The organism is Nostoc edaphicum CCNP1411 (assembly GCF_014023275.1).
Taxonomy (GTDB): domain Bacteria; phylum Cyanobacteriota; class Cyanobacteriia; order Cyanobacteriales; family Nostocaceae; genus Nostoc; species Nostoc edaphicum_A.
This window is the reverse complement of sequence record NZ_CP054698.1, coordinates 230,686-346,028: the sequence shown is the minus strand read 5'-3', so window position 1 is coordinate 346,028 and position 115,343 is coordinate 230,686. Positions and strand designations below refer to the sequence as shown.

Here is a 115,343-nt window from a genome sequence, read left to right as displayed (position 1 = left end):
CGGAGGAAATCTTTGCTGCTGCCCAAAAATTAATGCCAGGAGGAGTTAGTTCCCCCGTGCGGGCTTTCAAATCTGTTGGTGGACAGCCAATCGTGTTCGATCGCGTCCTTGGCGCTTACATCTGGGATGTGGATGGCAATCAATATACCGATTATGTCGGCAGTTGGGGACCAGCTATCTGCGGTCACGCTCATCCTGAAGTCATTGCTGCTCTCCACGATGCCCTGGAAAAAGGAACTAGCTTCGGTGCGCCCTGCTATCTAGAAAATGTACTGGCACAGATGGTAATCGATGCTGTTCCCAGTATCGAGATGGTACGTTTTGTCAACTCCGGCACGGAAGCTTGTATGGCTGTTCTTCGTCTGATGCGAGCTTTTACGGGACGGGAGAAAGCAATCAAGTTTGAAGGCTGCTACCACGGACACGCCGATATGTTTCTCGTTAAGGCTGGCTCTGGTATTGCCACTCTCGGCTTGCCCGATTCTCCTGGTGTGCCCAAATCTGTGACTAGCAACACGCTGACCGCTCCTTTCAACGATTTAGAAGCAGTAAAAGTATTATTCGAGCAAAATCCCAATGAAATTGCTGGTGTAATTCTTGAACCTGTTGTTGGCAATGCAGGTTTTATTCCACCTGATGCGGGTTTCCTTGAAGGTTTGCGAAAACTGACGCAAGAGCATGGAGCGCTGCTGGTATTTGATGAAGTGATGACAGGCTTTCGGATCGCTTACGGTGGAGTGCAGGAGAAATTTGGTGTCATTCCTGACTTAACTACCTTGGGTAAGGTGATCGGTGGCGGTCTGCCAGTCGGCGCTTATGGTGGTCGCCAAGAAATTATGTCGATGGTTGCTCCAGCCGGAAACGTGTATCAAGCCGGAACGCTTTCGGGCAATCCACTGGCAATGACGGCAGGGATTAAGACGTTAGAGTTGTTGCAACGACCTGGAACTTACGAGCATCTCGATCGCATTACGAAGCGACTCACAGAGGGGATGCTGGAGATTGCCAAAGAAACAGGTCATGCCGCCTGCGGTGGTCAGATTAGCGGCATGTTTGGTTTCTTCTTTAACGAAGGCCCGGTTCGCAATTATGAGGATGCTAAAAAGTCTGACTTAAGTAAATTTGCTCGCTTCCATCGCGGTATGTTAGAACATGGAGTTTATTTAGCTCCATCTCAATTTGAAGCCGGATTTACTTCTTTAGCTCATACCGAAGCAGACATCGATCGCACCCTCGAAGCAGCCCGAACAGTCATGTCTCAGTGAACTTCTTGGCATTTGTCGGGGTAAAGGGGAAAAAACTCAAAATCTTTTCCCTTTAACCTTTAACCTTTACCCTTCCCCCCGCCAAGTGAACTTGGCAAACTACTAGGCTAATGGTTTGAGCTTAGATAACTGCTCCTAAAGAGGTCAACGTGGCAGTTGCCGCCTCAGTTAAACCTTTAACTCCGACAATATTCATTTGCTCATAGGGCTTAGTCGCTCTCATGGTTTTTAAGCATTTGCCTGCTCCGATATCCCAAAGTCTAATCGTTTCATCGTCACCGCCACTAACCAAGGTTTGGTTATCTGGACTAAAGGCAACTGACCAAACCAAGCCTGTATGTCCGTGCAAAACTTTCAGGCACTCACCTGTGCAAACGTCCCACAACTTGATTGTCATATCGTGACTCGTGCTAGCCAGTATCTTGCCATCAGGGCTAAAGGCGATCGATTGCAACCAGTTTGTGTCTGCTTGCAAAACTTTGAGGCACTCACCCGTGTGCGGATTCCACAGTCTGATTGTTCGATCTGGACTAGCACTTGCCAAGGTATTACCATCAGGGGCGATCGCAATTGCCCAAATCCAACTCGTGTGTCCTGCCAAGGTTCTGAGGCAGCTACCCGTGTGAATATCCCATAACTTGATCGTTTGATCCCAGGAGCCACTCGCTAATATCTCTCCTTGAGAGATAAAGGCAACTGACCAAACCGCAGCGTTATGTCCCTGTAAGGTTCTTAAGGTTCGACCTGAACGAACGTCCCATAATTTTATAGTACAGTCCTCACTGCCACTGGCGATCGTCTGGCTATCGGGACTAAAGGCAATCGACAAAACTGCTGCACGATGTCCCTGTAAGGTTCTTAAGGTTTTACCTGAAGGGACATCCCATATTTTTAGTGTTTTATCTCCACTACTGCTGACTAGGATATTTCCTTCATGATTAAAGATAACTGAATGAACTGAGTTGGAATGTCCTTTTAACACTTTCAAGCATTCACCAGTTGCGGCATCCCATAACCTTACAGTGCGATCGCGGCTGCTACTAGCAAAAATTTGACCAATGCTTGGTAAGCTAGCACTAACAGGACTAAAGGTAACAGAGAGTATTTGATTGGTATATCCTTGTAGGGTCTTGAGGCATTCACCTGTATCGACACTCCATAGCTTCACGGTTTGATCGTGTCCACCGCTAGCCAAAAGCCTACCTTGGGGACTGAAGGCAACTGCAAAAACCCAACTGAAATGTCCTTGAAGCGTCTTGAGGCATTCACCTGTATCGACACTCCATAGTTTCACAGTTTGATCGTGCCCACCGCTAGCCAAAAGGTCACCTTGCGGGCTGAAGTCCACTGAAAAAACTCGATTTGAATGCCCCAGAAGTGTTTTGAGACATTCACCCGTTTGAGTTTTCCATAGCCTAATAGTTTGATCCTCGCTGCCACTTGCCAGTATTTGACCATCTGGACTGAGGATTATTGACCGTATTCCACTATTATGGTGTTTTTCAAACGTTTGCATACACTGTTCAGTGTTGATATCCCACAATTTAACAGTGCGATCGTCACTACCACTCAACAGTTGAGTATCTCCCCTAAAGACAACAGAGAGTACCCAACTAAGATGTCCCTGGAGTGTTTTGAAGCATTCTCCAGTGCTGCTATTCCATAGCTTCACGGTGCAGTCATCGCTGCCACTTGCTAATGTGCAATTATCTTGGCTAAATGCAACCGACCAAACCTCATTTGTATGCCCTTCTAAGGTGCGAAGGCACTGACCAGTACTAACATCCCATAGCTTTATTGTGTAATCTGTGCTGCCGCTAGCGAGAATCTTACCATCAGGGCTGAACGTCAGTGATGTTACCCAACTTTTATGTCGCGTGCAGATGAAAACTGGTTGCACATCGCTAACTTGGTACAGATGAATTTCTCCATTACTGTCACCTACCGCCAGAAGTTCTCCATCAGGACTAAAGGCTACCGCATGAATAGCACCAAAGGTTTCAGTAAACGTACACCTCACTAGATGGGCGTAAGCAAAATTCGTATTTTGCAAATTTACATCTCGGAGGTCAGCCTGCCAAATACTTAGGCCAGAGAAATCATAGCCTGTTAAATTAGTTTCTAGCTGATTGAGTAAGTTAAGAATATTACCTGCTACATATCCTGGCTCCAAGGGGGATTTCTCTTGCTGTTTGAGTAAGATTTGAGTCAGTTCATATTCCAAGTTTTTTTTGCCTTGCAACAGTGGAATTAATCGGTTAATCACGGCATAAAGAATGAGACGAATTTGAGTCTCTCTGATGTAGTCTTTGGCAGTAGCTTTGATCAGAGCATGGCTTCTAAAAAGCGAAAACTCCTGCTTAACAATCTCCTCACAAACTTGCTCAATCAAGCGACTTGTCACATACTCCATCACGACTGGCTGTAGGGTGAAGTAGGCTGTATCTCGTTCGATGAGCGATCGCCGTCCCAAAGATTCCAGCGTTTCAATTAAATTGAGTTGGGGAAAAGGCGATACTAAATCTTCTCGTAATTTGGAGAGGGTTACTGGCTCCCGATTAATCGCTAGCCAGTACATTACATCTTTTCCCTCATCAGATAAGCGCTCAAATTGCTGCTCTAATAAATCACGAAGATCGCCAAATACGGTGGTTTCCTCTTTTAAAAACTCAGAAATATAACCATCAAATAAATCTTGAATCGTAGTTGCCACAATTTTTAAGGCTAAGGCATTGCCCCCATAGCGTTTGACCAGTGCGTTAAATTGAGTTTCTAAACCCTTGAGCCTCTTACTCTTAAGAATTTCCTCTCCCTCTCCTTCTTTGAGTCCACCCAATCTCAAAGTTCGCACTGGTAAGGCTTCTCCTTCTAGAGAGGCAACCTCTTTAGGTTTTTCTCGCGTTGTGAGTAGCAAGCAACTCTGGTGGTCTGATTTACCTATTCGTTTGAGGAGTTCGCCATACTGCTCATATCCAAGGTTATATTGTCCTGCTCGACTTCCACCACGTAACACAGCGTCTACATTATCGAACACGACCAAGCAGCGCATTTCCTTAAAGTAGTTAAGCAGCAGGGAAATCTTCTCACTAACGCTTTCCGGCAATTCTGCCTCAGTTTCTTGCTCGTCAGACAGAAACTGAATGATGCTACCCAAGAATGTATCAATGGGTGGAGCGTCATACAGCGATCGCCAGACAATACAATCAAATTTGTCCTGCATTAGTTCTGCCAATTTGATTGACAGACTAGTTTTCCCTACCCCACCCATTCCGAGAATGGTCACTAATCGACAGCGATCCTTCAGCAACCACTCATCCAGAGTACTGAGTTCTTCTGTACGTCCGTAAAATGCTAAGACAGAAACAGCTTCCCCCCAATCTTGACGGCAATTGGGGTCTGAGGTCGAATAGTAGCCTTCGCAAAGGCGGCTATCAAAACCAAGAAAGAGAGCCTCAAGTGTTCGCTTGTCAACTCCCTTCCTACGGTTTAAAACTTTTCTAATTGTTAGAGGGTCTAAGTTAGTGCGGTAGCTTAACTCTTCAAGAGTGAATCTCTTGCCAAAATTATCTCGAAACTCAAACTTGTGCCTTGCTTCTTCGAACTTCTGTAAACCAACAGAAGTGAGTATAACTCCGCGCTTACGTCTTAGCATACCCAAATTCCTCTACAGACAAAGATAGATTTAGCACAGAACTTAAGTACTTTTTCACCCAAGATATATTTATGACTGAAGTTTAGACTAAATGGTGAGAAAAAGCTGTACAGTGACTATCAGTGAAATATCAGGATAATTGCACATTTGTCAAGAAGGTGCAGAAAAAGGGAGCAGGGGAGCAGGGGAGCAGGGGAGAGTTCAAATACCAAGTTCTTTCCCCTCTGCCCCTCCGCCCCTCCGCCCCTCTGCTTTATCAAACGCCTGAAGCTTGTGAGAAATACGGGTTATATCCTCAAGCTAGAGTGTACCCGTTGTCAAAATTTGAATTTGGAATTGCTGAACAAAATCCCTCAATACTTTAGAGTTAATAATAAACTCAATTCCAAAGCGCGATCGCAATGACTGATAAAGAACTCAAACATCTACTTGAGAGTAACGCTAAAACAGTCCAAGCTATGCTAGATGAAATGGCGGAAGCACGTCAGGAACGCCAAGAACTCCGAGAAGGAATGCTCCAAATCCAGAATGCAGTAGCACAATTAACCAACATACAAGAGAGAATAACCAATTTACTAGTTTCTCTCGATGGCGATCGCCCCACAATTCTCAAAAAACTCTCAGCACTGGAAACTAAACTCGATCAGTTATTGCAGCAAAACCCAACGGACGAGTTAGGGTAAACGTTCATAATAATGCCTAGACGTGTTGAAACAACATTTATTTTCCTTAAACAGTCGATAATGTAAATAAATGTAAAAAATCCTCAGGCAGGATAGAAGCATCTATGCGTGTAATTTTGATGACCGGTAAAGGCGGCGTGGGCAAAACTTCCGTCGCTGCTGCAACTGGACTCCGTTGTGCGGAACTAGGCTATCAGACATTGGTTTTAAGTACAGATCCTGCTCACTCCCTAGCAGACAGTTTTGACATGGAACTGGGACATGCACCCCAAAAAATTCGCCCAAATCTGTGGGGTGCGGAACTGGATGCGCTACAAGAACTGGAGGGAAACTGGGGTGCTGTGAAACGTTATATTACCCAAGTTTTACAAGCAAGGGGATTAGATGGCGTACAGGCGGAAGAATTGGCTATTCTACCAGGCATGGATGAGATTTTTGGCTTGGTAAGGATGAAACGCCATTACGATGAAGGTGAGTTTGATGTCTTAATTATCGACTCGGCCCCCACCGGCACAGCACTGCGTTTGCTAAGTTTGCCTGAAGTCGGTGGCTGGTATATGCGCCGTTTTTACAAACCATTTCAAAACATCTCGGTAGCACTTCGACCTCTGGTGGAACCTTTGTTTAGACCAATTGCCGGTTTTTCGCTACCCGATAAAGAGGTAATGGATGCACCCTATGAGTTTTACGAACAAATTGAAGCTCTGGAAAAAGTACTAACAGATAATACTCAAACCTCAGTGCGTCTTGTCACTAATCCTGAAAAGATGGTGATTAAAGAGTCTCTCCGTGCCCATGCCTATCTGAGTTTATATAATGTTGCAACAGATTTAGTAGTGGCTAATCGGATTATTCCAAGTGAAGTCCAAGATCCATTTTTCCAACGTTGGAAGGAAAGTCAGGAACAATATCGCCGGGAAATTCATGATGATTTTCACCCTCTACCTGTGAAAGAAGTTCCTTTATTTTCCGAGGAGATGTGCGGTTTAGCTTCTTTAGAACGCCTGAAGGAAACCCTTTACAAAGATGAAGATCCAACTCAGGTTTATTACAAAGAAACAACTCTTAGAGTTGTGCAAGAGGAAAACCAATACAGCTTAGAACTTTACTTACCTGGTATTCCTAAAGACCAAGTTCAATTAAGTAAAACGGGAGACGAATTAAACATTACAATTGGCAACCACCGTCGTAATTTAGTTTTGCCACAAGCCTTAGCAGCACTACAACCAGCAGGGGCAAAGATGGAAAACGATTATCTAAAAATCCGCTTTGCTGACAACGCAAAAACTTAATTTTGTTGGGCGTTTTTCTGTCAGCAAAACATTACAAATAAACAGCAATAATCATTTATCGCAAGTGCAACAGACGCAATTTTATTAGCGTCTGTTTTTATAATTTTTGGTGAATTTGCATAAAAAGCAAATAAATATTTTTATTAGTAATTTGCCGTAGTTTTACTGAAGACAAATTGATGAAATAAATTTGAAAATGTCATTAGATTTAATTATCTCTGTTTTGTAAATTATTAATTGAATATATTATAAGCAATGACCTCTAACATTGAACAACATTTGCCCTTATGTCGCCATGAAGAAAGTTTACTACGTCGCATTACAAACCGTATCCGACGTAGCTTAGAGTTGGAAGAAATTATCACAGTGACAACGGCAGAGGTGCGATCGCTATTAAAAACTGACCGAGTGATGATTTACAAATTTCATCCCGATGATAGTGGTCAAGTGATTGCTGAGTCAATTTACGAAAATCGGTTGCCATCATTACTAGGACTAAATTTTCCTGCTGACGATATTCCCCTCAGCGCCCGTGAACTATTTATCAAATCACGGATGTGTTCTGTTGTAAATCTTGATACTCAAGAAATTGGTCAAATTCATCTGCGTGACTTGGAAAATGGAGAAACAATATCAGAGGAAATCTGTTACCGCCCTGTAGATTCCTGCCATATTGAATATTTGACGGCAATGGGGGTAAAGTCTTCTGTAGTAGCGCCTATTCTCTATCAAGATGAACTTTGGGGGCTGCTGGTGTCTCATAATTCCCAAGCGCATTTGATTTCAGAATATGAACTAGAAGCAGTACAGACGGTAGTTGATCAACTGTCAGTAGCGATCGCTCAAAGTACCCTTCTTGCTCAAGTCCGCAAAACAGCCGAACGGGAAGCGATCGTTAACCGCATTGCGACTCTACTACATTCACTGCCGACGATTGTATTACAACCAGCCTTAGAAGCGGCTGTTGCTGCCTTTAATGGTGTTGGTGGCAGGCTTTGTATTAGAAATGCAGCTTTTGATTTCCACAGTGGCAACATCACTAGCTTGACAGAATGCTTAATACCAGGAAATACCTGTATTAAGCTTTATATCTGTGGAGAACAACCTGTGATGCCAGAACAAACTATATATCCACTCATAGAGCAGTATAGTGTCTGGCAAGAACACTATAAGTCTAGTAACTACGATGTTTGGGCAATTTCAGATATATATAACACTTCTGACTTGCGAAGTTTGCAAGTTGCTTTTCAACCAACTAAAATTCGCAGCATATTGACAATTCCACTCCAGTATCGTCAGCAGTTACTAGGTTACTTAAGTATTTTCCGCAACGAAGTAGATATAGAAACTTTATGGGCGGGGCAGTATGAGTGCGATCGCAGGCAACTTTACCCCCGGCGATCTTTTGAGGCTTGGCGCGAATCTAAAAAAGCACAAGCTCAAAAATGGACGGTTGAAGACATTGAACTGGCTAGAAACCTCGGTAAACACTTTGCTTCAGCAGTTCAGCAGTATGAACTACACCAACAAGTACAAGTCTTCAATGAAAATTTAGAAAAACAAGTTAAAAGACGCACAGTTGAGTTACAACGGACATCTGAACAAGAACAGGCTGTGTTTAAAGTTATTGCCGAAATTCGGGAATCTCTGGACACAAATACGATTTTTCAAACCACAACTAAAGAAGTTTGTCAATTAATCAAAGCCGATCGCGTTTCTGTTTATCGTTTCGATTCTAGTTGGGGTGGTGAATTTGTTGGGGACTTCGAGGCTGCTAGTCCATACTGGTCGAATGAGTCTGAACTAGGTATTAATACAATTTGGAATGACACCTACTTACAAGACACACAGGGAGGACGTTACCGCAACAATGAAACATTTGCAGTCGATGACATTTATAGTATGGGGTTTACTCAGTGTCATATCGACAATCTAGAGCAGTTTCAAATTCACGCTTTTGTGCTTGCTCCGATTTTTATTGGGCAAAAACTTTGGGGTTTGCTGGCAACTTATCAACACACCGGCCCTCGGCAATGGAAAGCTTCTGAAGTTAACTTTCTCAGTCAGATTGCTGCCCAAATGGGAGTAGCACTCCAGCAAGCTGAATTACTCACTCAGACACGACAACAAACGTTAGATTTGCAACAAGCAGCAGAACAACAACGGGTATTGTTTGAAGTTGTGGCGAAAGTTAGGGAATCTCTTGATCTAGATGCGATTTTTCAGACAACCACCCAAGAAATTTGTAAATCACTACAAGCTGATCGAGTTGCAGTCTACCGCTTCCAGCCTGATTGGAGTGGTGAATATATCGCCGAGTTTGTGGGCAATGGCTGGTTAAAGCTAGTAAGTGACCATATCAAAACAATTTGGCAAGATAGCTATTTGCAAGAAACCCAAGGTGGGCGATATCGTCACAATGAAACTTTTGTAGTTGATGACATCTATGAAGCTGGCCACTCTCAATGCCACGTTGCAATTTTAGAGCAAATTCAAGCAAGGGCTTATGCGATCGCACCTATATTTATTGGGCAACAGCTATGGGGCTTGTTAGCAGCATATCAAAATTCTGCACCGCGCCATTGGGAAGCTTCGGAAATTAAGTTTATTACTCAAATTGCCAATCAGCTTGGGGTTGCGCTCCAACAAGCCCAATTACATAATCAAACCAAAGAGCAGACCCAAAAGTTAGCTCAAGCTTTGCATGATTTAAAGCAAACTCAAACCCAACTGATTCAAACTGAGAAAATGTCCTCACTTGGTCAACTGGTAGCTGGTGTTGCCCACGAGATTAATAACCCCGTCAACTTCATTTATGGCAACATCAATCATGTCAATGATTACGCCCAAGATTTACTCAGTATACTAGACCTTTATTTGCAAAATGCCCCTAACCCCAGCCCTGAGATTCGCGATCGCGCCTTCGAGATCGACTTAGAATTTATCATGGAGGATTTGCCCAAAACTCTATCTTCTATGAAAGTTGGCATTGATCGTATCCGGCAGATTGTCTTGGGTTTAAGGAATTTCTCTCGCCTCGATCAGGCAGAAAAGAAGCCAGTTGATATTCATGAGGGCATTGATAGCACCTTGCTAATTTTGCAGCATCGCTTGAAAGCAAAACCGGAAAGTCCGGCGATTAAATTAGTCAAAGAATACAGCGACCTTCCCTTGGTAGAATGCTATGCCGGGCCACTGAATCAAGTATTTATGAATGTTTTAAGCAATGCGATCGATGCTCTAGAAGATTACAAGGAATCTCAATCACAACCTCATAGCAGTGAAATTACCATCAGTACTGCTCTTGGAGAACTTGAAGGCAATGTCAAGAGTGTAGTAATTCGCATTGCAGACAATGGCTCAGGAATACCCGAAGCTTTGAAGGCAAGAATCTGCGACCCATTTTTTACTACTAAGCCAGTGGGAAAAGGCACTGGCTTGGGGTTGTCAATTAGTTACCAGATTGTCGTAGATAAACACGGTGGTGTGTTTAAATGTGATTCTCAGCCGGGGTTAGGAACAGAATTTTGGATTGAAATTCCGATTAGACAAATCACCAAATCGCACCATCAACTCCCGTAGGTTGCAATACTTTTCGGATAAGCCTAACAATCTCATCTTTTGGTCTGGGAAAAGGTTAAAGGGTAAGGGGAAAGGTGAATTCAAACCTTTTCTCTTACCTTTAAGGGACTTCCAAATAAAAAAATACTCAACTACTTCTTGTGGGGTGGGCGTCTCGCCATTGGTGTCAACTTAACGCGAAACCGCACGTCCGCAGCACGTCCGCCAGGGATTGTAAATCCCTGTCTCATAGCTAAAGTCCTCTGAAGAAGACTTTAGAGCGCAAAAATTTTCAGTCTACTTCAGTAGACTTGAGCAATTAGTCAGGGATTTACAATCCCTGGCTGGCTGGCGGGTGAACAACACCCAATCAGTACGCTATTTTTGGCAAAAGTAGACACCAGTGGCTTTTCGGCCCACCCCACAAGATTGGGTAATTTATTTTTTGGAAGTCCCTAACCGAAAAGTATTGCCCTAGGTTGGGGAGCCACCGCCGTGGATGGGTTAGGCGATTAAGTTAAAACCTTGACATTAACATTAATGTCAAGGTTTAGCGTGAGAGAGTCCTTGTTAATTCACCTCTCATGCTCTACCCCCAACGTTTCGGCCAATTCACCAGAGAACACGCAGATACCGTAGCAGCCCTTTTGTGTGGCTTATTGCTATTTTTCGGATGGTTCGCCTTACATCTCGGATGGTTGGGATTGGCGTTCCTGCTGCTACCTGCTGCTTATGTAATTGGTGGTTACGAAAGTGCGCGAGAAGGATTAACTACTCTCTTCAAAGAAAAAGAACTCGATGTAGATTTGCTGATGATTGTGGCAGCGATTGGTGCTGCTAGTCTCGGCTTATGGCGAAGAGAATATCATCTAATTATTGATGGAGCAATTTTGATTCTCATCTTTGCCATCAGTGGCGCACTAGAAGGCTATGCTATGCAGCGCACTGAGCGGAGTATCCGCAGTTTGATGAGTCTGACACCAGATACAGCAAGGGTTTTGCATCAGGGCAGGGAAGAGGAAGTTGCTATCAGTCAGTTAAAAGTGGGTGATGAGATTGTCGTCAAACCCGGAGAGCTAATTCCTACTGATGGAATAATTTTATCTGGTTACAGCACCCTCAATCAAGCTGCAATTACAGGCGAGTCTTTACCTGTAGAGAAAACAGTAGGCGAAGAAGTATTTGCCGGCACACTCAACGGCTATGGTGCATTGCAAATTAAGGTACACAAACCAGCCCAAAGCAGTTTGATTCAGCGTGTGATTCGCCTAGTAGAACAAGCGCAGACAGAAGCACCACCTTCCCAAGAGTTTATCGATCGCTTTGAGAAAGGATATGCCAAAGTCATTGTAGTAGCCGGGATATTACTGGCAACTTTACCGCCATTTCTCTGGGGTTGGGATTGGGAAACAACAATTTATCGCGCTCTTACCTTCCTAGTGGTGGCTTCTCCCTGTGCGCTGATGGCTGCAATTATGCCCACCCTACTTTCAGGAATTGCCAATGGTGCAAGACAGGGGATTTTGTTTAAAAATGGGGCGCAGTTGGAGAAGATTGGCAAAGTCCGAGCGATCGCATTTGATAAAACTGGTACTCTAACAACAGGGCAGGTGCAGGTATTTCAGGTAATTTCAGTTAGTAAATACACTAAATATGATGTTCTAAAAGTGGCTGCTAGTGTCGAATCATCTTCCGAACATCCCATCGGTAAGGCAATTGTACAAGCGGCTGGTGATTTAGATTGGGTTGGTGCAATCCAAGTGCAAGCTATACCTGGACAGGGAATTGTGGGAATTGCCCAAGAAGAACAGGTAATTGTGGGGAACGCCGTTTTTGTCCAACAGTATGTGACAAATTTACCTGAAGAATTGCGAGAAATAGTTCAATCTTGGGAACAAGAAGGTAAAACTGTGGTTTGGGTAGCACAGGGAAACAGAGAAGCAGAGGTGATTGGTGTAATTGCGATCGCAGATCAAGTAAGATCGCAAGCAGCTGCAACTATTACCCGGTTAAAGAAATTGGGAGTTGAACAAATTGTCATGTTAACCGGGGATAATCAGGAAACTGCTCACAGTGTCGCCAAAGCAGTAGGAATTGATCGGGTATATGCTCAACTTTTACCAGAAGATAAGCTCGATGTTATCCGCCGTCTACAGCAACAATATCAAACTGTGGCAATGGTAGGTGATGGAATCAATGATGCACCAGCTTTAGCCCAAGCATCTGTAGGTATAGCGATGGGAGTATCTGGTAGTGATGTGGCATTGGAAACCGCAGATATAGTGCTGATGGCAGACAGGTTAGAAAAAATTGCTGTAGCGATACATTTAGGTAGGCGATCGCAACTCATAGTAAAACAAAATGTAGTCGTAGCGTTGGGTTTTATTATGTTGCTTTTAGTCGGCAACTTTCTGGGAAATATTAACCTACCCATCGGTGTCATTGGCCATGAAGGTTCTACAGTATTAGTTACCCTCAGTGGTCTGAGATTGCTGAGGTAAAATTAATTTTGATGGGCTGCAAGATCCCCGACTTCTTGAAGAAGTTGGGGATCTGACCACCGCTAACACCTCAGAACTAATGCGATGAACCAGTAGTAGAGTAGGGTAATGGCTTTTGCTGACTGATAAGTGCGATCGCTATTTTCAACCAATCAATATAAGTCTGTTCTCTTCGGATTACCAACTCCAGCACAAGCCTTTGCATCACCTGCTCACGGTTGGCAGACTCATCACTGAGTAATGGTAAATCGATGGTTTCACATTCAGCAAGTTTTTTGCTTCGAGCCGCCAATTGTTGTTCCAGTAGATGAATAATGGTTTCATTTGACAACTGATCTGCAAAATGCAACTGGACTAGCATTGGCTCTCGTAAAGTCGGCAAGGGCTGATGAATCCCAAGCCATTGGGCGAATTCGGCTTTACCAGGTTCCGTCACACTGTAGACTTTGCGGTTGGGGCGATCGTGCTGAATCTCAATCGTACAGGTAATCCAGCCTTGCTCAACTAGCTTATCGAGAGTTCTGTAAATTTGTGCCTGGTCTGCTGGCCACAAATGGGCAATGCATTGATCAAAGCAGCTCGTTTTGAGGTCGTAGCCCGTCATTTCTTGCTGCTGAAGAAGACCTAGAATTACGTATGCTAGAGACATTAAGACGGTTTTCCCATAATTGATATTTTCTCGATAGGTTCTACACTATGTACTTCTTATAAGTTTATGCTAATATATGATTAATCAGATATAAGATATAACGACTATAAAAAAATATGTTGATCGTAATGCTTCTTAGCAAGGAAACCAAATATATAAACTGAGGTTGGGTAGATGGCAAATGGTGCTGTTTGCACAAGACAGTGAGAAAGTTAGCGATGTATCTTGAGTGCTGCTCTTGTTGGTTCAGCCTCTCGTAAAGAAGAGAAAGCAAGCAGAAGTTATGATAAGAGCTGCAAGTCTTCTAGCGAGTGTCTACGCCACTATTGGAGATGCTACTCATCGCTAGCGTATCACTTCACGAAGTAATTGTTCGGTATAGTCTACTCGCGATTAATACTGACGCAGAAATTATTTAAGCCATCAAAGACTATTGTAACGAGAGGATGGGTAACATTGACTTCTAACACACTTTCACAAAGAATACGTCAACATCAATATCTGCGTGATTTACGAAACAAATTACTCTACCTTCACAAGATGTTGCTAGAGACAGAACGTATTGCCTACGAACAGGTTAGTGGACGAGTATCAAACGGAGAACTTCTTCAGCTCGTCATTGCTCATGAACAATTTGCTTGGCTACATCGTATTTCTGAAGTGGTTGTGCAAGTTGATGAAATGCTCGAAGCAGATGAACCGATATCGCTGGACGATTTCCAAAAGTTGATTACTGATGTCCGCACACTGATTGTACCGTTAGAGACAGGCAATACCTTCGAGAGAAAGTATTACAATGCTCTCCAGCGCGAACCTGCGGCTGTATTAGCACATGCGGAGATATCCAGATTTCTCACGTCTAAGGTGTGAAGGTAAGGCATTTCCATCAAATTATGACTTAACCTAAAGAGTGCTGAGTAAAAAAGTAAAAATCATACTCAGCACTCAGCACTCAGCACGGGCTAAACGCCCCGCTACCGCTAACAGCACTCATGAACCAACTGCCACCAAAGGCTGAGATATTTCAGCTTTGTGCCATACAGATTGCCCTGTCAGCAGTTCTACAACATCCATCCCATTCCCAATTACACCTGGTACACTCGGATACCCAGCACTTGCCCCTACTAAAAACAGGTTAGATAATTCTGTAGTATATCCCAGACGATTTAAACCAACCTGTTTAGGTATTAATTTCGCGCCGTAAATATTACCCTGCGGTTGTCCCAGATAAAATTCGCTGGTGGTAGGTGTGCCGTAAACTTTCATCCGGGCGTAGTTGTCTACATCTGGAATTAACTCTCGTACACTTGTCATAATCTGCTGATAAACTTCCCGCTTTTTGACTTTATACTCTTTTGGATCAGTTTTGTGTAGATGTTCAAATGGTTCATAAGAACAGACAGTAGCAATCTCTAAAACGTGATGTCCCTCTGGCCCCACCCCTGGTTCACTGGATTTCATTGTCGGACAAGAGAGGAAAATCCACGGATGACTGAAGTCACCTGCCAATTGTCGTTGATATTCTCTGTTTAGGTCGCCTGTGGGATAATACCAAATATTCCAGTTACCGATGCCGTAGCGTTGGGGATCGAAGCGACTATCTAAACCCAGGTAAATATTGAAAGCACTGGCTGAGTATTCGTAACTAGTGAGACGTTGATGCTCTTTTTGACTCAATGCTTGAGAATCATGCATCAACTTCACTGTTAATTTCGGGTCGAGGTCGCTAATATAAGCTTTGCTGGCGCGATAGCTGATACCATCGGCAAGGATGCTATGAACAGCGTGGTTACTAACTTGAATATGGCTTACCGGGGTTAAGTATTTGATGACACCTCCACCTGCGGTAATTACATCTGCAATGGTGTTAACAAAGTGTTTAAAGTGATGTTTTGGATAATAAGCACCTTCTGAGTAGTCCCAAACAAGGGAAGTGTGCGTGAGTAGGGCAATTTCTTGGGGTGGTAGTGCATAGTCGCCACTTTGTCCCGCCAGTACTGCTTGCAGTTTAGGCGATAACCCGACATGGTTATACAAATCTTGTAGAGTCCAACTCCGCTTCCAAAATAAATTCAAATATTTTGGTAACTTCAACCAGTCAGACAACTTATGATCAAACCAGTGTACCTCGTGCACTAGGTTGCGAATTTCTTGGTGGAGTTGCTGAACTTCATTGCAGTAACGGTTAATAGCACTAGCTTCTTCGGGAAATGTGGAGAGTAAACGCGATCGCAAATTCTCCCATCCCAAGGGAATTTTAAAATCTGCCTCTGGTGTGATGACTCGATCGATGCAGTCAGGATCGAGGCTATTAAAGGGTATATCTTGGTGAATATAGTCAAGAAATTGGGCTATAGTCTGACCAGAACCACATTGAGAGATGTAATGCACATCAGCACAAAAACTATATTCCCCATAATCAAAGGTGTGACAACATCCACCAGGTAAATAATGTTGTTCTAAAACTGCTACCCGATAACCTTGTCGAGTTAAACAGGCTGCGGCTGAAAGTCCGCCTAGTCCGGCTCCCAGAATTACATAATCGAAGATTTCCATATCAGTCTCCTTTGGCAATCTTGATTTCTCTTGATTTCGGTGTTATGGATTTATTTCACCATTTTTTTACTAGTAAAAAGACCAAATTACTCAGCGGTTCTTTACCTAGCTTTGTAGTTTTCAGTAAATGAAAATCAGATAGAAGAAACATTCATAGAAGGTGTAAGGTTTTTTATCGTTGATAGTAGTCACTGCACCATCACCGAATATTTTGATATTTAGCTGCGGTAAATGTTCGCTAAATAACTAGCTAACATTTAGATGCCCTGAAGAATGTTGAACAAAAGGCAAGGAGCAGTTGAACTGTTCACTGATTTAAAGTAACCACAAAATTTAGCTGCAATAACCGTGAAAACTTGCAGATTAGTAGGCGATAATTTAAGAGTCTGAGCTTTTTTCTTTATCCTTTATGTATTCAGATTATCGAAACTATAAAAAAATGTTTGACAACATTTGCTTTTCTTCATAAAAACTGACTTAAATTATGAATTAGCTAAAACTATACAGGAGAGCAGAGAGGCAGGGGAGCAGAGGAATAAGGGACTTCCAACTAAAAAAATATCCCATCGCTTTGGCAAGCAGGGGAAGCAGGGGAGGAAGAATCTAATGATCATCTTCGCTCCAAAATTGAATAATTTAATTTCTGGAAGTCTCTAATAACTCCTAACTCCTAACTCCTAAGTAATTATTAATGACTAATGATCCATTTACACCACTTATAGGACAACAGCAAGGTATAGAATTACTGACTCAGGCTGTTAGACAAAACCGGGTTGCTCCAGCCTACCTATTTGTGGGGCCAGATGGTGTAGGAAGAAGTTTAGCAGCCCGATGCTTTGTGGAATTGCTATTTTCTAGTGGAATGGGAGTCACTGCGTCTTTACAAAACCGTTTGCGCCAGGGGAACCATCCAGCTTTGTTGTGGGTGCAACCAACGTACCAACACCAGGGACAACGATTAACAGCAGCAGAAGCAGCCGAGAAAGGACTGAAGCGTAAAGCGCCACCTGTAATTCGGCTAGAGCAAATTCGGGAAATTACTGAGTTTTTAGGTCGTCCGCCTTTGGAAGCGCCGAGGAATGTAGTAGTGCTGGAGGAAGCTCAAACAATGGCAGAAGCCGCAGCGAATGCTTTACTCAAAACCTTGGAAGAACCGGGACAGGCGACATTAATTTTAATTGCACCTACACCTGAGTCTGTGTTGCCGACTTTAGTTTCACGGTGTCAACGCATTCCTTTTTATCGTTTAGATGCACAGTCTTTAGCTGTTGTACTTACGCAAACAGGTCATCAAGAAATTTTGCAAAATCAGGCAGTTTTGAGCATAGCATCTGGTAGTGCCGGAACTGCGATCGCATCTTATGAGCAATTACAAACTATTCCCCCGGAATTACTCGAAGATTTGAAAAAAGCGCCTAAATCTTACCGTAACGCCTTGGAGTTAGCCAAGAAAATTGATCAGGATTTAGATACAGAAGCACAATTGTGGTTAGTTGATTATCTTCAGCAGTTTTACTGGCAACAGTGGCATCAATCTAGTATTATAAATCAGCTAGAACAAGCTCGTAAATACTTACTTGTTTACGCTCAACCAAGGCTAGTTTGGGAATGTCTGCTTTTATCTGTGTATCAAAAATCTGATTCTATTTATACTACTCTTCGCTGAGTGCGATGCCGACAGTGGACACGGCTGGCGGAAAAACTGGAATTGTAAGCCGCCGCCGGATGAAGAGATAGCCAGTAAATCACGAGCAATTAAGAAGCCGATCGCTGCTGGTCAATTTGCAGTGGAATATTTTCCCGCACGAGTTGCCAAAAGTGCTTAATTGGGGGAATTTGCAAACGGTCTTGAGTTGTCACCATAACTACTCGACGAGTCAAACTGGAAGCATCTGCTAAACCACTAGTATTATTGCTGGCTAAGGAACGAATCGCCAGGGTAGGGTCAAGACGAGCTTCCAGTAATGCTGATTGAGGTAGCAAAGCTATCAGTTCTCCTTGGCGCACGACTCCCCGAAAGGCATCTAGGGTATTTACCTCTAAAGCCGACTGGAGTGTAGCTTCCATTCGCTCAAATCTATCTTGTATTAAGCGTTGCATCCCATAACCATCTTTAAAAACCACTTGGGGATAACGAATTAGCTCCGACCAAGGAACGAATTCATATTGTGCCAGGGGATGATTAGCTGCGGTTAAAACTTCTATAGGTTCATCGTAAAGTACTTCTACCACCATTTCTCTACTGGTGGTTAAAAAGCGATTATTCATCACAATTGCTAAATCCACTAATCCATCTTTGAGGACTTTCAGAGCGCGATCGCTTCCTAATGAAGTCACTCGCAATTGCACATCTGGATAATCGTGACAAAATTTTTGCAACACTGGTGGTAAGTAAGATCCACAAAGCGAGTGAATCACGGCAATGCAAAGTTCTGGTTGCTTTCCGGCGATTAAATCGGCTAATTCTTCTTTAGCTGTCTGCCATTCTTGGCAAATTTTGCGGATGCGGGGTAGTAAAAGTTCACCTCCCAACGTCAATTTCGCATGACTGGTTCTGTGAAACAGTTCTGTCCCTAAATCTGCTTCTAATGCTTGAATTTGGCGACTAATCGTCGATTGGGTAATACCACACGTTCGCGCTGCTTGTTGAAAGCTGCCGGTTTGGGCGATCGCTAAAAAGGCTTGCAACTGCTCTAGGCGCATTTTTATGTAGCCTGAATTACATTTATCGGTTTCATTAAGTTAACGGATTTTTAACCGTAATTTAGTAGAGTTTGTTACAGGTCTTTTTCTCTGATTTATATTTTAATCGTTCTTTGACGGTCAGATGTAGGGGTTTAGCATTGCTCATTGGTGTCTACTTTTGCCAAAAATAGCGTACTGATTGGGTGTTATTCACCCGCCAGGGATTTACAATCCCTGGCGGACGTGCGGTTTCGCGTTAAGTTGACACCAATGAGCATTGCTAAACCCTTACGACAGACGTGCTTTTTCAAATAATTCATATTTGGTATTTTCTGTCAATGCGTAAGTCCTAGTAAATTTATTTATGAAAAAAAATAAACATATTTTTTCCGAGACGCGCAGCGCAAGGAAAAATACGTCCTTATTAAATCCCCTAAGTTTTTTAAGCTGTTACGCAGCTAAATTTAATAAACAGCATTACCTTTATTTTTAATTTTGCGTTCCCATTTAATAATAAGACCTCCTTCATTTAACAATTTATTTAACAACTCTTCTAGCTGTGATACTGACTCGAACAATCTATGAGCTATATATTCTTTTGCTGAATGCCAAACCAATTCAATCAAATTATAATCTGGACTATAAGGTGGTAGAAATTCCAGGATAATATTTGGCATTTCTGCCTTGATACGAACTAAAATATCTTTTCTTTTATGGAAGCTGGCATTATCTAAGATAATCACTATTTTCGCAGAACATTTATTGAAAGTCTCAATTCTATTTCCTTGCTCTATCCATTCTTGCAATAGAAAATTATTCAAAGATTGAAGCTGCTCATAAAATACATCGGCATTTCCTTTTTTAATCACAAAATTCATTCTCTTCTTGTCGTGATAACGTAACCCTCCCATAATATTTACTCTTCCTCTTCTTCTTTGACCTGTGATTTGTTTCCTTGTACCTTTCTTACCCCAGTTTTTTTCTTCTTATCACTCTTAAACTAAATCCACTCTCATCCCAAAACCATACCTGTAAACGCTCTGGGGCTTCCTTTGTTATTCTTAAGTATTCTGACAATTTTTTCTTTAAATGCCTTACGCATTTCAGGATTCTGTTTGTCCTCTAGGCTGTATTTTGCCCAAAGGTAAACGTACTTTTTTTCGCTCTAATATTCTCCCAACTTGTGAACCACTTAACTTAATTCCTGTTATCTTTTCGAGGTATGTAGCTAGTCTTGCTGCTGTCCAACGACCAAATTCATACCCATACTCTAGTGGCTCTTTTTCAATTATTTCTAATAATAAATCCTCATATTCTTTGGTAACTTTGCGGAAGTTCCCTTCTCTTCTTCCATCTAAAAAACTTTCTAGGTTATCTGGATCGCCGTGAACTGCCCAATATGCTACTGTTGGATATGCAATATCTAAAAACTTACTAATCTCTTGATAAGTTTTTCCATCATTCATTAATAATAAAATCAGAATCTTTTCTCTTACGTAGGGATTTTCATGCTCTTTTAGCGTTTTTAGTAGCCTTTCCTTCTGCTCTTGGGAAAGATGATTTTTTGCTGGCATAGATGGCTGATACTAAATTAATTACTTAATCTAATATTATACAATCTAGCTGCGTAACAGCTTATACCTTTCAAACTGGAGCGGAGTTTCAAAATAAATATTATTTAACTACTTAGCCTGATTGTGTTCAAATCTTTCTAATTGAGAGTAATAACAAGGTGTCCATCAACCCAATCAACAAAATTCATTTTCGCAATTGGCGCGGCGACCTGTTTGGGGGCTTAACTGCTGCCATTGTGGCTCTACCCTTAGCCCTAGCCTTTGGGGTTGCTTCCGGTGCTGGAGCGATCGCTGGACTGTATGGTGCTATCATCGTCGGCTTTTTTGCTGCCCTCTTTGGCGGAACACCAGCCCAAGTTTCTGGGCCTACCGGGCCGATGACTGTTGTCACTACCACCGTGATTGCTACCTTGGTAGCACGTCATCCCGATACGGGGTTAGCAATGGCATTTACTATTGTCATGTTGGGTGGGCTACTGCAAATCCTATTTGGGGTGATGCGCCTGGGACAATACATCACTCTCCTGCCCTACACCGTCATCTCTGGCTTTATGTCAGGAATTGGCGTAATAATCATTTTGCTCCAATTACCCCCCTTGTTGGGTCATGCCGGAGTGGGTGGCGTAGTGACAACCCTACAAAAACTACCCATTTACCTGAGTAATCCCAACTGGGTTGCTGTAGGGCTGGGATTACTAACCTTGCTAATTGTCTTTGCCGTTCCACCCAAGCTGAATCGGATTTTACCGTCCCCCCTATTGGCATTGGTGGCAGTAACAATTATCTCAGTGGTCGTATTTAGAGATGCAAATCTGGCTCGTATTGGTCAGATTCCTAGAGGATTACCCACCTTACGAATGCCCACCTTTAGTATCCGCGAGTTAGCAGATATGCTGCGGTATGGGCTGATGTTAGGGGTGTTGGGGGCGATTGATTCTCTGTTAACCTCTTTGGTAGCTGATAGTATTTCCCGTACTCAGCATGATTCTGACAAGGAGTTGATTGGGCAGGGGATTGGCAACATGTTGGCGGGGCTATTTGGAGGTTTACCTGGCGCAGGAGCCACCATGCGGACGGTGGTGAATGTCCAAGCCGGGGGGAAAACGCCCCTATCCGGGATGATTCATGCTCTGGTACTGCTGTTGGTCGTGTTTTGGGCGGGGCCGTTAACGGCGCAAATTCCCAATGCAGTGTTGGCGGGATTATTGTTGAAGGTAGGTATTGATATTCTCGATTGGGGGTTTATCAAACGTGCGCCCCGTATTTCTTTAAAGGGTACGGGATTGATGTATTTAGTGTTGTTTTTAACCGTATTTGTGGATTTAATTACGGCGGTACTAGTAGGAGCATTTATTGCCAATGTACTGACTATTAAACGCTTAACCGATCTCCAAAGTGATAATATCCAAGTCATTACTGACTCCACTGGGCATCACAATCTCACTCCCGTCGAGCAGGAAATCCTCACCCAAGCCGGAGGGGATATTTTGCTACTGAAATTGGGAGGGCCAATGAGCTTTGGTGCAGCCAAAAGTATCTCCCGCCGGATGTCGTTGGTGCAAGACTATCATGCACTAGTATTAGATTTGAGTGAAGTCCCCAGTATTGGGATCACAGCGGCACTGGCGATTGAATCTATAGTCGAAGATGCGATCGCTCATCATCGCCATGTCTGGATGGTCATCACCCCTGGACAAGTGGAACGGCGGATTACCCAGCTTGAATTGCAGCGATTCTGTAAGCCTCACCACACACAGGATTTGTCTTCTGTCACCTTGTCAGCCCAAATTAGTCAGGTAGAAAGCCGCTTACAGGCATTAAAGTCGGCATTTGACCTAATTCAGTCAAAAAGTCTCGCCTGATAAGTGCAGCAAGGTGAAATTATTGCCCATCTGGGTGGTACTGACTACAGTTTACTATTAGATACATACACCACAAAAATTATTTGATTTGCGGATGAGCACCTTGTCCATCCCAACAGACTAAGGTAGGTGTCGCTATGGTTTGAGTCTGGTAAGCGTTTTTGACACCAACCCAATTACTAGCAATCGGCATTCGCCAACCAGTTCCAAAGGCGCGATCGGTGATTTTTAAGCCGGGGGGTGCTTGTCGCCGTTTAAATTCAGCCCGCGCTACCATTTGGATTACTCGGTCTACGATCACCGGATCGTGACCGGCTGCAACAATTTGTGCTGCTGATTGGTGATTGTGAATCAGCCTTTGCAAAATATCGTCCAAAATTTCATAGGGCGGTAGAGAGTCTTGATCCACTTGACCTGGTTTGAGTTCGGCGCTGGGTGCTTTAGTTAGGACGTTTTGCGGGATGATTTCATTATCGCGATTTAACCAATGGCAAAGTGAATACACACGGGTTTTAGGAACATCTGCAATCACTGCTAACCCGCCATTCATATCGCCGTAGAGAGTACAGTAACCAACTGCCATTTCTGACTTGTTACCGGTAGATAAAAGCAGATAGCCAAATTTATTAGCGATCGCCATTAATAAATTACCCCGAATCCGGGATTGTATATTTTCCTCTGCCAGTCCAAACTCAGTACCCGCAAACAAATCACCTAAAGTTTGATCAAAGCCTTGCATTAACTCGCCAATTGGTAAAAGATTAGTCTTAATCCCCAAATTTTCGGCTAATGCCAAAGCATCACTGATGGAATGCTCCGAACTGTAAGGGGAAGGCATGAGAACACCAAGGACATTTTCTTTACCAAGTGCAGCTGTCGCGATCGCAGCGACTATTGCAGAGTCAATCCCGCCACTTAAACCCAACACTACTTTAGAAAAGCGACACTTGCGAGCGTAATCTCGGGCTCCTAAAACTAAAGCTTGCCAAATTTCTTCATCTTCCGATTCATACATCGGTTCTACAGAACCTAGCTGTAAATCCCGCTGTGTTTCATCAAATTCAACTACTAATAAATCAGTGTCAAACCCATGAGCGCGAGATATAGTTTCACCTTGACGATTCAAAGCAAAACTACGTCCATCAAAAATTAGATCATCATTTCCACCAACCTGATTAGCGTAAATAATTGGTTGTTGAAAACGTACTGCACTATGCCTGAGCATTGTTTCACGAAACTGCTGCTTGCCAACCGTGTAGGGAGAAGCAGATAAATTTACAACCAAATCTACACCCAGAATTGCTAAGTCAGCAATCGGATTCACTGTATAACTACGTTTGCCCCAAAATTCCTCATCATTCCATAAATCTTCGCAAATAGTTACGCCAATATGGATATCATCTAGAGTGAAATAATTAGCTTCCAAACCTGGTTCAAAATAGCGACGTTCATCAAATACATCGTAAGTCGGCAAAAGTCGCTTGTGAAAAATTTGCTTTACTTTGCCATTTTCTAACAAAGCTATGCTGTTAAATAAAGTTTTACCACCACTAATATGTGCTTTGATATTCGGTTCAACAGTTCCTACCAACACAGCTAAATTTGGTGGTAAATCTTGGGCCAAGTTTTGTAAAGTGATGCCCATTGCTTCCACAAAACTAGGATTTAGTAATAAATCTCTTGGTGGATAGCCACATAAAGAAAGTTCCGGTGTCAACAACAAACGCGCACCACTAGATGCTGCGCGTTGTGCCGCCTCTAGAATTTTTTGGGCATTTAAAAGCAAATCACCGATTGTCGGATTAATTTGAGCGATCGCAATTTTCATATTATTTGTCATTAGTCATTGGTCATTTGTCAAGAGTCAAAATAAGTTACTCAGGACTTTGCACTCTGCAAAGTAACGTGAGTTTGACAAGTCTTATTTGACCTCTCCCCCAGCCCCTCTGCGACAGACACGAAGCTACGGTGTACACACAAGTTATCGATACTACCAGTCCTCGAATTACCCCACCCTAACCCTCCCCTTGGAAAGGGGAGGGAACTAGATTTTCTATTTCCCCCCTTGGCAAGGGGGGATTAAGGGGGGTAATTAGACTTGTGTATACACCGTAGCCGACGCAAAGAGGCAAGCAAAAAGCTGAATTAATTTTTCGTTGCTCCTCCCTTTCCGAAACGGAAAGGGAGGCTGGGAGGGAGAGGTTCATCGAACTTACGTTCAAGTGATTGATTAAATAAACACCAAGGGTTTATCTTTTAAGGGGGCAAAGGCTTCCGCGTCAAACTTATACAAACTAGCTGGACGACCAGCACCCCGTGATACCTTAATTCCGGTATCGCATAAAAAACCTAACTTGAGTAGACGCGCCCGAAAATTAGAATAATCAGAAAAGTTATCACCTAAAACTGTGGCGTATAACTGATATAAATCATTCAAAGTAAACATTTCTGGCAAGACTTCAAAAGCCACTGGGCTGTACTCTAATTTATTTCGTAATCGCCTGTGGCCATAGGCCAGAATTTCATTATGGTCAAAAGCTAATTGTGGCACTTGTTTTACTGGATACCAAGCTATGCCAGTCATGCGATCGGCAATTAATTCGGCTTCCTCAAATCGCACTAGGGCAAAGTAACTAACTGATAGATAACGCACGCCATAACTATCAGTTGCTTCCCGTGGATCGCGATTCGGCCCGCCAAAGGTATACAGTTGTTCTAAGTAGAGATTGTTGACCTTAATTTTCTCCGCCATAATGCGATAAGCGGCATCTTCTAAAGACTCTCCTGGACGCACTAAAGTACCGGGAAGACTCCAATGATTTAAAAATGGTTCTTGCTGTCGCATTACTAGTAGAACTAACAGCCGATTTTGGGCAGTATCTACAGAAAAAATTACATTATCAACACCAACCTTGAAATCGGCCAAAGGTTGTTGGTTTAACGGAGTTGGTATCTTTTTTTGTGAACGTCCTGGCATTCGTACAAATGCTCTTGATTAATATAGGCAACTACAGGGGCTGTGAGGGCTTCAGAATCTCCATGTTCGCGGTACGCTGTTGAGGAAACATCTAGACCGATCAGACTAGCGATCGCAATCTTCCCTCCCAGCTTTTGCACTACCTCTGAACTAGATTCATCTATTGCATATCCGGGTCGCGGTACAATCAGTAGTTGCACTTCCTGTAACAAATCTTCAATGCGATACCAACGTGGTAGCTGACTCAGTAAATCTGAACCAATAATCAACGTCAATTCAGCGTCTTCACCCCAAATAAGCTTCGCTTTTTCCACTGTTTCCAGTGTTCTAAAGCTACTCAATTCTTGTTCCAAAGCAATATTGTGCCGTGGCGCGTCTATATCCGCAATCAACAATCGCAACATTGCCGCCCGATGTTCTAAGGGTGTTTGATGGGACTTAAATGGATTATCCGCTGCCCAAACTGCTACCCAATCATAACGCTCAGACAACCAACTCAGAATTTTTTGATGTCCCGCAGTTGGTGGATCGGCACTCGTTCCAAACAAAGCAACTCTCATAGTAATTCGTAGTTCGTAATTAAGACAGACTGAAAGAGTACTTTTACTTATGTGTTCTCTGTGCCTCTGCGGTAGCCTACGGCAAGCCGCTGGTGCGTCTACGTTTCTTAGTTTCTTCAGTCAATACTCGTAACGCCTCAGAAATCTCCACTTCTACAGCCACAGGATGATCCAAAAGCCGTGTTTGTTGTGGCAAACTGGCAACTGAGGCTGCGGTACGTTGACGAATTGTTGCCAAAGACTCTAACGGTTGCACCCGTTGACCTTCCTGCACTACCAATTGCAACAAAGGTTCTTCATCTAGAAGACTTTCACCTAAAAGTCCTAATCTGTCTGCTTTTACCTTACCTCCCGTAAACGAGCGAAAAATCTGCTTGCGCCCTGGATAAGTAACCTTACCACTCGACTCTTTCATCACTGGGATGCCATCAATGTCTACAAGTTTATAAACTCCGTTTACGGGCGAACCTGTAACTAGTCGTGTTCCCAGTCCGTAACCATCAATTTCGGCCCCAGCGGCTTTTAATCTGGCAATTTCCCACTCGTCTAAGTCGCCACTGGCAAAAATTGGCACATCGGGAAGGAGCGATCGCACCTGTTTTGATAAGGTAACTAAATCTCCTGAGTCCAATCTCACTCCTGTTAATTGCATTTCCCCGGAATTTACTTTTTCGGACAAGCGCTGGGCAGCAGCAACGGTATCGTAAGTATCAATCAACAATGGCGCACCCGGAAAATATCGATGAAATGCACTAAAAGCCTGTTCTTCAGTGCCTTCTATTGCTGATAACGCCATCACTAAGGCGTGTGCCATAGTACCACTTGGCTGTTGTCCCAGTTGTAGCGCTGCTAACACATTGGAGGTGGAATCTAACCCACCTGCCAAGGCCGCCCGCGCCGCCCACAAGGAAGCCTGCGGACTAAATGCTCGTCTTGTGCCAAATTCTAAAAGTGTTGCTGATTCCCCCGCTACATCCCTTAACCGTGCTGCTTTTGTGGCAATCAAAGTCTGGTAATTAATCGTATTCAGAAGGTAAGTTTCCACTAATTGCGCTTGCCAAAGGGGTGCTTCCACCCGCAACAGTGGTTGATTGGCAAAGACGGCTGTCCCTTCTGGTACTGCCCAAACATCACCCGTGAACTTTCCCTCAGCTAAAAGTGACCAAAAGCGATCGCCTGCGTGAGTAAAAATTCCCGTTGCCTGTAATGCCGCAATTTGCGCGGAACTAAAGCGGATTTTGGCTAAATATTCCAATGCTTGCGTTAGCCCCATTGCAATTAAATAACCAAAACCCTCTGGCAATCTTCTGACAGACAATTCAAAGCTTGCCCGTCGTTGTTCTATACCTTCACCTGTGTAACAAGCTGCCATTGTCAACTGGTAAAGGTCGGTCAGTAAGCTGTAGTCATCCGCAGACAGGTTTAGTTCCTGGTTCTGCTGGCTTTGCTGTTTATATACATAGTCCAAATCTGGCAAAGTGGTCATGCAAGAGCTTCCTTACAAGATGCTTCTTTTATTTATGGTAATATTTACCATAAATAATGTCAACTCCTGGCAAGTATATTTTCAGAGATTGCCGTATATCAGTAGATTGATAGGCAAATTAATACTAACTTTATAAAGTACTTAACATTTTTTAATAGTAAAAGCTGGCAATAATGTTAATCTCACAGGGCGGCTAATGGAAAGAAACAATATCCTTTAAGAGAAAGTTTGTTTTGCTTCGCTCTTTTCCCGACTGGGGTTGAAGAAATAACTATGTTACAATTAAAATTAGTGAGCAAAGTTTGGTTTTTTCACAAGCTAAAGTATTGCGAAGTTATCTGAATAAACATTGCATATATTCTCAATATATTGAGAATTAGAGCCAGCCTTAAATATCAGTATTAGAGTAGAGGTAGCACAATTAAAGCGACTCAAAAATAAGGAGTCCAAATATTATGGCTATTTCCCAAATCATTGCTAACATCACCCAATATATTTCTGAAGCTGCAATGCGGATTTTTGGCCCTACGGATGATGCTTATCCTGTTATTGGCGTACAACCTTTTACAGGTGAGCCTTATGATAAGCGTACAGCTGATACTTGGTAGGTGCTAATACGGCGTTCAAAAAGAATACAGTAGTCAAAATTCAGAATTCAGACGAGGTTAATTACCGGGGAATTCAGGCAAACCATATAATTGAAAACCACTAAATTGTAGATTGAGCTAGCTACTTAAACCCCTTTATTCAAAAGTAGTGGCGTATTGCAATACGCCACTACTTTAATTCATTCTGCATCCTGGCTACTGATGAATATCTTGCAGTCTCAGTGTATTGTGCAAGTAACCAGTCCAAGACTTTATTTAAATGTTATGTATGCAGGAAAACTGCATTTTTTAGCGATCGCATGACCTAGTGATGACCCGAAGGCGAAAATGGATAAAATCGAGCTTAGGGGAGTTGTCTTTTCTTCGTTTTCAAAACAATACCAAAACCAGCTACCATTAGGGTTCCGAGAATGCTAGCGGGTTCTGGAATAGAAGTTTCATCGATAGGTACTTTGATTCTTAAACTTGCCAAGGTAGCGTTAGTGATGGTCAAGGATGTTACACTGGGCAAACCTGGGATATCAGACTGGAAATCAAAGACTGTGGGAGTTGAACTACCATTGCGATCGCTATATCGCACCCCATATCCACTGACTTCAAAAGTGCCTTGATACTGTTTTCCGGTGTCTGGGTCGATAACAGTACCAGTGTAGAAGGCTTTTGTGAGATTAAATTCATCCTGAACTACTCCTTGAAATGTAGTTCCTGGCAATTGTCCCTGGTAAAGGAAGGCAGTCAACTGACCACCAGAGAGAACCGGCGATGTAAGAACACCATCAAACGAGACAATTGGAATGCCTTTAAAGTCAACAAAGTAATGCAGACTTCCATCAGAGCGTGTTTCTACCTTTAAATAGTCTGACTGGTATACAGGAACATAATTAGGATTATTATTAGTTCCTAAGTTCCGGTAATAAGTTCCAGTGTCATCCGTATCAATACGAGTAGTACTTTGATTGAAATTGGGATTGTTTCTGGGAAGTTCGATAGTTCCTGATAATGTACCAGTGCTTTGAATTGTGATGAATTGAGCAGCAAAAGCACTTGCTCCACTTAAAGCGATTGTCACTGCTGCTAAACAAGTGCTGCTAACAATTGCACAACCTAGTTTAATCCCTGATGAACTTACTTTCATTAACAATTTGCTCCTGGAATTGCCGATGAGAAAACACACCTAATGCGCTGAGATTTCTTTAAAATTTTTCTCAGGCACGATTTATTATTCCCAAACTACTAATGAAAGTTTCATCGACAACAAAAAGCCTTATCAATCGCTATTTTTATTCTTGTGTTTGGGGAGTGTATCGGAGACAATGACCTCATTCCCCAATTTTAATTTCGTTTCCTGATGAGAAGATATTTAAATTGTTCTAAGGTTTAGCCTGAACCAGTTCGTAAATTAACATGAGTTCGATAGGACTAAAAAAGTGCAGGAGGTAGCGCAAGCAAGAGTGAGCTTAAAAGCAAGTAAGTCTCCTTTGTCGTTAATAATCAAATGTAGTTTAAAGCCATAATGCCAACCCACGGAATTTTTACCCCATCCAACTAACCCTTCAAAGACTTTATGGGAATGTGCCCGACAGTTATGACAAACATTTATTGGAGTTGAATCGATAAAGCTAATTCCCGTGATATGCCTGTTAGTATGTGCAAAAAGCTACACAGTAATATTAAGCTCCAAGGCATCAATTCCACAAACCTTGTGTAGCTAACCAGATTGGATAAACCCAACAATCTCTCTTGGCCTGGGTAAAGGTCAAAGAGAAAGGGGGAAAAGTAAATTCAAACCCTTCCTCTTTCCCCCTTAACCGAAAAGTATTGGAAACCGCTATATCATTTTTACTAATGATAAAATACACCAATAATAAGAGAAACAATTATTGGTATTAGGATTGGAATAGCAACTATAAGTCCCCACTTACCAAACTTAATTTCCTCACCCTCAGATTTTAAAAATGCAATCCAACCTACAACTCCCATCAAAATCCAAATACACCCAAAAGCCAGAAATATAACAAATACTGAATCGTCCATTTTTCCAAAATGTTTCTTTTAATTGACGCTAATATCTACAACTAATCTTGCTAAATTCGCACGAAAATTACTATAATCATAAGACTCAATAGTTTTTTGTTGCAAGTACTCTGGTTGATAAATTACTGGGTTAGAGCAATCTCCTTGCAGAATTTTAATTAGATTATGGGCAATTTCTTCTACGTTATCAGGATCAACTAAACATCCCAACTTCCCCTCAGCCAAAGGGTCTATAGAACCATCTTGATTACCCGCCAACACAGGTTTACCACAAGCTAAAGCTTCTAGATAAACAATACCAAATCCTTCCCCTTTACTAGGCAAAGCAAAAACATCGCAGAGATTGTAATGAGCGCATAATTCTTCATCTGGTACAAACCCTGCAATAGTGACACAATCTTGTAGATTTAAACTGGAGACTAAAGCATTAATTCGAGGTAAATCATCCCCTTTACCTACCAGAATAAAATGAACATTAGGGACATAAAAACGGATTTTAACCAAAGCATGAAGTATTTGGTCATAACCCTTGTATTTTGCCATGCGTCCCAATCGCGTTACTGTTAGAATTACAGGCTGCTCATCTGTTAAATTATATCGTTTGAGTAAAAAGGTTGGTTTAGGATTTATTTTAAATTGACTGGCATCAAACGTATTAGGTAAAATGACTACTTTATCTGAGTCAATATTATTAGATTGAAGCAAGCGCTGGCGAGTGTAATTACTAACACTAATAATTTTATCTGCTTTTTGTAATGCTAACTTTGTAGCATTATTTTCAATATCCCAAACTTCTAAGCCATGAGCAACTACCCAGTAAGGAGTCCCAGTCAAAAGTTTTAGAATATAACAAGCAACGGCATAGTTAACATGAGTTGATATGACTATAGTAGGACGTTTAAAAATAGCCAAAACAATTATGTTTATGGCAAACAAAATTGTTTGTAATAATCTTGGGAAAGCTCCAAAATAATGAAATCTTGTTGAAGGTAAAAATTGCAAGTCTTGTGGCTGTCTTGAATTGTGCTTGTCATACTTGAGAAGCACATCATACTCAGCATCAGGATACACATCTTGTAAAGCTTTCAGCAAAAATGTTGAGTAAACTTGGATACCTCCCTTAAAACCAAATATATTCGGAAATATTAAGTTGAAATGACGTTTATCAATTGCGGGTTTTTTGAACATTGTAAATAGTTTGAGGTTTTGATTCAATAACAAAATCTTTTTGAGAATTGATAGCTGCTGCCAGAAAATAAAATTCAATAGTTGTAAAAGTATAGTCTTCAGCAAAAAAGTCTGGCATTTGAGATGCTAAAAACATCATAATTGGAATGATAGTAACAGGATTAGTATATTTAAGATAAGATGCTACTCTTACTAAAAAATTAGTAAATAACAATAATCCAATAACTCCTTGTTCTACCAACACATTTAAAAATATATTATGTGCGTGATAACCTTTAACTCCAAAAACTTTCACTCCTATATGTTCTGCAAAAACTCCTACACCTATACCAGTAATCGGTCTTTTAATAGTTTCAATAATAGCTGCCTGCCAAAGTGAAAACCTTGACAAAGCTGTTCCTACAGGACTAGGAAGCTCTATTTCATTGGTATTGGTTACAAATAAATTAATTAAGGGAAATATTTTACTATCTCCCAAACCAATTCTATATGTAGATACTGGTATGGATACGATACATAAAAGCCATAAGCTCATAATAAAAATCATTTTTCTAATACTGATGATTTTATATATCAATAAAAGAAACATCCCAAAAATCAAAACTAACCAAGCATTTCTGCTAGCAGATAAAGCTAGAGAAATGAGAAAAACGAATTCGCTTATGTACAATTCAAGTTTAGATATATTATTCTGTTTTTCTAAAATTAGGCTCAAACATAATCCAATGGCGACTATTACTCCAAACTGATTAGGATTTTGCATGATTGAACCAATCTGGGGATAATAACTTGGAAATTTTAATAATTCAAAAATCCAGTGATTGGGGAATAAAGCTTCTAAAAAACCAAAAGCTGCAATTACTTGTAGTAAGTATAATATACACCGATAGTAAAATGTTAAATATGAGGCTTTTATATTTCTGAAAGTTAGAACTAAAAAAGCAAAAAATAATATGAAGTAAGTCGTATATTTAATACTATAAAGAATTGCAGTATTGGGAAACTGGCTCATGAATGAGGAGAGCCACATCCACAAATACAGTAGACTGATAGATATCAAAATGATTCTATGCTTTCTTAAAATTTCTGGTATATTTTTGGTAGATAAACTGATTATCCCAAAGCTAAATGCAGGAAGTAATAAATAATGAATGCCAATATTTATTCCCGGAAATTTAATTCGCCCTAGAAGTGAAGAAAATAGTATTAGCAGGAAAAATATATTAATCATAACCTTTTAGTTGTGAATATTTTTTGACAGCAAAAAACCTATATTCAACCCACACTTGCAGGTAGATTGAAAAAGGGATGGTGATATTTTTTAAGCTAAAATCCTGATCACGTAAAGAATATTATCATAAAACAGTCCTCGCTAATACCATCTCTTGAAGCTACGACTTAGCTGAGGTTTTAGCCAAACTAAATAAATATTATGGGATGGAATGCGAAAAAGTGGACACCTATCCCGAATCTTCACTATCAGCACTTTTCAATTAATCATCTGCCAAATCTTGAGAATGTTCTCACCACTGCCACCACCGGCAATAGTTTGTCCATCTGGGCTAATGGCAACAGCATAAATATATCCAGAACCCGTCTCTAAAGTGCGGATTTCCTTTCCTGTGACTGGATTCCAAAATTTGATTGTCTTGTCACTACTGCCACTAATAAGGGTGACACCATCTGAACTTTTGCTTGGCAAAAAAGCAACAGAATTAACCTTATCATTATGTCCCTTTAAAGTGTGGATTAACTTTCCGGTCTTCACATTCCACAATTTAATTGTCTTATCTCTACTGCCACTGGCAAGGGTGACGCCATCGGGAGCAAAAGCGACTGAAAGAATCGACTCTGCATTTCCTTCTAAGGTGCGGATTAACTTTCCTGTCTCCACATTCCACAATTTAATCGTCTTGTCCCAGCTACCGCTAGCGAGGGTTTTGCCATCAGGACTGAAAACTACAGATGGAACACCATTGATATGTCCTTCTAAGGTGCGAATTAACTTTCCTGTCTCTAGCTTCCATAGTTTGATTTTCATGTCCTTACTAGCACTACCACTAGCAAGGGTTTTGCCATCAGGACTAAAAGCGACGGAAGTAATTCCGTCGCTATGTCCCTCCAAAGTTCTGATTAACTTTCCTGTCTCCAAATTCCACAGTTTGATTTTCATGTCCGCACTACCACTGGCGAGGGTTTTGCTATCAGGACTGAAGCCTACAGTCCAAATCCAATTGGAATGTCCTTTTAGGGTGCGGATTTCCTGTCCACTTGCCAGATTCCATAGCTTGATTGTCTTATCATCACTGGCACTACCCAGGGTTGTACCATCAGAACTGAAAGCTACGGAATTCACATCGCTGTAATGTCCCTTGAGGGGTTTGGGTAGAAAATAATTTTCCGAGACGCTTTTGCTTTTTTGGGACTGAATAGGCTCAGAAAGAGGTTCAGGAATAGACGGAGAATATTCGCTTATTGTATGGGGGCGAGTCTGGAAATACCAAACTCCCCCTAATCCCAACGCTAAAATGCTAGAACCTAACAGCAGTTGACTTTTCAGCTTGATATTTATTTTTGATGAAACTGACCCTTTGTTTGCTGCGGTAGCTGTAAATGTTGGTGTAAGTATAGTTGGGGGAACTGATGACAATGGTGATAGCTGAGATGTCAAGTCAGTGATGACTTCATCAGCCGATTGGTAACGCTTTTGGATTTCTAGTTGCAACAGCTTATCCAAAACTTCACCCAACTCTATAGACACAGAAATCTCATTCCTACCTGGGTTAGTCAAATATTGCCGCCAAGACGCAACCCAACCATAACCTTGCTTTATCCACAGTTGAGATGGGCGAACCCCAGTCAGTAGATGAAAACAAGTCGCCCCCAAACTGAATAAATCACTGGCTGGATAAGCTTTTCCATCTTGCATCTGCTCAAGTGCAGTGTAACCGTGTGAGCCAATAACAGTGCCCATTTTAGTTTGCACTGTTGCCGTCAGCACTTTGGAAGCCCCAAAATCAATTAGCACTAATCGCCCATCACTGTGACGGCGAATAATATTCTGTGGCTTGATATCTCGATGAATCACTCCCCGCTGATGGATGAACTTCAGTACCGGCAGTAAATCTAGCAAAAGTTGGCGAATCTCTGTTTCGTTATAGGTTCCCCGCGTTTCACATTCTTTGAGCAAGTTTTGCCCATCGATAAACTGCTGCACCAAAAATAGATAGCTATTTTGCTCAAAATAAGCCAATAAAGTTGGAATTTGCGGGTGTTCTGCCAGTTCTTGAAGTCGGCTAGCTTCTTGTTTAAATAATTCAACGGCCTTTGTTAGTGGCCCAGTTCCCTGAAGTTTTGGTGCGAATTGCTTAACAACACAGCATTCATTGAGTTTGTGTACATCTTTCGCCAGATAGGTTCTACCAAATCCGCCTTCGTCTGACAAAACCTGAGTAGGTCGATAGCGACCTCCCAGTAAGGGTATTAATTCCGCTTTACAACTGTGGCAATAGTTGTTTTTGTCAGGATTTAGGGGTTTTTGGCAATCGGGATTCACACAACAGAGCATACTGGGAATCCATTTCAATTGGGGTATATATTCATTTTAAGTCATGCAGTATAATCTCTCTTGTTAGTAAATATCACTTAGACACCATACAAATCCCCAATTTCCTTACCTCATCAGGTATTGAACAATTTAAATAACTTGGAGAAAGTTGTGCTTGAGCGATGCCTTGTAACGAATTGATGGGCGTCTAATCGAATTGTGCTTGAAATTTATTATTCCGGCAGCATCCGCCTCAGTTTTGCACAAATATATGAGCTAAATTCCGAAAAATAGAAATTTCAGTTTGTAGCTCAGTATATACATACAAAATTGAGATTTACTTTAGAAGTTTCAATTGAGCATATAGTTTTTCTGGCTTAATGGTGACAAAAATTTGGGCTGTATGGTAGATGCACATTAAATTGGTGACGGGCAAAGGCTAAATTTTAGTTTAGTCTTCAAAATAAGTCAGGTTTATTTGCTGGAAAGAAACAGGAAATGGAAAATTAAATAATTCCATCACTTAAAGACAAAAAGTCAGCAAAATTAGGAGTGTAATTATGCTATTAGAAAACAACAAGTATCGTCGCGAATTAAGCCGCATTTTTATTTGTTGCTTGAGTAGTAGTTTTTTGGTCACGAGTCATCTGCTGCCTATCAATGCTTTGGGAAGACCGCAAAATTATCAAGACTTTCTTATTGCTAAATCACCAGATGAGAGACAACCAGAAGCAGTAAAGAAAGGAATTGAGCAAATTCCTGCTTCTCAAGCGTCAATATCTCCAAGACCGAAGACATCTGTTGAGTCACCAGTACAGCAGTCTCCTCGTGTATCGTCTCAGCCAGAAAATTCCCAGCCAACATCCAATAGTTCCAGTGCGAACTCAGGGACACGTCGTCAGGCTAGTTCCAACTCAGGGACACGTCGTCAGGCTAGTTCCAACTCAGGGACACGTCGCCAAGCTAGTTCCAATTCAGGGATACGTCGTCAGGCTAGCTCTAATTCAGGTACACGTCGCCAAGCTAGTGCCAACCGTCCACCAGTTTCTCAACCTGCGACACCTACTTACAAGGAGATTAACTTTGTAGATGTGGCATTGGGTATTCTAAGTAAGGATGACTTTCAATCTCAAGGTAGATATTTTCATTTCTATGAGTTTGAGGGTAGAGAAAATCAATTAGTCCAAATTCGGCTGATTGGCAGTAATGACACACGCAGAACAAATAACTTGAGTTTAAATCCTTTGTTGTTTTTGCACGATCCTGATAATAATATCATCGTCAAAAAAGGCACTTCGGATAAAAATGGTGGTGGCGATGATGCATTCATTTTTGCACGACTGCCTGTCACCGGCACATATAAGATTGCAGTTACTAGCCGAGATTCCGGTGAGATAGGTCGCTATAGTTTGGCTCTGAGGAATGATAGAGCTAGTTATACTTTGGATGAAGCAGGTCAATTAACTGCTAAAAGCTCAACTCTAAAACAAAATGGCGGCGCTTATAATATTTCCAATTTTCAAGGGAGAAAAAATCAGCTTGTTAGTATTCGTGTAGATAGTGTTGATGAAGAGTTTTCTCCTTATGTAGCTTTGCTAAATTCTCAAGGACAGACGATCGCTATCGATAAAGACAAAGACAAAAATGGTGTGTACACTGGTTTAATTGACCGAGCTAGGTTGCCTGAAGATGATACTTACTATATAGTTGTAACTTCCAAGAATCCACAGGAACGTGGTAAATATAGATTGACTATTTTTTAAGAGGTTGTTTATTTAACATAGCCTGGGCGATTAGAAATCGCGGCTATACAGACAAAACCCACCTCCGTGGGTTGAAAATCTTTGATTTTGTGTTAATCCGCACAAGCGGACTTTGCCTGTGTAGTAGCAAATTATATTCCAATACGCTTGGGTTAAGGGCTAATTGTACAAAATTGTAGGTTTTCGAGACGCGATAAATCGCCCTCTCTACAAGTGTTTTGGTCTTATCTGAACTGTATTGAATTATATTCGCTCAAAACTTTTAAAACATCCTCTAAGAGGATGTTTTAAAAGTAGTAATCTGTAATTTTAGGCACTTGTTGCTCCCCCCTACCGTGTATACACAAGTCCACCCAGAGCGAGTTTCCAACCAAGAAAGATAGAATCAAATTGTCTTAAACCATGAACAAGAGTCATAGAAGAGGACAAGGGGCAGGGGGCAAGGGGCATTATGAAGAAGGGTAAAGGGGAAGGGAAAAGGGGGAAAGGGTTTGTTTCTTTATCCTTTACCCTTTACCCTTTACCCTTTAACCTCGTCTCCCTCATCTCCCTTGCTCCCCTGCCTCTTCGGTCAAGTTGACAAATGAATCAATAGGTGGATTGCAAATTCTGAGTTTAAAATGCTTAACCGAATAGTATTGGAATTAATCTGATGTCTCAGAGTAAATCTGTAGAACCTGCTTCAGTCCACAGTCGAATACTCGTGCCTCAACGGTATCACAGGCAACCTGTAATTTCTCGACTGGTGTCTCGTTATGGTTTAACTGTCAATATCAAAGCTGCATCTCTGACATCAGACAGTGACAGCGATGGCTGGTTTGATTTGGAACTTTCGGGAAATCCTCAAAAGCTGACAAATAGCCTATCTTACTTGCAAGGATTGGGAGTGAATTTGTTGCAACTAGCGATCGCAAACCACATTCAACTCAACCAACACTCTCTACCTTTTCCAAATCTAGCTAGCAAACTGAATCCCAAAGACTCTGCATGGCTGACAAATCAATGGCAAGAACAATTCCAGCAGTGGATTTCTCTGGGTCAAACCAATCGATTGCGCTTGCAACTGTGTATATTAAAATCCTATTACAAAGAACCAGTGATTTCCGAGTTAGTTTCTCGTTATGGACTAACAGTTAATATTACCAGTGCTATACTTCAACCCGATACGGAAGATGACGGCTGGTTTGACTTAGATTTATGGGGGAGAACAAAGCAACTGTACTCTAGCCTGAGTTATTTAGAAAAACTGGGGCTACCGATTTGGCTAGATTTGTCTAGCGTTTATAGCGATCGCTAAGGTAAGAATTCAGAAGCCAGAATTCAGAATGCTGAAATAATCTAAATTTCGTAGTACCAAATTTCTTCTTCTCGCAACACAATTCGATGCAGGGAGAGACGATCAATCAAGCCCTCTTGCTCAAACTGCCCAAGAACACGAGTGATAGTCACACGAGTTGAACCGAGCATTTCTGCTAAGTCTTCATGAGTCAGACGCATATCTATTAAACGTCCCTTCTCAACTTCCGAACCAAACTTTTTGGATAACCATGCCAATAGCTTGATGAGCATAGTATCCACTTTTTTATGGCTACGAATGATCATCAATTCTTGAGCCTGTTGAATATGGGCAAGTAGAGTTTCTGTTAGTTCAGTCCACTCTTCTAAAGGTAAGACTGTTGCCTCAACTTTAGTTAGGCATTCCATCTGATAAGGTTCTATTTTTGACAAAGTTCTACCAACGACATCTCCAGGGCCCCACAATCCCAGAGCGACAGTTGTACCATCTTCCAGATAGGTAAAAGTTCGGACAAAACCCGTTTCAATCTTCCAAAGTCCGTTTTGATGCTCTGGTAGAAATGACCTACGGGCAAAAATTTGCTTAGTATTATTACTGCTGGAGCTAGATAAGCTTGTGTACAAAGACACCATATTATATAAAACTGCTCTCCGATAAACTAACCGTAGTATTATATTTATATCAGGTTCTAAGAACCTATGGATATTTTAAAGAGGGGAGCAGGGAACAAGGAGCAAGGGAAAAGAGTTTTCCCCTCTGCCTATTTCCCATGCCCCATGCCCAATTCCCAATGCCCCAAATTAAATTCCCGCACCATCAAGAAAATCTTCAATCATCCCATCAGAATTTTTGCTTTTAGGCTTGTTGCAAGGCTCCGTTGGGGACAAGCTTGATTGATCTTGCAACTGCTCAAACTGTTTCTCTAGAGACTTGACGCGTTCAAATAAAGCGCGGATTACTTCAGCTTCTACGTCGCGTACTTTATCATGATCTAGAACATTGCTAGACAAGTTGTTCTGACGAGTCACGCGTCCTGGAATCCCAACCACAGTAGTATTGCTGGGGACATCTCGTAGCACCACAGAACCGGCTCCAATCCGGACGCGATCGCCAATTTGAATATTTCCCAAAACTTTTGCACCCGCTCCCACAACGACATGAGAGCCTAAAGTTGGATGGCGTTTGCCGCTTTCTTTCCCAGTCCCGCCAAGGGTGACACCTTGATAAATCAGTGCATAGTCCCCCACGATCGCAGTCTCACCAATCACTACTCCCATCCCGTGATCAATAAACACTCCCTGGCCAATTAATGCCCCAGGATGGATTTCAATTCCGGTTAAAAACCGACTAATATGAGAAATAAACCTTGGTATAAACGGAATTCCAATTTTGTACAGCCAGTGTGCCAATCGATGGCATGTTAGGGCTTGGAGTCCAGGGTAACAGAACAATACTTCTAGCCAGTTACGTGCTGCTGGATCGCGCTCAAAAATGGTTCGCAAATCGGTTAATAGCATACTCTGTTGAGATTTTTGTTGGTAAGTGAGGCTCTGAAAACAGAAACTCAGGATAATTCCCACAAAAAGATCAAATTATTTATGGGAATTGTGTAAAATAGCAATCTACGGTAAGTCGATAGAATATAGTGTTTTTGTGGGTAGTAAGTGGGATGCTATCACATTCCACACTTGGAAAAAATTAATTTCGCATAAACTGCGATAAGTCCCTCAATTCACCGTAGTATGTTGAGTACAGTCTTGAATAGCCAAAACTACGCTCTCTTGGATCTGTCTTCCAAAGTGGAATACGCGCTGCTGGCACTATTAGAACTGGCAAGCCACCACGGAAAAAAACTTCCTCTAACCATGAGCGAGATCACTGCCAAGCAACCCATACCTGAACGCTATTTGGAACAAATTTTGACCAACCTCCGGCGTGCTGGTGTGGTGCAGAGTCAACGCGGCTCTAAAGGAGGCTTCGTTTTAGTTCGTGAACCTTGGCAGATTACAATACTTGAAATTGTCACTTTGGTTGAAGGTGAGCGGAAAGAGAAAGATACCTCTGACTCTACGACTCTGGAAAAGACTCTGATTTATGAAGTTTGGGAGCAAGCTAACGCTGCCTCAATTGAAGTTTTGGGTCGCTATACACTCCAAGACTTGTGCGAGGAAAGAGAAACTCGCGCCCAGCAAAGCCCGATGTATTATATTTAGACACGACGGAGTACCCACATGCGGATAGCGAAAGATATCACAGAGTTAATCGGACGAACTCCTTTAGTTCAATTAAATAAAATTCCCCAAGCTTCAGGAGCGGTTGCTCGGATTGTGGTGAAGCTAGAAAGCATGAATCCAGCATCTTCTGTGAAAGACCGGATTGGCGCGAGTATGGTGGAAGCGGCGGAAGAAGCAGGCTTGATTCACCCTGGAAAAACTGTTTTAGTCGAGCCGACTTCTGGAAATACAGGAATTGCGCTGGCGATGGTGGCGGCCGCCAAGGGATACCATCTTATTCTAACGATGCCTGACACAATGAGCCACGAAAGACGATCGATGCTCAAAGCTTATGGCGCTCAATTAGAGTTAACGCCAGGGGTAGAAGGGATGCGAGGAGCGATCGCTCATGCGGAGCAGATTGTAGCTAAAACGCCCAATGCTTACATGTTGCAGCAGTTCCGCAACCCCGCCAACCCAAAAGTTCACGCCGAAACCACAGCAGAAGAAATCTGGGATGATACCGATGGAGAGGTAGATATTCTGGTGGCGGGAGTGGGTACTGGTGGGACGATTACAGGAGTTTCAGAAGTTATAAAAAAACGGAAACCGAGTTTTCAAGCGATCGCAGTTGAACCAACCAATAGTCCGGTATTAACAGGTGGTAAATCAGGCCCTCACAAAATCCAGGGTATCGGTGCAGGGTTTATCCCAGCAATTTACCGTTCAGAACTGGTAGATGAAGTGATTCAGGTAGCGGATGAGCAAGCGATCGCTTACAGCCGTCGTCTAGCAAAAGAAGAAGGATTACTATCGGGTATTTCCACTGGCGCTGCTTTATACGCCGCTATTCAAGTAGCACAACGGCCAGAAAATGCAGGTCGCCTAATCGTGATGATCCAGCCTAGCTTCGGTGAACGCTACCTCAGCACCTCACTGTTCAAAGACCCAGAAGAGAATGAGTGGTTGAGTAAAGTTTGATTTTCCATACCAATTTTAGATTTTAGATTTTTGATCTAAGTAGCTAGGCATAAATAAATTAAAGTTTGTAGTGAGTTAGCGCGGTCTTGGGGGTTTCCCCCATGAGCGACTAACGAACCCGAAGGGTAAGGACTTTAGTCCTGATAATCATTGTTTTGAGCGATGAATAGCTCACTACGAACTAGCATTTTATTTTATGTTGAATTCTATCTACTTACTTAAATCTAAATCTAAAATCGGTTTAATCATCTACTAGAATTTTCACCAATTTCATCGGTACTTTGATTATTTTTCACCAAAATCATCAAACAGACACCACTAGCAGCTAGCTTTATTGGACTTAAAGCTTCATTTTTTAATACAATAAAAGTGCCTAATCCTATCAGAACAAAAGGCACAAGATTATTAACGTAGTGAGTCAATATATCAGCTATGACTCTATTGTTAGTTAATTTGTATGCAGCGTAGCACCAAAGTCCTAATAAGATAAAGAATGATCCGATAATTACCACAAAACTCTCTAAATTACTGCTAGCAAATAAAGGCACGTAGACACTAATATTATCGCTACCATTGGCAATTGTAACGGCTGCCACGCTATAAGCTTGGGGAGAGAAAAAACTAGTAATTGTTGATGCTTCAGCTTCTTCTGTTGCAGCTACAACTTCTCTGGATGAATCTTCTTCCCGATTTACTAAGCTACTGATACCTATGGAAATTGGGAGTAAACCAAGTAATCCAATCCAGCTTTTTGATAAAACTAACCCACCAAATAAACCTGGAAGACTAAGGACTAACAGGACTGTAAAACCTAAAAACTGTCCAGCAACTATATGCCGGGGACGAAAGTTAGTATTTATTTGAGAAAAAAACAACAATAGAATGACAATATCATCTATGTTAGTGGCAATGAACGCAATTGCCCCTGTAGTAATTGCAGTAACTAACTCGTTCATATTTTAAGATAAAGAAGAATTCAGGAGTCAGTAATAATTACTGTGTAATTTTAAATCTAAGTTGTGCTAGAAGCGTGAGGATTTCCCCAATAATTACGAATTACGAATTACGAATTAGTGAATTTGGTATGGTGGTAAATCATCTGACTTTTCACGGCATATGGAAAAGGTAACGATTAACCTAACCCCCTAACCCCCTTCCCGACGCGGGAAGGGGGAAAATTCAAAGTCTCTCTCCTTTTAGGAGAGAGATTTAGAGAGAGGTTTTCCAGATACCGTGAAAAGTCAGGATAAATCATAGGTTCTAAAAATTCAGGATGAGTAAGCTAGGGACAGCCTTCAGTGAAGGGATAATTGCCTTCATCGCCACTAACATAGATGACATCATTATCTTGTTAATCTTTTTTTCACAAGTAAATGTTAATTTTCGGCGACGGCATATCTTGCTAGGTCAATATGTAGGTTTTGCAGCCATTATCATCGCCAGCTTACCAGGATTTTTTGGTGGTTTGGTTGTACAGCGAGAATGGATAGGATTACTAGGACTGCTACCAGTAGGAATTGGGATTCAACAATTAGTATCTAGAAAAGAAGAAACTATATCAGTTCAGACAGTCAGCAGTGATTTTAGACAGTCCACACCAACTAACCCAGTATTGTCTTTTATTTTGAGCGTTTTGCATCCCCAAACCTATAAAGTGGCAGCAGTAACGATCGCAAATGGTGGTGACAATATCAGTATATATATCCCTTTGTTCGCTGGTCAGGATCTTGCCAGCTTGGGAGTAATTTTAGGTATATTTTTTATCATGGTAGGGGTTTGGTGTGCGATCGCTTATTTTTTAAGCCGTCAACCTACCATTGCTTATGTTTTAAGTCGCTATGGTCGGGCTGTCGTACCTTTTGTGTTAATTGGTTTGGGTTTGTTCATTATGTATGAGCGAGGTACATTCACTCTACTACCTTGGATGAGAAGTTAATCAATGTTGGATGTTGGATTTAGGATCTAAAATCTCAAATTGCTTATACCTGATGAACTAATTTCCAACTTACCATCATCAAAATAGCGTAAATGATAAACCGTAGTGGGCGTTGTGGGGCTATCTGGCAGATTTTAGCACCTAGTAACACTCCTGGTACAGAACCTAACCATATAGGTAGTACCAAACTCCAATCAACTGTTCCTAAACTGAGATGACCAAGGGCTGTAAACAGCAGTAAAATCGCTGCGTGCGAAATATCTGTACCCACTAATTTCCGTGCATCAAGGCGGAAAAACCCAATCAGCACTAAGGCAAACATTGAACCTGATGAGACGCTAGTTAGACCGACAAAACAGCCTAAAATTGCTCCCAAGGTGATTGTTAGGAAGCGACCAAAGTTAGTTTCTAAATCTAACTTTGGCAGTTCGGGTAAATTAAATTTTGGGAAAAAAGTCAATAACAACAATTGCACTAGTGCTAATACTGTGACTAGCAAAATCATCCCGCCAAGTAAACGGAGCAAGATGTTATCCAGGTTATACTCACCTGTACGTTTAATGAAGTGCAAAATTCCCACCCCGAAGAGTGAACCTGGAACACTCCCAAATGCCAACCATTTGACAACTTCTGTGTCAAGGGTTTTCTGTTCCCAATGCTTGACGCTACCAACAATCTTCATCAATGTGGCAGCCACAACATCAGAACTCACAGCGATGGAAGGCGGAACCTGAAAGACAAAAATCAACATTGGGGTGATGAGAGAGGCTCCGCCAATTCCTGTTAAACCAACGATGATGCCAACAAAAAAGCTTAAGAATGGTAGTAACAAATAGTGCATAATCTTTGGGGTTTCAACAATTAGTTATCAGTTATCAGAGTCCTGTTGAGCCTTCGACTTCTATAAGTGAGCAGTTTCGGTTAGGGTTAAAATCCCCCAAGGAAGCTTTGATAACTGTTCACTGACTTAACTACGAGCAGCTAGAACTGAAAGTTAGCTAAAGAGCATCAAGTCAGCCAAACTATAGCCCAGTGGTAGACAGAGCTAGTGATGGCAAGTTATTGTGTTTCTCAAGAGATGAGTGACACAAAGGTTATCCAGCTAAAAATTAGGGCAGAGGATTCCTGGACAACTTAAAACCTGTCTGAAAGTTTTTGGAAGCATGACAACTTAACATTTAGCTGAAACAGGCTTTGATAACTGCTTATGGGTCAGTTGCTCTGCTAAAATCAACTTCTAACGGGTTTTTCTGCGGTTTTACATGTAAAAGCCGGTAAGGCGATACACTTACCGTATTTTACTCGTAAGCATGATTAAACGTCTAGCGTATTCGCGTTGTATATCCCTCACTTATCTGGATAAGACTCCGCAACAGTTTGGAATTGTGGAATTGGTTGCTAAAAAAATACCTAAATGAGTACGATATTTACCTATGCTTGCGATCGCTCTTGAGTAAAGCTTGGCGATTTACTGAAATTCATATCTAATGTCAGATGACCAATTACTTTCGCTCTAATGTTGACGCAATGGCTAGCTATGTTCCTGGTGAGCAGCCTCAACGCGGCACACAGATCATAAAACTTAACAGCAACGAGAACCCCTATCCTCCTTCCCCAGCGGCATTAGCTGTTTTACGAAATATCGATGGTGAGTGGTTACGGCGCTATCCAGAACCTTTCGGTGGGGAGTTTCGACAAGCTGCAAGTAACGTTTTAGGAGTTCCTAGTGATTGGATCATTGTCGGAAATGGCAGTGACGAATTGTTGAGTGTAATCATTCGAGCCTGTGCAGAACCTGGGAAGAAAGTTGTTTACCCGATGCCAACTTACGTCCTATATCGCACTTTAACAGAAATGCAAGCAGCAGAAATTCTTGAGATTCCCTACAGCGAAGACTACAGCTTACCTTTGGAAGAACTAGTTGCTGCCAATGGGGCTGTGACATTTATTGCATCACCCAATAGTCCATCGGGGCACGTAGTCACAACAGATGACTTGCGAAAATTAGCCAGCCAGTTATCTGGAGTTTTAGTGATAGATGAAGCATATATAGATTTTACCGAAGACAATAATGCATTGGCTTTGGTGAAGGAATACGAAAACGTCATCGTGATTCGGACACTATCTAAGGGGTACTCGTTAGCAGGATTGCGATTGGGGTTTGGAGTGGCAAATCCCAAACTATTGCAGGGATTGTTTAAGGTGAAGGATAGCTATAACATTGATGCGATCGCTTGTGCAATTGGCACGGCTGCTATTACCGACCAAGCTTATAAAAATGCTTGTATAGCAAAGATTAAGGAATCACGGATTAAGTTGGCAAAAGACCTGAAACAATTAGGTTTTCATATTTGGGATTCCCAAACTAACTTTTTGCTGGCACAGCCAAAAGAGGGAAACGCAGAATATCTTTATCAAAAACTGAAGGAACGGGGAATTTTAATCCGCTACTTCAAGCAACCTGGACTAGACGATAAATTACGCATCACTGTTGGTACTGATGAGCAAAATCAGGCTTTAGTAGAGGCACTAATTTGTTTGTTAGAGATTGGGGAATGGGAGCAACCGGAAAAAGTGGGATTATGATGAAGAGGGCAGGGGATGCAGGGGACGCAGGGGATGCAGGGGAGGTAAAACAATGAATAAAGAAGCAATTAAAGATCATAAAGATTTGGGGATTTATAAAATTGCCTTTGAAGCAGCAATGAAAATTTTTGAGCTATCAAAGAAGTTCCCTGTGGAGGAGAGATATTCGTTAACTGATCAAATTCGTAGATCCGACGCTCGAAGACTCGCTACCGCTTCGCTATCACGCTCTGTTTGTGCTAATTTAGCTGAAGCATGGAGAAAACGACGTTATGAAGCAGCTTTTGTCGCTAAATTAAATGATTGTGAGGCTGAAGCCGCTGAAACTCAAACTTGGATTGAATTTGCTGTCAAATGCAACTACATGAATGTAGAAGTAGGACGAGAAGTTTATGCAAATTACAACCAAGTTTTATCCGGTTTGGTGAATATGATTAATAATCCATCCCCTTGGTTGAGAAATCATTAATCTCCCCCTGCATCCCCTGCCTCCCCTGCTCTTTTCACGATGATCTAACTTTTTCGCGTTGCTCCCACCAAATCTTACTCATATTTTCTTGCCCAGTCCCCTATCCCCTATCCCCTAAAAGTCTGAGAATATCACTTGGAGAATGGGCAATGAAATCAGCACCATGAGCTTTTAATTCCTCTTCAGTTCCATAACCATAGGTTACGCCAATGGAAGCGATGTCATGGCGCTTGGCTCCAATGATGTCATGTGAGCGATCGCCTACCATCACCACACTAGAAGATGAAAGATTTTCCGTCACTAAGATGTGATGAATCAAGTCGCCTTTTATGCTCCGGGTTCCGTCAAGTTCACTACCATAAATGCTATCAAAAAGCAATGCTAAGTCAAAATATTCAATAATCTGCGTAGCATAAATATATGGTTTGGAAGTCGCAACAAAAGTTTTATAACCAGCAAAACGAATGGCTTTTAGAATTTCTGGAATCTGGGGATAAAGGGAGTTTTCAAACAATCCAATGGTGGCAAAGCGATGACGATACAGCAAAATAGCCTGTTCAATTAAAGTGCCATTTAAGGTGTTGAGTAATTGCGAAAAGCTGTCTTTCAATGGAGGCCCAATACACCAATGCAATTCATCAGCATTCGGTGGTTTGTAACCGAGTTCAGAGAGCGCATACTGAATGCAACCAGTGATTCCAGGCTTAGGATCTGTCAAAGTCCCGTCAAGATCAAAAAGAACAGCGGAAGAAGGCATATTGTATCCCAATGTAATTCGTAATGATGCTCTCTACAAGACAAGGAGTAAGCGGCGCTAATGCTGCGCTTTTTGGCTGGAAACCTTTAAGTTCCCTTGAATCCCATACTACTTTCTACTTGTTGCTGTGTTGTAGTAGAATTCACCTTATCAGATGCAACTCTCTTAGAAGTCTGAAGCCATGTACCAACTTGGCTCAAGAATATGCCTACTAAAATCAAGCTACCGCCAATATATTGAGGTAGGTTAGGGGCTTCACCCAAAATTAAATATGCTGCTAAGATGCCTACAATTGGGCCAAATGAACCAATTAAGGAAGCCGTAGATACATTAGAAGTTTTCAAGCCTTTAATCCAAAAAGATTGGCCTACCACTACAATCAACCCACCATAGAGAAACATCCACTGCCATAAGAATGGTGATAAGACATCAGCGAAATGATCTCTGCCATAGAGGACTAAAGCAATGAGGAAAAAGATTACGGTTCCTAGTGCAGTCCGAAAGATGCTATAGATTCCCAGAGGAATCTGTGAAAGGTGTTTTTTGCCAATAATCGTAGAAACAGCTATAACCACAGATCCCACTGCTGCCAAAAGTTCCCCTATGCCTAAACCGAAACCTCCCATGTTCATCATGGTTTCTCCTGGAGGCTGAAGGATAATAGTTAGGATAACGCCAATAAAGGCTGCGATCGCTCCGATAAATTCCCAAATATTTACCCGTTCCTTCAATAACCACACTGATAAAGCCAGACTTAGAGGCGGTTCCAAGCGTCCTACCAAGATGACATTGTTCACCCCTGTGAGTGCCAGTGCTTGGAAAATTAAGCCAGGGGCCAATGCTCCCGATAAAATAGCTACTACTGTCAGACTGACCCAATCCTTCCTTGAAAGTTGCTTCAAAGTAGCCTTGTTCCACTGTCGCCCATAGATTAGGATCAAAAGTATCAAGGCGCAAAGGTTTCCCACGAATAAAACATTACACAAAGAAATTGGATTGCGATTGCCGATGAAATGTTGAGCACCAATTTCTGTTAGCTTCCGGGTAACGGCACTAGATGCTCCAAAAATTAGCATTGCTAGCCAAAGATATGTTTGTCCGGGAATTCTATGGATTAGGCGATGTGGTCTTCTGGGTCTGGTCACAATAACACTACTGCAATGAAAGCATTGCTCATTATATTAAGTTGTCCTCATCCAGTTCAAAATGAGGTTTGGTTGAGAAAATACTTAAATTATGCTGTGACTTTGAGCTACCATCATTGCCTGAGAAATTGCTGAGAATTAACTAAATTTTCTCAAGGGATAAATTCATGAAAATAGTGGTCAAGTTTCAATAAGCTCTCACTCCTTCCTGAGATGCTTTGGATGTTCAGGATAAAACAAAAAAGAGAAGTAGCAAATGAAACTCGCACCCCTACTTACAAGTGTTGCTTTGGTTGGTTTTTTCACAGTTTGGGACGCACCATTAAAAGCGATTAATCCGTTATTAGTGCAGGCATCAGCAGCCGAAGAATTGTCTGTAGCACAGAAATTAGACTTGCTCACTAAGAATAAAGGTCAGATTGGTAGTGGCGATCAACTGCGTCGTTTCTTTTTTACTGACTTGGAGCCAATTGGTATCCAGCCAGGTGGTGCAGGTCATGTAGTTAACCTTTATAACAAAGCCAATAATGTCACATTTGCTTACTGTTCACACTACGATGTGATTGTTGCCGTAAAAAAAGGTAAGGTGACTAAGTTTGAACCCAGTGAAGTGAAGTAATAATGAAGAGTGCTGAGTTCCGAGTGCTGTTACCGATAGCGGGGCAAAAGACCACGCCACTTGCGGGTGGGGTATCAACCTTCTCCTGACTGTATGATTCCGCTTGACTTCGGGCGGGGCTTTTAGTAAATAAATACTGAGTAATTCTTGATTCACTCAGCACTCAGGACTCAGCACTGAGTTGGTAAATCTACTTTGATTAATGCGATCGCCCTGATACTTTCTCAACCTCTGCTACTCTCCAGTATTGCAGGTTCACTGCTGGTAAATTTGGTGAGTGATGCGACGTAGCAAAGAAAAATTCTGTGGACTGTGCAGAGAACGAATTCGACATTGATCCTCATTGAAAGTGACATCTAATGTCCAATGAACAGAATTTTCAATACCCCAATGCTGTCGAATAGCACTACCAAAATGAGTAATGAGTAATGAGTGGACTATTTTTTATTGTTCTTTCAATTTGTTGATTGAAGTTGTTAATATCTTAATAATTATTTCATTCTATTCTATCAGATTTTGAAATTTTGATTTTGATACTAACTCCGATTTTATCATTATTTTTATCCAATAAAGGGTTTAACTGGCTTCCTTTAAAGCTATAGAATACTTATTGATAAAGTGTTTATTTGATTGTGCATATTTAGCTTCTGAACAGTTTGCGCCTATTGATGTCCGGCTTCTTAAAAATTGTTTAGACAAGATTTTACCAGCGTCGTCAAAAGGTCTTTTATTTAGCTCAGAATAAGCTTTGATAACTCTTATGTCAAAATTTTCTGTTCTTTCTTGAATACTGATATTGGCGTTATAATTAATCATGAGTAAAAAAGAATGTGGTAATTCAATTTTACTTTATAAGTAATGGGTATTTACTCATTACTCATTACTCATTACTCATTACTCATTACTCATTACTTATTACTTATTACTTAAAGAACGCGAAAAATAACTTTTCCCAATGCAAATTTTACTCAGCAAGGATTGTGAATGAATTTTTAACCCCTGAAAAGGTACAAAATCAACACCCTAGTACAGCACGGCGGAAATAAACCACCCATTCCCAATCAATAAAACCCTTACGCTGTCTTCATTTTTAATTTTTAATTTTTAATTCCGCCTTGCGGTACTAGGCTCTGTCTCCAGTCAGATATTGAGTCAGAGACTCAATGAATGCATTCCCAGGCGGAGCCTGGGAACGAGGAAAGTCAAGGTTTTTAGGACTTGTGTGTACATCGTAGGTTTCCAAGGGTAGGGTTAGGGTGGGGTAAAACTGACGCGAAAAAGCAAGTGAGTAAGCTATTTCTGGCGATCGCATTTGTTAATTCGGCGTATTTTAGCCAATAGGCGTTACTTCTGCATATTCCGCTTCATTTGTTCTAATTCATCCTGAGTTTCCCAGCTACGGAACTTCTCTTCTAAGTCATCAAAACCACCAGAATAACTACTAGTTTTATTCGACCAACCAATGCTTTCTGAGCGCTGCTGGGTTTGCGCTTTCGCACGGGCTGTCTGTGCTTCGGCCGCTTTAGCTTGCACTTCCTGTCGCCGTTGCTGAATTTTTTGCAGTAGTTCTTGAGATTGGTTAATGCGTTCTTTCAGCCCTTGCATGTGTCCCCAGCGCTGATTTCCTTCGCGCAATAGGGCTGCTTCTCGCTCACCCGCCGCCGCTGCCAAATCCTCTCTATTAGCGTTTTTGGCTTTTTGAATCCGGATATGCCAACGCTGAATTTCTTGAGCGGTGGAGAGAATTTCTTCTTCCGATCGCTTCTCTTGTAATTTTAAATCTGCGATCAGCTTTAATGTATCTTCTTCTTGCTCACGCAGCTGTTCTAGCAGCGCCTCTAACTCCAAATGTGGATTGTTACGCAAGAATTCTTCTAAACGGTTTTCTAGAAACCGACTCAAATCATCAAATAAGCCCACTGCTAGAACTCCAGAGATCGGGTGCGTGACTATTTTATTGTAGTAGTCAGGTGGACTTCTGGGTGTTAGTTAGATTTCAAAGTTGGGAAGAATGTATTTGGTGAAACTACGCAAATAACCCTGAATTACAAAATAAGGCTTTAATCAGTATGAGTTCTGATTTTCAACCGCCACCTAAGAGCTTGTCCATACTAGCTTCTATAGGAGGAGTGCTTACCGTTGCGATCGCGATCGCAATTTTAACTGTTTGGTCTAAGCAACTTCCTAAAACTTCTGTAGACCAAACTGGCTCACAGCAGTTGGTACAACCAGATAAAATCCAAAGCCCGATCTCTACTCAAGAAGCTGAAATAATTGCCAGCCTTGATGCTAAATCTGTAGTGTTGCCAGGTCAACCCATTCCTAAAAATCAACTAACGATAGCCATAATTCCTTATGTTGCTCCTGGAGTTGGAAAGCTGACTCCAGGGGAAACGACAACTGCTCGTCAGGCTTGGTCATACTTCCAGCGTAACTGGAACGATGAAACTGGCTTGGTAAATTCCGTTGATGGCTTTGCCTCTGTCAGTATGTGGGATCAGACAGCAGCGATCGCAGCCTTGGTCAGTGCTAGAGAACTCAATATCGTGCCTGCGGCTGAATTTGAAGCAAAAATGACCAAAATGTTGAAAACTCTGGCATCAATGCCTCTATACAAAGGAGAACTACCCAATAAGGTTTACAACGCTAAAACTCTCGTCCCTGTTAACTATGGTCAACTAGAAAAACGGGAAGAAATTGGTTGGTCAGCCATCGATTTGGGCAGGATGGCAATTTGGTTGAAGATTGTCGGGGCCAAGTATCCAGAAATGCGATCGCAAACAGAAGAAGTTTGGAAACATTGGCAAGTCAAGCGTCTGACCAAAAGAGGGCAAATGTATGGTACTGCCGTTATCAAAGGTAAAGAACAGTACAACCAAGAAGGTCGCTTGGGTTATGAGAATTATGCTGCTTATGGTCTGAAGCTTTGGGGCTTGGATGTTGATAAAGCCTTAGATTATCAGTCCAATGCTGCCTTTGTTGATCTTTACGGACAGGGAATTCCTTACGATCAACGTGACTATAAAAACTCTGGAGCCAATAACTATGTTCTTAGCGAACCTTATATCTTAGATGGTATTGAAACTGGATTTCAAGCTTTGCCTAAAGCTTATGCGGATCGGATTTTAGCTGCTCAAGCAGCACGTTATGAAGCCACAAAACAATTAACCGCCGTCACCGAAGATAACTTAGATCGCCCGCCATACTTCGTTTACAGCAGCCTATTTGTCAACGGAAAACCTTGGGCAACTATTACAGATACTAGAGAACAACATAACAATTTGCGATTCCTCAGTGCCAAAGCTGCGATCGGGTGGCATGTACTTTATAACACTGATTATACTCGCCAGCTATTTGATTTCGTTCAAGGCAACCTTCAGTCTAAAGAAGGTTGGTACAACGGTTTTTATGAGTCTCTGCGTCAGCCAAATAAAACTCTTACCGCCAATAATAACGGTGTTATTTTGGAGAGTCTACTGTATAAGAAAGTTGGGCAACCACTTACCGTTTGGGCAGGAGTCAAGAGTCATAAGTCAACAGAGAAGGCTATCAGAAAACCGTAAGTTATACCATTTCACGAAAATCTTGATACATATAGATTTTTCGTAGGGGTTTAGCACTGCTCATTGGTGTCAACTTGTTAATACTGCTGCCACCATTAGAGGTAAACCCAGAATCCGATCGCGTAGCCATTGACATGCAGTTAAAAATCGAACGTTGTCCGAAGCACACCCACATACTGCGTATCATTTCTGCTGTCGTTTTCTGGGTTGAGAATCACCCAAAAACCAGGAGTTACTGAAATGTTGTCATTTAGTCGATAACGATAAAATGCTTCGATATGATAAGCGTTGTCTCGGTCTTGACGAACATCACTGTTAGAGACACGCGGCGGTATACCAAAGAGAATTCCCGGCAAGTTTCCCTTACCGCCCACATCAGGAAACGACATACCAATCGCCCCAAACCAGGCATTGGCATTATCACCATTGTTCACGAAGAGAGAATCTGTTCCACCTCTGCCATTGGAAATATCACTCAAACCAGAGTTTTTGGCAGTTGACCAGATATAACCACCCCAAGAGTGAATCTGGAAATTTGGGGAAAAGCGATAGTATCCCTGTGCACCAACAATGCTGTTGGAAGTAGCAATGGTGTTTCCAAAGGGAGCGCCTGATAAAGCACTGCCCCTACCGGCGGTGATATCTACAGAGCCAGCAGGGGTATAGCCATGAGAGTAAGCGACACCAATAGATCCTTGCTTGCCGTAATATACCAAATGTGCAAGGGCGTTGTAGCCGCCATCAAATAACCCATTTTGCGCTGATGGAACGTTGGGATTGTTCGCTAAATAGCCCAAGGTGAGAACTAAGTTTTGGCTGATATTCAAGTTAGCAGCTGCACCGCCGCCACCCCGCTCGAAGAGAGGACTATTTTTGCCAAATAGTGAGGGAATTCCGTTACCATCATCGGCGATTGTGGCAGGAGTCACGTTATCTGTGATGTCGTTGTAGCCAATGCCTGTGGGGCCGACGACGAAGGAAAGGGAATCACTAACCGGGAAGTAGTAACGGATGTGGGGAATTATCAGTGTATTGTTGTTGTCATTGTCGAAATTCAGGCGTGTCATTCCCGTGCCTGTGGCTGCGGCAATTTGGCTTGCACCGTTGGAACTTGCAAAGTTGCCAAACTCCAGCCGGACTCGCAATAAATCTTTGCCGGTGAAGCTACTTTCTAAGTTGAGACGACCCCGGTTTGCAAAGTAGAGATTGGATTCATCATCTTCGCCACCTACCCTATTACCAAAAGTATCACTAATGGCAGTAATAATTTGAGCATTCAACCTAGTAGTAGTGGAAAACTGCTGCGCCTCCAGTGTTGCTGTCCGTGCTTCTAGGGTATCCACTCGCCCACGCAGAGTTGCCAATTCTGCCGCAAAGTCTGACTGTAACTTTTGTAGCACTGCCAAATCTTGCTTATTAACTAAATCGCTAGTAGCTGTGGCAATTAACTCATTAATCCGATCCAAACAAGCATTTAAACCTGCGGCAAACTCATAACGGCTTAAGGCACGATTACCGCGATAGGTAGAATTGGGATAACCTGCAATACAGCCGTAGCGTTCCACCAGTGATTGCAATGCGCCAAATGCCCAATCGGTTGGTTGTACATCAGAAAACTGGGAAACAGAAGTAACTTGTCCTTGCAAATTTATATTAGAATCATCTTCTGGAGGTGCTGCCCAAACTGCTGGAATTGCCAAAAATAGAAGAAAAAAGCTATAAAAAAGAGTTTTGATCATTGACTTATTAGTTGAAGATGGTTGAATTCTGACTTTGTGGCCAAAGAGATTACACTCGAAGCAAAACTTCGAGATTATGAGTTAATCAGCGTTAAGTTAGATATTTTGAGTTTAGGTTTTAGGTCACTTAAAGCAACGCTATGACTTTCTGCTCATTGCTGCTTTTAATAGCCGCTTCTATAATTCGCATTACATTAATTCCATCTTCGGCAGTAACAGCAATTGGCTGATTATTAACAATGGATTTATACACCGCATCGTAATAACCTAAATAACTGCCCTGTGAGCTTTTAACTTTTTCCCGAATTACTTTTGTGTCTTTTTCTGTATGAAGCAAACCATATTCACTTTCCGGCTCTGTATACCAATCAAGTGTATTAGGCTTCATACCCGCTACTAAATACTCTTCTTGTTTATCGGCTCTGCTTTTGAGAAAAGAGCCTTTAGTGCCATGTATGATATAACCAGGTGCAGGCTCACGCACAAGAAAACTTGCTTTTAATTTGACGCGCAGCTTGTCATAGTATAGTATCAACTCAAAATAATCATCTACCTGCGATCGCAGCCTAGTTATGCGGATGTCTGCAAAAATAGCATTAGGCATTCCAAATAAATGCAAAGCTTGGTCTATTAAGTGCGGCCCTAAGTTGTTTAATGTTCCTGCCCCCGGACTTGGAACTTCTACGTGTTGTTTATGGCTGAGGGTTGGTTTATATTTTTGAAGCTGAAATTCTGCTTCAACAATATCACCTAGCAAGCCTTCTTTGACAATTTTTTTTACTGTTTTAAAATCACTATCCCACCTCCGGTTGTGATATACAGATAATTTTTTTCCCTGTTTTTGTGCCAATTCTTTCAGGTGTTCGGCTTCTGCTACTGTTGTGGTGAATGCTTTTTCTACCACTACATGTTTGTCTGCAAGCAATGCCTGTTTAGTATAATCGTAATGGGTATAAGTAGGTGTATTTACTACTACCAAGATTACTTGATCATCTGCTAACAATGCTTCTAAAGAAGGATAGCTTTTGACATCAGGATAATGTTCCTGTATTAGCTTTTTGCTTCTTTCCCAAGAACCGGCTAATTTAAATCCGGGATGCAAATCAATAAACGGCGCATGAAATACTATGCCAGATAAACCAGAAGAACAAAGAGCCGTATTGATAGTTTCCATGTTTTTATTGATTGACTGAAGCGAGGGTTTGTATTTAGTTCAGCAAATTAATTTTGATAAGTTCGTAGTGGCTGGCTCTAGCTCTCATCTAAGCACTAAAGTGCTTACTACGAACTAAATCAAACTTGATGAGACTACAAATTACATATCTTCTAACTCAATTCCGTTGGTTTCTTTAATAAAAAAGAGAATGAAAAAGAATGAGGTTGCTGCCGCAATTGTATAAAGTCCATAGGCAGAACCTAGACCAAAATATTGCAGTATGGGAGGAAATGTTGTGGAAATGATGAAATTCGCAACCCATTGCATGGCAGCAGCAACTGAAAGTGCAGCGCCTCGAATTTTGTTATTAAACATTTCTCCCAATAGCACCCAAACTACTGGCCCCCAGGAGAAACCGAAGCAAAATACATAGAGGTTGGCTGCGATGAGAGCCACGGTACCTGCGCTTCCGGTGAGATTGGGGTTTCCAGCAGCATCGAGGGGAGCAGTACCAAAAATAGAAGCCATCGTCCCCAAGGTCAAGGTCATGCCAATCGACCCTAGTATGAGTAAGGGCTTGCGACCAAATTTATCTACAAAGGCGATCGCAATCAATGTTGTAATAATGTTGACGGCTCCTGTAATCACCGTAATTGATAGGGAATCTTTTTCTGAGAACCCGACTGCCCGCCACAAAACGCTGCTGTAGTAGAAGATTACATTAATCCCAACGAATTGCTGTAATACAGATAAGCCTATTCCTATCCAAACAATTGGGAGGAGTCCACCACTTCTGCTTAAGAGGTCAGAAAACTTAGGCTGGCGTTCACGAAGCACTGTCTGCCGAATTTCTTCGATTTTTGGTAGCACGTCACCCCCCAAAATCTTGGTGAGAACGTTAGCGGCTTCTGGTTCTCGTCCTTGAGCAACCAAGTATCGAGGAGATTCAGGAATCATTAAAGCAGACATTCCGTAAAGCACGGCTGGAGGTATTTCTGTCCAAAACATCCAGCGCCAAGCAGCTATGCCAAACAAAAACGGCGATTCGGCTGAACCTGCGGACACAGCAATAAAGTAGTCGCATATCAGTGCAATGAAAATCCCAACTACGATCGCTAATTGTTGCAGAGATCCTAGTCTTCCGCGTAAATGAGTGGGAGAACATTCTGCAATGTATGCTGGGGCAATAACGCTAGCAGCACCGACTGCAATCCCACCCAATACCCGCCAAAAGGTAAAATCCCAAATTCCAAAGGGAAGCCCGGAACCAATGGCACTGATGGTAAACAATACCGAAGATGCTACCATTGCCTTGACTCGACCATAACGGTCTGCAATCTTGCCTGCATAAATGGCTCCGATCGCAGAACCCAACAATGCCAGCGATACGGCAAGACCAATCTGTACGCTGTTGGCGTTAAAGTCTTTGGCAATGGCTCCAACTGCACCGTTAATTACAGCAGTATCAAAACCGAACAGAAAACCGCCGAGGGCAGCAGCACCAGCAATTAAAATTACATAGAATGTGCTGGATTTACGACGAACAGTAGTAGATGACATAGTTTATATATTGGGCATGGGGCATGGGGCATTGGGCATTGGGCATGGGAGCAGGGAGAAAGAGTAATTCTTCATTCTCCCCCTTGCACCCTGCACCCTGCCCCTCTGCCTCTTTTTCAACGTCTAGAACGTCTGCGTAACCGATCAATCATTACTGCCAAAATAATTACTAGTCCTTTGACGACTAGTTGCCAGAAGTAAGAGAGGTTCAACAAGGTTAAACCGTTGTTGAGAATCGCAATAATTAATGCACCTAAAAGTGTGCCGCCAATGGTACCAATACCACCTGTAAAGCTGGTTCCACCTAGAATAACAGCTGCGATCGCATCTAATTCATAACCCTGACCCAATACACCACTGGCACTATAAAGACGGCTGGCGCTCATGATTCCTCCTAAGCCTGCCAGTAATCCGCTAATACCATAGACGAATAGCAATACCCGATTAACTTTAATTCCAGTTAATCTGGCTGCCCGCTCGTTACCACCAACGGCATATATCTGCACTCCTAAAACAGTTTGCCGCAACACAAACCAGCTAGCTATCACAGTCAGTAGCGCAATTATCACTAGCCACGGCAGGGGGCCGACATAACTATTACCCACCCAAGCAAAATTTATGTCCCGGTTAATTAATGTTGTCCCCTTGGCAATCAAGAAGCCCACACCCCGCAAGGCTGTAAGTGAACCCAAGGTGACAATAAAAGGTGGCACATCTAAAAAGGTGATGAGAGCGCCGTTGAGTAAGCCCAAAAACAATCCTGCAAGCAACGCAGCAGGTACGGCTGCCCAACTTAAAGCCGGCAGTAACGATACTAGGAGGGCAACTACGGCAGAAACAGCTAAGATTGACCCAACTGAAAGGTCAATACCGCCGGTGAGAATTACAAAGGTCATTCCTGTCGCCAGCACAATATTAATTGATGACTGACGCAAGATATTAATGATGTTACCGCCGGTGAGGAAGTTGGGAGAAAGGAATGCAAATAAGATGCAGATAATTACTAGGATTGGCAGAATACCCGCAACTTCTAACAGAGTGCTGATTGATTTCCGGTTGCGAGCTGCGGAATTATTGGCTGATTTATTGATAGGTGGTCTGACTGTTTGACTCATGATGCTAATACCTCCGATGCTCCAGTTGCATAATGCATAATCTTTTCTTGGGTGATTTCTTTACCAAGACTGCCATCCAGTTCGCCTACCAGCTGTCCTTCTCGCATCACCAAGACGCGATCGCTCATGCCGACAATCTCTGATAGTTCGCTGGAAACCATTAAAATAGCAACACCTTGTGCTGCTAATTCGCTCATAATTCGGTAAATTTCACTTTTGGCACCGATATCTACGCCGCGTGTCGGCTCATCTAACATCAATACTCTCGGTTTAATGGCTAACCAACGCGCTAGCAGTAGCTTCTGCTGATTACCACCAGAAAGATCGAGCGCTCTAATTTCCAAATTGGCTAGGCGGATATTAAAGTTTTCCACTGCGTCTGTTGACAGCCGATTCACTGAAGGCCAGTTAACAATTCCAGCTTTGGCATCCTGCTTGAGTGTGTTGATAGCAATATTCTTGCGGGCGCTCATCTCCAGAAATAAACCTTGGTCTTTGCGGTCTTCTGGGACGTAGCCAATTCCCGCAGCGATCGCATCACTGGGCGTATTAATTTCCAGTTTTTTGCCATTCAGAAATACTTCACCACTGGCTTTGCGGTCAGCACCAAAAATCAGCCGGGATAGTTCTGTGCGTCCTGCACCAACCAGCCCCGCTAAACCCAGAATTTCTCCAGCATGAAGTTCAAAACTAGCCGGCTCAATTTTCTTGCGGGCGTCGCTCATATTTCTGACTGACAGCACCACTGGGCCAGGATGCATTTGCCGTTGATGTTCGTAAAAGTCTTGCATGGAGCGACCGACCATCATCTGCACTAATCGCTGTGGAGAAATTTCACTGCGTGTCAGACTACCAATATATTGACCATCACGCAACACACTAATCCGGTCAGCTAGGGCATAGATTTCTTCCATCCGATGGCTGATGTAAATAATGGCAATGCCATCACGCCGTAGTTTGCGAATGACCTCAAATAAATGGTCGCTCTCGCGGTCAGATAAGGCTGCTGTTGGTTCATCCATCACCAAAACGCGGCTTTTATCTTTCAGCGCTCTGGCAATTTCGACTTGCTGCTGTTCGGCGATGGACAAAGTACCAACTATAGTCTGCGCGGTAAAATTGGCTCCAAGGCTTTCCAGTACTTCCTCTGCTTCCAGTTGCATCGCTTTGCGGTCTAAAAGCTGACCTCGCCGCAACTCGCTACCCATAAACATATTTTCGGTAACGGTTAAATTCGGTGCAACATTCAGTTCTTGATAAATGAGGTTAATACCCGCCTTCCGTGCTGTCGCCGGATCGGTAATTTTCAAGGGTTGACCATTGATGCGAATTTCTCCTTCATCGGCAATGTAAGCCCCAGCCAGGATTTTCATCAATGTACTTTTACCTGCGCCGTTTTCACCCATGAGGGCGTGAACTTCTCCAGGATAAATGGTGAGATTAACATTTTGGAGCGCAGATACACCATGAAATCGTTTTGTAATCCCTTGCATTTCTAACACCGGGGTGGTGGTTGGTGCATCAGAAAATGAAGTTTCAATATTTGTTGTCATGAGCAAAACCTGTAAAAACGATTTAAAGTTTGCGAACCTAAATTAGAAATTCATAAATTCATATTTGATTGTTCGCAAAATCATGTTTTAAAAGCTGACTAGGAGTGGAAAAGAGATATTTTCATCCTTTGTTGTTAACGTTAGTTTATAAAGATTGTTGTGAAAGTCTAAGTGCTATAAATGCACACTCAAACTTTCCACTGATGCACATACATAGCGGTTCTCGATTCGGTGCAGCAGAGTTTTAACCTCTTTCTAAACCCATTTTTCTATTAAATAAAAAACAGGCATAAAGATGAGGTTTGGTATTAATTTAAATGAAAACTGTCGGACATTCTAGGTGTGTGCAAAAACTTTACAAATGCGCCAAAGGAGTTATATCAAAAGACATGATTTTCAATTGCAAATTCACAATTTTTATTACTCCCAGCCTTTTTCTGTGCTGACATTATCTTTTGTGATCAACTTAACTGGAATCAGAATGGTTGGATTAGCAGGTTTCTTACCATTTAAAATGTCATTCCCAACTTGAACTGCTTTTTGGGCCATCCCTCGCGGATTTTGAGTAGCAGTTGCTGCATATAAACCATCTTTATTGGCGATCGCAGTTATTGCTTCTGGCGCACCATCAACCCCGACAATAAAGAAATCTTTACGTTTTGCTTGGTTAGCCGCTAGTTCTGCGCCGACTCCACTCGGATCGTTAATGGCAAAAACAGCATCAATTTTCGGAAAGGTTGTGAGCAAATCAGTCATAACTCTGAGTCCTCCATCCCGACTACCGTCTGCATTCTGGTTTTTAGAGAGGATTTTGATATCGGGATATTTAGACAATACACTCTCGCAGCCACTAACTCGTTGAATCACCGAGTCCACTGGCGGGCCATTAACTATTACTACATTGCCTTTGCCTTTAAGGCGGTCAGCAATATATTTGCAACTAACTTCTCCAGCTTGGATATTATTAGTAGTGATGGTGGCATCCACACCTCCCTCAGCACCTGTGTCTACAGCAATGACAATTCTACCTGCAAGTTTAGCTTTTTCAACTATGGGCTTAATTCCACTTTTATCAGCAGCATTCAAAACAATGATATCAGTATTCGCAGCAGTAAAATTTTCAATTTGATTGGCTTGTTGGTTAAGGTCATAAGCACTGGAAGCTATAATAACATTGACATCTTTTCCGCCAATTCTCTTAGCTTCTGCCTCAACTGCTTGTCCCATAACGACGAAGAAAGGGTTACTTAGATCGCCAACAGTGAAGGCAACCGATCGCAACTTTCTATTCCCAGTGGCGGTTTTAGTTTCTGCACTAATATTCGTAGCAGGTTTAGTATCAGTGTTAGTAGCTGTGTTGTCATCGGGAGAACCATTTGTACAGCCTATAAGACTGCCACTGATGATACCAAGTAAGCTAGCTGCGATTACGCTTCGCGTAACACCAGAGGTGAACGCAATCTTTTTCACATTCATATATCTCCTACAAGTCATTCTTACTCACACAAATTTGAAAACGATGTATTAAAAAACCAGGGTAAAATGTTTTAACCCTCCTGTATCAAGCCTTTTTCTGTGTTTTATAATTACGAATTACGAATTACGAATTATAAATTACCAGCCTTGATAGCTGCTGAGGTTCTCTCTAGTAACCAACTTGACTGGAATTAGAATCTCAGATGACTCAGGTTTTTTACCCTGAATGATATCGTTGCCAATCTGAACCGCTTTTTGAGCCATCCCTGCGGGGTTTTGAGCCGCAGTTGCAGCAAATAAACCATCTTTATCTTCCATTGCTTTGGTTGCATCAGGCGATCCATCAACCCCAACAATAAAAAATTCATTGCGTCTTGCTTGTCTAGCTGCTAAATCTGCGCCGACACCGCTTTGATCGTTCGTAGCAAAAACGGCATCAATTTTGGGAAAGGTTGTCAGCAAATCGCTCATGACTCTTAGTCCTCCATCCCTTGTCCCTTCAGCGTTTTGCTCTTTAGAGATGAGTTTAATATTCGGATATTTGGATAATGATTTCTCACAGCCACTCACTCGCTGATTAATTGAGTCCATCGGAGTCCCGTTGAGGATGACAACACTACCTTGACCTTTGAGGCGATCGGCAATATATTGGCAAGCAACCTCACCAGCTTGGGTATTGTTGGAGCTAATCATTGCATCCACATCTGCATCAACGGCTGAATCTACTGCAATCACAACCTTACCTGCAAGCCTTGCTTGATCAATAACTGGTTTAACTCCTTTTTTGTCAACAGCGCTGAGGATAATTAGGTCAGTATTCGCAGCAGTGAAATTTTCGATTTGGTTGCTTTGTTGGTTCAAGTCAAAGCCACTGGAAACCGCATTAACTCTGATATTACCCCCAAGTTTCTGGGCTTCTGTCTCAGCCCCCTTCTGCACTGCATTATAAAAGGGATTGCCTAAGTCACCCAACGCAACGCCGATTGTTTGCAATTTTCTATTGGGAGTACCAAGACTCTCTGCACTTATATTGGTAGCAGTGTTAGTAGTATTAGTTGCAGTGTTGCCATTTTGAGCGCCATTCGTGCAACCAACAACCGCAAAACCTAATATGCCAACTATGAGCGAAACTCTTTTCATATTTATTTCTAACAACGGATTTAAATTTGAGAAAGATCAGCAGAATATAAATCTGCACAGTCATCAAAATATGAACTAGGTCTGAAATTTTTAGACCTAACCAAGTGATACTAATAGCTTTTGGAATTTAAACTCCAAATGTCTTCTGCTTTGACGCAATTGGAGTTAGTGCTATTAGTTTCACGAAACTAGATGTTTTTTTTAAAGCAAAATCATGAACATTACACTACTTCAAATAATCGCATTATTTTTTGGTGAAATTACTTCGGTAGTAGTGTGTGGTCTGAAAACAGCTTTTAAGTGAAACTTCCAAAAACTGATTTGATTAAACTTGTAAACTTTTATTCATTTTGACTTTTTTCATTTTACCCGACTCCAGTGCAAAAATTAATTTTGTTTATCGAACTTTACAAATGTAAAAGATTTTAAATCTCTCGATATAACCCATGTCTTGATTTCAAAGCCTTCGCATAAATCAACCTATTCAATATTTGATCTAATGTTAAATCCGTTAACATTTCTAAATCAAACTCCTTCAGAAAAGATACTGTTACAGTAGATAACTCTTGGATTGTGAATGCTATATTTTAAGAAATGTAAACATCCTTTGATTGAATTTTCTAAGTTGACTCAAATCTGCTTGTCAAGAGTATTTATTTGTTATTGCTCCTCCATCACTTAAAGGCAATAGAGGAGTAAACAAGATAATACTTTTAAGCCTGATTAGGGATAAAGAAAATTTACATATCTGTTTTATACTTTTACAGATGTAATATCTTGTTCTTGCTCTATCCCTTCATGGATCAAGGATTCTGAATTCTTCTTCAAGCAGTTTAAAACTTTAACGTTGCAGGCAAATATTTAGCAACTAAATCTTCATAGTATGGTTTTAATTTCTGCCAATCAGGAGGAATAGGGTTTTTGGAATATAAATCGTAGGGGTTGAATAACTTCACCCATTTAAACATTTCTTGATCGTATTTATCCATCAAATGTTCATACGCATTTTCACGATGTTGAGGATAAAATGAGTGATAACGAAGCATGTACAACGCAGGTTCGGGCAAATAGTTTTTCATCATCTGATAAAAATACTCATCATGGCCCCATGACATGTGTACATTACTCAATCCACACTTCGGCTCATAAATACCATATTTAGTGTTGTAGTTAAGGTTTTTATAATCAGGATTTTCTTTGAAAAATTCTGGAAAAACAATTTTATCAGAGAAGGCACAACCTACAGGATAAGTATCGCCTACGGTAGCCCATTGAGGTTCACCAAATAGACAAAGCACTTTCCCCATATCGTGAAAGAAGCCGATAAGTACCATCCAATCAGGATGACCATCGGCGCGAATAGCTTCTGATGTTTGCAATAAATGTTGTAATTGATCCATGTCTGTATCAGGATCGGAATCATCAACCAATTGATTCAAAAATTCGACTGCATCCCAAACAGACATTTCTTTCTTGTCAAACTTTAAAAATTCTTTTTCTTTTTGAAGTACAAAATCGTATGTTTGATTAATATGGTTTAAGCAATAAAACTCTTTTACTGTATCTCTAATAGTCGTTTCATAATTTCTATACTCTTCGGTGGTTTTACCTTCTTTAACTATGCTTTCCGGATCGGGATAGCGATTAAGTAAGTCTTCTTCCCATTCTTCTAGGGAATGTAAGGGATTGTTTTGAGCTTGAGCAATGACATTATTTAGAGTTTGAGACATATCTTCCTACTTGTCGATATTGATTTATTAAATGGTACTTTTGCGCTCCCTTATGCATAGGTGTGCAAAACCTGTCTTAAACTTATTTTTTATTTTTGCACACGTGTGCAAACCTGTGTGTTAAGTTTCATTTCGCATTTGTAGACCGTTCTATGGATATCGATGGTTTACTTCACCCGCTTTTCTTCGATCTTTTTGGTTCCGAAGAAAAATGGTACTTTTGCTTTTTGCACACCTGTGTATGAATTGACTAATATAAGCTAATCTTTTGTATTACACACCTGTGCAAAACCTATATTTATGTTTTTTTGTTGTCGGACTCAGGCAGGGGGTATCAAATTGCTAATTGCACAGCAGTGGAATACTTAACAAGATTAGCCAACTCTTCTAGCTGATTTATTGCTTCTGCACCCTCCAACTTCATTAATTCGCGATCGTCCCACAATTCCATCCAAGTAATCCCGTAATCAGAGACTAAAAACCGAATTAGGTGTTTTTCTCTGAGGCTAACTATAAATGAAGCACTCTTCATTTGGTCGCCGCATGTATAACAAGACGCAGTATAACCACGTCGCTCAAGTATAATTGTCAAGGCTTGCAGGTTCATTACCAAGTCTTGGACGAATTCTTGATGTTGTTGCGCTAATCTTAGAAACACTAGTTTTCTCCTACCACTCCAGTTTATGTGGTTGCTTTTATAATTTCTTTAGACTTACATCTGATGTAATTTAGTTGCCAAAAGTTCGTGTTTTCGTAGAGACGTGATTAATCTTAATATTATGGTTGTCATCAATAAGCTAAATTTCCAAAGCCGTTCTAATGTTTTGGACAATTATTTGGGGTGGCTGTGCAACATCGATAGATATGGTATCTAACGGTTCTTCAAGAGTATTGAACTGACTGCCGAGGAGTTTTTCATTCATGTAATGATTGCTACGCTCTTGTAACCGTGCTTGAATTAACTCATAAGATCCTTTGAGGTAAACTAACTTGATGCGATCGCCCTTGGCGTTGGCGGAGCGATCGCTATCCAGTAGCAAAAATTGCCGATAGCTATCTTTTAAAGCCGAACACGCCAGCACCACACTTTTATTTTCTTGCAACCATTGCTTGATCGCTGTTTGCAAATCTTGTAACCAAGGCATCCTGTCTGTTTCACTCAGAGGGATACCGCATCGCATTTTCTCAACATTCTCTGGCGAGTGAAAATTATCAGCGTCGCTAAACTCCCATTCTAACGAATCTGCTAATAGTTTTCCGATGGTAGTTTTGCCAGAACCAGATACACCCATGACGATAATAATCATTGACTGCTGAATCATATTTTTATTAAGAAAAGTTAAGCTAATTCGTAATTCCTAATTCGTAGTTGTAGTTATGGGTGGAGGTAAAAGTCAGGACTCTTAACTCCTTTCCATGCAAAATGTGAGTTGTATAAATCTCTTGACAAATAACGATTATTTTCTATAATACATACAAATGCACACGTGTGCAATATTTAATTACTAAGATAAAAAATGAATAAACGAAGAATTTCAATTGAAGATATTGCCCGCAGAGCAGGGGTTTCTCATTCTACAGTTTCACGTGCTTTGCGAGATAACGCTCTAATTAGCCCGAAAGTGCGAGAAGAAATTAAGCGACTGGCGCAGGAGATGAGCTATGTGCCGAATGCTATTGCTCAAAGTTTGCAAAATAAGCGTACTAATACTATTGGTGTAGTAGTAACTTCAATCGCAGATCCCTTTTTTGCTGAGGTAGTAGAGGGAATCGAGAAGATAGCCAGACCAGCAGGCTTAAGTGTTTTGTTGAGTGCTTCACACCGAAATTTTGAGCAGGAAATGGCAGCTATTGATACTTTTCATCGCCGGAGAGTAGACGGGATCTTAGTAGCCGACTCACGAATTAGTAAGCAGCATATCAAACAACTTACGCAAATTGCTGTGCCAACAGTTCTGATTAATAGTCAGACCGAAGATCAATCGGAAATATTACACTCAGTAGCAATAGACGATCGCTTAGGTGCTAAATTAGCCACAGAGCATCTAATAAGTCTGGGACACACTGCTATTGGTTATCTTGGTGTAGGCGATCGCAGCAGGTCAAACCAGCAGCGCCTAGAAGGATATCAAATGGCCCTTACGGAAGCTGGTATTCCACCAAATACTGATTGGGTTTCAATTAGTGACGAATATGATACCAGAACCAGTGATGTGAACACCGGAAAAAATATGCTGTCTAAACTATTATCTGCGGAAGTTACAGGCATATTTTGTTACAACGATATGGTGGCGGTTGGCGCTCTGTTAGCTTGTCAAGAATTAGGTATTTTAGTACCGCGAAATTTAAGTCTCGTCGGATTTGATGGTATTGCTCTAGGCTCTTACGTTACACCGGCACTGACCACAGTTAGCCAGCCAATGTTAGAAATTGGTGGCTATGCCATGCAAATGTTACTCGATTTATTAGAAGAAAAAACTGTAGAAAACCGCGTTTTATCTCCTTTTTTAGTAGAGCGTGGTAGTAGTGCAGCATTATTAACAATTTAAGACTGAAGACAATTTATCGAACAGAATTCAGGAGTCAGAATTCATTCTGAATTCTGAATAACCGGCGTTTTTGCACCCCCACCAAATCGTAGATTTGGTGGTCAACAAGAAAGTCGCGGGTCTGAATCCCCGACTGATTTATTCTGACTTCTGACTCCTGAATTCTGAATTCTGAATTCTGAATTCTTCTTCAATTGAAACTGTTAACCAAATAAAAAGTATGTTAACTAAAAAACCGAGTTTATCTCCCGATCGCTGTTTTTCTCCAGAACCAGTTCAAAGACGACTAGCCCATCAATTTTTTGACAGTATATCTGCGTTACCTTTAGTTTGCCCACACGGACACGTAGATCCAGCTTTGTTAGCTAATCCCGCAGTTCGTTTTGGTTCGCCGACGGAATTACTGATTATTCCTGACCACTACCTTTTGCGGATGCTCTACAGTCGGGGCGTACCTCTGCAAGCTTTGGGTATACCTACTAGTGATGGTTCACCAGTAGAAACCAACCACCGCAAAATCTGGCAATTGTTCGCAGACCATTTTTATCTATTCCAGGGTACTCCGTCTGGGTTGTGGCTAAAAGAGGAACTAACTAACGTTTTTGGCGTAGATGAACCTTTAAATTCTCGCAACGCCGCACATATCTATGATTATCTGGAAGGTTTGTTAGCCTCATCTAAGTTTTCCCCTCGTGCTTTATTCAAACGCTTTAACATCGAAGTGCTTTGTACTACCGATGCCGCCAGTGATAATCTAGAGAATCAGCGATCGCTCCACGAAGAAGGTTTTACTCAAATTAGGCCAACTTTTCGCCCAGATGCAGTAGTTAACCTAGATTCTCCTGGTTGGCGCGAAAATCTTACCAAATTGGAAAGCACTATCGGTAGAGAAATTAGTACTTACGCCAATTTTGTGCAAGCTTTAGAAGAACGTCGAGCTTTCTTTAAAAAAATGGGAGCGACAGCTACCGATCAAGGTGCAGCTACACCTTATACCGCACGCCTTTCTGACCAAGAAGCTGAAGCTATCTTTGCTAGGGCATTAGCCGGCAAGCTGAATCCAGGTGATGTAAAAAACTTTACCGGTCATATCTTCATGGAAATGGCGCGGATGAGTGTGGAAGATGGGTTGGTGATGCAAATGCATTGTGGTGTGATGCGTAACCATAACCCGGCTTTATTTGAGAGATTTGGATCTGATAAAGGTGCTGATATTCCCGTAAAAATAGAGTGGACTCAAAATCTGCGCCCGTTGTTGTCAGCTTACGGTAACGATCCGCGCTTTTGCTTAATCATTTTTGGTATGGATGAAAGCACTTATAGCCGCGAGATGGCTCCGTTAGCTGGTCATTATCCTACTGTATTGCTTGGGCCGCCTTGGTGGTTTCACGACAGCGTAAATGGTATGGAGCGTTATTTCAATCAGGTAATGGAAACTGCTGGAATTTATAATACTGCTGGATTTAATGATGATACACGGGCTTTTGTTTCGATTCCGGCTCGTCATAATGTCTGGCGACGGGTAGCTTGTAATTGGTTGGCTGGATTGGTTGCGCGGGGATTGGTTGAGGAGGAGGAAGGGTATGAGATGGCTCGTGCTTTGGCTTATGACCTCGCTAAGGTTGCTTATAAGTTTGAGGGGAATTGAGGGGAATTGAGGGGGAGTTTAAACGCAAAGGGGCGCGGAGGGAAGCGCAGAGGTACGCAGAGAGTTTTACTGGGGGAATGGGTGATGGCAGAGTTAATTTTAAGTAAACTTTTTAGTTTGAAGGAGCGGGTAGCGGTAGTTACTGGTGGTTCTGGTGTGCTTGGTGGGGCTATGGCAAAGGGTTTGGCTCTAGCGGGAGCGCGAGTTGTGGTTTTGGGTCGCAATGAAGCACGGGCGGGGGCGGTGGTGGCTGAGATTACTGCTGGTGGTGGAGAAAGTATGGCTGTGGTAGCAGATGTTAGCGATCGCTCTCAATTAGAAATCGCTAGGGATTATATTATACAGTGTTGGGGTGAAATAGATATCTTGGTAAATATGGCTGGTGGGAATATTCCGGCTGCCACAATTACTGCTGATGCGACTATTTTTGATATGCCACATGCAGCCTTTGAGGAAGTAGTTAGCCTCAACTTACTTGGCACTCTACTACCTTGTCAGGTTTTTGGTCAAGCAATGGCGGAAAAAAATCAGCCCCACGGGTGCATTGTCAATATTTCCTCCATGTCTGCTATCCGAGTGATTAGCCGCGTGGTTGGTTACTCAGCCGCTAAAGCCGGGATAGATAACTTTACTCGCTGGCTAGCGGTAGAACTCGCCCAAAAGTATGGTGATGGAATGCGAGTAAATGCGATCGCACCAGGTTTCTTTATTGGCGAACAAAATCGAGATTTACTCTTAAATTCTGATGGTAGTTTGACCGTTCGCGGGCAAAAAATCATTGAGCATACCCCCGCCGGACGTTTTGGAAAATCAGATGAATTACTCAGTACTTTGATTTGGTTATGTAGTTCTGGTGCTAGTTTCGTTAACGGGGTAGTCGTGCCGGTAGACGGTGGATTTAGTATCTACAGTGGAGTTTAATCATGTATTCACTGGCTGTAAATAACGGCACACTTTCAGATGAGCAAGTTTCTGCGCTAATTCATCAAGCTTTAGCAGACCCTAAGTTAGATGGACAGCGCATCTTAGTGTTAATTCCAGATAGTACCCGCACTGCTCCCATCCCTCAAATGTTTCGATTGCTGCATCAGGAGTTGGGTAAAAGAGTAGCGGCTCTAGATTTTTTAATTGCTCTGGGTACACATAATCCCATGAGTGAAGAACAAATCAATCACTTGGTGGGAGTGACACCGGAGGAACGAGAGACAACTTTTAAGAAAGTTCGCATTTTTAACCATCTTTGGAATGAGCCAGATACCTTTATTTCTTGTGGAATAATTTCGGCAGATGAGATAGCAGAAATTAGCGGTGGAATGCTACATCAAGAAGTTGATGTGCGTGTGAATAAGCTTGTCAACGAATATGATTTGATCGTGATTTGCGGCCCAGTTTTTCCTCACGAAGTTGTCGGCTTCTCTGGTGGAAATAAATATTTTTTTCCTGGCATTAGTGGTCAAGAAGTAATTAATCTCTCACACTGGTTAGGTGCTTTAATCACTTGTTACGAAATTATTGGTACACTCGGAATAACACCAGTCCGGCGTTTGATTAACCGAGCCGCTAGCCTGATTTCTACCCCAAAGCTTTGTTTGGCGATGGTGGTCGCACCAAAAACAAATCAGCTAGCTGGACTTTATATAGATCAACCAGAGTCAGCCTGGGAAGCTGCTGCACAATTATCAGCTAAACTGCATATTAAATATGTAGATCAGCCTTTTAAACAAGTGCTTTCAGTCATGCCCCAAATGTACGATGACATTTGGACAGCAGCTAAAGGAATGTACAAACTAGAGCCTGTAGTTGCTGATGGAGGCGAGGTAATTATATATGCTCCTCATATTACCGAGTTTAGCTATACACACGGCGAAATTCTGTCCCAAGTTGGCTATCATGTGCGGGATTACTTTCTCAAACAGTGGGATAAATTCCAAGAGTATCCTGCTGGAGTACTGGCTCATAGTACTCATTTAAAAGGGATGGGTACTTTTGATCCTATAGAAGGGGAACAAGCACGGATTCGTGTCACTTTAGCTACTGGTATTTCTGCTGAACGCTGTGCTGCTCATAACTTGAACTATCGTGACCCGGATACTATTAGACTCGCAGAATGGACTAACCGAGAGGATGAAGGTATATTGCTTGTGCCCAAAGCTGGGGAGATCCTATACCGTTTAAGTTCCAGCAAATTTTAGTGACTCAATCATAGTTTTCGAGACGCGATAAATCGCCGTCTCTACAAGTGTTTTGGTCTTATCTGAACTGTATTGAATCATAAACTGCGATATCTACGATGGGCTACGCCTACGCGATCGCAGGTTAAGATTTTCCACTTCGCGCTATTCTTGATCAAACGTCAGCGAATCAGTTTATTGCAGCGAACAAAAAAGCATGGGTGGCAAATTAATTGTATTTGAAGGGGTGGAAGGCTGTGGCAAAACCAGCCAAATGCAGCTTTGTTCTGAGTGGTTGGAAAGTCTAGGTGTTTCTGTGGTGGTAACTCGTGAACCAGGGGGAACAGAGTTAGGCTTACATCTTCGCCGCTTGTTACTAGAAAAGTCAGAGGATAAACCAGTTGCAGAAGTGACAGAACTTTTATTGTATGCTGCTGACCGATCGCAACACGTTGAACAAGAGCTTAAACCAAATCTCGCAGCCGGGAAATATATTTTATGCGATCGCTACACTGACTCTACCATTGCCTACCAAGGATATGGTCGCGGTCTGAATATGAGTTTAATCAATCAGCTTAACTATATTGCTACTGCTGGTTTAGAAAGTGACTTAACTATTTGGCTAGATGTCGATGTCGAAGTTGGACTATCCCGCAAACTCTCAGACCAACTAGGATTAGACCGCATTGAACAAGAGACAATCGCTTTTCATCGGCGCGTTCAGCAAGGATACGCACATTTAGCAGCATCCCATCCCTCACGAATTGTACGAGTAGATGGCAGTTTGAGTAAAGAAGCTGTCCAACAGGTAATTCAAGGAATTTTGCGCGTACAACTGCACTTGGCGAGGTAGGGCAAAAATAAAACAGGAGTCAGAATACAGAATTCAGAATTCAGAATTCAGAATACTCTGCCCATAAAGGGATAGAGTTTTAAGGTGAAAATATTTTAATTTTTTTCGCTTGACTTCGGGCGTTAGCCTCGCGGGACGTTCGCGGTAGCGTCTCTAAGAGTTGTACGGTTTTAACCAATATTCGTCACCCACTCGTACAGAATTCATACTGAATACTGAATTCTGACTCCTGAGTTCTGAATTCTTCTTATAAACCTAATACTTGACAATCATAGGTAACGTGCTATACCCTTTCTTTTAATGTGTTGATGCTCATCTACACACCTCGCCCGAACCTTGAAAACCGCATAATTCCGTTGAGGTATGTCGATGCCTTACGCAGTAAGCTTTTCAGACTGCAAAATTGATACTTTTTTGAAAATTTTTTGTACTTTTCAAGAGGTGTGTCGATTGGGGTATCTGAAACCCTCTCCCAGTAAGGTTTCCAAAAGGTAACTCTTTACATAACCACTTCCCCTAACGGGGATGTAAACTTCATTGTTCTAAATCTGATTATTCAAGATTTGCATTCCCTTTACATAACCACTTCCCCTAACGGGGATGTAAACTTCTTTTGCCAAATCATCAAAGTGTTCAGAATCTTTAGCAGCTTTACATAACCACTTCCCCTAACGGGGATGTAAACGCTTCTCCGTCCTGAGGTTCTGTCAATAATCCCAGAATTTCCTTTACATAACCACTTCCCCTAACGGGGATGTAAACTTACATCTATGTTATTTGTCGCAGGTTTGAAAACTTTACATAACCACTTCCCCTAACGGGGATGTAAACGTCATAAAAAGGAAGCCCTTCGCTAATAAAAAAACATCACTTTACATAACCACTTCCCCTAACGGGGATGTAAACTCCAAATCGTTAATTTGGATTCCTTTTTTTTCACTTTACATAACCACTTCCCCTAACGGGGATGTAAACTAACGGTGTATATACAGTGATGCGAGGCTTATAGTATGCTTTACATAACCACTTCCCCTAACGGGGATGTAAACACTGTGCTTTCTAAGCTTCCATATATTTGGTTGGCACTTTACATAACCACTTCCCCTAACGGGGATGTAAACATTGGTGGATATTTTTTTGAAAAAATATCTGTAACCAACTTTACATAACCACTTCCCCTAACGCTGTATCTAAGTTTTTTAATTGCGAATTGCGAATTGCGAATTGCGAATTGCGAATTGGTATCACAACCCCAATATTTAGCCTTTGAAAATGATATCGTACAGTGACAGTAAAACCTCTACCACAATCAGAATCACCACATACCACTCTACACGCTGACTACTGCTATGCTGCATGAACTCCAGCACTGTTTGGGCAGTTTGAGAAATTAAATCTAGTTTACGTTCTAGGGCATGGTGACGCTCACGGATTTCGTATTCATCCTCCAAGCGCAGATATAAGTTTTCTAGCTGTGGGGCTTCCCAGAGCAACTCCGGCTTATCGATAATCTCTACTTGACCCACAATTTTATGTTGAACTAATAAGGTAGTCCCTAGTTGACGCAGTAATTCCCGGCTCTGGTGTCTACTTCTGTTTTCACGCTGGAGACTAGCTGCAAACGGTTCAATTTGATCGAATACAGTCGCTAGGCTGGTTTCATAGTGAGACAACACAACACTCTTGGCGAGAATATCAGCCACTATCTGCAAGCGTTCTATGCTCAATTCATGCAGTAAAATTTTTCCTTCTTTAGCTCGTTCACTGTCCGTAATACTAAGTTGAACTTCCACCTCTTCTGTTTCCGGGTTGGCAAAAGGGCCGCTAATCTGAGAAGATAGTTTGCTCAAAAAGGCTACCTTCTCTACAGGCTCAAGGTTAAACAGGACAACTGCACCATAGGCCAGCAATACTGCGTAGCCTTCTTCACCGACTTTAACCAATACTGGCATACTCGCCAAGGAAACGTAATTATCTAGCGTCTGTAAGTTAATACCTTTACCAAGGAATAGGGCCTGTGCTTTAAATCTTTCTTTGTCATGAAAAAGGAGTTTTTGCATTGTTGCCCGGAAGCTATATTTTGCCTGCTTTACTGCTTTGGTAGCGATACTAAATTACATATTACGTCATCCGAGCGATCGCATCTTAATTGCTAATAATATTTGGGAATGAAATTTAACTATCTAGAATAAAGCCAATTCTTCAATTTAGATAATAAAGATGAATCAAAGAAGCATTTTATATATTCAATGCTTATATTCTTTTCATGAAGACATTGTTTTAAATTAAAAATAAGAAGCAGAAAGCATATAAAAAGCAACGAGACAAGTGTTTGAATTCTTCTCGTATGTAATTAAATGTAATCTTGTAATTGCTGGGCGAGTGTTGTATTGCAGGGGGGAAGCATGATGGTAAAATGGTTGCCATCTAAGATTTTTGTGTGAGTTGCGTTGATAGTATATTGACTCCAGTTGGTACGGGGTAATTGAGGTGTGAGTTGTTGTGCAGCCCACCAGATACAAATTTGAGTTTGGATTTGAGGTGGTTGATGGTTTTTCAAGAGTTTTTGGTGAATTTCAGTTAGTTCTAATTGTTTTTGCAATATTTCCATTGATACTTCTGATAGTTCTTTTGAAAGTAAATTTTGTGATTTTCCCCAATTCATCATTAATTGCAGACGTTCAACAGAAGTTAAACTTATGAGTTGCTCTCGTAGTTGCTGCTGTTGAACAGTATCTAGCGTCATCAAAGCATCAACAAAAGTACCACCAAACACTAATGCTAATTCATATAAAGGATCGGGTGTAAAAGTTGGTGTACTATCTGGAAATAAGAACGCATCTACAAGTCCAAGAAAATCAACTTTACATCCTTGCTGTTCTAATTCTTTGGAAATACTAACAGCAATGACTCCACCCATAGACCAACCCATGAGATGATAAGCACCATGAGGTTGATGTTGGCGAATGATTTTGGCGTATTCCACAGCCATATTTTCAATGCTATTATGCTCATCCAGTGAGTTGTTGAGAGCGCGAGACTGGAGAGCGTATACAGGTTGATCTGTTCCTAAACAGGTGGCAAGATGTTGATACACCATTACTTGTCCCCCTGTGGGATGAATACAGAATAATGGTGGTTGAGTTCCCTGTGGTTGAATGGGGACTAAAGATACAGGTGTTGAGGAAGCGTGATTATTTTGGATCAGAAAATTTCCTAATTCGGCTACAGTTGGATAGTGAAAAAGCGTACTAAGAGGTATATTTATCTGAAATTTATGATTGATTTTTGATATTAATTGTAGTGCTAAAAAGGAATGTCCACCTAATGCAAAAAAGTTTTCATGGATGCTGATTTGCGGAAGTTGAAATAATTCTGCCCAAGTTGTAATTAATAGTTCTTCTACTTGGTTACGAGGCGGGGTAAAAGTTTGTGTTAATTCCGGTTGCGTACCTTCAGTAATAGATAGCGCCTGACGATCCACTTTACCATTTGCTGTGAGCGGGAAAGATGCTAACAACACAAAAGTAGAGGGGATCATGTATGCTGGTAATTTGGTTTGGAGAAAAGAACGTATTTCTTGAGTGGTGATGTTTGATTCTGGTTGTGGAACAATGTAAGCGATTAGTTGTTGTGTTTTTGGGATTGTTGTAACTATAACTTCTTTAACGGTAGGATGCTGTTTTAATGTTGCTTCAATTTCACCAAGTTCAATGCGATAACCATTGATTTTTACTTGAAAATCTTCTCTTCCTAAAAACTCTATATTCCCATCGGGTAAATAACGTCCCAAATCACCTGTTTTATATAATTTTTCTTTGGTAACGGGATGAATAATGAAACTAGCATTTGTCTTTTCTTCATCTTGCCAATAACCTTTTGCTAATCCCATTCCCCCAATATATAATTCTCCTGTCACCCAAAAAGGACATTTTTTCAGAGATGTATTTAAAACATAAACATATTGATTTTTAAGTGGTTTTCCGTAGGGAATACTTTTCCAGTTGGGATCAAGTTGGGTAATTGGATAATAAATTGACCAGATGGCGGCTTCTGTTGCTCCTCCTAAACTAATGATTTCGGCTTGTGGAGATAATGCTTGGATCTGAGTAGGTAAATTTAGGGGTATCCAATCACCACTCAATAAAACTAGTCTGAGAGTATTAAATATAACTTTAAAATGATTTAAATTATACTCAATTAACATCTGCATGAAAGCGGGAACTGAGTTCCAAATTGTGATTTGGTGGGTGGTAATTAATTCACTCCAATGAGATGGATCTTTACTGTTTGCAGCATCAGGAATGACTATTGTTCCTCCTGCTGCTAGAGTGCCGAAGATGTCGTAAACTGAGAGATCAAAGCTGAAAGCAGAAATAGCTAAGATGCGATCGCTAGAACTGATCCGAAAGCGTTCGTTGATATCTAAAATCGTGTTGACTGCACTTTCATGGGTAATCATTACACCTTTGGGTGTTCCTGTAGAACCAGAGGTGTAGATGATATAGGCTAAGTCTGTGGGTTTTGGGATTTGCTGGAATGGCTGGTGAGATGGTGGAGTTGGTAATGAATCTATACACAAAATTGGGATGTTCTCTGGATATTCCAGACTATGAACAAGGCAAGTTTCAGTCAGTACTAGTTTGACTCCTGCCTGTTGTAAACAATACCATATACGTTCCTGTGGTAATCCTGGATCGATGGGGACATAGATACCACCAACAGCAAAGATAGCTAAAGCAGCAACAACCTGTTTCCAGCCTTTTTCCATAATGATAGCGATCGCCACCTGAGAACGATCGCCTAGTTGTCGTGCTAATTCAGTGACGCGATCGCTTAACTCTTGATAGGTGAGAATGCGATCGCTGCTAATGATGGCTTGTTGTTGTGGACGTTGAGATACTTGTTCAAAAAACAAAGTGTGGAGTAAAGCTGTTTGCGGGATTGGTGGATGAGGATGAATTGGGATTGGTGGTAATAATTCTATGGGTACTGTCCACAATTCATCTTCTTGGGCTAAACGCTCCACCAAATTGCAGTAAACTGTAAACATTTCATCCAACATCCCCACAGGGAAGAGTGCTTCTACTGCATCCCAGTTAAAAATTAAGCTTCCATTGTGTTCTGCAACTTGATGTTCTAAGGAAACTTGCGGGGTTTGGCTAATACCATACACCACCTCTCCTAAAAAATTATATTCTAAATCTGCTTGAGAAAAATTACCCAAACCTAACACACTACTAAATACTATAGGCATAGCTGCGGTTAATTCTGTTTGCTTTTGATTGAGCAATTTCCGCAATACTTCTACTCCACTAATATAAATATGATCTAAGTCTTGGAGTAATTGCTGTTGTATTTTTAGAGCTAAATTTGTAAATGTATTTGGGGATGAATTGTCTATTGCTAAGAGATTTGTATTGGTAAAATCGCCAATAATTTGATTAATTTGAGGATGGAGGGGTAGACGTTCCAGGACAGTTAAGTTGAGAGTGAAGTGAGGATTTTTACTCCACAAAGTTAAAATTTCTGCAAAAGCGGTTAGCAAAATGATAGAAGGAGTTAAACCAGCTTTTTGACCTCGCTGTTTTAATTTTTGCCATATATGGGGTTCTAGTTTTCCAGCATAGCGTTTGAATGTATACTCTTTTAATTCACTAGGAAAACAAGCTAGGGGTAGTTCCGGTGCTGGTGGTAGAGTATCTAAACGGTTGAACCAGTAAGTTTGCGATCGCTTGACTAATTCTGAGTCTTGGAGAGAATTTTTGGCGATGACGTAATCTCGAAATGACAGTTCTAATGGTGGTAATGATAATTCGAGATTTTGATAAAGTTGATTCCATTCGTGAAATAAAATCCGAATACTCGCAGCATCTATCAGTAATAAATCCATGCTGAGATGCAGCAGAATTTGTTGTTGATTTAAATAAGTGGCTCGAATATCAAACCAAGGCCATTGGTGTGAAGGTAAGTTTTGCTGAGATAATTTTTCGCGGATTGCTATTAATTCATTTTGGAGTTTTTGGGTTTCCAATTCTCGCAAATCTAAGATGGTAATTTGATAATCGTGAACTTGATCTAAGATTTGTTGCTCTCCTGTGGGTAATACTATCGCCCGTAGCATATCATGACGTTGAATGAGTTTTTGCCAAGCTGCTGTAAGGCGGGATATGTCTAAATTATTAGTTTCAAATTCTATGTAAACATGGTTGCTGACATGGCTTAATTCAAATACTTGATTGCGTCCCAACCAATGCGCTTGTTGGATGTCGGTGAGGGGAAATGGTTGGTGAAGTTGCTGAGGATTTGGTTTGATGATTGGTAAGGAGGTTGTTTTTATATTGCTGAGATTTAGTAGTTTGATAATTTCTGGTTTATGTTCTTTGAGGGAATCGCGTAGTTCTGGTGTTAATGTTCCTTTTGGTGCTTCGATGTTTAATAGGTCATTTTCTAACCAGAGTTTGATTCCTCGTTTTTCGAGTTCGATTAAAAGTTGGTTTTTGTTCATAAGTTTAGTTATCAGTCTGATATTTTCCTGAAAAGTTGTGATTTTAATTGTGTTTTTACCCCCCTTAGTCCCCCCTTGTAAAGGGGGGAAATAGAAAATCTAGTTCCCTCCCCTTTGCAAGGGGAGGGTTAGGGTGGGGTAAAAATCTTTGATACATCAATCATTACTTTTCAAACATCCTCTTATATATGGCGCATCTTCATACAGAATTGGTATTAGATTTGAATTATTTCTTTTTCATCCTCCTGTTCTGTAGATAAAGGCTTTTGTGTGATTTTAGCGATAATTAATTGCTCATCAATCGCTAATGCTAGTTGTTGAATATTTGTTGTTTCCACTAATAATTGGCGCATGGGAATGTTAACTTGGAATTGATTTTGTAAGTGATTCTTCAACTGCACGAGTTTGAGCGAATCTATTCCTAATTCAAAGAAATTATTCTGTATTCCCACTACTTCAATTTGCAGTATTTGTTGGACAAACTCAGCGATTGTTTTTTCGGTTTCAGTTTGCGGAAAAACTAAAGTTGCTGATTTGGCTATTGCGATATTGGGAGTTGGTAAAGCTTTTTTATCTATTTTCCCGTTAGGGGTTAGAGGTAAGGTATCAATGAGAATATATTCAGCAGGTATCATGTATTGTGGAAGTTTCTGCTGTAGATATTCTCGAAGTTGGGTAGAATTTGATTTGGTAGTTTGAGAATTTTTAACTAATGACCATTGCTGAGAATCTGTTGGATCTATTTTCCCACCAACAAAGCTATAAAGGAGAATTTGATTGGCTTCTAATTTAAATAAATCTTGAATTGGTGGAAATTCTAAATAGCCAAGGGGACAAAGACCAATTTCTTGTGTTGGTGCGCTGTTCATGAGTAATTGTCCGATGTGTCCTGCTTCCAAAAGACAGAAGTCTCTAGCGATTTCTCCATACATCGGTGCGATCGCACTCAGTTTCCCAATCAAATATATCGCAAAAGCGGATTGTTGAAAAAGTGGTTGATTCTCAAGGTAAACGCTGCTGTCTATTTCGTTGGTGCTGTGGAGTAAGATTAAATTGTGGTCGCTGGGATGATAATAATATATTCCGGCTGGAAGGGTTTCGATGCTGTTGGGTTTGATGAATAAGTAAGTTTGTACAGGATAAAGACTCCCAGCAGAAGGATAGCGATATTTGGGGATGGGATAATCACCCAGTTGTATTTGCTGGAGACAGTTGAGAAATTTACTAAATTGTTCTAGGGAGATTTTTTGAGGTAAAAATTGTCTGTAACTTTGGCGTTCTAGATAAGCTGTTTGCTCAAGTTCAGATTTGGGTAAGTGAATAGTAATTGGCGATGATTCCGATTTGCGGATTCCTGGTTGCTGGAGTTTAAATTCGATGCGTTCTCCAGCATCGCTTAATACTCCTGCTTGTTGAGATGGTTGGTAAGCTTCTGCTAAATTGGGAGTTGGTGTATCGCTAACAATATAAGCAACTAATTGTTGTGTTTTTTCTACTGTGGTGACTACTGCTTCTTTGACAGTGGGATGCTGTTTTAATGTTGCTTCAATTTCACCAAGTTCAATGCGATAACCGTTGATTTTGACTTGAAAATCTTCTCTTCCTAAAAACTCTATATTCCCATCGGGTAAATAACGTCCCAAATCACCTGTTTTATATAATTTTTCTTTGGTAACTGGATGAGTAATAAAGCTGGCGTTTGTTTTTTCTGCGTCTTCCCAGTAACCTTTTGCTAAACCGATACCGCCAATATATAGTTGTCCCGTCACCCAAACAGGAGTTTGCTGCAAATTATGATTGAATACATATACTTGTTGATGATCGAGTGGTTTACCGTAAGGAATACTTTTCCAGTTAGGATCGACTTGGTTAATTGGATAGTAAATTGACCAAATGGAAGCTTCTGTTGCTCCTCCCAAACTCACAACTTGGATATTTGACCAAAATTTTTGAATTTGATTTGGTAAATTTAGAGGTAGCCAATCTCCACTCAACAAAGCTAAACGCAGAGATGAAGGTTGTTGTGGTTGGTTGGTAAGATATTCTACCAACATTTGCATCAAAGCTGGAACTGAGTTCCACAGAGTAATTTGCTGAGATACTATTAACTCTAACCAGTGTGCGGGATCTTTGCTTTTATCTGCTGAGGGAATAACTATTGTTCCTCCCGCCGCTAATATCCCGAAGATGTCATAAACTGAGAGGTCGAAGTTTAATGCTGATAAAGCTAAGATGCGATCGCTCGATCTAACCCCAAAGCGTCGATTGATATCCAAAATGGTATTCACCGCACCCCGATGATCAATCATCACGCCTTTGGGTAAACCTGTCGAACCGGAAGTGTAGATGATGTAAGCTAAAGCTGATGGATCTTGAGGGTGTAGGGGTGTAGGGGTGTAGGGGTGTAGGGGTGTGAGAGAATCAATGTCAATACGAGTCAGATTTTCTGAGCGTTCTAAAGAATTATCTAACCAAGATTGAGTCAGAACGATTTTTGCTTGGCTTTGTTCGAGTAAGTATGCTTGTCGTTCTGCTGGTAATTCGGGATCGATGGGGAGATAAGCCGCACCAGCGATTAAAATTCCTAGTACAGCAACAATTTGCTCCCAACCTTTTTCCATGACAATGGCGATTGCATTGTTTTTGCTTGCTCCCAATTCTCGCAGTTGAGATGCCAATTGCAGAGCGCGTTGGTACAATTCCTGATAAGTTAGGGTACGCTCTGGGGTAATGACTGCTGGAGAATCAGCTTGGATTTGCACTTGCTTAATAAACAAACTGTGCAAAGTTTCCTCAGAAATGGGTGCGGTGGGATAATTTGCAATTGTAAGTTGTTGTAATTCTCCCTTAATCTTGCTCCAAATAGAATCTGAGGTAATTAGTCGCTGGAGCAAATCGCAGTAAGCAGCAAACATCTCATCCAGTAAACCTGGGGGGAAAAGTTCTTCCACCGCATCCCAGTTAAATATTAAAGTTCCGTTTTGCTCTCTGAGTTGATTATCTAACCAAACTTGCGGGGTTTGACTGATACTGTAAACGAGTTCGCCTAACTGACTTAATATTGATGTATCCTGACCAAGTGATTCTAAACCTAGTGTACTAGTAAATATCACTGGCATAAATTGGTAACTTTGGCGTTGACGGCTAAGTTCTCGCTGTACTTGCAAACCACTGACATAACCGTGATCTAAATCTTGCCACAGTTGTTGCTGTAATTGTTGAGCGTGGTTGCTAAAGCTTTGAGGAATTGAGCGATCGACTTCTAAAAGTGTCAAAGATGTAAAGTCTCCGACAATCTCATTGACTTGGGGATGTAAAGGTAAACGTTTAAACAGGGTGAGATTAATCGTAAACTTAGGATTTCTGCTCCATTGACTGAGGACTTCTGCAAAAGCAGCTAATAAAACTCCCGAAGGAGTTAAGTTAAATTGTTGAGCGCGATTTTGTAATTTGCGCCATTGTTCTGGAGACAGTTGAGAACTGCGACGTTGAAACCGAGGATTGGTAATGGAATTGGGATTTTTCGCTAGGGGTAATTCTGGTGCTGGTGGTAAGGTATCTAGTCGGTTAAACCAATATTCTTGAGAACGTTGATATTGGGGTGTATTTTTTAAAGTTGATTCCCCAAGCACATAATCGCGGAAGGAAAGTTCTAAGGGTGGTAATACAAACTCAGAATTATTATATAAATCTAACCACTCCCGCATCAGCATAAACACACTCCAAGCATCAGCAATCAAAGCATCAAAACTCAGGTGTAGTCTGGTACGCTGTTCATCTATGGGTGTAGCTCGAATTCTAAATAAAGGCCATTGATCCGCAGGTAAGACTTCATGGGACATCTGCTCACGCATCACCTCTAAATCTTGCAAATCCAAAACTTCGATTTCATAAGCCGATACTGTTGGGAGAATTTGCTGTTGACCATCTGGTAAGATAACAGCACGCAACATATCGTGACGCAAAATGAGTTTTTGCCAAGCTTGATTTAATCTTGTTAAATTTAGGCGATCGCAATCTAATTCTAAATAACCATGAGCAGCAATATTCCCCAATTCAAAAGCTTCATTGCGTCCTAACCAATAAGCTTGTTGAATGTCGGTGAGGGGAAAAGGTTGATATAGCTGTTCTGGATTTGGGACAATTGTTGGTAAATCAACTGAAGATTCTGTCTTTGTAAAAGATGTCAGTGCTTCACTCAATCCAGCCACAGTGGGAGATGCTAACAAAGAGCGTAGCGGTAACTCAATATTTAAGGTTTGTTTTAATCGAGCAATAACTTGAGTCGCAAGTAGGGAATGTCCCCCCAATTCAAAAAAGTTATCGTGAATCCCTACTTGTTTGAGTCCCAAAACAGCAGCGATAATATTAGCGATCGCTTCTTCCGTTGCGGTGCGTGGTGGAACAAACTCTATTTCTCGATGCTGTTCTATATCTGGAATTGGTAAAGCACGCCGATCTACTTTCCCGTTGGGGGTTAAAGGTAAAGTTTCCAGAATGGCGATCGCACTGGGAATCATATAATCAGGTAACTTCTGTTTGAGAAAGTTACGCAATTCACTAGTTGTTAATGACTGTTGTCCAGAAACAATATATGCAACTATAGATTTATTGTCAGTTTGCAGTTCTCGAACCATCACCACTGCTGCTTGTACTTGGGGATGACTACTCAAAACCGCTTCAATTTCCCCTAGTTCAATTCGGAAACCCCGAATCTTTACTTGATCGTCAATTCGACCGAGTAATTCAATATTACCGTCAGGAAGATAACGCGCTAAATCTCCCGTTTTGTACAAAATAAAGTTGTGGGGAGAATAGGGGATAAATTTCTCTTTAGTTAAATCAGGACGATTTAAATAACCTTGAGCTAAACCAGCACCACCAATATATAATTCACCCGCAACCCCAATGGGAACTAATTGTAAATATCGATCTAAAATATAAACTTGCGTGTTCGCAAATGGACGACCAATAGGAACTAACCCACTTCCTAATTTCCCAATCCCCAATTCAAAATAAGTGCTATCAATACACGCTTCCGTTACCCCATAGGAATTAATCAAACGTGTCTGCTCACCACAAAAACGCTGAAATTCTTGATATTCTTGGACATACAAACTATCTGAACCGACTATCAACAATTTCATAAAGTGGAGATTTTGCTGAGTTCTTTGCAAATATTCAACCAAGTTTCTCAACACAGCTGGAACAAACTCCGCGCTATCAATTTTCTCCACAAGCATCATTTTATACAGATTGTCCGGTTCTAACAGCCACTCACGCGGACATAAAACCAACTTAGCAGCACTACAAAGAGCGCGAATTACATCCCCTGAAAACACATCAAAAGCAAAACTCGCCATTTGCAAATGACTAGTCAAAGACTGGAGTTGATAAGCTTTTTCCCAAGCATAAAACGCATTTACTAAACTGCGATGAGCGATCGCCACTCCCTTAGATTTACCTGTAGAACCTGATGTGTAAATCACGTAGGCTAAATCTTGAGATGTAGTATTAATTACTAAATTCTCTTCACTTTCCTGGGAAATATCTTCCCAATCTTGATCTAAACAAACTACAGCTAATTCCTCAATTGCTATACTCGCTACTAATTTTTGTTGAGTCAACAATATCGATACTTGAGAATCACGCAGCATGAAGCTCAAACGTTCTTCTGGATACGCAGGATCTAAAGGTAAATAAGCTCCACCTGCTTTCAGAACTCCTAATAATGCAATAATCATTTCTAGGGAACGTTCGACACAAATTCCCACAAGCTGATTTTTACCTATTCCCAAAGAACGCAGGTAGTGTGCGAGTTGATTGGCTTTGCTGTTTAATTGTTGATAAGTTAGTTGCTGTTCTTGAAATACCACCGCAACAGCGTTTGGTTGCTGCTTCACACAGTTCTCAAACAACTGATGAATGACTCTATCTTGGGGATAATCAACTTGGTTGTTGTTCCACTTCCACAACAAATGATTTTCTTCAGCTTCCGTTAGCAGAGGTAAGGAAGCAATTTGCTGTTGGGGATTAGCAATAATCCCTGGGAGTAAAGTTTGAAAATGATTCGCTATTCTGGTAATTGTCGTGGCATCAAATAAATCGGTGTTGTATCTTAAGATACCAATTAATGATTCAGTCGTTTCCATCATGTCGAACACTAAATCATTCTGTCCTTCCTGCTGGGGAATCACAAAAGGTTCGAGAGTTAACCCACCCCAATCTTCTCTGGTTTTAGTTTTATCAGATACAGATAATTCATAATCTTGAGCAATTTCACTTACCTTAAACAAATTAAAGGAAACGCGAAACAAACCAGGAAGACTTGGATCGCGGTTGAGTTGCGATCGCTCAATTATTAAAGTAGAAGGATAATCTTGATGAGCGATCGCATCCAATACAGTTTGGCGTACTTGAGTTAAAAGCTGAGAAAATGTCGGATTCCCAGCCAAATTTACCCGCAAAGCCAGCATATTCACGAAAAAGCCCACAGTTTCGGCAAATTCCGGCTGACTTCTCCCCTCAATAGGCGCACCCACAATTATATCTTCCTCACCTGACAAGCGATAAAGCAACACTTGAAAGGCGGTTAACAAAGTCATATAAAGGGTTGCTCCTTGAGCTTTCGCCATTCCTCGCAGCACAGAAGTCAACTCTTGATTCAACTCAAAAGTATGGGAAGCTCCCCGATAGCTTTGAATTGGTGGTCGCGGTCGATCTGTTGGTAATTTTAAGATGGGTAACTCACCCGCTAATTGTTCGCGCCAGTAATTCCACAGTTCATCGCCCACAGAACTTGCTAAAATATTCCTCTGCCACTGTACAAAGTCTTGATACTGGTACTTAATAGCAGGTAAAGATATGACTCGACCTGTATTTTCTGCTTCGTAGAGCGATCGCAACTCATCAAGAATAATTCCCAGGGAAAAACCATCAATAACAATGTGATGTATTGTTAGTAATATTACATAATTATATTCAGAACAAGTAAATAAATTTACCCGCAATAAATTACCTTTTTCCAAATTAAAGGGACGCTGATATGCTGTTATGACTTGGCTTATCAACTCATCTTCATTCCAAACTGAAGCGTCAATATTTTCAAAATCAACTTCTTGGTATTCATCAACCTGTTGAAAAGGTTCGCCATCCTTTTGTGCAAATGTTGTGCGGAGAGTTGGATGACGATTTACTAACTTCTGAAATGCTTGTTGTAAAGCCGGAATATTTAAATGGGAGCGAATGCGAGCTGTAAAAGCAACATTATAAGCTGCACTTGTGGGTGCAAGCTTATACAAAAACCATAGACCTTGCTGACCATGAGTCAGGGGATATGATTTAGATGTGTGAAAACCTTGGCGCAGCAAATCGATAATTTCTGTTTTATGCTGCTTAATTTGATTTAAAACTGTGGAAGTTAATACTTCTTTGCGACCACGATAACGCAGTTTACTATCTTCAACCCACAATTCTATATTATGTTGCGAGAGTTGTGTGAGAAACTCAACTAAATTCATAATTCTCCTTCCAACCACTCATCATCATTTTCTATTTTTGATTCAGCATTTTGGCTCAATTCATAGACTAAGTTTGCTAAACTTGCAACATTAGTATCTTCCATAAATTTTACTGCTGGAATATCTATTTCCAAGTCTTTTCTAAACTTATTTCTAAGTTTGACGGCAATTAATGAATCAAGCCCCAAATAATTTAAAGACATTTCCACATCCAATTCAGATGTGTCTATCCCAATTACTTTAGATATTTCGTCTTGAATATAAGTTGTAAAAAATGCGATTTTAGACATGCTACTTAAGCAAAATAATGTTCTTATTTGCGTTCTCTTCTCTGCGCCTAGAGCGTGAAAAAATGGATTAATTAGAGTTAAACTATTGCGGAGAATTTACAATAACTAATTTCACATTACCACTGCAATTACCATCCTTATCATCCCAATAACGACATTTAGTAACTATATACATCATCCCAGATTTAATCCGAATATTAGTAAACTCAATCTCACCCCAAAATTTAGAAGACTGCATAGCACGTCGAAAGGAACTTTCAAAATTCACAATATAGACATCCGGTAGCTGTTTATTCCAATAATCTGCCATAGTCCACGACTGAAATGATGCCATCAGTCTTTCTTTTACAGATTTAGCTATGACATAATACATCATTTGGTTGTAGCAAATATTGAACTCTACTGAATTAAAATGACCAGTGTCATCGATATAACATGATTCTAAAATCGAGAATTCACATCGTCCAATTACACGTCCTCCATGCTGAGGATCGCCCTCTTTTGTTATTTCAGCAGATTTAAGATACTGACAATGAGCTTTATAAGGTTTGAGGACTTGTGTTAGTAAGATGTCATCATTATTGAAGTGGATGCTTTGTTGACTTGAGTTTTGAAATTTTAACATGATATTTTATCCTGATTAAATGACTGAATAAGGTAAATTATTTTTTACTACACTGTTACCCTTAATCCCCCGATGTATGGGCTACGGTGTATACACAAGTCGAATTACCCCCCTTAATCCCCCCTTGCAAAGGGGGGAAACAAGAGAATCCAGTTCCCTCCCCTTTGCAAGGGGAGGGTTAGGGTGGGGTAAAAATATTTGATACATCTCAAACATCCTCTTAAACGCAGTGAGAATATTGCTCTATAACTGATAAAAAGGATAGCTATCATGCAAGGTCAATCGAAATGTAATCGCTGGCTCCGAATTTGCAGCATAGTGAGCGCAATGTACTAGAGAGCGATTATCCCAAATCCGCACATCCCCTAATTCAAATTCATGGTGTTCGATTAATGGATATTTAAAACTTTTGTCTAACTGACCGGAATGAGTCAAAAACCTTTGGAGAACATTTATATCTTGCGGTTTTCCCTCTAAATCATCTATGCGATAAGTAAACCCCTCAGTAATGTAGAGGATGGTTTCTCCTGTAACGGGATGAATAAAGGCCGTTGGATGCTTTGCGGGAGGTGTGACTCGTTCAATCTCGTCCAATATTTCCGAAATCGGACGATAAACATCTCCAGGACGAATTTTAAAAAAACGTCTGACACTGTGATAACAACTCGACTGATTGGCGATCGCTTTTAGATCATCTGGTAAACTTTGATATACTTTGGACATATTAATAAAGTAAGTCCCACGCTCCTTACTAGGAAGGATTTGAGGATATACCATTGAAAATGCAAATGGCCTCGGCATAAACGCATAATCAGCGTGCCAAAATTTACCAGTCTTCGGAACTCCCACTTGCTGACCATTCTCAGAAACATTGGAGGAAACAAAAATCTCTTCCCTTTCTGGATGGTGATACATTGGCTGATAGTATTTTTCTACCTCCCCAAGACGATACCCAAAATCGCAATACTCATCAGGTGATAAATCTTGCTCCTTGATTACAACAATTTTGTATTCATATATCAGTTGCTTAAGATCCTCAATATCTCCATCTGAAGCAGTTTTGTAATTAAAGTCATAAACGACGACTCCCATTCGCTGATTGTCTTGATATTGAACTTTCATAGTTTTCTCACTCGCTTCACGGGAAAGTTAATAAATCAAACCGGATTTATATAGTTAACTAATCTTACGTACTGATGGATTCGCCGCCAAACAAAGACTTGTAATTAGCATGATGCTACCCGCAACAGTAAACATAATTGTCAGATTTAAATTAACTAAGAAACCAGCTAAAGCAAAAGAAACAGGAGCAATACCAAAAGCAGAAAACATTCCCAAACTCATAACTCTTCCTAACATTTCAGGTTGAGTTTGTTTCTGAATCCAAGTAATTCCTACCACAGTAAAAATACAACTGCAAAATCCCAGCACTGCAATTGTGATACTAGCTAGTCCTATATTGCCAATAAAGCCAAGTAAAAATAAACCAAAGCCTTGAACACCCGCAATAGTCAGCAGTAAAACTCCGATGTTAGGAAGCTTTTTGACAAATTGAGGTGTGAGTGTCCCAATTAACCCACCACCACCCCAAGCTGATTGCAATATTCCTAAAGCTACTGCACCACCTGGGAAGCGACTATGAGCCAGTGAAGTCATCCCAACTTGTAATGGCCCAATAAATAGAAAATTTAGGATTACCATTACCAGCAAAAAGATTCTCAAAGGCTGATTGTGCCATGCGTAGTAAAATCCCTCACGCATACCAGCAATCAAATTCATAGCTTTTTTAGTTGAAGCAGAATTTTGATTTAATTCCCCATTCAATGCTGTTGCTTTTGCTGTTGTTCCCTTCATCAGCAAAAGCGTGATAGTTGTGATGGCGAAAGTTATCCCATCAATGACAAATGCTACTCCAATACCAGCAGTTGCAATCAACAAACCACCCAAAGCCGGCCCAATTAGCAAAATCAGTTGGGAAGTTCCTTGGCTCAAGGTATTACTTGCTATTAACTGTTCTTTTGATACCAGACTGGGGATAATTGATTTAGATGCAGGTATAAAAAAGCCATCAAATATGCCGAAGCCCGCAGCAAAAAAGTAAATATGCCATAGTTGAGTCATTTTCAACGCAACGATGGTTGCAAATAAAACGACTAGTAACCCACGTAAAACATTGGAAACCAACATCACTAATCGTGGTGAAAAGCGATCGCTCACCACACCACCAAATAGCATCAAAACGGCACGGGGAATCGCTGCACTCATTAACACAGTACCTAACGTGATCCCAGAGTTAGTTAACTGTATTGTTAACCAAGGCAATGCAACGATATAAAATTGATCGCCTAGAAGCGAAACAGTCTCACCAATGTACAGAAGTAAGAAGTTGCGTACAGTTAGCGGTTTCCAAAGTGGAACTTGAGAATTGGTCATTTGTCATTTGTCATTTGTCATTGGTCATTTGTCATTAGGAGAAGAAGACGCACCTGAGAGGGTGTTTGAAAAGTGGTTAGTTGTGATTTTAAGCACTGGTTGATCCCCCCTAGCCCCCCTTGAAAAGGGGGAAAATCCTTAAAGTCCCCCTTTTTAAGGGGGATTTAGGGGGATCGAAAACGTTTTAATACCGACGAGGAGACTTTTCAAACATCCTCTGATGCAGAGAGAGTATGTCCCCCTTGTCCCCATTTTCAATTCACACGACGTTCATAGCCTTGCCAATATTTCTCCCGAATCTTGGCCTTTTGCAATTTACCACTAGGCGTTCTGGGCAAAGATTCAGTAAATTCAACGCTTCTAGGTAATTTAAAATCAGCAATTTTACCCCGAACAAAATTAATAATATCTAATGCGGTTGCTTTCATTCCTATTTTTAAAACCACAACCGCTTTGATTGCTTCTCCAAAATCTTCATCTGGAACACCAATGACTGCTACCTCCCTAATTGCTGGATGTTCGTATAAAATATTTTCAATTTCTGCTGGATAGACATTTTCACCACCATAAAGAATCATGTCTTTAAAGCGATCGCAAATGTAAATATAACCTTCTTCGTCAAAATAACCAGCATCACCAGTATGAATCCAGCCATCTACTAAAGTTTTTGCTGTAGCTTCAGGTAATTTCCAATAACCAATCATATTTGCAGGAGATTTGATGCAAACTTCACCCACTTGAGAGCAAGATAGTTCTTTACCTTCACTGTTGATAATGGCTACCGATACACCAGGAAAGGCTTTACCCGCAGCTTTGAGGATGTTTTTATTTGTAGATGTATGAGCTTGTGCAGGTAAAGATACAGCACAATTGCCAGTTTCCGTCATTCCATATATCTGCACAAAATTACAACCAAATGTAGCGATCGCACTTTTGAGTGATGATTCAGCTATGGGGGAACCGCCATAAATAATGTATTCTAGTGATGAAAAATCTGTTTTTTGGCATAATGGTTCGTTCAAAAGAACTTGAATCATTGCTGGAACCATAAATGTCTTAGTGATGCGGTACTTTTCAATCGCTTCGAGAACCTCAACGCCGATAAAATTTTCTAAGACAATATTTTCTGCTCCGGCTGCTAAACCACGAATCGCCCACCAGAGACTACCGATATGGAATAAAGATAATGTAAGCAAACTTTTGTCAGTTTCGTTCCAATTTATCCAGGTTTCGCCTCGTTGAGCAAATTCTTTAGCGATCGCAAAAAAACTGTAATGTCCTAGTTGGACACCTTTAGGTCGTCCAGTAGTGCCACTAGTATACATTTGTACGGCTACATCATTGGCTGCAACAGCAACATTTGGTGGCTCGTCACTATGTTCCTGTGACCAAATATCGTAACTCAGGCAATTGCCGTCAATTTTTTCTAAGGCAATAATGGTTTTAACACCATCAATCTCATTTCTAATCGATGTTATTAACTGATAAAATTCCGCCCCAACAAAAAGAATTTCAACATTAGCATCCCTGAGAATATAGCTTATTTCAGCAGCAGCTAAACGCCAATTAATCGGTACAAAAACAGCTTTTGTTTTGCAACAAGCAAATAAAATTTCATAACTTTTAAGCGAATCTTTAGCTAAAAATGCAACTCGCACACTTGGTTGAATTCCTTGGGCTAATAGTGAATTTGCGACCTGATTACTTCTTTGATCTAATTGTATATAGGTAAGTGACTTATCCTTGAAGATTAATGCCCTAGCGTCTGGAAGTTGACGTGCTTGCACGCACGGTAAATCTGCCAACGTTGTTATTTCACTGTTATACATCATCGACATTTCTCAGTTTTTTTGCAGTCGTAACAAGCTATATGAATCTATTACTAGCAGCCGTGTAAAGTAAAGATTTTGCTTTTTTTACCTTTCTTTTAATGCATTATTCTATACACTTTTTAAGGCTTTAAAAAGTTTGTATTACCTACTATTATGGTTAAGTTTCATCAATTAATTTGAAATGCCTTGAAATTTTTATTTAAAAAAAATTAAGTACTAGGGCTTAAGCTAATACAGATTTTAGAGTATTGTCAATCTAAAATCTGTTTGTCTTAACGAGTATAAAGCACTACATATCAGCTTTAGCTATTTATTTATTTTTCTTCCAATTAATTAGAGGTTAAAAAATATACTCTCACTAGGTATGAAGTCCAACGCATCTCAAGTATAATAATCCCTTAATAACAAGGGTTTGGGCAGTTCAAAATTTAGGCTATTTTTTCATCAATATCCTTGTCTAGCAAAAGCTTCAGAGATTAGGTGAGTTGTCTATAATCTGTTTTCAAGCTTTGATATGTATAGAAAAACTACAGTATTAAATAATACCATTTTTTATTAGTGTATTTATTGATAATTAATCTTAATATATTTTTATTTTGCTATAGAAGAACTTTGATATTTGACAATAAGTCAAATGAATCTTAAATGCTTGTTGATTAAGAGTTTTGGAAGTATATCGATCAACTGGTTTCGACCATAAGAATAATTAATCAATCAGTAATTTTCAAGCTAGAACGCGATTTAGAAGTTTGACAGTTTGTCATTTGACACATTTACCACAAAGCCAAACAATTTTAGTACATAAACGCTTTAGTCAATTTGCTACTAATAGCTTTATTTTTGTTACCTTTTGTTGACAATTTGAGATTACTTTTTGGTATGAGGATTAAATGAGGAAACTGTATCTACTGGGAAATTTAGGACTAATTATCATACTTACCATATTTATAAATCAACAAGCTTTAGCTGTCACAAAAGAAGATCAAATTCCTCAAATTTCAGATATTAAGCTGACTCACACAAGTGTTAAAGAGTGGCTAGCTCAACAAGAGCAGTCTACTATTCTAGTAACAGGGATAAAGTTGAATCAGACGGCTAGTGGATTAGAAGTGATTTTAGAAACATCTGCATCTGACAAGCTGCAAGCCACAACTAAAATAGAAGGTAATAGCTTTATTGCAAATATTCCCAATGCACAACTGCGTTTCGCAAGTGGGAACACCTTCCGTCAAGAAAAGCCAGTTGCGGGAATTACGGAAGTATTGGCGGCAAACCAGGATGCAAATAGTATCCAAATTACTATAGTGGGGACAATACAAGCTCCAAAAGTCGAACTATTTGACAGCGATGAAGGTTTAGTCTTAGGGGTGACACCAACAACACCTGAAACTCAACCATCAGCCGATAGCCAAAAACCTAATGAACCAGATATTGAACTAGTCGTTACCGCCCAAAAACGACCGGAAAATGCACAGAATGTACCCATTAGTGTTACGGTAATCCCTCGTCAAGAAATAGAAGATGCTCAAATTGGTTCTTTAATTGATATTGCCAATCAAACGCCCAACTTTAACTTTCTTCCCACATCTTCCGGCGGTACAGAGTTTAGTAATTACAGTTTGCGGGGTTTGAACAATCAAAATTTCCTTACCGCTCAGGATAGCGTAGCCTTTTATATCGATGATATTCCCATTGACTATAACGGCTTTCTAGACTTGGCTTTACTCGATCTAGAACAAATAGAAGTGCTAAGAGGCCCTCAAAGTACGCTATACGGGCGAAATAGTTCTGGTGGGGTCGTCAATATCATTTCTAGACAAGCAACGCCAGAACCAGAAACACGAATTAGTGCAAGTTACGGTAGATACAACAGCCGCGAATTCCAATTCTCTCTCAACGATGCTTTGGTTGACGATAAACTATCACTGAGAATTGCGGGAGCTTACCGAGGACAGGATGGATTTATTAACAACCTCGCCACAGGTAATGAAATAGGCGAGCGCTCGCGCCTAGCTGCACGAGCGCAACTTTTGTGGACACCTACACCCGACTGGACAGTAGCTTTTAATAGCTATAACAGCTTTACAGATGACGGTAATCCAACCTACAACAAGTTAAATCCTGCTGACCCATTCGAGGTTAATTTACAAACTGAAGGATACAGTAAGCTCAGTACAAATACTCAAGCTCTCAAAGTTGGTTATAACAGCGAGGGTTTTCGAGCCACATCCATCACCGCACGTCGTTTTACCCGTCAAGAAAACGTTGTTCCAGGAAGCACAGGAGCAATACAAATTATTGATGGTATTGACTCTACTTTATTGACGCAAGAATTACGTTTCCAATCTCCAGAAACGGCGGAGCGTTTTCAATGGTTGTTAGGTGGTTACTACGAATCTCGTGACTTTAACGTTGATGATTCTCAAATCGACTTTCCTGGATTTGGAAGATTTCGACGTACTGGAGACGATAATCGGCAAACCTACGCGGTATTTGGACAAGTAGATTATCAGCTTATAGAACCATTAACTGTATTTGCTGGTTTGCGTTACGAATCTAGTGATGCCTCTTCAGATAGTACTTATGAATCAGTAAACTCTGACGGAACTCTCACCCCACAGCGTCCGGCATTTAACAATGAAAAAGTCAGCAACAGTGAATTGATTCCCCGCTTCGGTTTGAAATATCAATTCAATCCTAGTTTAATGGGATACGCGACTATTGCCAAAGGTTACAGACCGGGTGGATTGAATTACCGCGCCAATAGCGAAGCAGAACTGAGATTTGGAGAAGAAAAAACCTGGAGTTATGAAGTCGGTTTGAAATCTTCTTGGCTGGATAATCGTTTAATTGCTAACCTATCAATCTTTCACAACGATGTAAATGACTATCAAGTTTTGCAATATGATGAGAGTGGGTTTTTTGGCAGAGTGAACAACGTTGACCTCAAAGCCACTGGAGTAGAATTTGAACTGAAAGCAAAACCAGCTAAAGGATTCGATTTAACTGCATCAGTTGGTTATGTAGATAGTATATACAAAAACTACCTAAATTCCGATACAGGTGTAGACCTAAGCAATAATCAAGTTCCCCTAGCACCACAATTTACCTACAATTTAGCTGCTCAATATCGCAGTCAGTCCGGCTTATTTGCTCGTGCAGAATTGCGTGGTTATGGTATTACTTATTTTGATGATGAGAACCAAATCAAGCAAGAACCGTATGCTTTAGTAAATGCCCGCATTGGTTACGAAGCTGAGAAATATGGCATTTACCTCTATGCAAATAACTTGTTTGATACTCGCTACATCACCTCTGGATACTTATTCCCAGTACCAGATGGAACAGCAGGATTTGGCGATCCCGTAACCTATGGCGTGCAAATTAAAGCTAATTTCTAATTTAATGGTTGTAGCGATGTTAAATATAGCGGTTCTCGCGTGGATGCAATACACTCTGACCTCTCTCCAAACCTCTCTCCTAAAAGGAGAGAGGCTTTGAATCTTGCTCCCCTTCCCTTGTAGGGAAGGGGCTGGGGGTTAGGTCTGTATTGGACTCAACCGAGAAGCGCTATAATTCGTAATTCGTAATTCGTAATTAAGTTTTTTAATGGGGATTTAACCCCAACACAAAACTTACTGGTTATAAAACTAGGGGACTTAAACCCACGGAACTTGGTAAAAATTATCTTTACTGTCACTATTTTTGATTTGTTATCCTCCGCATATTGTTATCCTCCGCACATCGCCATGCTTGCTAAATTAATCCTGCTTGCTGCACTTTATACTACTCAATTCATTCCTACAACCTTTTTTATCCAAACCGTACCTGTTTTTATGCGACAACAAAATATGTCGCTGGATGCTATCGGGTTGTTAAGTTTTCTCATTCTTCCTTCAGCATTAAAATTTCTGTGGTCGCCTTTTATTGACCGCTACAGTTTGCCAAAGTTAGGACATTATCGCGGTTGGATTATTTGTTTTCAACTTTTGTTAGCACTTGTAACATTTGGATGTGGATTTATTGATATTCAAGAGAATTTCAATATCTTAGTTTTTTGTATGTTTCTCGCTTTTTTATTCTCCGCCAGCCAGGACATTGCCACTGATGCGTTAGCAGTAAATTTACTCGAACCGCGAGAAAGAGGATTAGGAAACGCTATTCAAGCTGGGGGAAATGTTTTTGGCGCTATTATTGGTGGGGGCGGAGTGCTGATTCTACTAGATAAAATCGGCTGGCGGTATAGCTTGATAATTATGTCAGTTGTAATTTTACTGACTTTAATTCCAGTAATATTGTATAAAGAACAAGTTAGTAATAAATCTCAGAAATCAAACTTTTTTAAATCTTATTTTCAACCTTTTATCAACTTTCTCTCGCGTCCCAAAGCATTACCGTGGCTTTTGGTAGTATTACTATATATGGGATGTGAAATGATGTCAGCTACAATGCTCCGTCCACTTTTTGTTGATAGAGGTTTGTCGCTCTCAGATATTGGCTTAATGTTGGGTATTGTCAGTTACAGTGTTCGTATTGTTAGTGCTTTGATTGCAGGAGTTTTGATTACCCACTTGGGAAGATTACGTTCTCTAACTCTATTTGGTTTTACTGCCAGTATGATGACGCTTTTATATATCATACCTGCAATTGGTATCAGTAGTTTACCTGTGCTGTATGCTGTTAGTATCACAGTCAATGCAGCCCAAAGTATGGCATATACTGCATTGCTAAGTTCCATGATGGATAAATGCGAACCAGCAACAGCCGCTACTGATTATACACTTCAAGTATCAGTAGTATACCTTGGCGGAATTGCTGCTTCAGTTCTGAGTGGTGCGATCGCCAGTGCTACGGGATATACGTTTATGTTTATCATTAGTGCAGCCTTGAGTTTATTGAGCGTATTACTAATAACCAACTTGCGGGCATAGAAGCAACACATTCACAAGGTATACACCCCTCTCGCTACATGGAATTGATACCCCCAACAACCGTAAAGCAATGGGTGCAGAAAATTCCGACAAATGGGTTAAACCTGAATCTTTGGCGCAAATAATTTGCTTTTTAGGTTCAGAAGCTGCTAAAGATATTCGAGGTGCGGCAATTCCTGTCTACGGCAATATTTAGTTGATTCCAATAGTCTTCGTTGAAGATGTTACCGACAGGCTTGTTTTAAAGCAAAAGTTAGCAAGGCAAAGGGAAGATGACAACTTATTTGTTGATTGGAAAAAAGGGATGAAAGGGGAGTGGGAAGTGGTGCATATTAAAATTCCCTACTCCCTACTCCCTACTCCCTACTCCCTACTCCCCTAATGAGAATTCGGAATCAGTCGGCCACAGGGATAAGTCGCTGTTTGCTGTGAAGCACTTTCAGCAACTGCTGCTGGAACTTGATCCGATGGTTGGGTTTTGGCTGCTAGATAGTCTTTTTGCAGTTTCGCTAAAATGGCTTCTCGCCTGTCGTACAGACGCTTCAGTGGACGAGGCTGGCATTTATTTAACACATACGCTGTCACCAGTGGTAGAGCGATCGTACTATCGGTATAACAAACGATTGTGTTAGGTAACTCTTCTGGGTCAATCTTACCCCAACTAACGGCTTCCGATGGGGTTGCTCCAGATAAACCGCCTGTATCTGGACGCGCATCGGTAAATTGCACAAAGTAATCGTGTCCTCGTTCTTCTAATCCCAAGACCTCGTGAAGTTGCGGTTGAGTTTGTAGCAAAAAGTTCTTAGGACTACCGCCACCGAGAATTACAGCCGCACTTTTACCTCCTGATTCACGGGCATTATATGCGATCGCTGCTGTCTCATTCACGTCAATTGATGGATCGATCACCAACTGCGAACCTTCTAATGCTAAAGCTGCCACGTTCATCCCAATTGAGCTATCTCCTGGAGAAGACGTATATATAGGTACGCCATACTCATAAGCTGTAGCTAACAAGCAAGAATGTTGCACACCCAATTGCTTTTCTACTTCTCGGACATATTTACCTAGCAAATGGTGAAACTCAGCCGTTCCCATCCGCTTTTGAAAGGCTTCTCCTTGGAGAATTTTGCGGATGAACGCATCAGTTTCTAGCAACACATCGTAACCAAAGATAATGTCATAAATGCGGATCGTGCCTTCTTGGCGAAGTTTCACATCATCCAAAAACGGATTACCAGCAAAGAGTTCAAAACCCAATCCGTAATGCATATCGTGATAAAGATTTGCACCAGTGCTAATCATCCAATCAATAAAGCCGTTGCGAATTAAGGGCGCAAGCGCTGAAACCCCGAATCCTGCTGGCGTCATCGCACCGGAAAGGCTAACTCCCACCGTGACGCCTTCCGTTAGCACATCGCGACTCAGTAGCTGGCAGATTTCCCGCAACCGCGCTGAGTTGTAAGCGGTGAAGTATTGATCAATCAAATCCACCACATTGATATCATTTGATATAGGTGTAGGTGCGATTTTTTGACCCAGCTGTTTAGACATTTTGGCACTCCCGAACAGTAAACACGCCCGAATCTAATGTTATCTAGCTTTCAACCAAAGTGACAGCAATACTTTTTGATCACTACCTTAAAAAAGGAAGTGGGGAGTATGAGAATAAACCTTTTTCAGCCCTTTTGGGATTTTTCTATAACTAGCTATCTTGAAATCTTATCAGCATTTCACAGGCACATTAGTCACATTGCTGCGAAATTGCACCATAGCCTCACTAGCACCAAAATGTCCTGCAATTTGAGGTAACAGCATCTTGCGTTGTGTCGCCCACAGTAGACCACGTTTAGGAATTTGAAGGCATCCCCCTAGATAAGTTGCTTCATCTTCGTTGTTTTGTTTACGTTTTGGTAGTCCAGTGACAGGATCAAAGCCTACAGGCTTATGATTCAGCAATACATGAGCTATTTCATGCATCAAATTTGATTCACGCCGTGTAAGTGCATGACGTGGGTTGTATACAATCCATAGTGGGTTATAGCGTATAATCCCTGCTGACCACTCATCGCTAGCAAGTAATACTGCTACTTGCTCTGGCTCCAAATTTGGAACCCGATCTGGTGTAAAAAGTCTTGCTCCTAACTTGGTTGCTAGAATATCTGCGGATAACGGTTCAAACGATCGCACTCGAAGTAAGCTTCGTTGTTCAGTTGCGATCGCTTCACAGCGTTGTCTAAATTCCGGCGATAGACTTTGAATTAATGACATATCTTTAGGGATCTTGCTTTAATTCGCCATCATTTTGAGAGAGATCACGATACGCTGCTTTAACTAAAGATGCTAAAGCATTCGCGATCGCTGGATCAAGATTTTTGTCAGCGCGTAGTTGAATAGCGATCGCTTCTGGCGTATCCAGTTGATCATCCTCTGAGGTTCTAAACAACTCCGCAGGTGGTACTTCTAGCCAGTTACAAAGTGCCAGAAAAGTTTCCATATCCGGCATTTTGCCACTCTCCACTCTTGAAAGAGTTGATGGACTGACATTACCAATCTCCGCCGATGTTTCCCGTAGTCCTCTGCTACCGCGTTTTTTGCGGACTAGGCTTGCTAACCGTTCTATATCTAGATAACTTCCCATTCCTTTGCTCCTGTATCACAAAAGAATAAATCGTTTCTTAGTTGACACAAAATAAATAATGCTGTAAATTGTATGAAACAAATGTATCACGAATGAGAAAGTTCGTGCTGTTAAAAAATCCTCTAAATGAAGGATTACCTTCAATGAGAAGTAATGAATTTGATAATCTCATCCTTGGTTTAGCAGAGTTTGTCCGTCGAGATGGCAGGTATCCATATCCTGAACTGCTCCGTCATGCTCTTAATAAACTAGCTTTAGAGTTAACTGCTGTCACATACCCGCGGACTCTAACTGGTCTTTTAGCATTACTCGAAAAACCTGTAAAAACTTGGTATCCAGGCCGCTTAGTGCCAAAAGAGTTTGACTCTGATTTTGGTCTGCTCTATGAAGGGGTGTTAAGTGAAGAAGCAAGTCGATACTTATATGAGGAACTGCTTGAAAAAACCAAGTTGTCAGAGTTTGCCACCACTTTAACCAAGCAAATTGCCATAGAGAATTTCCAGTTTCAGAGAATTTTGGAACGGTTACAAGAACTTTACAACAACGATAGCGAGCCTGAGCGCGTTCAGCAGGAGTATGTTTTGCTGCGTCTATTTTTGATTGAGAATCCATACACAACTCCGGCACAGCTTCGTAAAGCCTTTTCTACGACACGACATATTTCTATTCAAGAAGTTGGCGAACTCTACGATGAGTGTGAAGAAAATGAGCCTTGTTGGAATTGCGATCGCTGCGGCCCTTTGTTTAAAAAGTATGGAAAGTTACGTGGTATTAAACCCAGTGCTTGCAACGCTCATCGCCAAAATTTGCCGTTTATTCGACAAATCACCTGGAAACAAGGGCTGCGTCGTCTGAAGTTTGGTATCCATTTGCGTATTTGTTTACCGGGTATACCTGAGATGCGCTTATTTAAAGCGTTGGAAGAATTTCAAAGCAAATACTCAGATGAGCTTTGTGCCATCAATCTTTATCCTGGTATTGATCGCTATGACTTACAACTACGCTTCTGTGACCAATCAACCTGGGCTGTGGATATTAAAGATTACCGAAGCCCCTACAATTTAGCACCAAAGCTTACACCTCTATTCGGTGAGGGTGATCTGCGTTATGACGAGAGCTTTTATGTCATTCCTATCCAACGCCTACAACAAAGAGAGGACTACATCGAAATTCTTCGTGAACAGGCGACAAAGCTACCTAGCAGTACCCATCTTCTGAGTGATGCTGTATTTGAGGAAAGAGTTATCCATAAAATTGAGCAGTTGCGGGAAGAAAAATAGTCCATGAGCCAGATGAACTTATTTGAAGTACCGACCGAGTTTAAAGACCGCCTCGAACAGTTGAAGGAAGCAGGTTTGGATCGTACTCAAGCTGAATTGTTGCTTCAAGTAGAGCTTGGCTTTGCTCTCATGGAGTATTTGGAACTTGATGATGAGCCAGTCACCGCACCTTGGGCAATCTTGAGTGGAATGCCTTTGAGACATCCACGTTTACAGAGTTTGACTGAGATGGAACGTCGAGCGATCGCCAATACTCGCCAAATAGTTCCCTTTTCTGCCCGTTTCGCTTGGTTAGGTGCATTGCGTTCTTATCTAAGGATTCCTTTAGATTGGCGTAACTATCACGAATTCACTCCGCAAAACTGGGATAGCTATATTATTAATGCTGCCAAAAATCTCCGGCATCAAGTTCATCAAGATTTGTACGAACGTTGTTTAAATAGCAATTTAGATTTCCGGCTTCGCAAAGTTAAACGAGTAGAAGCCAAAACTACTTATCAATTTGAGGCAAAGAAAGGAGAAGAGACGGTTATAGTACCAGTCAGATTTACACAGCAGCAGGTACGAAATGCACAAATACAGCCGTTACCTTGGTTTGCTACAACTCGTTCTCGTACTGCGTTTTCGCTTCGTATTTCAGATTTAGAGCTAGATGCAGCATGGATTGATGAGCGAGAAGAAACCTTAGCGCGTCAATATGGCTGGGATCAAACTGCTAGAGGACACTGGGTTGATCGCTTTCGCAAAATCAACTTCCACAAAGTTCAGGAAAACGGAACACTGTTTCCGCAAGAGGAGCAAATTCTTGAGTTAGATGGCTTCACCAACATTGCAGGTATGGTTGCTTCTGGAAAAACTACGGTTTCGCAGTTGTTCAGTGTTAATGTTCTGCGGCATCATTGCGATCGCCGCATAACTTTAGTCGTTAGTGATGTGCAATCAGCGATTAAACTAGCAAACCAAATTAACTGGTGGTTTTGTAACGATCCAGAGAATGATGATCCAGTAGCAGTGCCAATCTTGGGGCGCAGTAAACGCGATGCACACCTTCAGAGTTTCTCTGCTTCAAAAGATTATCAAGAACATCGACAACGCGGACAGCCGCACTGGGGTGAGCGTTGGCTAGGCACTGCTTGTCCTCTCCAAGGTCAGCTAAAAGAGCGTGATTTTATTCAACTTCTAGACGGCAAAGCTCTTAAACCGGGAATTGAACCCTGTCATACTCTCAAAGAAATGCCTAAAAGCGATCGCAGCAAGCGAGGTAAAAATCTCGGTTCATCCTATTTGTGTCCATTCTTTGATAAATGCCCATCCCAACAGGTTTATCGTGATATGCCAAATGCTCGTGTTTGGATTACAACTCCTGGCGCGATGGCAATGGCAGGATTACCACGTCATTTAGACTTGCGCCCGATCAAAATCGGTGAACTCGTTAATGAACAATCAGATTTTGTGGTCTTTGATGAGGTCGAGACAGTCATCAAGTGGTTTGATGATACTTATGCTGAGGAAGTTGTTTTGACTGACGGTGGTAATAACGGCGTTTTTGATGATATCGGTGTGAAAACAGAACAATTCTCAAAAACTAACCGTGTTATGACTCCATCAACACAACGATGGACTGGCGCAGAACGTGATGCACAAAAAGCTATTACAGCAACATTGACTCTACTCGATAAACAGGTTGGACATCAAGTTCTCCGAAATTGGATCAAGCGAGGTTACTTTACACCTAACTCTCTTCTGTTCAAATTTGCGCGTCGTCTTGCTGGATTTAGAAGAATTTGAACCTTCTGATACATCTGAGGCAGTTTCAAGAGCAAATACTCGACTTGTTCAGCCAATTGTGCGTTATTTTGATGCACTGCTTAACGAGAACGATCCCTTGCGGATGCAGCCTTCATCTAACCCAAACCGAGATCCAGTCTTTCGCCTTGCGCGTCTTATGCAAGAAATCAATAGTACTGGAGAAAGTGCTTCAGATGAGCATATCTACAGGGCTTGCAGAGCTTGGATTATCGAATTTTTCCGAAATACAGAACGGCGTTTAGCGCAACTGCGAACAGAATTGGAGAATCGTAATCAAAGTTCTCAACAACAGCGACGTTCACCGAACGGCGATGAGCCAGATGTAGATACTGTTGAAACATTGGCTTATCGCCTCCAATTTGCGCTGACGATCGCTCTTTTAGATCGGCACACTCGAATTGTCTTTTATGAATGGCACAATCGACCGACATCAATCAACGACGAATCACCACATGGTCGAATGCCTGCTGCAATGTTGAATATTTTGCCATTGCCTCCCACAGGACGACAGTTTGGCACTTATTATTCCAGAGGAAATGACGACAATAAAAGCTCCAGAAATGGCAGCAATAATAATGCACTGACGTTGTTTGCCTACACCAATATTGGACGCTGCTACATTTTAAACTTTCATCGTTTATTTACAGATTTTAACGGTCAACGTGGCCCCAATGTGCTAGCACTTTCTGGAACATCCTACTTACCAGATTCTACCAGCTTTCACGTTGGTAATCCCCAAGGTGTTTTAATGCCAGAACAGGGGGCGAGAGATGCGATCGCTCAAAGTCATTTCAAATTTCTTCCCCAATTCAACCAAAAGAAAAAACCCCTCCGCATTTCTGGTAGCCCGGAACGGCAGAAAATGGGCTTGTTTCAAGAAATAGCGCGATCGCTTGTTGGTAGTAACGGTACAGGACATTTAGGGCAAGAACTTAGGGAATTAAAACATCTTGGCGAAAATGATTTAAGTACCCATTGGAAGGATCGCGATCGCCTTCTTCTACTCGTCAACTCCTACGATCAAGCTCATTGGGCAGCAAACGAAATTCGTAATTGCTGGTCAAGTATGCAGGACTTTGTTTATCACCTAGTTCCTGACAATATAGACACTTACACAGAAGGGAACTTTGATGAGCTAGCGAAATTTGTCAAACCACCTGATAAGGGTGCGCTCAATCGTGCAGATATTGAAACTTTTGGGCAAACTAAGGGAAAGATTCTTGTTGCTCCTATGAATGCGATCGGGCGTGGTTTCAATATTTTGAATGCCAACGGTAAAGCCGCATTTGGTACTATTTACTTTCTGACTCGTCCATATCCACATCCACATGATACACAAGCGATCGCCCAAGAAATGAACCGTCGCGCTTTAGAGTGGGCAGATAGAGCAGACTTTCTTGCATGGCAACAAGGAGACGGAATTGTACAACGTGCTGAAAAGGTGCGCCAACTAGCGGCGCGTTATTGGCGATCGGTTGAGCAACGTTCTTACTATAAAACCCTGCGCGATAATCAAGAATTACTTGCTTTTCCCCGATTTGACCTTGCTGCAACTACTGCTGGCTTAGTTATTCAAGCCGTTGGTCGTCTTTTGCGTGGAGGTGTCCCATTTCGTGGTTATTTTGTCGATGCGGCTTGGGCACCCAAGAGTGCTGCAAGGAAAGCCAATCCAGAATTATCTGAACTAGATACAGAAGAGACAAGTCTTCTGGTTGCGATGCTTCTACGAATCTGCGATTACGCCAGCGAGGAAAATACAGTAGGAAATGCGCTTTACAAGCCTCTAGCCGATGCACTGGAAGGAATCGAAGACCTGCATTGGTAAATTATTTTGTATAAAGGAATTCATAATTCCTAAAAAAGACGTGCAATCTCCTATTCTCTTACCTGCCAGAATGAATCTTGTAGAAGATGCTCTTACAGATTTAGAAATTGCGGTACTTGAGTTTCCATTTGCAGAAATTGTTGCGGACTTTCGTAACAGTATGGAAGAAGTTCTCTCATCTAATCGTAAGAAAAAGGTCTGGATACCATATCGACAGTTAAACAATGGATTGCTTGCCTGTGCATCAACATTGACACATGGTTTTGAATACCTTGATACAGGCGATTATCGAGCATTAGCTGTGGGAACGGTTGAAAATCCGTTGCGAGTTCCAACACCTGAGCAAATACATGAGTTAGTGATGATTTGGGCGCAGGAGTGGGCAAAGCAATTTGATGGTAAGGGTAAAACGGATCAGGTGAATAGTGTTTGCGATCGCTTTCTTGAAAACATCGCCATAATTCCTACTAATTGGAATTGGCAACCTATTACTCCAAAAACGCTCATTCAAAACATCAATGCTGAAAAAGGACTGGGATACCAAGCTAAGCTGTTACGCAGCTAAATTTAATAAACAGCATTACCTTTATTTTTAATTTTGCGTTCCCATTTAATAATAAGACCTCCTTCATTTAACAATTTATTTAACAACTCTTCTAGCTGTGATACTGACTCGAACAATCTATGAGCTATATATTCTTTTGCTGAATGCCAAACCAATTCAATCAAATTATAATCTGGACTATAAGGTGGTAGAAATTCCAGGATAATATTTGGCATTTCTGCCTTGATACGAACTAAAATATCTTTTCTTTTATGGAAGCTGGCATTATCTAAGATAATCACTATTTTCGCAGAACATTTATTGAAAGTCTCAATTCTATTTCCTTGCTCTATCCATTCTTGCAATAGAAAATTATTCAAAGATTGAAGCTGCTCATAAAATACATCGGCATTTCCTTTTTTAATCACAAAATTCATTCTCTTCTTGTCGTGATAACGTAACCCTCCCATAATATTTACTCTTCCTCTTCTTCTTTGACCTGTGATTTGTTTCCTTGTACCTTTCTTACCCCAGTTTTTTTCTTCTTATCACTCTTAAACTAAATCCACTCTCATCCCAAAACCATACCTGTAAACGCTCTGGGGGCTTCCTTTGTTATTCTTAAGTATTCTGACAATTTTTTCTTTAAATGCCTTACGCATTTCAGGATTCTGTTTGTCCTCTAGGCTGTATTTTGCCCAAAGGTAAACGTACTTTTTTTCGCTCTAATATTCTCCCAACTTGTGAACCACTTAACTTAATTCCTGTTATCTTTTCGAGGTATGTAGCTAGTCTTGCTGCTGTCCAACGACCAAATTCATACCCATACTCTAGTGGCTCTTTTTCAATTATTTCTAATAATAAATCCTCATATTCTTTGGTAACTTTGCGGAAGTTCCCTTCTCTTCTTCCATCTAAAAAACTTTCTAGGTTATCTGGATCGCCGTGAACTGCCCAATATGCTACTGTTGGATATGCAATATCTAAAAACTTACTAATCTCTTGATAAGTTTTTCCATCATTCATTAATAATAAAATCAGAATCTTTTCTCTTACGTAGGGATTTTAATGCTCTTTTAGCGTTTTTAGTAGCCTTTCCTTCTGCTCTTGGGAAAGATGATTTTTTGCTGGCATAGATGGCTGATACTAAATTAATTACTTAATCTAATATTATACAATCTAGCTGCGTAACAGCTTATTCCTAGTTTCTTAGCAACATTGCTGCATGAAAAAAAATGTATTATTCGCTCCGGGCAAAGAGAGCAAGAAATCCAGTGGCGCAAGGTACAAGGCGATGGCTCAGGTCGTACTGGACTATTCTTAGTCAGTCAAGCGTTTCCGGCACTGTACACAGATGACTATGGCAACGAAAGGGAAGGTTATTTTGTTTATCGCTTGGATTTTCACGTTCAGACTCAAGCAGGGCGATTTAACCAAAATGGCAAGCTTAAACCGTGGATTTTTTTGCATTTAAGTTGTCAACGATATGCTCATGAGCCATTAATTGAAAATAATTATGGTCGTGATATCTCTGTGCTGATGGGGATGAATAAGGAACGTTTATCTGGTTACGAAGTAGATTCAACTTTGATACGTCTTACCATTGAGAACAATGGAAGAGAAGATAGTAATCTGTGGAAATTTCAATTACCAAATCTGTTAGCTGCATTCAAAGCGCGTCCCCTTGAAACAACCGATAGTATTCGTTGCAATCCTTTTATATACGGCAATTTAGATAATCATTCTAACTGGAATAGAGATGAATATTATTTAGTTCATACTGAAGGATATAAGTATGAACATGAAAATCATAAAAGAGGACGAGGACATAGTATTAAGCCAGGATTTAGTTTACAGGAACGTGGTGATATCGTTGCTCAAGTGTTAGAGCTTCTAGACGGTGTTTTAATATCAGATAATCCAATGCAATCTGATATTCCTGCTCCATCTGGTCAAAAAACACCCTTGGCGATGCGTGATTACGAACATATTTCTCAACTTCCAAGTTTTACAAAACAACAAAAAGAAAAGCTGACTGAAAAAGAAATTAAGCAACGTGTTGATAACCGTCGTCAAGAAAGACAAACGATCATTGCTGACGCTATTGAGCGGGCATTGCAAGGAAAACCCATACATCTTTTTATTCTGTGGCGCGAACGAGATACCTATGATGTAACTTGCCAGACATTGCGTGATGCTTTCCTGCTCAATGAAGGAGAAAATTTTCCAGAGCATGTCAAAGTATCATCTGTGTGGATTAATGATCCAAATCTTTTGAAACCACTCGATACAGCCGGACTTGCACCTAAAGATGGTCAAGAGTTTGATAAACAAATACGCAAGCAGCATCAAATGAAACTTGATGCATGGCGCGACTTTTTGAAGCATGAGGTTATTGCTTCAATTGACTCAACTACTAAGCCATACTGTTTTGCGATCGTTGAAATTGGACAAACAAAAAAGAAAGGAGTTCATCCTAAACAAAGCATCTATAGAGTAGTTCGTGAAGCTTGTGTGTTAGAAAAAATCGGTTCCCAAATGGTGCAAACAGTTAAACCAAAATCATCTGACAAAGAAGATGAAAGCACAGACACATCGCCATCTTATAGCAAGAAGACGGAAGGACGTATTCTAAATGCTGTACTGGATGTAACGCTACGCCAGGTTGGGGCACTCTATGGACTACCCTCAGAAGTCTACGAACGGGCAGGGATACCAAAGGAAATCGCCCAAAACCTCGATGTAATTGCCCTTTGTCGCCGAAAAGCTACTCAAGGACAAGATAATATTCACTATGCCTTGGCTGTTCGTCTGCGGGCAACCGGTTCAGTTGATGTGTTATTTGCCGATCGCAACAATTGGATTCCTTATGCACACGCGGGGATTGAACTGGGACAAATTTTCTCACGGGCGCGGTGCGATCGCAATTACAAAACAGTTCAGTTAAAGGGAATAGAACTTGCAAAATTTGCGGCGGATGTACTAACACAAGTAGGCGATTGTCCTACTATTGCCTTAATCGAAGCAGATGTATGGCGTAACGAGCGTGGTGAAGAAAATGGAGGTCAAGCTTGGTTCCAACTAAAAAATGAATATCTCTTTGCAAACCGGAATATCTTAGACTTCCAACACGTTCCAGGTCATGCTTGTGTATATCCTCGTGACCATAACCAACTTAGGAACCTGCTGGGAATAATTCGTTTTCGCGCTGGCGACGAGACAACTCAATACATCACCAATCGACAAACTTGGAATGAGAATTCTCCAGCACGAGATTTAATTCACTTAAGTGGTTTTTATGATACATCGATACCTGAGTTGCTCCACTACTTCTCTATTGGAAGATTACCGAAAACACAGAAAGCTCAAGATACCGCAACAACACGCGAACTCTATATGCTCGACTCGCAAAATGACGAATATGGTGTAAATATTGCATTCAAGCACCAGCAGATGCTAGAAATATTACCCTTTTTCGTTCATCCAGATTTCCAAAAAACAGAAAAAAACCTAAAATCACTTTGCCGAGTGCCACACTACTTACGAATCTCACCAGCGTGGTCTATGGGTAATATTCATTCACCATATCCAATGCATTTAGGCAAACAACTAATCAAGGATCACTTATGCATTCTTGGTGTAGAAGTTTGATTCAATAAGTAGTATTCTGCTTTTATTGACAAACTTGAGGAATAACTACATTTTTGACTAATTGGCTTGAGGCGAGACAAAAATAAATAGTTAGTGGAATTAACTAAATAACCAGAAGTGTTGAACGGTAAGAAAAATCCGATAAAAATAGCCCAAAATATGGTATTTTTGGGCGAAGGCTTAAACTATATTAGTTTGATTGTGATTATAAATTCATTTCCCAAAATTGTCAAAGATATCTTGAAAAGCCTGCCAAAAAATGATTATCCAGTATTGAATAGTCGTCTATTCTTTGAGTGCTGGCTATCCTATGCTCTGGATAATAGCTTAACAAGTATGCGAGATTTATTTAAGAGATTAAACAATACAGGATTTGAGTATCGGCTCAATAAGTCGGGGTAGCGAATAAAAGTAAAAAGACTTGCTAACATCCAATTTATTGAGAGTTAACTAGATTGTTCTAACGCAGGGATTCTATTTGAATGCAAACGCTTGACTATAAAGGTTGAGGATTAATAGAAAATTTTGAGCGAATAATAGTGTCCAATTCGGGGATTTTATCAGAGAGAGAAATCCGGTCATGTATATATTCAAAGAAGCTGATTCCCAATTTACGAGTAGTGGCAACAAGAGACATAAAAATGTCCCATGCCTTAGTACCCTCACTCGTTTGAGTGGCGTAACTAATTTTTCGTCGCTGCACCATAGTCCTAGCAGCTAATTCCGCCGGATTATTATGTAAAGGTAAGTTTGGATACTCTAAGACCAGCAGTAGTTCAGACTCTTTAGCTGCCGTTAATTTTTTTCGCTCATCTAATTGTTTATATCCAGTTTCAGTACCGAATAGCTGACAGAATTTAGTCTTTAATTCCTGTTTGGTTTTTGGGGAAGGGGAATTTCTGTAAGCGACTAATTCTCGGTAGTAATCCCAAAATTCCCCTAAAAATTTGTCTAATGTTTGTTGACAAAAACCAACAAATGGACTTAATTATTTATAATGTCTGGCTTCATGTACCCAACATAAAGCCAAATTATCTGTAATTAATTTGAATTGGGGTGCATCATCGCAGACCAGAAATTCTACCACTGGTATTTGAGATTGCTGATGATAGAACGAAATTGCAGCAGCTTCCAAAACACGAGTCCGGTATTGAGAACCTAGCTTGCTTAAATACGTATCCAGCAATGAATTAAACTCTAATTCAGTCAAAACTGTTTCTTGCGGCAACAATTTCATTTGATTGTGCCATTTAGTTGGGACATTAAAACTTGTAAGCAACTCGTAAGTCAGCCCATTTAGAACATATTCAAGCTCTTGTCTATTTTGCAAGACCCCAATTACGCTTAGTCGGTCTTTCTTAGCTGTAGTTGAGTAGACTGTGTACCAGGGGTTACAAATTACATTCGTGGTCTGATTTACTCCTTTAACACGGGCACTTGTTTGGTCTATATGCTGCCACGAGCTACTTTCTAACCCAGATGTATAAACTTGATTATATTCAGCTTCAAAATCGCCTAAGTTTTTGATGAGTAGATTTGATAAATAGCCAGCCGACATTGAGATCCCAATATTCTCTAAAAACTCTAGCAACTTACCTTGGGTCATATTACCGCCGTAATATAAGCTAATTACTAGAGCTTTTATTCCCGGACCAAATTCTCCATCGTAACCAGGTGGCAAAGATGCTAAATACGTTTTTCCAACACTAGGCGAGTAATATTTTTCTTTCCGGAATAATACGTTATCAGTTAACAGTGAAATATCTTGAATGATTACCTCTTCATAGCCTTTGAACTGTGCATCAGGCGGTAGCTCACTCGCCGGATAATCCAGAATGCATGTCCTGTCTACTTTTATGCTCTGATTTTTGCTACTTTTCGTATGTTTTTTTTGGGAGTGTGTCGTTCTTTTTCGGATGAATGATTGCTCTTGAACCCTTTCGACTGATTGCTCTTGATTTCTGGTTTCCCCTGTTCGCCTTTCAGACGATTGTTTTCGTCCCGTAGTTTTTGGTTTTCTTCACGTAATTCTTTTATCTCTGATTGTTGCTGCTCTATGACGTTTAGCAGAACAGTTAATGTCTGGCGCAAGGATTCGTCTGCAAACTTTGAGGGGTCGATGGTTTGCAACAATGCCTCTACTTGTTTTTCTGGAGATTGCTTTTGCGCCATGTCATATATTCTACGACCCTATGTGCATCTCTCTACTTTGTTATTTTTTCTACTACCCCGATTTATTGAGCGGATACCTATTATACTGAGGAAAATTGTTAATTCTAATCCCAGATGTATCTATTGGATCACCAGATTTAATCCAGTCTGTAATATTAGGATTCGTAACGTTGGGATTGTTAGGATCTACGAGAGGATCGAGTTCAAAACTTCCATTTCTAACAAGTTCTACCGCTTGTGCTTCTGTATTATAAGTATTGATAATCACAGCAGTGCTAGCTAAGGTAGTAGTAACACTCAAAACAATAATTGAGAGTTTTTTAGTTAACGTCATGAAACTTGACTCCAAATAATTTTAAATTCTGAAAATTCAAACAAGTTGATAGTTACAACTTATTAAGTTGTCAATTTTTAAAGCTAATTTTAGGGTTTGTAGTAAGCACTTTAGAGCTTATAAAATAAAGAACTAAAGTTATTACTACGAATTAAAATTGACAGATTTCTACATAAGGTTTAATCATCCTCATCATCTATCACTTCATCCCCATAGTTTTCTCCTGGATGTTCAGGTGTAGCTTTCACACTCACATCATCCAAATATAAAAATGCATACTTGGCTTTGGAACCAAACTTGATCTCTGTGGATGCTCCTTTGGCTTTAAAATCTAAGGTGTATCGCGTGTAGGGTTGGTAAGGAGTATCCTTTTTCACAGAAACCTTCTTTCCACCTATAAAAACCTTAAATTTATTCTTAAGGTTAGGTGCCTCCTCTATGGATGCAAAATAGTAAGTAAGTTGGTAGTGTTGACCAAGAACTGTAGGGATATTCTGTGATATGTAGCTAACGCCTGAAAATGCACCAAGCGATAAACCTTGATTGCCAGTGTGAGGAAAGTTGCTAATTGTAACACCTGATATATCTATCGGATCACCGGATTTAACCCATGCTGTAACATTAGCATTTACAATGTTGGGATCATTAGAATCCGCCAGAGGATCGATTTCAAATCCCCCGTTAATAATCAGTTCTTGTCCTTCTGCTTGCGCTGCCGATTTATAAGTATTGGTAATTACAGCAGTATAAAGGAAGGCAGTGGCCAAACTGCAAACAATGATTGAGAGTTTTTTAGTGAACTTCACGAGACATTACTCCAAATAGTTCAAAATTCACGACAACTACAACTACTTAAATTGATTTACTTTGTGGTGATTAAGGCGCAAGAAACCCATAATTATTTCTGAAGATATTCTGGGCAGTAGTACCAGTTAAATAGTTAGAAAAACTCTGCGCCGTCGTTAAAACTGTAGTTCTGGTGAGTATACCCAGTGGATAGACAATCGGATCACTCTCTGTTGTAAGGGCAGTTTGTACAACTCTTACCTTGTTAGAAATGGCGGCATCAGTTTTGTAAACAGCACCTGCGTCGATAGTTTTATTTACACCTCCAATAGTTACAGAAGCTTTATTTTCAACAGCAGTTAAAACATTACGCACATTGCTAGCAAGGTATAATTTAGGAGTAAGAGTACTGAAAATACCTCTACTAGTGAGAACTTGTTTAGTGTAATTTCCTGCTGGCACCACTGGAGGAGTACCTGTGTAGTCACCTATAGCAACACCACTAATATTGGCATTGGTCAAACCATTGAAGCTAGTGAGAGCAGCACTACCAGCACTAACAGGAGGTGTTGTTGGAGCAATCAAAACTAGACGGTTTCTGACAATGTTCTTACGGCTACCTGAAACCAATTTACTAGGGCTTGAATTCTGCAAGACATCTATTTGATCTGTTGCAGCAGAAATGAAAATATCTGCTGGTGCTCCTGCTTGTATTTGGCTCAGTAAGGTACCAGAAGCACCAAACGTATAAACAACGTTGACGCTTGGGTTAGCACTTTGGTACTGAGTCTTAATGGCATTCAGAGCGTTTGTTAAGCTGACAGCTGCATATACGTTAAGTGTAGTTACAGAGCTTGCTGGTGATAAATTGACAAACTGGAAGCCTATTACCAGCATCATGCTGGTAACTGCCGTAGCAATCCAAGCAATAAATCTTCTTCTGTTCATTAAAGTTATAGTTTGGGAAAAATTTTACCTAAAAGTCTCATTTTTGACATGGTTGACTTACGCACAGGCAATGGAAAAAGAAACCACAGAGAAGCCTGAGGATATGGATAAATTTGATTTAGTGAGAGTTTTGGCGTAAGTCCTACGCATAATAAACTCTGGAAATAAATGGACAATCACGATTGCTAAAAGTATTAGCGTGATTAGCCGTTTATTATTTCCACGTAGAATTACACAAACAGCAAGTGAAATGTATTTAGTGATGAAATAATATCAGTTAAATAAGTTTATACCAACTTATTTGGTTAAAAATCCCTGACAAAAATAAGTAAAAGAATTACAGAAATTGTTTTATAGCAGTGATTAACCGAAATTGTTGGTGTAAATGCAGTTAAATTATTTTTACCAACTTTTTCGTTGCTGGGGGGTAATGTTCCTACTTACTACTAACTTTTTTGGTAAAAGCTCACTGCATTAATACTGGTGACAAGCGATCGCATCTAGAAGCGCTTGTAAATCATCCACCCAGAAGATGTACATATAATTCTTTATTTGTATAAAAATATATATAAACTTTTATGATATCAATAAAAATTTTAATTTGATATAAGCCTAACGATAGATAGATTTTATGTAAACATGGTTTAGATTTGTAACAGGTTACACAGAACTAGGTAAAACACATGGCCAACATAATTGACACTGCCACTAATAATGGTTCTTTCAAGACACTAGTTGCAGCAATCGAAGCGGCTGGTCTGGTAGATACACTGACAGGGGCTGGCCCATTTACCGTCTTTGCACCCACTGATGCAGCTTTTAATAAGCTTCCAGCAGGTACAGTAGACGCGTTACTGAAAGATATTCCTAAACTCAAGAAAATCTTGACCTATCATGTTGTCTCCGGCAAAGTGCTGGCTGCTGATGTGGCTAAACTGAAGACAGCTAAAACAGTTGAAGGTTCAGATGTGAAAATTGATGCTTCTAATGGCGTCAAGATAAACGATGCAAAAGTTGCAACCGCAGATGTTGCTGCTGATAACGGTGTCATCCACGTAATTGACACAGTTTTGATTCCTGCATAAGCAAACCTCACAATAGCGAATGCTATTTGTAGGACGGCGACTACCTAATAGTCGTTTCTCTATTACAGTCTGGTTGAATGTTTTTTAGTAAACACCAACTACCAACAAATCCATCTAGATGCTGTCTAGATGGATTTATTGTTTTATTGGTGTAGGGACGTTGCAATTGCTAGTCTCTCTTTATTTAGATGTAATCAAATTTTTAGTTTTGCCAAACCCAAATAACGGATACCTTCGGGGGAAATGTCAAAACGGCAAGGTAAGACTTCTAAGCCGAGAGCGATCGCATCCCGTAATAATTTACCATAGACAGGATCTGTGCGATCGCCAGGGGAGAACTCAGTACAATCACTACGATTGATAAAGTAAAGCATCACTGCACGAGTTAGAGGTAGTAGCGCCATTAGTTCTCGCAAGTGCTTTTGTCCTCTTGTAGTCTCGGTGTCAGGAAATAGGGCTAATCTCCCTTCAGACAAAGTTGTATTTTTCACTTCTAAATAAATCGGGCGTTGTTCATCACTCCCCGTCAAGAAAAAATCCACTCGACTTTTTTTATCTAACCCATAAACCACTTCGCCCTTGATTTGGCTATAGTCGCCCAATTCTGGGAAAAGGTGTTTCGCCAAAGCTAGTTTCACCACTCGATTGGGCAAAAAAGTATTGATGCCTACCCAAGTCGGCTCATTATCATGTACCTGAATTAGTTCTAAAGTGTAAGCCAATTTGCGGTTAAGATTATCGCTTTTGGAAAGCTGTACCGCACTTTGGGGAGTCGAGACTCCAGTCATCGGCCCTGTATTGGGACAATGTGCTGTAACTATCTCGCCAGAAGTAAGTTGAACGTCAGCAAAAAACCGCTTGTAGCGTTTTAGCAGAATACCTGGATATAAAGGTGGGTAACGGTAAAGCCAATCTATCATTATGAAACCTTGTTGCTGCTAGTCAATATACGTCGATTCCTTACCCACCGAACCCATATCTGCAAATCTTTTCAGCAGCTATTCTGCCCTGTGAGAGAATTTGAGTAACTTTATATATCATGGATTGTCAATTTTTGTAGTTAAATTAACAACATAGTAATAAAAAGTATCATATACTAAGTATTATAAGTCTCCCATAAAAAATCCGGGAGAATTTCAATATGCAAGGAGGTAAATCCTATGCAAAAAGTGTGGACAGCAACGGAATTAGAATATGCTTTTCTTTTTACTCTTAGAAAAGTAAATTCGATAAATCTAGAAGGTTTCAAACCATTTTTTAGTAATATGCCTGTTGATCCTTATATCAAAGGCAACTATCGTTCTAGAAGATTATCTCGATTCACCGTTTCGGGAAATGAGTTAATCAAATTACCTCATGGCTACTTCTTTCAAAGTAAAGAACATAATCCATTGTTGGGCGATATAAAAAGAGAGTTTGCAGAATTAGATGATGCACTCATAGAGCTTGATATTTTTAGAAATCTTGTTTTAGCATTTAGTGATTCTTGTAAACTTCATCCTGAAGCTGAAATCGGAGTTCATCAAATTAGAATTAGTTGTTCACCAAATAATTTTAGTAATCTAGCACCTGAAGGTATCCATCAAGATGGTACTGATTTTATTGGCATATTTTCCGTAGATAGAGATAATATTCAAGGTGGAGAAACACATCTCTATACTGCCAAAAAAGAAAAACCTGTGTTTAGCAAAGTTCTAAATCCGGGTGAACTCTTATTGATCAATGACCGTGATTTTTTCCACTTTGCCAATCCCATAAAACCACAAACTGACGCTCAAGGGAGTTTCGATGTTTTTGTGCTGACTTCTCCCAGTTTGCTTTCAGAATAATTTTAGTCAAGTGTAAATATTTTACAATTTACGAGATATGGGGAATTGAATGTAGTCATTTCCCCAGCTTTTTTATTTGGAATCGGAAATAATCTGGCTGAGAGTGGTTTATTCAACTTGATGGCTAAAGTTGCCATATCAATTAATAAAGCTGTAATTTTTTCTATGGTTATATCACCTGGAATCGGGACTGTATCCAGTCCACAGCCACAAACTGCTGAATATAATAATAAATTTGTAATATCATAGGTTTGCTCATTAGCTCTTGCAGCTAGTCCAACATCTTCACAAACTGGAAGCATCAGTCCAGAGTAACCACAGATTTTTACTGATACGCTTTTCAATACACGAGTCAGCATCCCAGAAATTGCAAGAGTTCCTGAATGTCCAAACTTGCCACTCATCAATTTTTCATAAGCAAAAGAAATACTATTTTGTTTGTCTAAAGATGGAGCTATAGATGTATCAATTCCTTTATATGCTACGTTAAATTCATCAGATATTTTTTCAGCAATAGCTGCGATTTTATTTAATTCTAATTCTAAAATTAAGTGTAGGTTTTGCTCTGCTGTTGTAATATTGTTAGCTTGTGAGAATGCTTGCATTACCAAGTCGCCTAACTCTAATCCTATAGCAAAAGATGTATTGCCTGTATGATATGCAGTAGGGAAAAATGGAATATGTGGCTGGCAGTTTGCCCATACACAAAAACGAAAGTTACCATAGCCATTTTCACTTTCTTGGGAAATACGTTTAATAGCTTTAGCGGATTCCCTAGCATTCTCAAAATTAATGCCCTTTTCCTTGTCACCAATTTTGCTAGAGCAATAAATAATCGATGTATTTTTGTTGATATCTGGAATTATATCTATGGTTTCGGGTTTGCTGGCATAACCAATATTGAAAAAGCTGATATTCTGATTTTGGCAAAGTTGTTCTAGAGTTTGAATTTGATTGATAATTTCGGTTTTGGAGAATTCTTGCAGATATTCTTCCCAGGTATTAGTGGCAATTCTAGTTGTTTGTACCTCATATCCTTGTTTTTCCAAAAAAATCTGCGCTTGCCGATTAAATTCAGCAGCTTGCTTAATTTTTTCCTGTTCTTGTAGAGATTGAAGTGATATACCTGTTGTAATAGTTCTAATTTTCATTGCTATAAATTATGATTGATATTTGCACTACATATAACTATAAAATCTGGAGGTGTAAAATATTCCATTGGGTGAATTACATTTATAACAACTTAGGGTAGTGTGTTATTTTTATTTAACAAAAAATCTGAAATTAAGCAAAGCTATGCTGGATACTTAGAATATTAAGGGTGAGTAGATAGGTTAGAGGATGTTTGAAAAGTATTGGGCGAAAATTCGCTACTACACTAGCATTGTCCACCTTCGTGGACTAATACAAAATTAAGAGTTTTTAACCCACGGAGGTGGATAAAGTCTCGTATAGCCGCGACTTCTAGTCGCTCGGTGAGTAATAAATTAGACTTTTCAAACAACCTCTTAGGCTATGAAGCAAGCTTGCTGGAATTCAACTAACTGAATCAACCAAACAAATGCCATGAATGACGAATTCTACAATAGAGGATTGGAAAA

86 protein-coding genes, 7 pseudogenes and 1 CRISPR repeat array (2 of these 94 only partly in view) are annotated in these 115,343 nt (G+C 40.8%); of the genes and pseudogenes, 35 read left to right on the top strand and 58 right to left on the bottom strand.

Annotated features, from left to right (window positions below; genetic code table 11):
• Positions 1-1,265, top strand: partial view of a glutamate-1-semialdehyde 2,1-aminomutase gene (hemL, locus tag HUN01_RS04220; RefSeq protein WP_420832768.1) — the 3' portion only. The gene continues 34 nt to the left of window position 1, outside the view; only the last 1,265 of its 1,299 coding nucleotides appear in the window; its start codon lies beyond the left edge, outside the window; the stop codon is at positions 1,263-1,265.
• Positions 1,266-1,386: 121 nt separating this feature from the next.
• On the opposite strand, the gene HUN01_RS04215 is transcribed toward hemL, so the two are convergent.
• Positions 1,387-4,917: a WD40 domain-containing protein gene (locus tag HUN01_RS04215; protein ID WP_181930221.1), complete on the bottom strand. Its 3,531-nt coding sequence runs from the start codon at positions 4,915-4,917 to the stop codon at positions 1,387-1,389.
• 401 nt (positions 4,918-5,318) lie between these two features.
• Here HUN01_RS04215 and HUN01_RS04210 point away from each other — a divergent pair, with 401 nt between their 5' ends.
• The 4 genes from HUN01_RS04210 to HUN01_RS04195 all read left to right on the top strand — a co-directional run bounded on the left by HUN01_RS04210 (position 5,319) and on the right by HUN01_RS04195 (position 12,954).
• A complete protein-coding gene (locus HUN01_RS04210; RefSeq protein WP_181930220.1) occupies positions 5,319-5,600 on the top strand; it encodes a hypothetical protein in 282 nt (93 codons plus the stop codon).
• 104 nt (positions 5,601-5,704) lie between these two features.
• A complete protein-coding gene (locus HUN01_RS04205; protein WP_181930219.1) occupies positions 5,705-6,892 on the top strand; it encodes a TRC40/GET3/ArsA family transport-energizing ATPase in 1,188 nt (395 codons plus the stop codon).
• A 255-nt stretch (positions 6,893-7,147) separates the two neighbouring features.
• Entirely contained in the window at positions 7,148-10,474 is a 3,327-nt protein-coding gene (locus HUN01_RS04200; protein ID WP_181930218.1) for a GAF domain-containing protein, read from the top strand.
• A gap of 563 nt (positions 10,475-11,037) precedes the next feature.
• Entirely contained in the window at positions 11,038-12,954 is a 1,917-nt protein-coding gene (locus HUN01_RS04195) for a heavy metal translocating P-type ATPase (protein ID WP_181930217.1), read from the top strand.
• Between the two features lie 76 nt (positions 12,955-13,030).
• On the opposite strand, the gene HUN01_RS04190 is transcribed toward HUN01_RS04195, so the two are convergent.
• Positions 13,031-13,603 (bottom strand): PadR family transcriptional regulator, encoded by a 573-nt coding sequence (locus HUN01_RS04190; RefSeq protein ID WP_181930216.1) that lies wholly within the window; start codon positions 13,601-13,603, stop codon positions 13,031-13,033.
• Positions 13,604-14,059: 456 nt separating this feature from the next.
• On the opposite strand from HUN01_RS04190, the gene HUN01_RS04185 reads away from it, so the two are divergent.
• Positions 14,060-14,473, top strand: coding sequence for a hypothetical protein (locus tag HUN01_RS04185; RefSeq protein WP_181930215.1), 414 nt, complete (start codon positions 14,060-14,062; stop codon positions 14,471-14,473).
• A 120-nt stretch (positions 14,474-14,593) separates the two neighbouring features.
• Here the strand turns inward: HUN01_RS04185 and HUN01_RS04180 are convergent, their stop codons facing one another.
• Positions 14,594-16,159 carry a phytoene desaturase family protein gene (locus HUN01_RS04180; protein ID WP_181930214.1) on the bottom strand — a complete coding sequence of 522 codons (1,566 nt, stop codon included), beginning with the start codon at positions 16,157-16,159 and terminating at the stop codon, positions 14,594-14,596.
• A gap of 691 nt (positions 16,160-16,850) precedes the next feature.
• Here HUN01_RS04180 and HUN01_RS04175 point away from each other — a divergent pair.
• Positions 16,851-17,825 carry a DNA polymerase III subunit delta' gene (locus HUN01_RS04175; RefSeq protein ID WP_181930213.1) on the top strand — a complete coding sequence of 325 codons (975 nt, stop codon included), beginning with the start codon at positions 16,851-16,853 and terminating at the stop codon, positions 17,823-17,825.
• An 89-nt stretch (positions 17,826-17,914) separates the two neighbouring features.
• On the opposite strand, the gene HUN01_RS04170 is transcribed toward HUN01_RS04175, so the two are convergent.
• Together HUN01_RS04170 and HUN01_RS04165 are read right to left on the bottom strand one after the other, a co-directional pair.
• On the bottom strand, positions 17,915-18,862 hold the full coding sequence (locus HUN01_RS04170; RefSeq protein WP_181930212.1) for a LysR family transcriptional regulator: 948 nt from the start codon (positions 18,860-18,862) through the stop codon (positions 17,915-17,917).
• Between the two features lie 446 nt (positions 18,863-19,308).
• Positions 19,309-20,418 (bottom strand): annotated as a pseudogene (locus tag HUN01_RS04165) (IS630 family transposase).
• A gap of 164 nt (positions 20,419-20,582) precedes the next feature.
• On the opposite strand from HUN01_RS04165, the gene HUN01_RS04160 reads away from it, so the two are divergent.
• Entirely contained in the window at positions 20,583-22,280 is a 1,698-nt protein-coding gene (locus tag HUN01_RS04160; protein ID WP_203219543.1) for a SulP family inorganic anion transporter, read from the top strand.
• 79 nt (positions 22,281-22,359) lie between these two features.
• Here HUN01_RS04160 and HUN01_RS04155 read toward each other — a convergent pair whose 3' ends face one another.
• From HUN01_RS04155 to HUN01_RS04140, 4 genes are all read right to left on the bottom strand, one after another.
• Entirely contained in the window at positions 22,360-24,108 is a 1,749-nt protein-coding gene (locus HUN01_RS04155; RefSeq protein ID WP_181932550.1) for an NAD+ synthase, read from the bottom strand.
• A gap of 402 nt (positions 24,109-24,510) precedes the next feature.
• Positions 24,511-25,257 carry an NUDIX hydrolase gene (locus HUN01_RS04150; protein WP_069070045.1) on the bottom strand — a complete coding sequence of 249 codons (747 nt, stop codon included), beginning with the start codon at positions 25,255-25,257 and terminating at the stop codon, positions 24,511-24,513.
• Complete coding sequence (locus HUN01_RS04145; protein ID WP_181930210.1) at positions 25,218-25,817, bottom strand: nicotinate-nucleotide adenylyltransferase; 600 nt, start codon at positions 25,815-25,817, stop codon at positions 25,218-25,220. The genes HUN01_RS04150 and HUN01_RS04145 overlap by 40 nt, the downstream gene beginning before the upstream one ends.
• A gap of 76 nt (positions 25,818-25,893) precedes the next feature.
• Positions 25,894-27,303 (bottom strand): nicotinate phosphoribosyltransferase, encoded by a 1,410-nt coding sequence (locus HUN01_RS04140; protein ID WP_181930209.1) that lies wholly within the window; start codon positions 27,301-27,303, stop codon positions 25,894-25,896.
• A 455-nt stretch (positions 27,304-27,758) separates the two neighbouring features.
• Between HUN01_RS04140 and HUN01_RS04135 the strand changes: the two genes are divergently transcribed.
• The gene (locus tag HUN01_RS04135; protein WP_069070042.1) at positions 27,759-27,911 is read left to right on the top strand and encodes a nicotinate phosphoribosyltransferase; all 153 of its coding nucleotides are present in this window, start codon (positions 27,759-27,761) and stop codon (positions 27,909-27,911) included.
• A gap of 343 nt (positions 27,912-28,254) precedes the next feature.
• On the opposite strand, the gene HUN01_RS04130 is transcribed toward HUN01_RS04135, so the two are convergent.
• The 6 genes and pseudogenes from HUN01_RS04130 to HUN01_RS04105 all read right to left on the bottom strand — a co-directional run bounded on the left by HUN01_RS04130 (position 28,255) and on the right by HUN01_RS04105 (position 34,701).
• The gene (locus tag HUN01_RS04130) at positions 28,255-29,046 is read right to left on the bottom strand and encodes a PEP-CTERM sorting domain-containing protein (protein WP_181930208.1); all 792 of its coding nucleotides are present in this window, start codon (positions 29,044-29,046) and stop codon (positions 28,255-28,257) included.
• A 315-nt stretch (positions 29,047-29,361) separates the two neighbouring features.
• Positions 29,362-29,630: pseudogene (locus HUN01_RS04125) on the bottom strand (transposase); the annotation flags it as partial.
• Positions 29,631-29,753: 123 nt separating this feature from the next.
• Complete coding sequence (locus tag HUN01_RS04120; RefSeq protein WP_181930207.1) at positions 29,754-29,945, bottom strand: hypothetical protein; 192 nt, start codon at positions 29,943-29,945, stop codon at positions 29,754-29,756.
• 18 nt (positions 29,946-29,963) lie between these two features.
• The gene (locus tag HUN01_RS04115) at positions 29,964-31,133 is read right to left on the bottom strand and encodes a glycosyltransferase family 4 protein (protein WP_181930206.1); all 1,170 of its coding nucleotides are present in this window, start codon (positions 31,131-31,133) and stop codon (positions 29,964-29,966) included.
• Positions 31,111-32,364 (bottom strand): O-antigen ligase family protein, encoded by a 1,254-nt coding sequence (locus HUN01_RS04110; RefSeq protein WP_181930205.1) that lies wholly within the window; start codon positions 32,362-32,364, stop codon positions 31,111-31,113. The genes HUN01_RS04115 and HUN01_RS04110 overlap by 23 nt, the downstream gene beginning before the upstream one ends.
• Positions 32,365-32,622: 258 nt before the next feature.
• Positions 32,623-34,701, bottom strand: coding sequence for a serine/threonine-protein kinase (locus tag HUN01_RS04105; RefSeq protein ID WP_181930204.1), 2,079 nt, complete (start codon positions 34,699-34,701; stop codon positions 32,623-32,625).
• Positions 34,702-35,240: 539 nt separating this feature from the next.
• Here HUN01_RS04105 and HUN01_RS04100 point away from each other — a divergent pair.
• Positions 35,241-36,443 carry a pre-peptidase C-terminal domain-containing protein gene (locus HUN01_RS04100; protein ID WP_181930203.1) on the top strand — a complete coding sequence of 401 codons (1,203 nt, stop codon included), beginning with the start codon at positions 35,241-35,243 and terminating at the stop codon, positions 36,441-36,443.
• A gap of 652 nt (positions 36,444-37,095) precedes the next feature.
• A complete protein-coding gene (locus HUN01_RS04095; RefSeq protein WP_181930202.1) occupies positions 37,096-37,740 on the top strand; it encodes an NIL domain-containing protein in 645 nt (214 codons plus the stop codon).
• A 41-nt stretch (positions 37,741-37,781) separates the two neighbouring features.
• Here HUN01_RS04095 and HUN01_RS04090 read toward each other — a convergent pair whose 3' ends face one another.
• Positions 37,782-38,372 carry a Crp/Fnr family transcriptional regulator gene (locus HUN01_RS04090; RefSeq protein WP_181930201.1) on the bottom strand — a complete coding sequence of 197 codons (591 nt, stop codon included), beginning with the start codon at positions 38,370-38,372 and terminating at the stop codon, positions 37,782-37,784.
• Positions 38,373-38,540: 168 nt separating this feature from the next.
• Entirely contained in the window at positions 38,541-39,257 is a 717-nt protein-coding gene (cysE, locus tag HUN01_RS04085) for a serine O-acetyltransferase (RefSeq protein ID WP_238845962.1), read from the bottom strand.
• A 225-nt stretch (positions 39,258-39,482) separates the two neighbouring features.
• Here cysE and HUN01_RS04080 point away from each other — a divergent pair, with 225 nt between their 5' ends.
• Positions 39,483-39,953 (top strand): RrF2 family transcriptional regulator, encoded by a 471-nt coding sequence (locus tag HUN01_RS04080; protein ID WP_181930199.1) that lies wholly within the window; start codon positions 39,483-39,485, stop codon positions 39,951-39,953.
• Between the two features lie 18 nt (positions 39,954-39,971).
• The gene (gene cysK, locus HUN01_RS04075) at positions 39,972-40,934 is read left to right on the top strand and encodes a cysteine synthase A (RefSeq protein WP_181930198.1); all 963 of its coding nucleotides are present in this window, start codon (positions 39,972-39,974) and stop codon (positions 40,932-40,934) included.
• Between the two features lie 245 nt (positions 40,935-41,179).
• Here cysK and HUN01_RS04070 read toward each other — a convergent pair whose 3' ends face one another.
• Complete coding sequence (locus HUN01_RS04070; RefSeq protein WP_181930197.1) at positions 41,180-41,890, bottom strand: cadmium resistance transporter; 711 nt, start codon at positions 41,888-41,890, stop codon at positions 41,180-41,182.
• A 317-nt stretch (positions 41,891-42,207) separates the two neighbouring features.
• Between HUN01_RS04070 and HUN01_RS04065 the strand changes: the two genes are divergently transcribed.
• Positions 42,208-42,870: a cadmium resistance transporter gene (locus HUN01_RS04065; protein WP_181930196.1), complete on the top strand. Its 663-nt coding sequence runs from the start codon at positions 42,208-42,210 to the stop codon at positions 42,868-42,870.
• 43 nt (positions 42,871-42,913) lie between these two features.
• On the opposite strand, the gene HUN01_RS04060 is transcribed toward HUN01_RS04065, so the two are convergent.
• Positions 42,914-43,711 carry a sulfite exporter TauE/SafE family protein gene (locus tag HUN01_RS04060; RefSeq protein WP_181930195.1) on the bottom strand — a complete coding sequence of 266 codons (798 nt, stop codon included), beginning with the start codon at positions 43,709-43,711 and terminating at the stop codon, positions 42,914-42,916.
• A 653-nt stretch (positions 43,712-44,364) separates the two neighbouring features.
• Here HUN01_RS04060 and hisC point away from each other — a divergent pair.
• Together hisC and HUN01_RS04050 are read left to right on the top strand one after the other, a co-directional pair.
• Positions 44,365-45,456, top strand: coding sequence for a histidinol-phosphate transaminase (gene hisC, locus HUN01_RS04055; RefSeq protein WP_181930194.1), 1,092 nt, complete (start codon positions 44,365-44,367; stop codon positions 45,454-45,456).
• Between the two features lie 52 nt (positions 45,457-45,508).
• On the top strand, positions 45,509-45,925 hold the full coding sequence (locus HUN01_RS04050) for a four helix bundle protein (protein ID WP_181930193.1): 417 nt from the start codon (positions 45,509-45,511) through the stop codon (positions 45,923-45,925).
• 100 nt (positions 45,926-46,025) lie between these two features.
• On the opposite strand, the gene HUN01_RS04045 is transcribed toward HUN01_RS04050, so the two are convergent.
• Both HUN01_RS04045 and HUN01_RS04040 read right to left on the bottom strand, forming a co-directional pair.
• The gene (locus HUN01_RS04045) at positions 46,026-46,682 is read right to left on the bottom strand and encodes an HAD family hydrolase (protein WP_181930192.1); all 657 of its coding nucleotides are present in this window, start codon (positions 46,680-46,682) and stop codon (positions 46,026-46,028) included.
• Positions 46,683-46,768: 86 nt separating this feature from the next.
• Positions 46,769-47,827: a DMT family transporter gene (locus HUN01_RS04040; RefSeq protein WP_181930191.1), complete on the bottom strand. Its 1,059-nt coding sequence runs from the start codon at positions 47,825-47,827 to the stop codon at positions 46,769-46,771.
• Between the two features lie 256 nt (positions 47,828-48,083).
• Here HUN01_RS04040 and HUN01_RS04035 point away from each other — a divergent pair, with 256 nt between their 5' ends.
• Positions 48,084-48,446 (top strand): hypothetical protein, encoded by a 363-nt coding sequence (locus tag HUN01_RS04035; protein WP_181930190.1) that lies wholly within the window; start codon positions 48,084-48,086, stop codon positions 48,444-48,446.
• Positions 48,447-48,645: 199 nt separating this feature from the next.
• Here HUN01_RS04035 and HUN01_RS35950 read toward each other — a convergent pair whose 3' ends face one another.
• From HUN01_RS35950 to HUN01_RS04015, 5 genes and pseudogenes are all read right to left on the bottom strand, one after another.
• Positions 48,646-48,780 (bottom strand): hypothetical protein, encoded by a 135-nt coding sequence (locus HUN01_RS35950; RefSeq protein ID WP_257798103.1) that lies wholly within the window; start codon positions 48,778-48,780, stop codon positions 48,646-48,648.
• Positions 48,773-48,860 (bottom strand): annotated as a pseudogene (locus tag HUN01_RS36490) (hypothetical protein); the annotation flags it as partial. The pseudogene HUN01_RS36490 and the gene HUN01_RS35950, both read right to left, overlap by 8 nt.
• Positions 48,861-49,022: 162 nt before the next feature.
• Positions 49,023-49,262: a four helix bundle protein gene (locus tag HUN01_RS04025; protein ID WP_238845960.1), complete on the bottom strand. Its 240-nt coding sequence runs from the start codon at positions 49,260-49,262 to the stop codon at positions 49,023-49,025.
• A gap of 307 nt (positions 49,263-49,569) precedes the next feature.
• A complete protein-coding gene (locus tag HUN01_RS04020; protein ID WP_181930189.1) occupies positions 49,570-49,758 on the bottom strand; it encodes a hypothetical protein in 189 nt (62 codons plus the stop codon).
• A gap of 32 nt (positions 49,759-49,790) precedes the next feature.
• On the bottom strand, positions 49,791-50,366 hold the full coding sequence (locus HUN01_RS04015; RefSeq protein ID WP_181930188.1) for a TIGR04376 family protein: 576 nt from the start codon (positions 50,364-50,366) through the stop codon (positions 49,791-49,793).
• 149 nt (positions 50,367-50,515) lie between these two features.
• Between HUN01_RS04015 and HUN01_RS04010 the strand changes: the two genes are divergently transcribed.
• Positions 50,516-52,009 carry a DUF3131 domain-containing protein gene (locus HUN01_RS04010; RefSeq protein ID WP_181930187.1) on the top strand — a complete coding sequence of 498 codons (1,494 nt, stop codon included), beginning with the start codon at positions 50,516-50,518 and terminating at the stop codon, positions 52,007-52,009.
• Position 52,010: 1 nt separating this feature from the next.
• Here the strand turns inward: HUN01_RS04010 and HUN01_RS35945 are convergent, their stop codons facing one another.
• From HUN01_RS35945 to HUN01_RS03960, 11 genes are all read right to left on the bottom strand, one after another.
• Positions 52,011-52,145 carry a hypothetical protein gene (locus tag HUN01_RS35945; RefSeq protein ID WP_257798102.1) on the bottom strand — a complete coding sequence of 45 codons (135 nt, stop codon included), beginning with the start codon at positions 52,143-52,145 and terminating at the stop codon, positions 52,011-52,013.
• Between the two features lie 4 nt (positions 52,146-52,149).
• The gene (locus tag HUN01_RS04005; protein WP_181930186.1) at positions 52,150-53,748 is read right to left on the bottom strand and encodes an iron uptake porin; all 1,599 of its coding nucleotides are present in this window, start codon (positions 53,746-53,748) and stop codon (positions 52,150-52,152) included.
• 127 nt (positions 53,749-53,875) lie between these two features.
• Entirely contained in the window at positions 53,876-54,922 is a 1,047-nt protein-coding gene (locus HUN01_RS04000) for a Gfo/Idh/MocA family oxidoreductase (RefSeq protein WP_181930185.1), read from the bottom strand.
• A 141-nt stretch (positions 54,923-55,063) separates the two neighbouring features.
• On the bottom strand, positions 55,064-56,464 hold the full coding sequence (locus HUN01_RS03995) for a sugar porter family MFS transporter (RefSeq protein ID WP_181930184.1): 1,401 nt from the start codon (positions 56,462-56,464) through the stop codon (positions 55,064-55,066).
• A 116-nt stretch (positions 56,465-56,580) separates the two neighbouring features.
• Complete coding sequence (locus HUN01_RS03990; RefSeq protein WP_181930183.1) at positions 56,581-57,579, bottom strand: ABC transporter permease subunit; 999 nt, start codon at positions 57,577-57,579, stop codon at positions 56,581-56,583.
• On the bottom strand, positions 57,576-59,132 hold the full coding sequence (locus HUN01_RS03985) for a sugar ABC transporter ATP-binding protein (protein WP_181930182.1): 1,557 nt from the start codon (positions 59,130-59,132) through the stop codon (positions 57,576-57,578). The genes HUN01_RS03990 and HUN01_RS03985 overlap by 4 nt, the downstream gene beginning before the upstream one ends.
• Before the next feature lie 420 nt (positions 59,133-59,552).
• A complete protein-coding gene (locus HUN01_RS03980; protein ID WP_181930181.1) occupies positions 59,553-60,608 on the bottom strand; it encodes an ABC transporter substrate-binding protein in 1,056 nt (351 codons plus the stop codon).
• 138 nt (positions 60,609-60,746) lie between these two features.
• A complete protein-coding gene (locus HUN01_RS03975) occupies positions 60,747-61,748 on the bottom strand; it encodes an ABC transporter substrate-binding protein (RefSeq protein ID WP_181930180.1) in 1,002 nt (333 codons plus the stop codon).
• A gap of 833 nt (positions 61,749-62,581) precedes the next feature.
• Complete coding sequence (locus tag HUN01_RS03970) at positions 62,582-63,478, bottom strand: inositol oxygenase family protein (RefSeq protein ID WP_181930179.1); 897 nt, start codon at positions 63,476-63,478, stop codon at positions 62,582-62,584.
• A gap of 334 nt (positions 63,479-63,812) precedes the next feature.
• Positions 63,813-64,136, bottom strand: coding sequence for a DUF1815 family protein (locus tag HUN01_RS03965; protein WP_181930178.1), 324 nt, complete (start codon positions 64,134-64,136; stop codon positions 63,813-63,815).
• 139 nt (positions 64,137-64,275) lie between these two features.
• The gene (locus tag HUN01_RS03960; RefSeq protein WP_181932549.1) at positions 64,276-64,785 is read right to left on the bottom strand and encodes a gluconokinase; all 510 of its coding nucleotides are present in this window, start codon (positions 64,783-64,785) and stop codon (positions 64,276-64,278) included.
• Positions 64,786-64,995: 210 nt separating this feature from the next.
• On the opposite strand from HUN01_RS03960, the gene HUN01_RS03955 reads away from it, so the two are divergent.
• The 5 genes from HUN01_RS03955 to tmk all read left to right on the top strand — a co-directional run bounded on the left by HUN01_RS03955 (position 64,996) and on the right by tmk (position 70,699).
• On the top strand, positions 64,996-66,027 hold the full coding sequence (locus tag HUN01_RS03955; RefSeq protein WP_181930177.1) for a LacI family DNA-binding transcriptional regulator: 1,032 nt from the start codon (positions 64,996-64,998) through the stop codon (positions 66,025-66,027).
• A 220-nt stretch (positions 66,028-66,247) separates the two neighbouring features.
• Positions 66,248-67,675, top strand: a complete 1,428-nt coding sequence (gene uxaC, locus HUN01_RS03950) for a glucuronate isomerase (RefSeq protein ID WP_181930176.1) — start codon at positions 66,248-66,250, stop codon at positions 67,673-67,675.
• Positions 67,676-67,759: 84 nt separating this feature from the next.
• Positions 67,760-68,596, top strand: a complete 837-nt coding sequence (locus tag HUN01_RS03945) for an SDR family oxidoreductase (protein ID WP_181930175.1) — start codon at positions 67,760-67,762, stop codon at positions 68,594-68,596.
• Between the two features lie 2 nt (positions 68,597-68,598).
• A complete protein-coding gene (locus HUN01_RS03940; RefSeq protein WP_181930174.1) occupies positions 68,599-69,867 on the top strand; it encodes a lactate racemase domain-containing protein in 1,269 nt (422 codons plus the stop codon).
• A gap of 196 nt (positions 69,868-70,063) precedes the next feature.
• On the top strand, positions 70,064-70,699 hold the full coding sequence (gene tmk, locus HUN01_RS03935; RefSeq protein ID WP_181930173.1) for a dTMP kinase: 636 nt from the start codon (positions 70,064-70,066) through the stop codon (positions 70,697-70,699).
• Between the two features lie 497 nt (positions 70,700-71,196).
• Positions 71,197-71,820: a CRISPR direct-repeat array (repeat unit 36 nt; unit sequence CTTTACATAACCACTTCCCCTAACGGGGATGTAAAC).
• Positions 71,821-71,958: 138 nt separating this feature from the next.
• Here the strand turns inward: tmk and HUN01_RS03930 are convergent.
• The 8 genes from HUN01_RS03930 to HUN01_RS03895 form a co-directional block, all read right to left on the bottom strand.
• Entirely contained in the window at positions 71,959-72,759 is an 801-nt protein-coding gene (locus tag HUN01_RS03930) for an RMD1 family protein (protein WP_181930172.1), read from the bottom strand.
• A gap of 293 nt (positions 72,760-73,052) precedes the next feature.
• A complete protein-coding gene (locus HUN01_RS03925) occupies positions 73,053-77,207 on the bottom strand; it encodes a non-ribosomal peptide synthetase (protein WP_181930171.1) in 4,155 nt (1,384 codons plus the stop codon).
• A gap of 215 nt (positions 77,208-77,422) precedes the next feature.
• On the bottom strand, positions 77,423-84,727 hold the full coding sequence (locus HUN01_RS03920; protein WP_181930170.1) for a non-ribosomal peptide synthetase: 7,305 nt from the start codon (positions 84,725-84,727) through the stop codon (positions 77,423-77,425).
• Positions 84,724-85,017 (bottom strand): acyl carrier protein, encoded by a 294-nt coding sequence (locus HUN01_RS03915; RefSeq protein WP_181930169.1) that lies wholly within the window; start codon positions 85,015-85,017, stop codon positions 84,724-84,726. The genes HUN01_RS03920 and HUN01_RS03915 overlap by 4 nt, the downstream gene beginning before the upstream one ends.
• 82 nt (positions 85,018-85,099) lie before the next feature.
• Complete coding sequence (locus tag HUN01_RS03910) at positions 85,100-85,642, bottom strand: FcoT family thioesterase (protein WP_181930168.1); 543 nt, start codon at positions 85,640-85,642, stop codon at positions 85,100-85,102.
• A 243-nt stretch (positions 85,643-85,885) separates the two neighbouring features.
• Positions 85,886-86,764, bottom strand: coding sequence for a (3R)-3-[(carboxymethyl)amino]fatty acid oxygenase/decarboxylase (gene scoE / locus HUN01_RS03905; protein WP_181930167.1), 879 nt, complete (start codon positions 86,762-86,764; stop codon positions 85,886-85,888).
• Positions 86,765-86,818: 54 nt separating this feature from the next.
• Positions 86,819-88,075: an MFS transporter gene (locus HUN01_RS03900; protein ID WP_181930166.1), complete on the bottom strand. Its 1,257-nt coding sequence runs from the start codon at positions 88,073-88,075 to the stop codon at positions 86,819-86,821.
• 254 nt (positions 88,076-88,329) lie between these two features.
• Complete coding sequence (locus HUN01_RS03895; protein ID WP_181930165.1) at positions 88,330-89,907, bottom strand: long-chain-fatty-acid--CoA ligase; 1,578 nt, start codon at positions 89,905-89,907, stop codon at positions 88,330-88,332.
• An 890-nt stretch (positions 89,908-90,797) separates the two neighbouring features.
• On the opposite strand from HUN01_RS03895, the gene HUN01_RS03890 reads away from it, so the two are divergent.
• The 3 genes and pseudogenes from HUN01_RS03890 to HUN01_RS03880 form a co-directional block, all read left to right on the top strand.
• Entirely contained in the window at positions 90,798-93,308 is a 2,511-nt protein-coding gene (locus tag HUN01_RS03890) for a TonB-dependent receptor domain-containing protein (RefSeq protein ID WP_181930164.1), read from the top strand.
• Between the two features lie 348 nt (positions 93,309-93,656).
• Positions 93,657-94,838, top strand: coding sequence for an MFS transporter (locus HUN01_RS03885; RefSeq protein WP_181930163.1), 1,182 nt, complete (start codon positions 93,657-93,659; stop codon positions 94,836-94,838).
• 43 nt (positions 94,839-94,881) lie between these two features.
• Positions 94,882-95,034 (top strand): annotated as a pseudogene (locus tag HUN01_RS03880) (3-oxoacyl-[acyl-carrier-protein] reductase); the annotation flags it as partial.
• A 182-nt stretch (positions 95,035-95,216) separates the two neighbouring features.
• Here the strand turns inward: HUN01_RS03880 and HUN01_RS03875 are convergent.
• The 3 genes from HUN01_RS03875 to HUN01_RS03865 all read right to left on the bottom strand — a co-directional run bounded on the left by HUN01_RS03875 (position 95,217) and on the right by HUN01_RS03865 (position 97,479).
• Positions 95,217-96,392, bottom strand: a complete 1,176-nt coding sequence (locus HUN01_RS03875; protein WP_181930162.1) for a homospermidine biosynthesis protein — start codon at positions 96,390-96,392, stop codon at positions 95,217-95,219.
• Between the two features lie 171 nt (positions 96,393-96,563).
• A complete protein-coding gene (locus HUN01_RS03870) occupies positions 96,564-97,109 on the bottom strand; it encodes an ImmA/IrrE family metallo-endopeptidase (protein WP_181930161.1) in 546 nt (181 codons plus the stop codon).
• Positions 97,110-97,113: 4 nt separating this feature from the next.
• A complete protein-coding gene (locus HUN01_RS03865; RefSeq protein ID WP_181930160.1) occupies positions 97,114-97,479 on the bottom strand; it encodes a helix-turn-helix domain-containing protein in 366 nt (121 codons plus the stop codon).
• Between the two features lie 143 nt (positions 97,480-97,622).
• Between HUN01_RS03865 and HUN01_RS03860 the strand changes: the two genes are divergently transcribed.
• Genes HUN01_RS03860 through HUN01_RS03850 form a run of 4 tightly spaced genes read left to right on the top strand, consistent with a single transcriptional unit; the run spans position 97,623 to position 102,958 of the window.
• Positions 97,623-98,759 carry a restriction endonuclease-related protein gene (locus HUN01_RS03860; RefSeq protein ID WP_181930159.1) on the top strand — a complete coding sequence of 379 codons (1,137 nt, stop codon included), beginning with the start codon at positions 97,623-97,625 and terminating at the stop codon, positions 98,757-98,759.
• Between the two features lie 3 nt (positions 98,760-98,762).
• Positions 98,763-100,547, top strand: a complete 1,785-nt coding sequence (locus HUN01_RS34805; RefSeq protein WP_203219521.1) for a pPIWI_RE_Z domain-containing protein — start codon at positions 98,763-98,765, stop codon at positions 100,545-100,547.
• Positions 100,525-102,393, top strand: coding sequence for a hypothetical protein (locus HUN01_RS34800; protein ID WP_203219520.1), 1,869 nt, complete (start codon positions 100,525-100,527; stop codon positions 102,391-102,393). Before HUN01_RS34805 ends, HUN01_RS34800 begins: the two co-directional genes overlap by 23 nt.
• 40 nt (positions 102,394-102,433) lie before the next feature.
• Complete coding sequence (locus HUN01_RS03850; protein WP_181930158.1) at positions 102,434-102,958, top strand: hypothetical protein; 525 nt, start codon at positions 102,434-102,436, stop codon at positions 102,956-102,958.
• Positions 102,959-102,960: 2 nt separating this feature from the next.
• On the opposite strand, the pseudogene HUN01_RS03845 reads toward HUN01_RS03850, so the two are convergent.
• A pseudogene (locus HUN01_RS03845) lies at positions 102,961-104,071 on the bottom strand (IS630 family transposase).
• Between the two features lie 84 nt (positions 104,072-104,155).
• On the opposite strand from HUN01_RS03845, the gene HUN01_RS03840 reads away from it, so the two are divergent.
• Positions 104,156-106,588 carry an RNaseH domain-containing protein gene (locus HUN01_RS03840; RefSeq protein WP_181930157.1) on the top strand — a complete coding sequence of 811 codons (2,433 nt, stop codon included), beginning with the start codon at positions 104,156-104,158 and terminating at the stop codon, positions 106,586-106,588.
• 201 nt (positions 106,589-106,789) lie between these two features.
• Positions 106,790-106,966 (top strand): annotated as a pseudogene (locus HUN01_RS03835) (IS4 family transposase); the annotation flags it as partial.
• Positions 106,967-107,084: 118 nt separating this feature from the next.
• Here the strand turns inward: HUN01_RS03835 and HUN01_RS34795 are convergent.
• The 7 genes and pseudogenes from HUN01_RS34795 to modA form a co-directional block, all read right to left on the bottom strand.
• The gene (locus HUN01_RS34795) at positions 107,085-107,294 is read right to left on the bottom strand and encodes a hypothetical protein (RefSeq protein WP_203219578.1); all 210 of its coding nucleotides are present in this window, start codon (positions 107,292-107,294) and stop codon (positions 107,085-107,087) included.
• Positions 107,295-107,300: 6 nt separating this feature from the next.
• Positions 107,301-107,444 (bottom strand): annotated as a pseudogene (locus HUN01_RS35175) (hypothetical protein); the annotation flags it as partial.
• A gap of 132 nt (positions 107,445-107,576) precedes the next feature.
• Positions 107,577-108,269 (bottom strand): hypothetical protein, encoded by a 693-nt coding sequence (locus tag HUN01_RS34790; protein ID WP_203219577.1) that lies wholly within the window; start codon positions 108,267-108,269, stop codon positions 107,577-107,579.
• Between the two features lie 173 nt (positions 108,270-108,442).
• Positions 108,443-108,760 carry a hypothetical protein gene (locus HUN01_RS34785; RefSeq protein WP_238845426.1) on the bottom strand — a complete coding sequence of 106 codons (318 nt, stop codon included), beginning with the start codon at positions 108,758-108,760 and terminating at the stop codon, positions 108,443-108,445.
• A gap of 52 nt (positions 108,761-108,812) precedes the next feature.
• Entirely contained in the window at positions 108,813-109,094 is a 282-nt protein-coding gene (locus HUN01_RS03825) for a hypothetical protein (RefSeq protein WP_181930156.1), read from the bottom strand.
• 179 nt (positions 109,095-109,273) lie between these two features.
• Positions 109,274-109,900: a DUF642 domain-containing protein gene (locus tag HUN01_RS03820; RefSeq protein WP_181930155.1), complete on the bottom strand. Its 627-nt coding sequence runs from the start codon at positions 109,898-109,900 to the stop codon at positions 109,274-109,276.
• Between the two features lie 70 nt (positions 109,901-109,970).
• Positions 109,971-110,828 carry a molybdate ABC transporter substrate-binding protein gene (gene modA / locus HUN01_RS03815; protein WP_238845952.1) on the bottom strand — a complete coding sequence of 286 codons (858 nt, stop codon included), beginning with the start codon at positions 110,826-110,828 and terminating at the stop codon, positions 109,971-109,973.
• 683 nt (positions 110,829-111,511) lie between these two features.
• Here modA and HUN01_RS03810 point away from each other — a divergent pair.
• Positions 111,512-111,913, top strand: a complete 402-nt coding sequence (locus HUN01_RS03810; RefSeq protein ID WP_181930154.1) for a fasciclin domain-containing protein — start codon at positions 111,512-111,514, stop codon at positions 111,911-111,913.
• Between the two features lie 194 nt (positions 111,914-112,107).
• Here the strand turns inward: HUN01_RS03810 and sfsA are convergent, their stop codons facing one another.
• Positions 112,108-112,833, bottom strand: coding sequence for a DNA/RNA nuclease SfsA (gene sfsA, locus HUN01_RS03805; RefSeq protein WP_181930153.1), 726 nt, complete (start codon positions 112,831-112,833; stop codon positions 112,108-112,110).
• A 240-nt stretch (positions 112,834-113,073) separates the two neighbouring features.
• On the opposite strand from sfsA, the gene HUN01_RS03800 reads away from it, so the two are divergent.
• Positions 113,074-113,742 carry a 2OG-Fe dioxygenase family protein gene (locus HUN01_RS03800; RefSeq protein ID WP_181930152.1) on the top strand — a complete coding sequence of 223 codons (669 nt, stop codon included), beginning with the start codon at positions 113,074-113,076 and terminating at the stop codon, positions 113,740-113,742.
• A 2-nt stretch (positions 113,743-113,744) separates the two neighbouring features.
• Here the strand turns inward: HUN01_RS03800 and HUN01_RS03795 are convergent, their stop codons facing one another.
• Positions 113,745-114,893, bottom strand: coding sequence for a DUF711 family protein (locus tag HUN01_RS03795; RefSeq protein ID WP_181930151.1), 1,149 nt, complete (start codon positions 114,891-114,893; stop codon positions 113,745-113,747).
• Positions 114,894-115,308: 415 nt separating this feature from the next.
• Here HUN01_RS03795 and HUN01_RS03790 point away from each other — a divergent pair, with 415 nt between their 5' ends.
• Positions 115,309-115,343, top strand: the beginning of a protein-coding gene (locus HUN01_RS03790; RefSeq protein WP_181930150.1) for a tetratricopeptide repeat protein. 1,234 nt of this gene lie beyond the right edge of the window; 35 of the gene's 1,269 nt are visible here — the first part of the coding sequence; its start codon is at positions 115,309-115,311; its stop codon lies off the right edge, out of view.

Excerpts from the sequence above, each read along its gene's own strand:
- HUN01_RS03985 (WP_181930182.1), bottom strand. The coding sequence starts at position 59,132 with ATGACAACAAATATTGAAACTTCATTTTCTGATGCACCAACCACCACC.
- HUN01_RS03990 (WP_181930183.1), bottom strand. The coding sequence starts at position 57,579 with ATGAGTCAAACAGTCAGACCACCTATCAATAAATCAGCCAATAATTCC.
- HUN01_RS04190 (WP_181930216.1), bottom strand. The coding sequence starts at position 13,603 with ATGTCTCTAGCATACGTAATTCTAGGTCTTCTTCAGCAGCAAGAAATG.
- HUN01_RS04045 (WP_181930192.1), bottom strand. The coding sequence starts at position 46,682 with ATGCCTTCTTCCGCTGTTCTTTTTGATCTTGACGGGACTTTGACAGAT.
- HUN01_RS03960 (WP_181932549.1), bottom strand. The coding sequence starts at position 64,785 with ATGATTATTATCGTCATGGGTGTATCTGGTTCTGGCAAAACTACCATC.
- HUN01_RS04035 (WP_181930190.1), top strand. The coding sequence starts at position 48,084 with ATGAAACTCGCACCCCTACTTACAAGTGTTGCTTTGGTTGGTTTTTTC.
- HUN01_RS03825 (WP_181930156.1), bottom strand. The coding sequence starts at position 109,094 with ATGACGTTAACTAAAAAACTCTCAATTATTGTTTTGAGTGTTACTACT.
- HUN01_RS04195 (WP_181930217.1), top strand. The coding sequence starts at position 11,038 with ATGCTCTACCCCCAACGTTTCGGCCAATTCACCAGAGAACACGCAGAT.
- tmk (WP_181930173.1), top strand. The coding sequence starts at position 70,064 with ATGGGTGGCAAATTAATTGTATTTGAAGGGGTGGAAGGCTGTGGCAAA.
- HUN01_RS04000 (WP_181930185.1), bottom strand. The coding sequence starts at position 54,922 with ATGGAAACTATCAATACGGCTCTTTGTTCTTCTGGTTTATCTGGCATA.
- HUN01_RS04050 (WP_181930193.1), top strand. The coding sequence starts at position 45,509 with ATGAATAAAGAAGCAATTAAAGATCATAAAGATTTGGGGATTTATAAA.
- HUN01_RS03915 (WP_181930169.1), bottom strand. The coding sequence starts at position 85,017 with ATGTCTAAAATCGCATTTTTTACAACTTATATTCAAGACGAAATATCT.
- HUN01_RS03870 (WP_181930161.1), bottom strand. The coding sequence starts at position 97,109 with ATGTCATTAATTCAAAGTCTATCGCCGGAATTTAGACAACGCTGTGAA.
- HUN01_RS03890 (WP_181930164.1), top strand. The coding sequence starts at position 90,798 with ATGAGGAAACTGTATCTACTGGGAAATTTAGGACTAATTATCATACTT.
- HUN01_RS03940 (WP_181930174.1), top strand. The coding sequence starts at position 68,599 with ATGTATTCACTGGCTGTAAATAACGGCACACTTTCAGATGAGCAAGTT.
- HUN01_RS03900 (WP_181930166.1), bottom strand. The coding sequence starts at position 88,075 with ATGACCAATTCTCAAGTTCCACTTTGGAAACCGCTAACTGTACGCAAC.
- HUN01_RS03930 (WP_181930172.1), bottom strand. The coding sequence starts at position 72,759 with ATGCAAAAACTCCTTTTTCATGACAAAGAAAGATTTAAAGCACAGGCC.
- HUN01_RS03975 (WP_181930180.1), bottom strand. The coding sequence starts at position 61,748 with ATGAAAAGAGTTTCGCTCATAGTTGGCATATTAGGTTTTGCGGTTGTT.
- HUN01_RS03885 (WP_181930163.1), top strand. The coding sequence starts at position 93,657 with ATGCTTGCTAAATTAATCCTGCTTGCTGCACTTTATACTACTCAATTC.
- HUN01_RS04130 (WP_181930208.1), bottom strand. The coding sequence starts at position 29,046 with ATGAAAGTAAGTTCATCAGGGATTAAACTAGGTTGTGCAATTGTTAGC.
- HUN01_RS03925 (WP_181930171.1), bottom strand. The coding sequence starts at position 77,207 with ATGAACAAAAACCAACTTTTAATCGAACTCGAAAAACGAGGAATCAAA.
- hisC (WP_181930194.1), top strand. The coding sequence starts at position 44,365 with ATGACCAATTACTTTCGCTCTAATGTTGACGCAATGGCTAGCTATGTT.
- HUN01_RS03865 (WP_181930160.1), bottom strand. The coding sequence starts at position 97,479 with ATGGGAAGTTATCTAGATATAGAACGGTTAGCAAGCCTAGTCCGCAAA.
- HUN01_RS04100 (WP_181930203.1), top strand. The coding sequence starts at position 35,241 with ATGCTATTAGAAAACAACAAGTATCGTCGCGAATTAAGCCGCATTTTT.
- HUN01_RS04070 (WP_181930197.1), bottom strand. The coding sequence starts at position 41,890 with ATGAACGAGTTAGTTACTGCAATTACTACAGGGGCAATTGCGTTCATT.
- HUN01_RS04110 (WP_181930205.1), bottom strand. The coding sequence starts at position 32,364 with ATGATTAATATATTTTTCCTGCTAATACTATTTTCTTCACTTCTAGGG.
- HUN01_RS04155 (WP_181932550.1), bottom strand. The coding sequence starts at position 24,108 with ATGAAAATTGCGATCGCTCAAATTAATCCGACAATCGGTGATTTGCTT.
- modA (WP_238845952.1), bottom strand. The coding sequence starts at position 110,828 with ATGAACAGAAGAAGATTTATTGCTTGGATTGCTACGGCAGTTACCAGC.
- HUN01_RS35950 (WP_257798103.1), bottom strand. The coding sequence starts at position 48,780 with ATGTCGAATTCGTTCTCTGCACAGTCCACAGAATTTTTCTTTGCTACG.
- HUN01_RS04080 (WP_181930199.1), top strand. The coding sequence starts at position 39,483 with ATGTTGAGTACAGTCTTGAATAGCCAAAACTACGCTCTCTTGGATCTG.
- HUN01_RS03810 (WP_181930154.1), top strand. The coding sequence starts at position 111,512 with ATGGCCAACATAATTGACACTGCCACTAATAATGGTTCTTTCAAGACA.
- HUN01_RS04090 (WP_181930201.1), bottom strand. The coding sequence starts at position 38,372 with ATGGTGTCTTTGTACACAAGCTTATCTAGCTCCAGCAGTAATAATACT.
- HUN01_RS04010 (WP_181930187.1), top strand. The coding sequence starts at position 50,516 with ATGAGTTCTGATTTTCAACCGCCACCTAAGAGCTTGTCCATACTAGCT.
- HUN01_RS34805 (WP_203219521.1), top strand. The coding sequence starts at position 98,763 with ATGAGCCAGATGAACTTATTTGAAGTACCGACCGAGTTTAAAGACCGC.
- HUN01_RS04025 (WP_238845960.1), bottom strand. The coding sequence starts at position 49,262 with ATGATTAATTATAACGCCAATATCAGTATTCAAGAAAGAACAGAAAAT.
- HUN01_RS03920 (WP_181930170.1), bottom strand. The coding sequence starts at position 84,727 with ATGAATTTAGTTGAGTTTCTCACACAACTCTCGCAACATAATATAGAA.
- HUN01_RS04150 (WP_069070045.1), bottom strand. The coding sequence starts at position 25,257 with ATGCCAGGACGTTCACAAAAAAAGATACCAACTCCGTTAAACCAACAA.
- HUN01_RS04020 (WP_181930189.1), bottom strand. The coding sequence starts at position 49,758 with ATGCGATCGCCAGAAATAGCTTACTCACTTGCTTTTTCGCGTCAGTTT.
- HUN01_RS03895 (WP_181930165.1), bottom strand. The coding sequence starts at position 89,907 with ATGATGTATAACAGTGAAATAACAACGTTGGCAGATTTACCGTGCGTG.
- HUN01_RS03795 (WP_181930151.1), bottom strand. The coding sequence starts at position 114,893 with ATGAAAATTAGAACTATTACAACAGGTATATCACTTCAATCTCTACAA.
- HUN01_RS04065 (WP_181930196.1), top strand. The coding sequence starts at position 42,208 with ATGAGTAAGCTAGGGACAGCCTTCAGTGAAGGGATAATTGCCTTCATC.
- HUN01_RS03970 (WP_181930179.1), bottom strand. The coding sequence starts at position 63,478 with ATGTCTCAAACTCTAAATAATGTCATTGCTCAAGCTCAAAACAATCCC.
- HUN01_RS04115 (WP_181930206.1), bottom strand. The coding sequence starts at position 31,133 with ATGTTCAAAAAACCCGCAATTGATAAACGTCATTTCAACTTAATATTT.
- HUN01_RS04105 (WP_181930204.1), bottom strand. The coding sequence starts at position 34,701 with ATGCTCTGTTGTGTGAATCCCGATTGCCAAAAACCCCTAAATCCTGAC.
- HUN01_RS34795 (WP_203219578.1), bottom strand. The coding sequence starts at position 107,294 with ATGGTGCAGCGACGAAAAATTAGTTACGCCACTCAAACGAGTGAGGGT.
- HUN01_RS04175 (WP_181930213.1), top strand. The coding sequence starts at position 16,851 with ATGACTAATGATCCATTTACACCACTTATAGGACAACAGCAAGGTATA.
- HUN01_RS04210 (WP_181930220.1), top strand. The coding sequence starts at position 5,319 with ATGACTGATAAAGAACTCAAACATCTACTTGAGAGTAACGCTAAAACA.
- HUN01_RS34785 (WP_238845426.1), bottom strand. The coding sequence starts at position 108,760 with ATGGCGCAAAAGCAATCTCCAGAAAAACAAGTAGAGGCATTGTTGCAA.
- HUN01_RS04215 (WP_181930221.1), bottom strand. The coding sequence starts at position 4,917 with ATGCTAAGACGTAAGCGCGGAGTTATACTCACTTCTGTTGGTTTACAG.
- HUN01_RS04170 (WP_181930212.1), bottom strand. The coding sequence starts at position 18,862 with ATGCGCCTAGAGCAGTTGCAAGCCTTTTTAGCGATCGCCCAAACCGGC.
- HUN01_RS04095 (WP_181930202.1), top strand. The coding sequence starts at position 37,096 with ATGTCTCAGAGTAAATCTGTAGAACCTGCTTCAGTCCACAGTCGAATA.
- HUN01_RS04200 (WP_181930218.1), top strand. The coding sequence starts at position 7,148 with ATGACCTCTAACATTGAACAACATTTGCCCTTATGTCGCCATGAAGAA.
- scoE (WP_181930167.1), bottom strand. The coding sequence starts at position 86,764 with ATGAAAGTTCAATATCAAGACAATCAGCGAATGGGAGTCGTCGTTTAT.
- HUN01_RS03875 (WP_181930162.1), bottom strand. The coding sequence starts at position 96,392 with ATGTCTAAACAGCTGGGTCAAAAAATCGCACCTACACCTATATCAAAT.
- HUN01_RS04060 (WP_181930195.1), bottom strand. The coding sequence starts at position 43,711 with ATGCACTATTTGTTACTACCATTCTTAAGCTTTTTTGTTGGCATCATC.
- HUN01_RS03980 (WP_181930181.1), bottom strand. The coding sequence starts at position 60,608 with ATGAATGTGAAAAAGATTGCGTTCACCTCTGGTGTTACGCGAAGCGTA.
- HUN01_RS03910 (WP_181930168.1), bottom strand. The coding sequence starts at position 85,642 with ATGTTAAAATTTCAAAACTCAAGTCAACAAAGCATCCACTTCAATAAT.
- HUN01_RS35945 (WP_257798102.1), bottom strand. The coding sequence starts at position 52,145 with ATGTCAATGGCTACGCGATCGGATTCTGGGTTTACCTCTAATGGTGGC.
- HUN01_RS04205 (WP_181930219.1), top strand. The coding sequence starts at position 5,705 with ATGCGTGTAATTTTGATGACCGGTAAAGGCGGCGTGGGCAAAACTTCC.
- HUN01_RS04180 (WP_181930214.1), bottom strand. The coding sequence starts at position 16,159 with ATGGAAATCTTCGATTATGTAATTCTGGGAGCCGGACTAGGCGGACTT.
- cysK (WP_181930198.1), top strand. The coding sequence starts at position 39,972 with ATGCGGATAGCGAAAGATATCACAGAGTTAATCGGACGAACTCCTTTA.
- HUN01_RS03800 (WP_181930152.1), top strand. The coding sequence starts at position 113,074 with ATGCAAAAAGTGTGGACAGCAACGGAATTAGAATATGCTTTTCTTTTT.
- HUN01_RS04145 (WP_181930210.1), bottom strand. The coding sequence starts at position 25,817 with ATGAGAGTTGCTTTGTTTGGAACGAGTGCCGATCCACCAACTGCGGGA.
- HUN01_RS03945 (WP_181930175.1), top strand. The coding sequence starts at position 67,760 with ATGGCAGAGTTAATTTTAAGTAAACTTTTTAGTTTGAAGGAGCGGGTA.
- cysE (WP_238845962.1), bottom strand. The coding sequence starts at position 39,257 with ATGCTATTAACCGATTTGCGAACCATTTTTGAGCGCGATCCAGCAGCA.
- HUN01_RS04135 (WP_069070042.1), top strand. The coding sequence starts at position 27,759 with ATGGCTATTTCCCAAATCATTGCTAACATCACCCAATATATTTCTGAA.
- sfsA (WP_181930153.1), bottom strand. The coding sequence starts at position 112,833 with ATGATAGATTGGCTTTACCGTTACCCACCTTTATATCCAGGTATTCTG.
- HUN01_RS04140 (WP_181930209.1), bottom strand. The coding sequence starts at position 27,303 with ATGACCACTTTGCCAGATTTGGACTATGTATATAAACAGCAAAGCCAG.
- uxaC (WP_181930176.1), top strand. The coding sequence starts at position 66,248 with ATGTTAACTAAAAAACCGAGTTTATCTCCCGATCGCTGTTTTTCTCCA.
- HUN01_RS03955 (WP_181930177.1), top strand. The coding sequence starts at position 64,996 with ATGAATAAACGAAGAATTTCAATTGAAGATATTGCCCGCAGAGCAGGG.
- HUN01_RS03995 (WP_181930184.1), bottom strand. The coding sequence starts at position 56,464 with ATGTCATCTACTACTGTTCGTCGTAAATCCAGCACATTCTATGTAATT.
- HUN01_RS04120 (WP_181930207.1), bottom strand. The coding sequence starts at position 29,945 with ATGGACGATTCAGTATTTGTTATATTTCTGGCTTTTGGGTGTATTTGG.
- HUN01_RS04005 (WP_181930186.1), bottom strand. The coding sequence starts at position 53,748 with ATGATCAAAACTCTTTTTTATAGCTTTTTTCTTCTATTTTTGGCAATT.
- HUN01_RS03860 (WP_181930159.1), top strand. The coding sequence starts at position 97,623 with ATGAGAAGTAATGAATTTGATAATCTCATCCTTGGTTTAGCAGAGTTT.